Here is a 115,343-nt window from a genome sequence, read left to right on the forward strand (position 1 = left end):
TTCCCACGCTGGAGCGTGAGGAACGATCATCACAACTATCGTGCGGCGCTCCGCGTCGCATGCCTTTCCGGACGCTCCGCGTCCTCTTGACGACGCAGAGCGTTGAGACCTGCATTCCCACGCTGAAGCGTGCGGAACGATCATCGCAACTATCGTGCGGCGCTCCGCGTCGCATGCCTTTCCGGACGCTCTGCGTCCTCTTGACGACGCAGAGCGTCGAGACCTGCATTCCCACGCTGGAGCGTGAGGAACGATCATCACAACTATCGTGCGGCGCTCCGCGTCGCATGCCTTTCCGGACGCTCTGCGTCCTCTTGGCGACGCAGAGCGTCGAGACCTGCATTCCTACGCTGGAGCGTGAGAACGATCATCGCAACTATCGTGCGGCGCTCCGCGTCGCATGCCGTTCCGGACGCTCCGCGTCCGCCCTCGAGGGGCTTACTTGAACGTCACAACCCCACCGGCCAAGGATTCGACCCGCGCCAGGGATTCAACGCGATAGCCCTGGGCGTCCAGCTCGGCGCGGCCGCCCTGGAAGGATTTTTCGATCACGATGCCCAGCCCGGCTACCGTGGCGCCGGCCTGTTTGATGATCGAGATCAGCGCCTGCGAAGCTTTGCCGTTGGCCAGGAAGTCATCGATGATCAGCACCTTGTCGTCGCTGCTCAGATGGCGCGGCGAGATTGCCACAGTGCTTTCCACCTGCTTGGTGAACGAGTACACGGTCGCCGACAGCAGGTTTTCGGTCAGGGTCAGGGACTGGTGCTTGCGGGCGAAGATCACCGGCACGCCCATTTTCAAGCCTGCCATGACTGCCGGCGCGATACCGGAAGCTTCGATGGTCACGATCTTGGTCACGCCAGCGTCGGCGAACAGTCGGGCGAATTCGTCGCCGATTTCCTTCATAAGGGCCGGATCGATCTGATGGTTGAGAAACGCATCGACCTTCAGCACCTGATCGGACAATACGATGCCTTCTTCGCGAATTTTCTTGTGCAGTGCTTCCACTTCAATTCCTTGGCTGCGCCATTGCGCAATAAATGATCAATATTGTGTCGGCTAGCGTTTCAGCATGGCGCGAATGTCGGCAAGCGCAGTGTTGCCGCGAACCGCTTTGACTTCCGTCGGGGTGTCGTCATTGCCTTCCCAGGCCAGATCGTCCGGGGGCAGCTCATCCAGAAAGCGGCTCGGCGCGCAGTCGATGATTTCACCATACTGCTTGCGCTTGGCGGCGAAGGTGAAGGCCAGGGTCTGCCGTGCGCGGGTGATGCCCACGTAGGCCAGGCGGCGCTCTTCTTCGATGGTGTCGGCTTCGATGCTGGAGCGGTGCGGCAGGATTTCTTCTTCCATGCCCATGATGAACACGTAAGGGAATTCCAGACCCTTGGAGGCGTGCAAGGTCATCATCTGCACACCTTCAGCTCCGTCTTCCTCTTCCTGCTGACGTTCGAGCATGTCGCGCAGGACCAGCTTGCCGATGGCTTCCTCGATGGTCATGCCACCTTCTTCGTCCTTCTCCAGCGTGTTTTTCAGCGCCTCGATCAGGAACCAGACGTTACTCATCCGGTAATCGGCAGCCTTTTCGCTGGAGCTGTTCTGCCGCAGCCAGTTCTCGTAGTCGATGTCCATGACCATGCTGCGCAGCGCGGCGATGGGATCGTTCTGCGCGCACTGCTGACGCACGCCGTCCATCCAGCGCTTGAAGCGTTGCAAACGGTCGGTGAATCGGCTGTCCAGATGCTCGCCCAGGCCGATCTCGTCGGTGGCGGCGTACATCGACACTTTGCGCTCGGTGGCGTAATTACCGAGCTTTTCCAGCGTGGTCGAGCCGATCTCGCGACGCGGAACGTTGATCACCCGCAGGAAGGCGTTATCGTCGTCCGGGTTCACCAGCAGCCGGAAATAGGCCATCAGGTCCTTCACTTCCTGACGACCGAAAAAGCTGTTGCCGCCCGACAGTCGATACGGCACCTGGTGGTGCTGCAATTTCAGCTCGATCAGCTTGGCCTGGTAGTTGCCGCGATAGAGGATGGCGAAATCGCTGTACGGGCGGTCGGTGCGCAGGTGCAGGGTGAGGATTTCCATGGCCACCCGCTCGGCCTCGGCGTCTTCGTTACGGCAGCGGATCACGCGGATCTCGTCGCCATGGCCCATCTCGGACCACAGTTGTTTTTCGAAGGCGTGCGGGTTGTTGGAGATCAGCACGTTGGCGCAGCGCAGGATTCGGCTGGTGGAACGGTAGTTCTGCTCCAGCATGACCACTTTCAACGACGGGTAGTCGTCCTTGAGCAGCATCAGGTTTTCCGGCCGCGCACCACGCCAGGCGTAGATCGACTGGTCGTCGTCGCCCACCACGGTGAACTGATGGCGCGTGCCGATCAGCAGCTTCACCAGCAGGTACTGGCTGGCGTTGGTGTCCTGATATTCGTCGACCAGCAGGTAACGCACCTTGTTCTGCCACTTTTCCAGGATGTCAGCGTGTTCCTGGAACAGCTTGACCGGCAACAGAATCAGATCGTCGAAGTCCACGGCGTTGTACGCCTTGAGCGTGCGCTGATAGTGGGTGTAGACGATGGCGGCGGTCTGTTCTTTGGGATTGCGGGCGTTTTCCAGCGCCTCGGCGGGCAGGATCAGGTCGTTTTTCCATGAGCCGATCATGTTCTTGATTTCGTCGACGCCGTCGTCGCCGGAATACTCTTTCTGCATGATGTCGGTCATCAGCGCCTTGACGTCGGTCTCGTCAAAGATCGAGAAGCCCGGTTTGTAGCCCAGCCGCGTGTGCTCCTTGCGGATGATGTTCAGACCCAGGTTGTGGAAGGTCGAAACCGTCAGGCCACGTCCTTCGCCGCCTCTGAGCAGCGTGCCAACCCGCTCTTTCATCTCGCGCGCGGCCTTGTTGGTAAAGGTCATGGCGACAATGTACTGGGCACGAATACCGCAGTTCTGGATCAGATGAGCGATCTTGCGGGTGATCACGCTGGTCTTGCCGGAACCGGCACCGGCGAGCACCAAAAGAGGGCCGCCGACGTAGTTCACGGCTTCCTGCTGCCGGGGATTGAGTCGGGACATGGCGATATGAAGAGTCGTCTGCAAAAAAGGTCGGGCATTTTAACAGGCCCACGGCTTTGTGCAGTGCTCATCGTCGTCGGACAGTGACAGCTATCTAATTCTTCTGTTTTTGTTACATTTGCGCCGCGACGCGCGATACGTGTATTTGTCGCGCTCCTGCGAGAGTGCGGCCACCGGTTTTTCCTTTGCACTTAGGAAGTTAGATTGCCTACACCTGTCGAACCCTTGCGATTGCTGTTATTGGCGCACGAGCCCTTCTGGCAGGCGCTGCTTAGCGGCTGCCTCACTGCGCCGGGAAGCAACGTGATACTTCTGCATGGCGCGAACTGGGACGTTTTCAGCGCCCGATACGCTAACGAGCGCAATACCGTGCTGCTGACCACCCCTGATCTGCAGCCCAGGACCGGGGCCTGCCTGTTGCCTACCGTGGTGCTGCTCGAGACCGAACCATTGGTCGGACCGACCGGCGTCAGTGACTGGCTGGTGCGCGATGCCTTGACCGGTGACACGCTTCGGCGCTGCCTGCGCTATGTCCACGAGCGCAGTCGCCTGGAAGACAGCCTGCGACGCCTGGTCGGCCAGGACCCGTTGACCGGCATAGCCAACCGCCAGGGATTTCAGGCGCTGCTCTCGGCGCGCTTGAGCGAAGGCGGCAGTGTTGCGCTGGGGCATCTGGACCTGGACAATTTTCGCCGCGCCAACGATGCACTGGGGCATCAGGCCGGTGACCGGCTGATCCTGCAAGTCGTGGCGCGCTTGAAAAACCAGCTCGATGCCGGTGATCAGATCGCCCGCCTGGGGGGCGACGAATTCGCCCTGTTGATTGACACCCGAGCAACCCCCGAACGTGCCCTGCAAATGGCCGAACGTATCACTGACGTGCTGGCCGAACCCTATTGGGTCGATGGCGAAAGCCTGCTGCTGGGTTGCAGCCTGGGCATTGCGCATTCGCAAGCCCAGCCCGAAGCCGACCCGCTGATGTGGCATGCGCATATCGCCATGCGTCAGGCCAAGAGCATGCAGGGCTGTACCTATCACCTGTTCGACGAGCGCATCAACCGCAACGCCCGCAGCCTCGCCGATCTGGAAGGTGAACTGCGACGCGCCTTGCGCCGCGATGAGCTGGAACTGCATTACCAGCCGCGTCTGTGCCTGGACAGCGGGCGTATTGTCGGCCTGGAAGCGCTGGTGCGCTGGCGCCATCAGCAACGCGGGCTGCTGCCGCCCAGCGAATTCGTGCCACTGGCCGAGCAAAGCGGACTGATCGTGCCGCTCGGCTACTGGGTCATCTTCCGCGCACTGCGTGACATGCAGGCCCTGCGCGAACAAGGCTTTGCCCCACTGCACATGGCGATCAATCTGTCGTTCCGGCAGTTTCAGGACAGCCAGCTGCTGCCGACCTTGAATCGCCTCATCGCGGAACACGATGTCGACGCGCGCTGGCTGGAATTCGAACTGACCGAAACCGCCGTCATGCGGCGCAGCGACCAGGTCCGGCAGACCATGGACGCATTGCGGCAACTGGGCGTGCGCTTTTCGCTGGATGATTTCGGCACCGGCTATTCGTCGTTCATGCACCTCAACAGCCTGCCCATCGCGCTGCTCAAGATCGACATGGGCTTTGTCGCGCAGATGGAGTTACGCGAAGAGAACCGCAAGCTGGTCAACGCCATGATCAATCTGGCGCACAACCTGAACCTGGAAGTAGTCGCCGAGGGCGTGGAAACCGCCGGGCAACTGGAGTTGCTGCGCAGTTTCGGCTGCAATCAGGTGCAAGGCTATCTGATCAGCAGGCCACTGCCGGTGGAAGAACTGGTGACCTATCTGCGCTCGCAAGCCGTGCACGCAGATACATCCAGATCCGGGTGACGGTGCGCCGGATCAGCCCGGCACCGCCACCCCGGCCGCGTCCCGACGCAACAGCCGAGCCGTCTTCCATTCGAACGCGTAGGTCAGCGCCACGGCCGAGCAGAACAGGCCCAGCGCCAGCCCCCACCACACGCCCGAAGCGCCGGCATCGGTAGAGAAACCGAGCAACCACGCGGCAGGCGCGGCGATCAGCCAGTAGCAACCCAGGCCGATCAGGAAGGTGGTGCGTGCATCCTTGAGCCCACGAATGGCGCCCATGGCAATGGTCTGGGTGCCGTCGAAGAACTCGAACAGGGCGGCAATGGCCAGCAGTTTTGCCGCCAGTACGACGATCTCGGCAAACGCCGGGTCGTTGATATCCAGAAACAGACCGATGACCAGATGCGGTGCCAGCCAGAACAGCAGCCCGAACATCAGCATCACACAGCCGCCAAAACCGATGCCCAGACGACCGGCCATGCGCACCATCACCAGGTTGCCCGCGCCATAATGCTGGCCGATACGCATGGTGACCGCATAGGACATCCCCACCGGAACCATGAACGCCATGGACACGGTCTGCAGGGCGATCTGGTGCGCCGCCATCTGCGTGCTGCCCATCGCGCCCATGCAGAACGCGGCAAAGGTGAACAGGCCGACTTCCACTGCATAGGTTCCGCCAATCGGCAGACCGAGCCGCCACAGCTCGCCCAGATGACTGCGCGACAGTTTCGAAAGCCCCTTTCTGATCGGGTACGCCGCGTAAGCCGGATGCCACCTGATATGCAGCGCCAGGGCCAGGGCCATGCAGTTGGTGACGATCGCGGTGACCAGCCCGATCCCCATCAGCCCGAGGTTGGGCAGTCCCAGCCATTGATGGATCAATGCGTAATTGAGCACGAAGTTCGCTGCCGCACCGGCCAGGCTGATGGTCATCACCGGCCCCGCGCGACCCAGTGCGCTGGTGAAGCCGCGCAATGCCATGAAGCTGAGCAGGCCGGGCAGGGCGAAGGCCAAGGTGATCAGAAATTGAGCCGCCATATGCACGTTGGCTTCGGCCTGACCGAACTGCAACAGGATGGGTTCGAGGTTCCACAGCAACAGCGCGGCAACCAGCGCCATGCCCCAGGCCAGCCACAGACCGGCTTGGGTCAGACGGGTCGCGCCTTCAGCGTCACCAGCACCGTGACGGATCGAGACCAGCGTACCGACCGCTGCCATCACGCCGACGCAAAAGAACGACACAAAGCTGTACGTGGCAGCGCCCAGACCACCGCCCGCCAAAGCCTCCGGTCCGATCTTGCCCATCATCACGGTGTCGGTGAAGACCATCAGCATGTGCGCCATCTGTGACGCAATCAGCGGCCCCGCCAGGCGCAGGATGATCCAGAGTTCTTTGAGGGCGGACGGCTGCATGGTGACGGTGCTCTACGGCAAAGGGACGATTGAGCGACGTATTCTGGGCAGTTGCTCGACTAAACACAAAACGATAAATCCGATGCTCAGCATGACTAAAACTCATCTGAAGCAATTTTCAGCATTTGCAGTAAAGTAGCCGTTCATCGTCCGCAGGAAGCGCCCCATGCCTCGCAGTCTCCCCCCTCTTTATGCACTAAGGGCTTTTGAAGCGGCTGCGCGGCATACCTCGTTTACCCGCGCAGCCGAGGAACTTTCGATCACCCAAAGTGCAGTAAGCCGTCATATTCGTACGCTGGAAGAGCACTTTGCCTGCCGCTTGTTTCAGCGTAACGGGCGTAACTTGCAGCTCACCGAATCGGCACGCGCGCTGTTGCCCGGTGTGCGCGATGGGTTCCTGGCAATGGAACGCGCCTGCAGCACCTTGCAGACCGAGGAGGGCATTCTGCGCATGAAAGCCCCGTCGACCCTGACCATGCGCTGGCTGCTCGCGCGGCTCAGCCGTTTCCGTCACCTGCAGGTGGGCAACGAAGTGCAACTGACCAGCGCGTGGATGGAAATCGATGCGGTGGACTTTACCCAGGAGCCTTTTGACTGCGCGATTCTGCTCAGCCAGGGTCATTTCCCGTCGGACTGGGACGCCACATTATTGTTTCCCGAGCTGCTGATTCCGGTCGGCGCACCCACGTTGTTGCAGGACCCTCCATGGGACGTGGAGCGGCTGGCAAAGGCTGAATTGCTGCACCCCACTCCTGATCGTCGTGACTGGCGCACCTGGCTGAACCGCATGGGTCTGGCCGATCAGGTGTCGCTCAAAGGCGGGCAAGTATTCGACACCCTTGAGCTGGGAATGATTGCCGCCGCACGTGGCTACGGTGTGTCGATGGGTGATCTGCTGATGGTCGCCGAGGACGTGGCACAGGCCCGTCTGAGTCTGCCGTGGCGCACGGCGGTGTTCAGTGGCGAAAACTATTATCTGGTCTGGCCGCGTACAAGGCCCGGCGCAGAGCGGTTGCGACGCCTCAGCGATTTTCTCAAGGCGGAGGTGGGCGCCATGAAGTTGCCGTTAGTTGAAGTACTCTATTAAAATTTAGTTTAGTATTGAACTGCCATCATTTGTTAATGTCTCGCTCCGCTCTCAAGTAACGACCTTGATGGCCGAAGCATTGCTTAACGATTGCTCGTTCAAACGGCGTAAAACACCAACTAAATCTATCAGCTGAATGATAAGCCACGGACCCGGCAACTCCAATCATTCGGCACGGAGTCTCTATGTCCAAGCCTCGTACCCGAATTGCTTCGCAACTTGGTATTGCTCTGGCCGTGATCCTGGCGGTGGTTATCAGTGGTAGTACCCTGTTCGCGTTGAGGTCTCTGGACGCGTCCAACCTGGTCATTCGTGAAGAGCACATGTCGAGTGAAGCCAGGCTCCTCGCTGACCAGCTCAACACCTTCCACAGCACGCTGCGCGACAGCACTCAGCGCCTGAGTGGACTGTTCGAAAAACGCTTCGCCGATGGCCTGAGCCTGCAACCCGACAAGCCGGTCACGGTGGCGGGCACGTCCACGCCAGGCCTGTTCCTGCGTGATGCCGTGCTGAACAACGACTTTACCGAAGTCGACGAATTCCGCTCGATGACCGCAGGTGTGGCAACCATTTTCGTGCGCAGCGGCGACGACTTCATCCGTATCAGCACCTCCCTGAGCAAGCAGGATGGCACGCGCGCCATCGGCACGGTACTGGATCGCAAGGGCGCAGCCTACGAGCGTCTGATGGCCGGGCAGAGCTATGTCGGCAAGGCGGTGTTGTTCGATCGCTACTACATGACCCAGTACAGCCCGGTTCGCGACAGCAGCGGCAAGATCATTGCGGCGCTGTTTGTAGGGTTCGATTACACCGATGCACAGAAGACCCAGTTCGATAACCTCAAGAGCTTCCGTATCGGCTCTACCGGCTCGCTGGCGCTGCTCGACGACAAGGGCACCTGGCTGGTGCCACCGGCAGGCGTCAAATCCCTCGACGGTGCCGCGAAGTCAGTGGCCGACCTTGCCAGCAAGCCGGGCAAGGCGCAGTTCTGGGATGACGGTGATGACAACTATTACAGCGTCGGCCAGCCGTTCGCTGGCGGCCCTTGGACCGTCATCGCCAGCATGCCGCGCAAGGAAATCAGTGAAGTGACCTGGCACGTCGGCACGCAACTGGCGATCGGCAGTCTGCTGGCCATGCTGATCGCGGTGATCAGTGCCATCTGGCTGTTGCGCAGCAAGCTGCGTCCACTGTCCGAACTGGTACGCCAGGCCGACGCACTGGGTGCAGGCGACCTCAGCGTACGCCTGAATGTGACCAGCAATGACGAGATCGGGCAGTTGTCGGGCAGCTTCAACAAGATGAGCGAAGCGTTGTCATCGATGGTCGCGCATATCCGTACTGCGGCGCAGGAAGTCAGCACCCGCGCCAACGCATTGTCCGGCCTGTCGGGCGGTGCGTTCGAGGGCATGGAGCAGCAATCCGGCGAGATCACCAGCATGGCCGGTGCGGTCGAAGAGTTCAGCGCCACGTCGATGAACATCGCCGACAACATGGGCAATACCGAACGACTGGCACAGGAAAATGCCCAGCAGACACGCATTGGTCGTACTTCGATGGAAGAGGCTTCGTCGTCGCTGCAACAGATCGCCACTTCGCTGAGCAGCACCGCGAAAGTCATCGACACGCTGGGTCAGCGCTCGCAGGAAATCGGCAGCATCGTCGGGGTGATTACCTCGATTGCCGACCAGACCAACCTGCTCGCGCTCAACGCTGCCATCGAGGCCGCACGCGCCGGTGAGCAGGGTCGCGGCTTTGCCGTGGTGGCTGACGAAGTCCGCAGCCTGGCCTCGCGCACCCGTGAAGCCACCGATGAGATTTCCGGCATGATCGCCAGCATCCAGCAAGAAACCGGAAACGCCATCAGCACCATGCAGCAGGGCAACACACTGATGCAGGAAGGCCTGTCGCTCAACGCCAAAGTGGCCTCCGCACTGGCCCAGATCGACGAGCAAAGCCGCTCGGCCGGTCACCAGTTCGCCGCTATCACCACCGCCACCCAGGAACAAAGCAGCACCGCGACCATGCTCAGCAGCAACCTGCAAAGCATCGCCATGGCCAACAGCGAACAGCGCCAGGTCATGTCCAACCTCGCCATCACTGCCCAGGAGCTGAATGGCCTGGCTACAGAACTGCGTCACGAGGTTGACCGGTTCCGATAAGACTGACCGAACAGTGTGCCAATGCTCAGCGTTGGCACGCTGTACCAGACGCTTGCGTCAGGTTCTGAATACCCGCCAAAGCCTGCTATGCAGCTACAGGCGCCACTCGTGTCACCAAGCGTTTCTGGTCAGTTTGCAGGATTAAAGGCCAGGCACTCGACCCCCCCTATACTCCTCCTACACCCCAATGCGGATGCTTCAACAGGATCTACGGTAAACCCCGCCTCCCTAACCATCGTCAAGGATCCAGACAATGAAGCAATATGTTGAAAACTATCAGCCTACAGAAGGCTTCGCGCCTGCAACCGGCCATGTGGAAGGCGACTCGGTCTCTCCCAAGGCGATGATTTTCCATATCCTGAAAGACCTCAGCAGCGATGTTGAAGTGCTGGATATCGGGTTCGGCTCTGGAACACTGGGCGCGTTGATCAAGGCAAACCCGGACACGGCGCACTGGTCGGTGGACGGCATCGATGGCTGGGAAGCCAACTGCCAGAATTCGCAGCTGCATGAGAACGCTACCTACCGCAACATCTGGCACGGCCTTGCTCAAGAGCTGTCATCCGAGCGGCTGGCCCAGTACCGGATAATCTGTCTGCTGGATGTCGTCGAGCATCTGACAGCCGATACGGCGAGATGGCTGGTGCGCACATTGCTTTCCAGCCTGGGGCCGGATGCCTATCTGTTCATCAGCACGCCACTGTGGTTTTACCCGCAAGAAACTCAACAGACCGGCGATCTTGAGGAACACCTGATCGGCGTGCCTGCTTCGTCGATGATGGCGCTGTGTCCGCATCTGTATGCAGTCAATCAGCCGCTCATCGGCGGGTTCGTGTTCAGTCGCCGCAGCCTGGATTTCGTGGAGTTCTTCCAGCCCACAGCAGATAAATCGTTTTCGTATGAAAAAGGCATGCACGTCGCAAAGGCCGTCGGTATGAAACTCGACCCTAACGTTGCGTACACTATGGATTGACCCTGTAACGTTTCCGCCGCCTGCGGGCGGCAGGGCGGGTGAACAGCCATGAGGCACATGCGACGGGTTCATGGCGAATGCCCGAGCAATATCAAAATACTGATTTATGACACTTTTATTTCAATGAAATCCGCGCTGTGCGATGCTGGCGCCAAGGCCCATGGCCGACTAAAAGCTTAGTAGAGCGTTTCATCCATCCCCGCTCGCTACACGCTGCATCTTTCAATTCATCGCCTGTATAGGCAAACCTCAGGGGGCTTTTCGCATGCTGACCCTGCTCGATTTGCTATCCGCCGTCGCCCTGCTGATCTGGGGCACGCATATCGTGCGCACTGGCATCCTTCGTGTTTACGGTACACAACTTCGTCGTGTGCTCAGCCAGAACATGTCCAAACGACCGCTGGCGTTCATAGCTGGCATTCTGGTGACGGCACTGGTGCAGAGCAGCAACGCCACCGCCATGCTGGTGACGTCGTTTGTCGGCCAAGGGCTGATGACGCTGACGCCTGCGCTGGTGATCATGCTTGGCGCCGATGTCGGCACCGCCCTGATGTCTCGCGTGCTGACCTTCGATCTGTCATGGCTGTCGCCGCTGCTGATCTTCCTTGGCGTAGTGTTTTTCCTGTCGCGCAAGCAGACCCGTGCCGGTCAACTGGGACGGGTCGGTATCGGCCTGGGCCTGATCGTGCTGGCCTTGCAGCTGATCGTCGCGGCTGCCGCACCGATCACCCAGGCGGCGGGGGTCAAGGTGCTGTTCGCCTCGCTGACCGGCGACCTGTTGCTGGATGCGCTGGTGGGCGCCATGTTCGCGCTGATCTCCTATTCCAGCCTGGCGGCAGTGCTGCTGACGGCCACATTGGCAGGCACCGAAGTCATTGGCTTGCCGGTGGCGATCGGCCTGGTGATCGGGGCCAACATCGGCAGCGGCCTGCTGGCCTTCCTCAGTACCAGCATGCAGAACGTTGCCGGCCGGCAGGTGGCACTGGGCAGTCTGCTGTACAAACTGTTCGGCCTGCTGCTGATTTTTCCGGTGCTCGATCCGCTGGTTGCCTGGATCGACACGCTGGGCTTTAGTCCGCAGGAACTGGTGATCGGCTTTCACCTGCTCTACAACACGGTGCGCTGCCTGATCATGCTGCCAACCGTGGCCCCGATGGCGCGGTTGTGCTCGTATCTGCTGCCCCAGCAGAACGAAGTCGGCGGCCTGGCCAAACCGCGTCATCTGGACCTGACCGCCCTGTCGACGCCCAGCCTTGCGCTGGCCAACGCGGTGCGCGAAACCCTGCGTATGGGCGACCTTATCGAAAGCATGCTCGCCTCGATGCTGGCGGTACTGCGCGGCACGCAAACGGCGGTGACCCAGGAAGTGCGCCGCCTCAACGATGACGTCGAAGCGCTGTACAGCGCGATCAAGCTGTACCTGGCGCAGATGCCGCGTGAAGACCTCGGCGAGCACGACAACCGGCGCTGGGCCGAGATCATCGAACTGACCATCAACCTGGAGCTGGCCAGCGGCCTGATCGAACGCATGTTGCGCAAGATCCAGCAGCAGAAGACGGCACATCGCCGGTCTTTCTCTGAAGTCGGTCTTGAAGAACTTGCGGATCTGCAGATTCAATTACAGTCGAACCTGCGCCTGGGCCTTTCGGTGTTCCTCAGCGGCGATCACGAAAGCGCGCGTCAGTTGTTGCGCGAGAAGCGCCAGTTCAGGGCCGAGGAGCGACGCCTGGCGCACGCCCACGTCAGCCGGCTGCGCAACAAGGTGGTCCAGAGTATCGAAACCAGTTCGCTGCACCTGGAACTGATTGCCGACATGAAGCGTCTGAACTCGCTGTTTTGCAGCAGCGCTTACGTGGTGCTGGAAACCGCTGACACAGGAGCCTTGTCGAGCGAGGTCGAGGCCGACAGATCGCTATGAACGTAAGGGCCGAGGTGAAGTCTGTTAAACATACCGGCCCGCCAGGAAAGCTGTTTTATGCGTTGCCTGCTGTTCGCTTGTCTGCTCCTCGGTTCACTTCCCTCATTCGCCCTTGACCGTCTTCAGGTCGAGGGCTATCTGCTGCCCAATGGTTTGCAAGTCATTCTCAAACCCGGTTATGACAAGGGTCACGTCGCCATCCGCCTGGTGGTAGGTATCGGCTTCGATGACTTCCCGTGCCAGGACAAGGAACTGCCGCATCTGCTGGAACACCTGCTGTTCAGCGGCGTGGATGACAGCGGTGAAGGCGGGCTGGAGGAGCGTATGCAGGCACTGGGCGGCGAGTGGAATGCCTTCACCAGCAACGCCGACACCACCTTCGTGATCGAAGCGCCTGCGCGCAACCAGCGCAAGGTGCTCGACCTGCTGCTGGAGATCATGACCAAAACCGAGCTGAGCCAGGCGCGGCTGGACGGCGTCAAACGCGTGGTCGAACGCGAAGATGGCGGGCATTTTTCGCACTTGCAGCGCCTGCTTGACCGGCGTGATTCCGGGCGCAGCGCCAGCAGCCAGCTGGCCGTGGAGCTGGGCCTCAAATGCGCTGAACGTCCCGAGGTGGACGGCATCCAGCTGGAGCATATCGAAGACATCTTCGCCAACTGGTACGCCCCCAACAACATGACGCTGATTGTGGTGGGTGATCTGGACAAGCTGCTGCCAGCCTATCTGGAGCGCACCTACGGCAAGCTCGCCCCCACCGACCCGATCGACCACCCGCCACTGGCGCAGGGAAGCGGCTCGGCCGAACCGCGCCGCGAGCTTGAGCGCGGCGGGCTGGGCGAGAGCGCCAAGCTGCACCTGATCTACCCAGAGCCGCAGCTCGACGACCAGCACGACGAAACCTGGGAACTGGTCAAAGCCTATCTGGACTGGGCGCTCTACACTGAGCTGCGCCTGAAACACAGTTTGTCCTACGGCCCCTCGGCAGAGCGCGAAGTGTTCGGCGATGTCGGGTTTTTGAGCCTGAACGCCGATGTCGAACGTGACGATGCCGATGAAGCCGAGCGCGACATTCGCGGTCTGGTCGAGCGCCTGCAAAAAGACGGCATGCAACCCGCTACGTTTGCGCGGCTGCAACAGCTCGCCATTGACCGGCAGTCATGGGCCACACAAGGCAATAGCGCGCTGGCCGACTACTATTGGAGCGCGCTCAACGATTATGAAAACGGGCGGTTCGAGGATCCGGCCAAACGGATCAAGGCGGTGAAGCTGGAAACGGCCAATCAGGCGATGCGCCAATTGCTTGCCCAGCCGGGTTACATGCGCATTGAAAAGCCACTGTTCAGTTATGACGGTCTGTATTGGCTGATTGGCGGAGTACTGGGTTTCATGGCACTGCTGGCCCTGTGGCGCTGGCGTGTACGCAGCAAATAGAATCCTGACACCGAACTGCACCCCGGGTGCAGGCTCCGCGCTGCGTTTGTTACACAGCGCGTTTTTTGTATGAACAGAACCGAGTGACCCCTCCGATGCTTGACGTGAATCGCTATGTGACACCCGTGCTCAACTTGATGCAGCGCTACCCGGGGCTCATTGCAGCGTTTGGTTTCGTTTCCGGTATCGCCAGTTTCATTCTGGTCGATCGCCAGGCAGGACTGGCCACCTGGATTGCCGTGGTGATGCTGATCAGCTGGCTGTGGCTGATGGTCGAAAACACCATGGTCGGGTTGCTCAACAAGGCGCTGGGCCGCGAGATTCCGCAGGGCTTGCTGCGCTACGGCACGCAGATGATCCATCAGGAAAGCCTGTTCTTCGTGCTGCCGTTCTTTTTCATTACCACCACCTGGAACAGTGGTCAGGCGGTGTTCACTGCGGTGCTCGGCGCCGCCGGTTTGATTTCGATCATCGACCCCCTCTACTACAAATGGCTGGCGCCCAGACGCTGGCTGTTCATGACGCTGCACACTCTGACGCTGTTCGCGGCACTGCTGACCGCGCTGCCGATCATCCTGCACCTGACCACCGCCGAGAGTTACAAACTGGCGCTGGGCGTGGCGATGCTGCTGTCGGCGCCCAGCCTGATGTCCAACTTCCCGCTCAACACCTGGCGCAGCGCACTGGCCGTGATCAGCATCATCCTGGCCATCGGCGCGGCGGGCTGGTTGCTACGCTCCTGGGTGCCGCCTGCGACGCTGTGGTTGACTGAAGTGGCGGTGAGCCCGGACTTCGATAACAAGAACCGTACGCCGGGCGACAGTATTTCGCTGATCAGCGCCAAGCAGCTGCGCAACGGCGGCCTGTATGCGTACACCGCCATCAATGCGCCGCGCGGGCTGGACGAGCGTATCTACCATGTGTGGTGGCATGAAGGCGAAGAGATGGACCGCATCGCGCTGGATATCCACGGCGGCCGTAAGGAAGGCTATCGCGCCTGGACGCGCAAGCAAAACTTCCCGGAGGACGTGACAGGACGCTGGCAGGTGAGGGTGCTGACCGAGGACGGCCAGATGATCGGCGTGCTGCGTTTTGTCGTCACTGACAATGACCAGCCAGCAGTCAAGCGACCTACCGGGCGGATAATCAAGCTCAAGCCGGGCGGCGACTCGGCCGAAGAGACTACGCCTGAGTCCGCACCGGCTGATGAGCCGAAGCAGGAGAAGCAGGAGGCTGCGCCTGCCGAAGCAGCCCCCGCGGAGTCTGCGCCTCAGGCTCCGGCGCAGTAATGTTTCAGGTCGCGGTCGCGCCGAAGAACCAGTAGCAGACGAAGATCGCGGCCACGACACCGGAAAACTCGGCCAGCAGCGCGCAGCCCACCGCATGGCGAGCGCGCTGAATGCCCACGGCGCCGAAGTACACGGCAAGGACGTAGAACGTGGTCTCGGTGCTGCCCTGAATCGTGGCAGCGGCCAATGCAGCGAAGCTGTCCACGCCCTGGGTCTGCATGGTTTCGATTAACAGGGCACGGGCGGCGCTGCCCGAGAAGGGTTTGACCATCGCGGTCGGCAACGCATCGACGAAGCGCGTGTCCAGCCCCAGCCACTGCACCAGATGCCGAATGCCTTCCAAGCCGAAGTCCAGCGCGCCGGATGCGCGCAGCACGCCCACTGCACAGAGCATGGCGACCAGATAAGGCAGCAGGCTCTTGGCGACGTCGAAACCTTCCTTCGCACCTTCGACGAAGGCCTCGTAGACCAGTACCTTGCGTAGCGTGCCGATGATCAGAAACATCATGATCAGGCCGAACAGCGTGAGGTTGCCCAGAATCGACGACAGACCCGCCAGCGCAGCCGCCGACAGCGTGCCGAGAAAGGCCATGAAGGTGCCCAGCAGCAGGGCGCCGGGGATGAGGTAGGCGAGCACCACCGGGTCCCACAAGCGCAGACGCTGCATGAACGCGACCGACAGCAGGCCGACGATGGTCGAGACACTGGTGGCCAGCAGGATCGGCAGGAATACCAGGGTCGGGTCAGGCGCACCTTGCTGGGCGCGGTACATGAAGATCGTCACCGGCAGCAGGGTCAGGGATGAGGCGTTGAGCACCAGAAACAGGATCTGCGCGTTACTGGCGGCGGTCTTGCTCGGGTTGAGTTCCTGTAGCGAGCGCATGGCCTTCAGGCCAATCGGCGTGGCGGCGTTGTCGAGACCCAGCGCGTTGGCGGCGAAGTTGAGGGTGATCAGCCCCAGCGCAGGGTGGCCGGGCGGCACCTCCGGCATCAGGCGCAGAAACAGCGGCCCGAGGACCTTGGCCAGCCAGTCGACGATGCCGGCCTTCTCGGCGATGCGCAAAAAGCCCAACCACAGGGTCAGTGTGCCGAACAGCAGAACCATGACCTCGACCGACAGCTTGGCCATGGCAAAGATACTTTCGACCATCGCCGCAAAAATGCCGGCGTTGCCGCCCACCAGCCACTGCACCAGCGCGGAAATCGTCGCCACGACAAAAAAACCAAGCCACAGGCCATTGAGCATCGGATAAGTCCCCCACAAGAAGCGGGGATGATAGCGGCGGGGTGCGCCGGAGGGAAATCGGCAGGTGCTGAAAGAGTCGTAGGAGCGATAGGTGCACGAGAACACGGTCGTTTTGTGACGCTCTGCGGCGCACATTCAGGATAGGACGCAGAGCGTCCAGAACAGCATTCCTACGCGGAGCATGGGAACGATGAAACCTTGAGATCACTATCGTGCCAATGCTCTGCGTTGGCATGCAGGTCGTGACGCTCTGCGTCACATATCCGTTGCGCTACGCACGCTCAGGATAGGACGCGGAGCGTCCAGAACGGCATTCCCACGCGGAGCATGGGAACGATGGAATCCTTCACACATCCGGGCCGCGGCGCACCCTCAGGATCGGCATTCCCACGCGGGGCGTGGGAATGATGATCAGGGGCTATGCGGGGTATCTTCAGCGCCCGGCCAGCAGCTCCTGGCCGCGAACGACGGCAGCGCGGACCTGTTCGGGGGCGGTGCCGCCGATGTGATTACGGGCATTCACCGAACCTTCCAGGGTCAGCACGGCGAAGACGTCCTGTTCGATCTGGTTGCTGAACTGACGCAGCTCTTCCAGGCTCATCTCTGCCAGGTCCTTGCCGGTTTCCACACCGTATTTCACCGCGTGACCGACGATCTCATGGCAGTCACGGAACGGCAGACCACGGCGGACCAGATAGTCGGCCAGATCGGTGGCGGTCGAGAAGCCGCGCAGCGCTGCTTCACGCATCATCGCGTGCTTGGGCTTGATCGCAGGGATCATGTCGGCGAATGCACGCAACGAATCACGCAGCGTATCGGCGGCGTCGAACAGCGGTTCCTTGTCTTCCTGGTTGTCCTTGTTGTAAGCCAGGGGCTGGCCTTTCATCAGGGTCAGCAGGCCCATCAGGGCACCGAACACGCGGCCGCTCTTGCCGCGAACCAGTTCAGGAACATCGGGGTTCTTCTTTTGCGGCATGATCGAGCTGCCGGTGCAGAAGCGGTCCGGCAGGTCGATGAACTGGAACTGCGCACTGGTCCAGAGCACCAGCTCTTCCGAAAAGCGCGACAGGTGCATCATTGCGATGGATGCAGCCGAGCAGAATTCGATGGCGAAGTCGCGATCCGATACGCCGTCCAGCGAGTTGCCTCCCACCACCTCGAAGCCCAGCAGTGTGCAGGTCAGCTCGCGGTCGATCGGGTAGGTAGTGCCCGCCAGCGCCGCGCTGCCCAGCGGCATGCGGTTGAGACGCTTGCGGCAATCCACCAGACGCTCGTAGTCGCGGCTGAGCATTTCGAACCAGGCCAGCATATGGTGACCGAATGTTACCGGCTGGGCCGTCTGCAAGTGGGTGAAACCGGGCATGATGGTTTCAGCTTCACGCTCGGCCTGGCCCAGCAGGCCTTGCTGCAGACGTGTGATTTCGCTGAGGATAAGGTCGATTTCGTCGCGCAGCCACAGACGGATATCGGTGGCGACCTGATCGTTGCGGCTGCGACCGGTGTGCAGCTTCTTGCCGGTGATACCGATGCGGTCGGTCAGGCGTGCTTCAATGTTCATGTGCACGTCTTCCAGATCGACGCGCCAGTCGAACTGGCTAGCCTCGATCTCGGCCTGGATGGTGTTCAGGCCGTCAACGATGGTATCGCGCTCGGCGTCGGTCAGTACGCCCACCTTGGCCAGCATCGTAGCGTGGGCGATGGAGCCCATGATGTCATGGCGATACAGGCGTTGATCGAAGGTGACGGAGGCAGTGAAACGCGCGACAAACGCGTCGACGGGTTCACTGAAGCGGCCGCCCCAGGACTGGTTGGTCTTGTCGGTGCTCATGGATTCGCTCGTTGCTGACTGAAAGTGACGTGCCCGATACCTGGCACAAGAACGAACGCGATGATAACAGGGTTGATGCATTTTTATCCCCGGACAGCTTGCCGCTGACGAGGCCAGGGCAGAGACTGGAGCCATGCGAATCGAACCTGTGAAACATGATGCCCGGCCCGCGCCCGGCAAAGACTTTTTCCTCCCTGAACTGTGCCTGCCGCAGGCATTGCTGGTGCTCGTCGTGCTGGCCGAGCTGCTGGTGCTGGTTCTGGTGCTGGTGGAACCGATGCGCAGCGGCTTCGACTGGGTACGCCTGGCGTTGATGTCGCTGTTCGTGCAATGGATCGTGCTGCTGTCGGCAGCGCTGCTGTGCGGGTTGCGCCCCTGGCTGGCGCGATTGACGCCGGGGCTGGCGGGCATGCTCAGTTGCCTGCTGGTGGTCGGCCTGACGCTGCTGTGCACAGCCGTCACCGACGTCTGTCAGCTTACCGGGCGAATTTCGGTCAGCGGCATGGTCGAGCGTTATCTGCGCTACTCGACGATTGCCCTGATCATGTCCGCCCTGATGCTGCGTTACTTCTATCTGCAGAGTCAGTGGCGCAAGCAGCAACAGGGCGAGCTGCGCGCCAGGATCGAATCGCTGCAGGCGCGCATCCGCCCGCACTTCCTCTTCAATACACTCAACAGTATCGCCAGTCTGGTGGCCAGCAACCCGGTCAAGGCCGAGCAGGCGGTGCTCGATCTTTCGGACCTTTTTCGTGCCAGTCTGGCCAAGCCGGGCAGCCTCGTGACATGGGGTGAAGAGCTGGCATTGGCAAAACGATATTTATCGATTGAGCAATATCGTCTTGGCGAGCGTCTACAGTTGGACTGGAGGGTGAGTGCAATTCCCGATGACTTGCCAATCCCCCAGCTAACCTTGCAGCCATTACTTGAAAACGCTTTGATTTATGGCATTGCTCCGCGGGTCGAAGGGGGCGTTGTAACGGTCGAAGCGAACTATGAAGGGGGAGAGTTCATATTGAGCGTCAGCAATCCCTATGAAGAAGTTGCCAATCGGCAGACTTCCAACGGTACTCAGCAGGCTCTGACGAATATAGGCGCACGAATTGCGGCACTTTTTGGCCCGCATGCCAGTCTGAGCGTGGAGCGCCGTGACGGTCGTCACTACACCTGTCTACGCTATCCTTGTGCGAGACTCACGCAGGAAGCCAGAGCTATATGAATGTCCTGATCGTTGATGACGAACCCCTGGCCCGCGAGCGATTGAGCCGCATGGTCAATGAAATCGAGGGTTATCGAGTACTGGAACCCAGCGCGTCCAATGGCGAAGAAGCCTTGGCGCTGATCGAAACCCACAAACCGGACGTAGTGCTGCTCGATATCCGCATGCCGGGTCTCGATGGCCTCCAGGTCGCAGCCCGACTGTGCGAGCGGGAAGCACCGCCTGCCGTGGTGTTTTGCACCGCCCACGATGAGTTCGCCCTGGAAGCTTTTCAGGTCAGTGCGGTGGGCTATCTGGTCAAGCCTGTGCGTCCCGAGCACCTTGTCGAAGCGTTGCGAAAAGCCGAGCGGCCGAACCGCGTGCAACTGGCGGCGTTGACCCGCCCGGCAGCCGAAAGCGGATCAGGGCCACGCAGCCACATCAGCGCGCGTACCCGCAAAGGCATCGAGCTGATTCCCCTGGATCAGGTGATCTACTTTATCGCCGATCACAAATACGTGACCTTGCGTCACGAGGGCGGCGAAGTGCTGCTGGACGAACCGCTCAAGGCACTGGAAGACGAATTCGGTGACCGTTTCGTGCGCATCCATCGCAATGCGCTGGTGGCCCGCGAGCGCATAGAACGGTTGCAGCGCACCCCGCTGGGGCATTTCCAGCTGTTCCTCAGAGGGCTCAATGGCGATGCGTTGATCGTCAGCCGCCGCCACGTAGCCGGTGTCCGCAAAATGATGCAGCAGCTCTAGCGCCTCGCCGCTCTGGAGCCTCTGCGCCCAGACCGAGTCATGGAACGGGAGAGAATTCCGGCTCCATGTGCTTTTCGGCTGGCCTACGCGCAGCCTTTCCCATGCGCCCCTCAGGCACTGCCGATTGATTGATCGGCTCAGTGTCTGACGCAAGTTGCAATCAGCGCCGAAGCCGCCCTGACCGGGATTGAGCTGTTATTATCCGTCGCATTTACTCAGTACGGATTGTTCAATGTCCTCTCGCGAAATCCGCATCGCCACCCGCAAAAGCGCGCTGGCACTCTGGCAGGCAGAATACGTCAAGGCCCGCCTGGAACAGGCCCACCCCGGCCTGCTCGTGACGCTGGTACCCATGGTCAGCCGTGGCGACAAATTGCTCGACTCCCCGCTGTCGAAAATCGGTGGCAAAGGCCTGTTCGTCAAGGAGCTGGAAACCGCGCTCCTGGAAAACAACGCCGACATCGCCGTGCACTCGATGAAAGACGTGCCAATGGACTTTCCACAAGGCCTGGGCCTGTTCTGCATCTGCGAGCGCGAAGACCCGCGCGATGCATTCGTTTCCAACACCTTTGCCAGCCTGGACCAGTTGCCGGCCGGCAGCATTGTCGGCACCTCCAGCCTGCGCCGTCAGGCCCAATTGCTGGCGCGTCGACCCGATCTGCAGATCCGCTTCCTGCGCGGCAACGTCAATACCCGTCTGGCCAAGCTGGATGCCGGCGAATACGACGCCATCATCCTCGCCGCCGCTGGCCTGATCCGCCTGGGTTTCGAAGACCGCATCACTTCCGCAATCAGTGTCGACGACAGCCTGCCAGCCGGTGGCCAGGGCGCGGTGGGTATCGAATGCCGCAGCGTCGACGCCGAAATTCATGCACTGCTTGCCCCTCTGCATCACGAAGACACTGCTGTGCGCGTGATTGCCGAGCGTTCGCTGAACAAGCACCTCAACGGTGGCTGTCAGGTGCCGATCGCCTGCTACGCCGTGCTGGAAGGCGATGACGTGTGGTTGCGCGGCCTGGTGGGCGATCCGTCCGGCAGCGTGTTGCTGCACGCGGATGCCCGGGCACCTCAGACATCCGCTCAGGCACTGGGTGTGCAAGTGGCCGAAGCGCTGCTGGAGCAGGGCGCCGCCGACATCCTGAAAGCGGTCTACGGCGAGGCCAATAACGAATGAGTGGCTGGCGTCTGCTGCTGACCCGCCCGGCCGAAGAGTCGGCAGCGCTGGCCAGGGTGCTGGCCGAGGACGGTATCTTCAGCAGCAGTCTGCCCCTGCTTGAAACGGAGCCTTTGCCCTTGACGCCTGCACAGCGTTCGATCATTTTCGATCTGCTCAATTATTGTGCAGTGATCGTGGTCAGCAAACCTGCCGCGCGACTGGCCATCGAGCTGATCGACGAAGTATGGCCGCAACCGCCCCTGCAACCCTGGTTCAGTGTGGGTTCAGCAACCGGGCAGATACTGCTCGACTACGGGCTGGATGCGAGCTGGCCGGAGCAGGGCGACGACAGCGAAGCCTTGCTTGAACTGCCGCGCCTCAAACAGGCGATTGCCGTACCGGGAAGCCGTGTGTTGATCATGCGCGGTGACGAGGGACGCGAACTGCTGGCCGAGCAACTGCGCGGGCTGGGGGTGGGGGTTGATTACCTGCCGCTGTATCGTCGCTACCTGCCGCAACATGCGCCCGGCGCCCTGGCGCAACGCGTCGCGGTGGAACGCTTGAACGGGCTGGTGGTCAGCAGTGGGCAGGGTTTTGAACATTTGCTTCAGTTGGCGGGGGATTCATGGCCGGTCCTGGCCGATCTGCCGCTGTTTGTACCGAGCCCCAGGGTTGCCAGCATCGCGCGGGCAGCCGGAGCAAGGACCGTTATTGATTGTCGTGGCGCCAGCGCCGCGGCATTGCTGGCAGCGTTGCGGGAACAACCTCAGCCTGCCGTCAAGGCGTAATGATCGACACCTGTCGTTTACGCTATTACGCCAAAATGCAAAGGATGGGATACGTGAGCGAAACAGCCTTGCCTAAAGACGAAGAATCGGTGTTGAAAACGCCTGCATCCAAGCCTGAGCCAGTCCGCACCGAGCGCACCGGCAGCCGCAACAGTGGCTTGGTGTTCCTGGCCTTGCTGCTGGCAATTGCCGGTATCGCCGTAGCCGGCTGGGGAGTCTGGCAACTGCGCATGTTGCAGGCCGGGCACCAGCAGCAGCGCGGGCAGGTCGAGGACATCGCCGAACAGACCCTGGTACTGGCGCAGAATGACCAGCAGCTGAGCGCACGCATCGCGCAATTCCCGCCAGCCAATCAGCTGGAAGACAGTCGACGTCTGGTCGCGCAACTGCAAGGCGATCAGCAGCGCCTCAGCCAGCGACTCGAAACCGTACTGGGGGCGAGCCGCAAGGACTGGCGTCTGGCCGAGGCCGAGCATCTGCTGCGTCTGGCCAGCCTGCGTCTTTCAGCGCTGCAGGACATCAACAGTGCACAGGCGCTGGTTCAGGGTGCCGACGAAATTCTGCGTGAGCAGGACGATCCGGGCTCGTTCGCTGCCCGCGAGCAATTGGCCAAGAGCCTTGCCGCCCTGCGCAGCATCGAGCAGCCGGACCGCACCGGGCTGTTTCTGCAACTCGCAGCTCTGCGTGAGCAAGCTGTACAGCTCAACAAGCTGGCCCCCGAATACGAAGACAAGGGCGAGTCACTGTTGGGCCTGACCGCCGACAAGACCGAATCCAGCCGATGGACGCAGTGGTGGGACGAGATCTCCCATTACTTCCGCATCGACTTCAACGCCGACAAGGACATCCGCCCGGTACTCGCCGGCCAAAGCCTTTCGCAGGTGCGTCTGGCGCTGAGCCTGGCGCTGGAGCAGGCGCAGTGGGCAGCGCTTAACGGCGAGCCCGAGGTTTATTCCAAGGCCATCACTGAAGCGCAAAACGTTCTGAAAGCCAACTTCGATCAGGACGATCCACAGGGTAAAGCGCTCGGCCAGGGGCTTGATGCTGTCGCCAGCCAGCCGGTATCGGTGAAGACACCGGATCTGGCACCGACCCTGAGCGCCGTGCAGGCCTACCTTGAACGCCGTCATGCCGCCGGCCAGCCAGCCGAGGCGCAACAGGGGACCAGCCGATGAAGCGCTTCTATGTGCTGTTATTCATCGCGATCGCCGCTGCGGCGTTGATCGGTGTCGCCATCGCCGAGCACTCCGGTTACGTCCTGATCGCCTATCAGAACTTCCGCTACGAATCGAGCCTGTGGGCGACCCTGGCGCTGCTGGTCGCCGCGTTGCTGGTGATCGCACTGCTGAGACTGTTGATCAGCCTGCTGATGACTTCGGGCCGCGTGGTTAACCCATGGTCGCGTCGCAACCGCCGTCGTCGCGTGCAAATGGCTATCGAGCAAGGCCAGATGGACCTTGCCGAGGGCCGCTGGTCCAGCGCTCAGCGTCATCTGCAACGCGCGGCCGAAGCCGATACTCACCCGCTGCTCTACTACATCGGCGCTGCACGCGCGGCCAACGAGCAGGGTCGTTACGAAGACTGCGATGCCTTGCTGGAACGTGCGCTCGAGCGTCAGCCACAAGCAGAGCTGGCGATTGCCCTGAATCACGCCCAGTTGCAGCAGGATCGCGGCGACACCGAAGGTGCGCTGACCACGCTGCTGGCCATGAAAGAGCGTCATCCGCACAACCCTCAGGTGCTTCGTCAGTTGCAACGCCTGTATCAGCAGCGTGGTGACTGGTCCGACGTGGTCCGCCTGATGCCGGAACTGCGCAAGGACAAGGTTCTACCAGCCAAGGAGCTGGCCGAGCTGGAACGCCGCGCCTGGGGCGAGAACCTGAGCCTGGCGGCGTACCGCGAGGGCATCGAAGGCGCACCGACCGGCCTGCCTTCTCTGGAGAGCGCCTGGCAGGGGCTGGCCTCTGCGCAACGCCAGGAGCCGCAACTGGTGCTGGCGTACGCCGATCAATTGCGCCGTCTGGGTGCCGAAGCTCAGGCTGAAGAGGTGCTTCGTAGCGCCCTCAAGCGCGAGTACAACAGCCATCTGGCGCGTCTGTACGGGCTGGTTCGCGGCAGTGACCCGCTCAAGCAGCTGCAAACGGCGGAAGGCCGGCTCAAGCACCATCCGGCTGATCCAAGCCTGTTGTTGAGCCTGGGACGTATCTGTCTGCAAGGCCGACTGTGGGGCAAGGCGCGGGATTATCTGGAGAGCAGTCTGCGCCTGGAACGCAATCCCGAAACCTGCGCCGAGCTGGCTCGTCTGCTGGGCCAACTGGGTGAGACGGATCGCAGCAATCAGCTGTTTCAGGAAGGCCTGGGCCTGCTGGACGAGCGCCTTCTGTCGCGGCCCCTGCCGGTGCTGACCAAGGCTTGAAACCACCGGAGAGTCCTAGGTGAGGGCTCTCCGTGCTGCCTCACCAGCCCGTCAAGATCAATGCGTAAGAATCGTCCTACATACATGGGTAAAAGAACCACGCAGCGGTGTGTTCTTTTTCCTCGGTAAACAGCGACGCATCCGTATGCCGCCACCTTGAATGCGCCGCACCCTTTCCTCTACCGTAATCGTCTCGTCCTTTGTTACGGATTTGCCATGTATCTGGCTCGCACACGCTTCCTGTTTTTCCTGGCATCGCTGGCCTGTGCATCAATCATTGGCGTCGCCTTCTACCTGCAGCAAGCTTTCGGTCTCGACCCTTGCGCGCTGTGCATGGTGCAACGGGCTGCATTCATCGTCTGTGGCGTGCTGGCGCTCTGTGCTGCCTGCCACGCGTCTGGCCCGACAGGCACGCGGCGCTACAGTCTGGGGCTTTTGCTGGTCGCCCTGGCCGGGCTTGCTGCAGCAGGCACACAGGTGTGGTTGCAGACCGCCTCGGCCGATCAATTGATACCTGTTATTACCAGACTGGAGCAGGTATTGAGCCTGCTCTCCCTGGACATGTGCATCGACCGACTGCGAAGCAACGCGCTGTTTTGCGCCGAGATCACCTGGACACTGTTCGGCATCAGCCTGCCGGAGTGGAGTCTGCTGGCATTCACGGGTATGGCGCTGTTACCGCTGTATCCTCTTTTCAGCGAATTCAGCCACTGGCTGGTGACCAGAGATCGGGGCGGCTATTAAACGCTTGTATGAACTTTATCTCCTGCGTACCTTGATGGCCTTGTCGAGCGGGCATAATCTGGGCCGCACGCGTCACTGGAAATATGCTGTCCTGACGCATTTATCAGGCCAGGTCCCGGCCAATCACCCGGACCGGCCCAGGACTGCATGCCCCTGAAGGGAAGAGAGAAGACCATGCTGGAAAGTTGTCAGAATGCTCAGGAACGCTGGGGCGGAGTGAACAAGCTGATCGATCGCTGGCTTCAAAGCCGTCTCGAACTGGTCGAAGCCTATGACGCGCTGGGCGACACGCCCGAAGCGTTGGCAGCCGACCTTGAAGGTCTGCAGAACTTCTGCGGGATTCTTGTGGATTACGTCTCCGCCGGGCACTTCGAAGTCTACGAACAGCTGGGTGATGAAGCCCGGGCGTTCAATGACGAGCGTGGGCTCGAGCTGGCAGACACGATCTATCCACGTCTGGACGTCATCACCAAGTTTGCCCTCACGTTCAATGATCGCTGCGACAAGGGCGACTGCTCGGATGCGGCGGTAGTAGCACGGGAATTCAATCAGCTGGGGCAATTGCTGCACGAGCGTTTCGAGCTGGAAGACTGCCTGATCGAAGTGCTGCACAACTCGCACAAGGAAGAGATCGCCGCTCAGGCGTGATCTTGTCGGTGTCAGCGCTACACGCCAAGGGTGCTTATTGCACCCTTTCGCATTTCTGAACGCCGCTTTACGCCCGCTTACTGCGAAACCGCAACCAGCTCGATTTCAAATACCAGCGGTGTAAACGGATCGATCAGATCGCCGGCGCCCTCGGCGCCATAGGCCTGATCCGAAGGAATGACCAAACGCCACTTCGCGCCGGTCGGCATGTTCTGCAGGGCGCTGGTCCAGCCGCTGATCACACTGTCGAGCCGGAACCACTGAGGCTGGGTGCTCTGATCGAAGATCGTGCCGTCCGGCAAACGACCGACGTAACGCACCTCAACCCGGCCGTCGGCACTGGGCTTGGGGCCGGTGCCAGGAGTCAGCTCGGTCATGAGAATCCCGTCAGCCAGCACCTTCACACCCGGCTTGGCCTTCTCGCTGTCCATGAACGTGCGCTCGGCCTTGAGGGCCGCCTCGGTAGGCGCATCCGTACCGGCAGTCTCGGCCTGAGCGATAGCGGCATCATGCTCGCGCAGAATCTGGTCGATGCGCTCCTGCTTGAGCGCCAGCGGCTTGCCCTGATAAGCCTGCTGCAAGCCTTCCACCAACGCCTTGAGGTCCAGGTCAGGGACTTCCTGATGCAACCGCTCGCCAAGGCTTGCACCCAGGCTGTAGGCGAGGTCGTGGCCGTCACTGGACGCAGGCGGTGCCTCGGCGGCCTGAGCCAGGGGTAGCAAGAGGAACAACGACGTTAACAGGTAGCGCGACATTAATGCTCTCCGGCCTGGGAAGGCAGCGATTATGCCTGCGCCAGCGCGAGTAGTGACGAGTCTTGTGACGTGAATTTCACAATGCCTTTGCATCGTTCCGAGCAATCATTTCTCTCAGTATGCAACAGGGACCCATGGATGCTGTCAAGATGCCCTAGCGGCGATGCGCGCAGAAGCCTAGTATGAGCCGCAATTTCGTCACCCAGGAGGTAAGTCATGTCGGCCAAAAAGAAGCCAGTAAATACTCCGTTGCATTTGCTCCAACAATTATCGGGCAGCTTGCTTGAACATCTGGAAGACGCCTGCTCCCAAGCCTTGGCTGATGCCGAGAAACTGCTCGCCAAGCTTGAGAAACAACGCGGCAAGGCGCAGGAAAAACTGCACAATTCCCGCATCAAACTGCAGGATGCTGCCACCGCCGGAAAATCCAAGGCGCAGGCCAAGGCCAAAGGCGCCGTGTCCGAGCTGGAAGAGTTGCTGGACGCTCTCAAGGATCGTCAGACCGAAACCCGCACGTACATCCTGCACCTCAAGCGTGATGCCCAGGAAAGCCTGAAACTGGCCCAGGGTATTGGTCGCGTAAAAGAGGCGGTCGGCAAGATCCTGACCACTCGCGATGCCAAGCCTGTCGCGTCTAAAGCCGTCGCCAAGGCACCTGTTGCCAAGACACCTGCTGCCAAAGCCCCCGCAAAAACTGCAGCGAAAGCGCCGGTTAAAGCGGCCGCCGCCAAGCCAGTCACCAAAGCCGCAGCCAAGCCTTCCGCAGTTGCCAAGCCAGCGGTCAAAACCGCTGCTGCCAAGGCCCCGGTAAAAGCCGCCGCCAAACCTGCCGCCCGCACGACTGCAGCAGCCAAGCCTGTCGCAGCCAAGACCACTGCCACCAAGCCGGCTGCGGCCAAGCCGGTTACCGCCAAGCCTGCTGCAGCCAAGACCACTGCCACCAAGCCGGTTGCGGCCAAGCCTGCCGCCACCAAGGCGCCGGCTGCCAAGGCCACCGCCAGCAGCGCTGCCAAACCTGCAGCAGCAAAAGCAGCGGCCGCCAAGCCTGCGGCGAAAGCGCCTGTGAAAGCGCCCGTCAAGGCACCGGCCAAGGCACCTGTGAAAGCAGCAGCCAAGCCTGTCGCCAAACCTGCGGCGAAGCCAGCCGCCGCCAAACCGGCCACGCCAGCGCCTGCTGCTGCAGCCAAGCCGACGACGCCTGCACCTGCTGCGCCAGCCGCCGCACCGGCAACCCCTGCCAACGGCGCAACGCCAACCAGCGCTTCCTAAGTCTGGTCGACGGCATGTCCAACCGCGATGCGCAGCACATCCAGCGCATCGCGGTTTTTTTCTGCATCCCCTTCGGCAAGTTCGAGCAGCCACTCCTCTGCATTCCTCGCCTCACCTGCCGGCCAATCCCCGGTCAGTGCCTCAAGCTTTATCATCAGGCTCTGTTCGGCCTCCAGTTCCAGCGCCTTGACCTTCATCCGTAATGTAGTCAGCAACGCATCTTCAAGCGCAGCAATGCGCCATTGGTTGCGCAAATCCCGTAGCGGACGCACCACATCGTCATGCCAGGGTGTCGCCAACTGCTTTATTTGCGCGACTCGCTGAGCGTTGCACGCCACGTCGCGCGTACCCAGCCACACCCCGCAAAGCACCATGCACACGTTGGCCCCGTTGGCTTGCAGCGTCAGACAAGCCTGTTCCACACCCGGTCGGGCGTAGAAATCGAGGGTGAAACTCCAGAGCGCTGAAGGCATAGTGATCCACCTGTTCAGGACGAAGCTGGTAGACTCCGCCGCCATTATGATTCGACTTCAAAGCCTTACCTTACAGCGTGGTCCGCAACGTCTGCTAGAAGACGCCGAGCTGACTCTGCACGCCGGCCATAAAGCCGGTCTGATCGGTGCCAATGGCGCCGGTAAATCCAGCCTGTTTGCCCTGCTGCGTGGAGAGCTGACGCCGGATGCCGGCGACTGCCTGCTGCCCGCCGACTGGCGTATCGCGCACATGCGCCAGGAGGTCGACACGCTCGAACGCCTGGCCGTGGATTACGTGCTCGATGGCGACGAGCGCCTGCGGGAAGTACAGAGCTCGCTGGCCGAGGCCGAAGCCGCGCAGGACGGCGCCGCTCAGGCACGTCTGCATTCGGAGCTCGACAGCGCCGACGGTTATACCGCCGACGCACGCGCTCGCAAGCTGCTGGCCGGGTTGGGCTTCACCAACGAACAGATGGAACGTCCGGTCGGCAGTTTCTCCGGTGGCTGGCGTATGCGCCTGAACCTGGCGCAGGCATTGATGTGCCCCTCGGACCTGCTGCTGCTCGACGAACCGACCAACCACTTGGACCTTGACGCCATTCTGTGGCTTGAAGACTGGCTCAAGAGTTACCCCGGCACCTTGCTGCTGATTTCCCACGACCGGGATTTTCTGGATGCCGTGGTCGATCACATCGCCCATGTCGAGCAACGCAAGATCACCCTCTATCGCGGCGGCTACAGCGCGTTCGAGCGGGCCCGTGCCGAACGTCTGGCCCAGCAGCAACAGGCCTACGAAAAGCAGCAGGCGCAACGTGCGCACATGGAAAAGTACATCGCACGCTTCAAGGCCCAGGCTACAAAGGCCCGTCAGGCACAAAGCCGGATCAAGGCGCTGGAGCGCATGGAAGAGCTGTCGGCCGCGCACGTCGACTCACCGTTCAACTTCGTTTTCCGTGAGTCCGACAAGATCTCCAGCCCATTGCTGGACCTGTCCGACGCGCGCCTGGGTTATGGCGACAAGACCATCCTCGAGAAGGTCAAGCTGCAACTCACGCCCGGTGCACGCATCGGCCTGCTGGGTCCGAACGGCGCAGGCAAGTCGACGCTGATCAAAAACCTCGCCGGCGAGCTCGAGCCGCAAAGCGGTCGGCTGGTGCGTGGCGAAAACCTCACCGTGGGCTACTTTGCCCAGCATCAGCTCGACTCACTGGACGCCAAGGCGACCCCGTTGCTGCACTTGCAGCGCTTGGCACCGACCGAGCGTGAACAGACGCTGCGTGATTTCCTTGGCGGTTTCGACTTCCGTGGCGCGCGCCTGGATGAGCCGGTGCTGAATTTCTCCGGTGGCGAGAAAGCCCGCCTGGCGCTGGCATTGATCGCCTGGGAAAAGCCCAACCTGTTGCTGCTCGATGAACCGACCAACCACCTCGACCTGGAGATGCGCCTGGCGCTGACCATGGCCTTGCAGGAGTTCGGTGGTGCGGTACTGGTGGTGTCTCACGACAGGCACTTGCTCAAGAGCACGACCGATGACTTCCTGCTGGTGGCCGACGGCCGCGTACAGGAATTCGACGGCGATCTGGATGACTACACGCGCTGGCTGGCCGATTACCGGCTGCGCAACGCGCCGGTCAGCAACACGCCCGTCAACGCCGACAAGACCGACAAGAAAGCCCAGCGCCAACAGGCAGCGGCCTTGCGTCAGCAACTGGCACCGCACAAGCGCGAAGCCGATAAGCTGGAGCGTGATCTCGGGCTGGTGAATGAAAAACTCGCCAAGGTCGAAGAAGCGCTGGCCGACAGCACCAACTACGAGGCTGCCAACAAGGACAAGCTACGCGATCTGCTGGCCGAACAGGCCAAGCTGAAAGTGCGTGAATCCGAGCTGGAAGACGCCTGGATGCAAGCGCTGGAACTGTTGGAATCAATGCAGGCCGAGCTGGAAGCATTGTCGTGAGCGAGGCAGGGAAGTGATGGACATGTTGGGCTTGCCGGTATCCGCGTACTGGCTTGAACCGCTGCTGGTGGGTGCGCAGATTCTGCTGATCCTGTTGGCCGGTTACGTACTGCAACGCATCGTCGGTGGTTTTCTGACCGGTCTGGGCGAGCGTTATCCGTTGCCGCCAGAATTGCTGGTCCCGGTTCGCGGCGGCCTGCGCTGGTTGATCATGGGCAGCGCCTTTGTTCTCGTCCTCGGCCGACTCGGGGTATCGGCCACGGTGCTGTGGACCGCACTGTCCGGCTTCGTCGCCGTAGCGGCGGTGGCGTTCTTTGCAATGTGGAGCGTGCTGTCGAACCTGCTCTGCGCCATTCTGATCTTCACCATCGGCCCGTTCCGCATCGGTGACATGGTCGAGCTGGTCGATACGCTGGACAAGCCGGGCGTGAAGGGGCGGGTGGTCGCCATCAATCTGATGTTCACCACCCTGATCGAGACCCCGGAAGCGGGTGGCGCGCTGGTCCAGGTGCCCAACAGCCAGTTTTTCCAGAAGTCAGTGCGCCGCTGGCGTGGCAGCGATCTGTTTCCGCAGATGGTGGTTGCAAAGCAGCCGGATGAGCAGGATTAGAAATCGTTAGCCTTGCAAAGCATTAAGCACTAATTTATTGCGCATTCGACTTTGTATGAGGTGCACGATGGCGCTTGAAACGTGGCTGGGCTTTTTTGCGGCCTGCTGGATAATCAGTCTTTCCCCCGGCGCGGGCGCCATCGCTTCGATGTCCTGCGGCCTGCAATACGGTTTCTGGCGGGGCTACTGGAATGCCCTGGGCTTGCAGATTGCGTTGGTGGCACAGATCGCCATTGTCGCGGCAGGTCTGGGTGCAGTGCTGGCGGCCTCGGATATGGCGTTCACGCTGATCAAATGGTTCGGCGTCGCGTATCTGGTCTATCTCGGCATCAAGCAATGGCGCGCTTTGCCAGCCGACCTGGCCGATGAATCTGCCGTGCGCCCGGTGGGCAAACCGATGACGCTGGTCTTTCGCGGCTTTCTGGTGAATATCAGCAACCCCAAGGCACTGATCTTCATTCTGGCGATCCTGCCACAGTTCATCGACCCGGCCGCTCCGCTGCTCATCCAGTACGCGATCATCGCAGCGACCATGGTGGTGGTCGATCTGATCGTGATGGCGGGCTACACCGGGCTGGCATCCAAGGTGCTGCGCCTGCTCAAGACGCCTCGCCAGCAACGTCGCATGAACCGCACCTTCGCCAGCCTGTTCGTAGGCGCGGCAGGTTTCCTCGCGACGTTGCATCGCGGTACGGCCTGAAACGTGTCGGTCTCGAGCCCTGAACAGACATACGTTCTGTTCAGGGCGATTGAAGGCCGAACGTAAGATTCTGTAACAAAAATAGACCTCGACTATTGAGTAGTGCCGTTGCGGCGTTAACAATGCAACGCTTCGCATTCCCGTCGAGATTCTGCAATGCCCGTCCGTTCTCGTTTTCTTGCCTGGTTACTGTTGCCGCTTCTGGCGCTGGGCAGCTGCATTGCGCTGGCCGACCCGGTCGAGGGTGCAGCCCAAGCGCTGCATCTGCTGGATTACCTGGGGGCCGATTACCCGGCGACCGTGGCGGACGGCAAGGTTGTGGACACCGTCAAGTATCAGCAGCAGGTCGATAACCTGACTGCGTTGCAAGGCCTCATCGTTGCCTTGCCGCAACGCGCCGAGCGTGATGCTCTGGAGCAGGCGGTAAACCAGCTGAAAAGCGCTGTGGCAAGTCGACAGGACGCTGCGCAGGTCACTCGTCAGGCGCGGCAGTTGAGTGCGAAGCTCGCGCTTGCCTACGAGGTCAGTCAGGCCCCGGCCATTACGCCGGACCCCGCCCGTGGCGCGCCTTTATACGCCCAGCATTGCTCGGTGTGCCATGGCGACAGCGGTGCAGGGGATGGACCGGCAGGTATCGGCCTGGAACCGCCACCCTCGAACCTGCGGGATACTGCGCGGCTGGATCGCCTGAGTCTCTACGACCTCTACAACGCGACCGGGCTAGGCATTGCCGGCACCGATATGCCCGCGTTCGCAGACCAGCTGGACGATCGCCAGCGCTGGGACATCGCGACGTATATCGCCAGCTTCAGCGCACAACCTGTCGCCCAGCCTGCCAAGACCTTCAACCTCGCCGATCTGGCTCGCCAGACACCGGCCGAAATCCAGGCTGGCGAAGGTCCGGACGCTACCGCCACCTTCCGGGCCCAGCGCGCGCAGCCACCTCAGGTACAGCGCGGCCCGGCGCAACTGCTGGATTACACCAGTGTAACGCTGGACAAGAGCCTGGCAGCCTACAAGGCCGGTGATCGCGAGCAGGCCTATGATTTGTCGGTCGCGGCGTATCTGGAGGGTTTCGAGCTGGTCGAAAGCTCGCTGGATAACGTCGACGCCAATGTGCGCAAGGACACTGAAAAGAGCCTGATGGCTTACCGGCAGTCCTTGCAGGACAGCATGCCGCTACCTCAGGTCGCGCAGAAACTGGAAGCAGCCAAAGGCAAGCTCAAGGAGTCGGCGGACCTGTTGGGCAGCGACGGCCTCAGCCTGTCGCTGAGCTATATTTCGGGCCTGCTGATCCTGCTGCGTGAAGGGCTGGAAGCGATTCTGGTACTGGCGGCGATTCTGGCGTTTCTGCGCAACACCGGCCAGCAGTCTGCCGTACGCAGCGTCAACATCGGCTGGGGTCTGGCGCTGCTGGCCGGGCTGGCCACCTGGGCACTCGCGGCGTATGTCATTGACGTCAGCGGCGCGCAGCGTGAATTGCTGGAAGGCGCCACCGCGCTGTTCGCCAGTGTGATGGTGCTCTGGCTCGGGGTGTGGATGCATGATCGTCGTCACGCCGCTGCGTGGCAGGACTACGTCAAAAGCAGTCTGGTTGGCGGCGGCGGTCGCTTCGGCTTCGCGGTGCTGGCGTTCTTCTCGGTGTATCGCGAGTTGTTCGAAGTCATCCTGTTCTACGAAACCCTGTGGCTGCAGGCCGGACCGGCCGGGCACGATGCCGTGCTGGCGGGGGGTGCCACGGCGCTGGTGCTGCTCGTGGGCCTGGCGTGGGTCATCCTGCGCGGCTCGGCGAAGCTGCCGCTGTCGCTGTTCTTCGGCATCAATGCTGCGCTGCTCTGCGCACTGTCAGTGGTGTTTGCCGGTCACGGCGTCAAGGCGCTGCAGGAGGCGGGGATATTCGGCACAAGGCCGGTGCCGTTCTTCGAGTTCGACTGGCTGGGCATTCACGCCGACCTGTACTCACTCAGCGCACAGGCCATCGCCTTGATCGCCATTGCAGTGCTGTACGGCAGAAGTCGTCTGGCCGAGAAGCGCAGACTGCAAACAGCAGGCTGACGTTTTGCCTGCCAGGGACAAGTGGTGCTCACCGCTTGTCCCTGCTTCTCCCCACCCCAGCGTTGTTGCGATTCGCCGTCTTACTTTCCCGCCCTGTACAAAAAACCACCTGTTACTTCTGCCAGTAGACGCCCTTTTTCTTCAGGCCTAGTGTAGCGAAACGCCAACTCGGCTATCGGGTACTGGCGCATTTACCTGACAACGGGGTGGGTGATGGCCAAGTATGAGATTCGGTTGTGGGCTGAAGACATTGAGGAACATGACCATCCTGAAATAGCCATTGAATTTTATGAAAACGATGACCTGCAAGAACACGCCTGGGTCAGGCTGCACCCGCAGGGAAAACACAAGATTCGCGGCGAACTGGGCAGGGATGAGGAAGTGCTGACGGCTCTGGCGCTGGCCTTCAGGAAGAAAGTGGCTGAGTTGGCCGATTGGTAACTTTACCGTTGATAACCTGAGGCACGGCGGGCAATAAAAAAGGTTCGTTCAAACGAACGAACCTTTCAATTTGACACCGACCGATCACGTTACTCAGGATCAACCGGCTTCTTCAACTTCGGGTTCGGGAAGAACTGCACACCCTGAACCTTGGGATCAGCCGGTTTGACCACCGCCTTGTTGACCCGCGTACCCAACTCCTTCGGTATCGAAATACCCTGCTCGTTGAGCGTGTCGCTGTAACCGCAACTCACGCACTCGCGATGCGGCACGTCGTTTTCGTTCCACATCATCAGTTTGTCAGGCTCGCTGCACGCCGGGCAAACCGCCCCGGCGATGAAGCGTTTCCTGGTAATGACTACCGGGGTATCGGTCATGCTGCCGCATCCTCGCTCAAGCCACTGTGACGCAACAATGCGTCAATCGACGGCTCGCGTCCTCGGAAGTCGACGAACAGCACCATCGGTGCCTGCGAACCACCACGCGCCAGAATGGCTTCGCGGAAGGCGCGTCCGGTTTCAGCGTTGAGCACACCGTCTTCCTCGAATTTCGAGAACGCATCGGCGGACAGTACCTCGGCCCACTTGTAGCTGTAGTAACCGGCTGCGTAACCGCCTGCGAAGATGTGTGCGAAGCTGTTCGGGAAGCGGTTGTAGGCGGGTGGACGCATCACTGACACTTCGTCGCGAATGCCTTCCAGCACGTCCAGCACGCTGCGGCCGTCGCCATGCGTGGCATGCAGCTCGAAATCGAACAGCGAGAACTCCAGCTGACGCACCATCATCAGGCCGGACTGGAAGTTCTTGGCGGCGAGCATCTTCTCCAGCAGATCCTGCGGCAGAGGCTCGCCGGTTTCGTAATGACCGGAGATCAGCGCCAGGCCCTCGGGCTCCCAGCACCAGTTTTCCATGAACTGGCTCGGCAACTCGACGGCGTCCCAGGCTACGCCATTGATACCGGATACCCCGGCATGCTCGACGCGGGTCAGCAAGTGATGCAGGCCGTGACCGAATTCGTGGAACAGCGTGGTGACTTCGTCATGGGTCAGCAGCGCAGGCTTGCCGGCAACAGCGGGTGTGAAGTTGCACACCAGATTGGCCACCGGGCTCTGCAACGTGCCTTGCGCCGTACGGCGACGGTCGCGCGCGCCGTCCATCCAGGCACCACCACGCTTGTTGGCGCGGGCATACAGATCGAAGAAGAAGCGCCCGACGTGCTGGCCGTTTTCCTTGATCTCGAACAGACGAACATCCGGGTGCCAGGTGTCGAAGCCTTTCTGCTCGGTAATCTCGATGCCGTACAGGCGCTGAACGATGGTGAACAGGCCGCCAAGCACCTTATCGACAGGGAAGTAGGCACGCAGGATTTCCTGGGAAACGCTGTAGCGCTGCTCGCGCAGCTTCTCGCCGTAGAAACCGCTGTCCCAGCTTTGCAGATCAGGGCAGCCCTGTTCGGCGGCATAAGCCTTGAGCTGCTCCAGATCCTGGGCAGCAAAAGGCTTGCTGCGTTTGGCCAGGTCACGCAGGAAGCTCAGTACCTGGTCGCTGGACTCGGCCATCTTGGTCGCCAGGCTCAGCTCGGCGTAGTTTGCATAGCCGAGCAATTGCGCGAGTTCCTGACGCAGGTCGAGGATCTGCTCCATGACCGGCGTGTTGTCGTTCTTGCCCGCGTTCGGGCCTTGATCCGACGCACGGGTGGCGTACGCCGCATAGACTTCTTCGCGCAGTGCGCGGTCTTCGGCGTAGGTCATCACCGCGTAGTAGCTCGGGAATTCCAGCGTGATCAGATAGCCTTCCAGATTCTTTGCCTTGGCAGCGGCGGCCATCTGCTGTTTGGCAGAATCGGTCAGGCCGGCGAGGGCGGACTCATCGGCGACCAGCTTGGTCCAGGCCTGAGTGGCATCGAGCAACTGGTTGGAAAACTGGCTGCCCAACTCCGACAGTTTGCTCTGCACTTCGGCGTAACGCTTCTGCTGCTCGGGCGGCAGATCGATACCGGACAGGCGGAAGTCACGTAGCGACTGCTCCAGAATGGTCTTCTGGCCAACGTCGAAACTGGCGGCCTCGGGGCCATTGGCCAGGGCTTCATAGGCCTGGAACAGCGCGCGGTTCTGGCCCATCTCGGTGGAGTAGGCGCTCAAGGCCGGCAGGCAGGATTCATACGCTTCGCGCAGCTCGGCGCTGTTGCACACGGCATTGAGGTGGCTGACGGGGCTCCAGGCAGCGCCCAGGCGGTCGTTCAGCTCGTCCATGGTCAGCACCAGCCCGGCCCAGGTCGGTGTCGAACCCTGTTTGGCGAGGATGTCGGCAATCGCGGCACGGTTATCCGCCAGGATCTGTTCGATAGCAGGTTTGACATGCTCGGCACGAATCGCCGAAAAGGGTGGCAGGTCGTACGATTGCAGAAGAGGGTTGTTCGCGCTCACGGTTTTGCACCTTGCCTTGAAGAAACACTCAGCCATCTTAATTACAATCGACGCCGACCGCAGCAACCAAACCCGCTCTGCACACCTATCACTGCCAAAGAAGGAGCCTATCGTGGCCATTCGCAAGTTTCAGGAGCACACCCCAGCCCTCGGCGAACGGGCCTTTGTCGATCATTCAGCGGTGGTTATCGGTGACGTCGAAATCGGCGCCGACAGCTCCGTCTGGCCGTTGACGGTGGTACGCGGCGACATGCATCGCATCCGCATTGGTGCCCGCACCAGCGTGCAGGACGGCAGCGTGCTGCACATCACCCACGCAGGCCCCTTCAACCCGGACGGTTTCCCGCTGCTGATCGGCGACGAAGTGACCATCGGCCACAAGGCCATGCTGCATGGCTGCACAATCGGCAACCGCATCCTGGTCGGAATGGGCACGACCATCATGGATGGCGCGGTAGTTGAAGACGAGGTGATCATCGGCGCAGGCAGCCTGGTGCCGCCGGGCAAAGTGCTGGAAAGCGGCTTCCTGTACGTCGGTCGCCCGGTCAAACAGGTGCGCGCACTCACTGAAAAGGAAATCGCCTTCTTCCCGTACAGCGCGACTAATTACGTGAAACTCAAGGATCAGCATCTGGCGGAGGGGTTTGATAAGGGTTGAGGCCCGCTATTAATACTGCGCTCTGCACTCAGTTGACCTTCTATTCTGGCCGAAGGCCTTAGGAGCGAGCCGGGCGACGCTTCGCTTGTTCGCGAAGACCGCGGTTCAAACGCGCTTTGTGTGGGCGCTGTACCGACCTCTTCGCGAGCAAGCTCGCTCCCACAAGGGATTCAAGGCATCAACGCCCGCAGCGCCGCCTTGCGCGCCTCGGCAGGCATCGCGCCCAGCTTCTCCACAGACCGATAAAAGTCCTGCCAGTCGCCATTCACCTGCCTGAACAACGCCTCGAAGGCTGGCACCCATTGATCGTAAAGACCAAAAGGCAGCAGCTTGGCGTTGTTCATCGGGCTGTTGATCCAGGCATCGAAGCGCTTGTCGCCTGCCCATTGATCATCTCGCAACGCGCGGTAATCACGGCGCATCCGCTCGAATTCTTCAGCCTTGCGGGCTCGCATCACCTCGGCCGACAGCGGCTGGCGATACAACGCCTTGAGCCGCTCCCGGGTATCGAGCACCAACCGGGTAAACTGATCACGCCGTGCGGACTGCGAAACACTCTCCGGCGGCAACCCCCGCGCCGCACGCCATTGCCGCGTACCTTCCTGCTCGACGAAACTGGCGTAGGACTCGTTGAACTCCGTGTCGTCCTTCACGTAAAAACGCTGATGCGCCAACTCATGAAAAATCAGCGTGGCCAGACGCTCGTCACCCCAGCCCATCATCGAACTGAGAATCGGATCATTGAACCAACCCAGCGTCGAATAGGCTTCCACGCCACTCAAATACACATCCTTGCCCGCCTGCCGCTGCAACGCCGCCTCGCCACGCGCACCGCCAGGGCTGTAATAACCGCGATACGCCACACACCCAGCGATTGGAAAACAGTGCGTGACCGGCTCCAGCGAGAACTCATCCGTCGCGAACACATTCCACACCACATAAGGGCGGCCCAGGTCCGCATACAGGCGGTAACTCTGGTTATCCGGCAGATGCAAATGCTCACTGGCAAACGTCCGCGCCAACTGCGACCGGGCCAGATGCTGGCGCAAACCTGCATCCCGAGTCGGGTCAGCCACGATCTTCTCCACCGGCTCACGTGCCTGCAGCAACTGCCACTGCCCCTGAGCCAACTGCCCGTAGTAGGAAACGCTGGAGCAGCCGGCGAGCAGCGTGACGGCCGTCAGCGCTGGCAGGTGGCGAAGGCGTGGCAGGGAGAATGTGGCCATGAAGGAAGTGCTTTGGTGGCTTGGGTACGGTGATGTTATGCAGGAGGGGAGTGGGGATGTGCAACTGTTATGAGGATTGAAGGTTACAGAGACTCAAACCACGGACGAGCCGGAACGCACCACGCTGTGCGCCCGTGTAAAAAGCTATTTTCATTAGACACAAACAGAAAACCCACCGTTCAGGTGGGCTTTAGGTATTGCTATATCATCTGTCCGTGGGGGGAGGCATAAGCCAGCTAGGCCCTCGGCAAGTGGGCAGACTATAGGGAGATTTGCAGTTGTCGTCAATGTCAGCTTTAGAGGTCGCAAAGGCAATCAGATTGTCCATTTCCTCTGCCCGGATTTCGACGTATGAGAACGCAGCGCGCGCTGTGGGCCGGGGTCTTGATGAGGCCATCACTTTGTATGCCTGGAACGCCCTCGTCTCTGCAGCGTTCCTTATACCGCTACACCTGTGCGAGGTGATTGTTCGTAACGGTGTTGCAGACGCAATCGCTTCGGTTTACGGCCCCGAGTGGCCTTGGAGTCCCGGCTTCGAGCAAAGCTTGCCCAATGTTACAGGTCCGGTTTTCAAGCCAAAACAAGAGCTTGCAAGAGCCAGACAGAAATGTGGAGCAACCGGGGCCGTTATTGCGGAGTTGAAATTCGTCTTTTGGGAAAAAATGTTCACAAAACGGTTTGAAGGCCGTATCTGGACTCCTTATCTATACCGCTTTTTTCCAAACCTCGAAAAGTGCTTCACTGTATCTGCCCACCGAGCAAAGATCGCGGCTGATCTCGAACAAATCCGATTGCTTCGAAATCGAATTGCTCATCATGAACCAATCTTTTCACGAAACCTGAGAAGCGATTTTGCCGTTATCCAACGCTTGACCGAAACACGCTGCGCAGTTTCTGCAGACTGGATGAATGGCCAACAGCAGGTCATGTCAACGGTTGCCACTAAACCTTTTTAAACAGAGGTACACCTCGGTGCCAAACCGTCTTCTGATACTGATAACCGCACTCACTCTAGCCACCCTCGCCGGATGCGCCGGCCCCTTGCCCACCGTCAATCCGGACATGGCGTGGGTCGACATGCGCACCATCACCGGCCAGTTGATCATGGGCGACAAGCTCGATGGCAAGAACACTTACGACGGCCGCTACTTTCAGGTGACGCCGGGCAGCCATGAGTTGCAGGTGCGTTATGACTACGAGTATCGCTCGGGCGGCATGGGGATGATCGGCGACGAGTACACCGAGATCACGTGTTACGTCAGTGTTCGTTACGACCACTTCGCTGCCGGGCAGCGTTATGTGCTGGAGGTACGCTCACTGGCGAACAGTGTCGATGCCTGGCTTTACGATGCAGAGCGCAAGGTGGTGGCCGAGGAGGAAGAAGAGGGCGGGGTGCACTGCATCTGATCAGCGACCGTTGAGCTGATAGATGATTTTTTTCGTACCGTTGTCGCAGCTGCCGACGATCATGCTGGGATCGGTGGCCTCTTCGTTGCCAACAATTTCCAGCGTGTAGGACGTGACGTTGTTGGCCTGGATCTTGGCTTCGATTTCAGCCTTTAGTTCTTCGCAGGATTTCGGTGCCGCCAGGGCGCTGGTTGCCAGCAGGGTACAGGTCGCTGCCATAATAAAACGTTTCATGCTCGACTCCTGATCATAATCAAACCATGCGTCAACCAACGCATGACCGATGAAGCAAGCCAGCTTTATACAGCAGATACAGGAGCGCACAAGGCGCCCCCGCAAGGCTGGCTGTGAATCAGCTCAGCAATGTAGCGTCCAGGGTGATCTTCGCGTTCAGTACCTTGGAAACCGGGCAGCCTTCTTTGGCCTGCTTGGTCAACTCGTCGAACTTCTCCTGGGTCGCGCCTGGCACTTTGGCCTTGAGGGTCAAATGCACAGCGCTGATCGCGAAACCGCCTTTTACCTCATCCAGCGACACCTCAGCCTGAGTATCGATGCTTTCAGCAGTCAGGCCTGCACCGCCCAGGATCATGGACAACGCCATCGAGAAACAGCCTGCATGGGCTGCGCCGATCAGCTCTTCCGGGTTGGTGCCTTTGCCGCCTTCAAAACGTGCCTTGAAGCCGTAAGGCGCTTCGCGCAGCACTCCGGTTTCCGTGGAGATGCTGCCGATACCGCTTTTCAGATCACCTTCCCAGTGGGCGGATGCTTTCTTGACGATACTCATGGTGGCTCCTTTTGGAATGAATTTGGATCGTTGCTGTTACAGCATTCTGAGGATAGACGGCTCTGGAAAGTTCAACCGTCGGAAAGACCAACCATTTCAGTAGGTTTTTCTACACTGCCCCATTGAAAAGCCGGACTTGCGCCCGCACTGCTGTTTCATCGTGGGCAGCTCCAGCAGCCGGCCCATCACAATTCGAGGAGCTACCCCGGCCTATGAAACGTTTGGCAGATGTAAAAATTTCCACCCTTGATCTGGTGCCGGTGCGCCACGACAAAGGGCCCGCCGATTCCCTGCGCAACTCGCTCAACCTTGCCCAGCATGTTGAAAAGCTGGGTTACAACCGCTTCTGGGTGGCCGAGCACCACAACATGGACGGCATCGCCAGTTCAGCGACCTCGGTGCTGCTCGCCTACCTGGCAGGCGGCACGTCGACCATTCGTGTCGGGGCTGGCGGGATCATGCTGCCCAACCACGCGCCGCTGGTGATTGCCGAGCAGTTCGGTACCCTGGCCAGCCTGTATCCCGGCCGCATCGACCTGGGACTGGGCCGCGCTCCGGGCTCCGACCAGATGACTGCGCGTGCCTTGCGCCGCGAGCGCTCCGGCAGTGCCGATGACTTTCCGGATGATGTCACCGAGCTGATGGAATACCTGGGGCCGCGCACGCCTGATCAAAAAGTGATCGCCGTACCCGGTTCAAACACCAACGTGCCGATCTGGCTGCTGGGCTCGAGCCTGTTCAGCGCCCAGCTGGCAGGCATGCGCGGCTTGCCGTATGCCTTCGCATCGCACTTTGCACCGCGTTACATGCACGAGGCGATTCGCGTGTATCGCAATCACTTCCAGCCATCGGAAGTGCTCGACAAGCCTTATGTGATGCTCGGTGTGCCCCTGTCGGCGGCCGACACGGACGAACACGCCGAATACCTGGCGACGTCGGTCTATCAGCGCATTCTGGCGTTGATGCGTGGGCACAGCCTGATGCAGCGCCCGCCTGTCGAGTCGATGGACGGCCTGTGGCTGCCACACGAGCGTGAAGCCGTAGCAAGCTTCCTGGGGCTGGCGATGGTGGGTGGCCCGGAAAAGATTCGCGCCAAACTGGACGTGCTGCTCAAGCAGACCGATGCGGACGAGTTGCTCTTCACCTGCGACATGTACGAGCACGAAGACAGGCTGCGCTCTTACGAGATCCTGGCCCAGGTCGCGCACGGCTAAGCGACTTTCCGAATCGGAAAAAACCAGCCAGAAACAGCATCGCCCCGGACTGGATGACAGTCCGGGGCGATGCTGTTCGTGAAACCTGCAAACGGGATTGACCGGGCCAACCGGCCTGAGCCGGGCCTGGCTGGCAATCAACCGCGCTGGTAAACGATTTCCTTGGTGCCGCCTTCGCAGGTGCCGACGACTTGCTTGTCGGCCGCGCTGCCTTTCTCGACCACTTCCAGCGTGTAGGACGTTACGCCCTTCGCCTGGAGTCTTGCGTCGAGTTCACTTTTCAACTCTTCACATGGCTTGCCTGCCGCGAGGGCAGTGCCTGCAATGCTCAGCAAGCCTACAGCCAACAAAAACTTCTTCATGGGTAATCCCTCTCGTCCGGCCAAATGAAGACGCCATCGGAACAGGCGCCCATTGAAAATCCCCACGCTCACACAGCGAACGCGTGGCCACATTTGCGTGTAGCGCAGCTTATGGCAATCGGCCAGCCGAAAGGTTCAGATCACCCTCAGCTGTTGGTGATGCGGAAGCCCACTTTCAACGTCACCTGGAAGTGCGCGACTTTGCCGTTTTCGATATGGCCGCGGGTTTCGGTCACTTCAAACCATTCCATCAGGTCGAGGCTTTTGCTGGCTTCAGCCAGGGCATTGTTGATGGCGTCTTCGATGGTGGTCGTGGAAGAGCCTACGATTTCAACTTTCTTGTACGTGTGATGATCCGACATGGCAGTTCTCCTGAGGTCTGAAAAAGACGCGATATAGAGCGCGCTCCCTGCTTCTGTCAGGAGAAGGCGCGCAAAAGTTCAGACCTTTGCAAAAATCCCATCGCACTTTCCAAAAAGCCCGGAGTCCGAAACAACACGCCCACTCATCATTGCAGGAGAAACACCATGGCTACTACGTCACTTCGCAAAGCCTCGTTGCAGAGTATGGAAGCTGAAATCGAGAGCCTCCTGAAGTCCCTCGAGGGCCTGAAAGCCGACGCTACCGACGAGTCGCGCAAGACACTGAAGAATCTGAAAGCCAACGCTGAAAGCGCGCTGAGCCACTCGCGCAGCCTGCTCAGCGATGTCTACGAAGACGTTAAAGAGAAAACCCGCGAAAACGCACTGGCAACCCGCGACTACGCTCAGGAACACCCTTGGACCACCGCCGGCGTTGCGGTAGGTGCCATCGGCCTGATCGCTGCCTACATGCTGTTCAAGCGCGGTAACTGATCAGTTTTTGATCGGTTCCCCGGACCGCTTCAGCTCATTTTTTAACCACTGAGCAAGCTGCTGCGCCCGTCCATCGGCCGCACGTCTGGGTACCCAAAGCGCCAGCTGCGCCGGGGTTTCACTGAACCCCCAAGGCGCAGCCAGGCGACCGGCCTTCAGGTCATCGATGACCAGAGGCTCGGGCGCAATTGCAATGCCAAGGCCCGCCACGGCCGCCTCCAGCAAATAATACAAATGCTCGAAACCCTGCCCGTAACGCAGTGACTGCGGATCGATGCCGTTCTGCTGCGCCCAGCTCGGCCACGCCTGCGGACGTGATGTGGTTTGCAGCAACGATTCTTCCAGCAACGTCTCGGCAGGTGCATCGCACAAACGCTCGAATCGCGCGAAGCGTGGGCTCAACACCGGTCCGATCCGCTCGCTTGCCAGTTCGAATACCTGCATGTCTGCCGGCCACGGCGGCTCGGCAAATATCAGCAGGGCATCAAGACCTGGCCGACGCGGGTCAAGATCACCTTCACCTGCCGACAGGTGCAGACGCAGGTCCGGCAGCTCGGCATTCAGGCGACTCAAGCGCGGGATGAACCAGCGCGCCAGCAGGCTGCCGGAGCAACCCAACACGAACGGCGCATCTGCGCTGCCCTTGCTCAGTTCTGCACACACGCCGCGCAGCCGGTCGAACGCGTCGCCGCTGACATCGCGTAGGCGAATACCTTCATCTGTGAGTTTCAGGCCTCGTCCGTCCTTGCTGAACAGGCTTACACCCAGGTGTTCTTCAAGCACTTTCAATTGGCGACTGACAGCACCATGCGTCACGTTCAGCTGTTCGGCCGCCTGGCTGACACTGCCAAGCCGGGCAGTGCTTTCAAAGGCGCGCAATGCATTGAGGGGAGGGAGGTCGCGGCTCATGATCTGTGAGTTTTCCTGACAGGTTGCAGCGATCTTATCGGTTTTCATCCAGCCTTGCGCTGGTTAAAGTGGACTCATTGCCAATACGGCTCAACCCATTCGCCCAATACTGCAACTGGAGCACTTCATGACCCAGACCAATTTCCGCAGCGGCCCCGACGCCAATGGCCTGTTCGGCTCATTCGGCGGCCGCTACGTGGCTGAAACCCTGATGCCGCTGGTGCTAGACCTCAACCGCGAGTACGAAGCCGCCAAAGCCGACCCGGAATTCATCAAGGAGATGGCCTACTTCCAGCGCGATTACGTGGGCCGTCCAAACCCGCTGTACTTCGCCGAGCGCCTGACCGAGTTCTGTGGCGGCGCGAAAATCTACTTCAAGCGTGAAGAGCTCAATCACACCGGCGCGCACAAGATCAACAACTGCATCGGTCAGGTGCTGCTGGCCAAACGCATGGGCAAAAAACGCCTGATCGCGGAAACCGGCGCCGGCATGCACGGCGTTGCCACTGCTACCGTTGCTGCACGTTTCGGTCTGCCTTGCGTGATCTACATGGGTGCTACCGACATCGAGCGTCAGCAGGCCAACGTGTTCCGCATGAAGCTGCTGGGCGCTGAAATCGTTCCGGTCACTTCCGGCACCGGTACCCTGAAAGATGCGATGAACGAAGCGCTGCGTGACTGGGTGACCAACGTCGACGACACCTTCTACCTGATCGGCACCGTGGCAGGCCCGCACCCTTACCCAGCGATGGTCCGTGACTTCCAGGCCATCATCGGCAAGGAAACCAAAGAGCAGATGCTGGAGAAGGAAGGTCGTCTGCCGGACAGCCTGGTCGCCTGTGTCGGCGGCGGTTCCAACGCCATGGGCCTGTTCCATCCGTTCCTGGATGACGCCAGCGTGGAAATCATCGGCGTTGAAGCGGGCGGTCACGGCGTCAGCACCGACAAGCACGCGGCCAGCCTGAACGGCGGCGTACCGGGCGTGCTGCACGGCAACCGTACCTACCTGCTGCAGGACGGCGACGGACAAATCACCGATGCGCACTCGATCTCTGCCGGTCTGGACTACCCAGGCATCGGCCCGGAACACGCATTCCTGCACGAAGTGAAGCGCGTCGAATACGTCAGCATCACCGATGACGAAGCGCTGGATGCTTTCCATCAGTGCTGCCTGCTCGAAGGCATCATCCCGGCGCTGGAAACCGCTCACGCCCTGGCCGAAGCCATGAAGCGCGCGACCAACCTGCGCGATGATCACCTGATGGTCGTGTGCCTGTCCGGGCGCGGCGACAAAGACATGCAAACCGTCATGAACCATATGGCAGCCGCCGAACACACTCAGGAGCAGCTGGTATGAGCCGTCTAGAACATCGTTTCGCCCAGCTTAAAACCGAAGGTCGTGCGGCGCTGGTCACCTTCATCACCGCCGGTGACCCTGGCTACGACACCTCGCTGAAAGTCCTGAAAGGCCTGCCTGCGGCGGGTGCTGACGTGATCGAGCTGGGTATGCCGTTCACCGATCCGATGGCCGACGGTGTGGCGATTCAGCTGGCGACCCTGCGTGCTCTGGACGCTGGCCAGACCCTGCAGAAAACCCTGCAGATGGTCAGCGAATTCCGTGTCGACGATCAGACCACGCCGATTGTGCTGATGGGTTACTACAACCCGATTCACCGCTTTGGCGTCGAAGCCTTCGTGGCGCAGGCAAAGGAAGCGGGCGTTGACGGTCTGATCATCGTTGACCTGCCACCCGAGCACGACGCCGAGCTGGCGACCCCTGCACAGGCGTCCGGCATCGACTTCATCCGTCTGACCACACCGACCACCGATGATGCGCGCCTGCCGCGCGTGCTGGAACGCAGTTCCGGGTTCGTTTACTACGTGTCGGTCGCCGGTGTGACCGGGGCTGGCTCGGCCACCACCGAGCACGTCACTGAAGCCATCGCTCGCTTGCGCCGTCACACCGATCTGCCGATCAGCGTCGGTTTCGGTATCCGCACACCCGAGCAGGCCGCGGCGATTGCGCGTCTGGCTGACGGCGTGGTCGTGGGCTCGGCGTTCGTCGACAAGATCGCCAGCGCCGAGTCGCCGGAGCATGCCGTCGACGGCGTGCTGACGCTGTGCGCGGCACTGGCCGAGGGCGTACGTAGCGCTCGTAGCTGAGGGTAAAGTTTCTGATACAGAGGAATCAAAGCCTGAGCGGCGGCTCTATGTAGCAAGACATAAGGGGTTCATGACCAGCGTCATGAACCCCTTTTTGCTGCATTGCGTGAAGCCGAGGAAACACCATGAAACTGCCAAACCGTTTTATCACCGGACTGGGTATCTTGATGATCAGCGCCAGTCCGCTGCTGCAAGCTGCACCACCGGATCAACGCGGTGATGGCCCGGACGACAATCGTGGTGTTCAACAGCCGGGGCCGCAGAGCAATGGCGGGCATAACGAGCGTGGCAATGACCGTGGACCGGGCAATGACAATGGCCGGGGTCCGGACAAAGGCCCGGCCAGCCAGCCAGGCAGACAGGCCCACCAGGACAACCGCGGCGGCAACCGCCCACCGCAGGATTTCGGCCCGGTACGCGAGACCTTCCAGCAACACCGCGACGTCATCGGCCGGGGCCAGCCACTGCCGCCTGGCGTACACATCGCCAAGGGCCGTCCGTTGCCCCCTGGTTACGGCAAACGCCTGGACAGCCGCTCGCTGCAATACCTGCCACATTATGACGGCTACGAATGGCGCCGCCTGGGCACCGACGTCGTACTGATCGCCGTGGGTTCTGGGATTGTTTACGCGATTCTGGATGGTGTGTTGAATTGATGGGTGCTGCTATGCGGAGCGTCAGACAAGGCACTCCCACGCTGGAGCGTGAGGAACGATAATCTCGACTATCGTGCGACGCTCCGCGTCGCATGCCGTTCTGGACGCTCCGCGTCCGATCTTGAGGGCCGCCCAGCGCAGAAACCAGCCCAGCTCAACCCTGCTTCTGGTTAACCCGCGCCAAAAACGTCATCAGCGCTCCCGACACAAAATCCGGGTTCTCCAGATTGGCGATATGCCCTGCCTCAGGCACCAGCACGTAAGGGCAGCCGATCAGGCTGGCCATCTCGCGGGTTTCCTCAGGCGGGCGCGGGATGTCCGCATCGCCACACATTACCAGCGTGGTGTCGGCATTCAGTTGTTCGATCAACCCGAGCCGGTCATCACGACCGAAAATCATCCTTCCCAGTGGTACGACGGACTGACGCAACTGCTCGGCATTCATGCTGGCAAGCGCTGCACGAAACGACGTGTACACAGGCGACTGCGGATCAATGCCGGGACGGAAGAAAATCGGTACGACGATATCCAGCAGCGGCTCAGGAAAGGTCCCGACCTCTTCCAGCTTGTCGAGCAACGAGAAGTAATAGGCTTTCTTGGCTTCGGTCTCTTTGCCCAGATAGGTGTCCATCAGCACCAGCCCCGTGATGCGCTCTGGCGCGAGCAGTGCAGCGATTGCGCCCCACATACCGCCGACCGACAGCCCGACGATGCTGCAACGCTCGATATTCAAATGATCCAGCAGCGCCAGCGCATGCCGCGCCAGGTCATCGAGGTTGCGAGTACCTTCGGGAAACCCGCTGGAATCTCCGTGCCCCCACAGATCCGGCACGATCACCCGATACTGGCTGGCCAGGGTATCAATCTGTGCACTCCACATCGCCTTGTCCCAGAGATAGCTGTGACCGAGCACTACCACCGGGCCCGTGCCCTGGTCGGAATAGTGAAGTGTCTTACCGTCGATGAGTAGATCCGGCATTTCTGATGATCCTCTGTTCTGGTCTTTCAGCATTCGGCTCAGGCAGCCTGGGGCAGGGCACCGATGATATTCAAGCGTATGCATGACCATTTTGTTGATGTGCGCGCGGCGATGGACCGAGCGGTCACTTTTCAGCGGGGCAATGTTACACCGCAATCGACGGCAATGGCCTGCCCGCCAGCGAAACCCCGCTCAACGCCTGCTCGCTGGCCAGCCAGTCCACGAATTGCTGAACGATCTGCACGCGGCGTTTGCGCTGGGGCAGGACGACGTAATAGCCCTGGCCGGAAATCGCCGCGCCGGCGATAGGGCGGCAGAGCAGGCCCTGATCAAGCAGGTCGTCGACCAAGTGCTTCCAGCCGATGGCGATGCCCTGTCCGCCGATGGCCGCCTGGATCAGCAGGGTGTAGTTGTCGAAGCGCAGTTGACCGGGCGCGGGGGCCTGAGGGATGTCCAGCGCGCGGAATACGCCCGCCCAGTCGAACCAGTGGTTAATGCTTTCGCCACGCAGGTGCAGGAGTGGAAAGTCGCGCAGCGCATCGTTGGGCAGCGGCGTCTGGCGCCCGGCGATCAGTTGCGGGCTGCACACCGGGAAGACCTCTTCGCTGAACAGCCAGTGGCTTTCGCCCTGTTTGAAGCGCCCGTCACCGAACAGCACCGCAACATCGATATCAGCACGTAACATGCTGTGGGTACGCTCGCTGGTGACCAGGCTGACGTCCACGTCCGGGTTAACCTTGTGGAAACGGTGCAGACGCGGCATCAGCCAGTAGGCGGCGAAGGCGAAGTCGGTCGCCACTTGAAGCACTTCGTGCTGGTGGTGTTCGGTAATGGCTGTCAATCCGCTGTCGATGGATTGCAGCCCGGCCTGCACATGGCTGAATAGCACTTCACCGGCGTCGGTCAATTCGATGCCACGGTAGATGCGGTCGAACAGACGGGTAGCGAGTTGCTCTTCGAGGCGCTTGATCTGCTGGCTGACAGCGGGCTGTGTCGTGCCCAGTTCGAGGGCTGCCGCTGTGAAGCTGCGCAAACGCGCCGCGACTTCAAATGCACGCAGCAGATCGAGTGACACATCGCCGAAAGATTCAAACATTAGCTGGGCTTATCCTAGGTATTGCTGTGTATGGGCTTTACCCTGAAACGTATGGACTCCATCCTCATACCCGGCACTTTCGCATAACTTTTCACAATGGGATGCAGCGATTACATGAAGCGCAAAAATATTCTGTTCATCATGGCCGATCAAATGGCCGCGCCAATGTTGCCGTTTTACGCCCGGTCCCCGATTCTGATGCCGAACCTGAGCCGCATGGCCGCCAATGGCGTAGTGTTCGACTCGGCGTATTGCAACAGCCCCCTTTGCGCGCCGTCGCGCTTCACCCTGGTCAGCGGCCAGCTGCCGAGCAGGATCGGCGCGTACGACAACGCAGCTGACTTCCCGGCCGACATCCCTACTTATGCCCACTACCTGCGTGCGCTGGGCTACAAGACCGCCCTGGCAGGCAAGATGCATTTCTGCGGGCCGGACCAGTTGCATGGCTACGAAGAACGCCTGACCAGTGACATCTACCCGGCCGACTATGGCTGGTCAGTCAATTGGGACGAGCCGGATGTGCGGCCAAGCTGGTATCACAACATGTCATCGGTATTGCAGGCTGGTCCGTGCATTCGCACCAACCAGCTGGATTTCGATGAAGAGGTGCTGTTCAAGTCCCAGCAATATCTGTACGACCACGTGCGCCAGGACGGTGATGCGCCTTTCTGCCTGACCGTTTCCATGACTCATCCTCATGATCCGTACACCATTCCCAAGCCGTTCTGGGACCTGTACGCCGACGAAGAGATCCCGATGCCGCCGCCGCACGCCAATCAGGCCGCGCTGGACCCGCATTCGCAACGGCTGCTCAAGGTCTATGACCTGTGGGACAAGCCCATGCCGACCGACAAGATTCGTGATGCGCGCCGCGCCTACTTTGGCGCGTGCAGCTACATCGACCTCAACGTCGGCAAGCTGATGCAGACGCTCGATGAAGTCGGGCTGGCGGAAGACACCATCGTGGTGTTCTCCGGCGATCACGGCGACATGCTGGGCGAGAAGGGCCTCTGGTACAAAATGCACTGGTTCGAAATGGCCGCGCGCGTGCCGCTGGTGGTGTACGCGCCGGGCCAGTTCAAACCGGGACGGGTCAGTGCGTCGGTGTCGACTGCCGACCTGCTGCCGACCTTCGTCGAAATGGCCAGCGGCAAACTGGACGCCGGTTTGCCACTGGACGGACGTTCGCTGATGCCGCATCTAAAACGCAAGGGCGGGCACGACGAGGTGTTCGGTGAATACATGGCCGAAGGCACCACCAGCCCGCTGATGATGATCCGTCGTGGCGCGTACAAATTTATCTATTCGGAACAGGACCCGTGCCTGCTGTTCGATGTGAAGAAGGACCCGAAAGAGCAGAAGGACCTGAGCCAGTCACCCGCCCATGAAAAGCTGTTCAATGACTTCCTGGCCGAAGCTCGGGCCAAGTGGGACATCCCGGCGATACACCAACAGGTGCTCGCCAGTCAGCGCAGAAGGCGCTTCGTCGCCAAATCGCTGGCAACCGGCAAGCTGAAGAGTTGGGATCACCAGCCACTGGTCGACGCCAGTCAGCAGTACATGCGCAACCACATTGATCTGGACGATCTGGAGCGCAAGGCACGTTTTCCGCAACCTTGACCCTGCCCACACCAAAAAAACCAAAGGGGTACATCAATGAAGAAGTTATCCACAGCCGTTGCGGTCGCGGTCATGACCTTCGGTAGCCTGGCAGCGCAGGCGGAGGACGCCAGTTGCAGCACCGTGAAGATGGCCGATCCCGGCTGGAGTGACATTGCGGCCACCAACGCCATTACCAGCGTGGTCCTCGAGGGCCTGGGCTACACGCCCAAGGTCGATACCCTGGCCGTGCCGATTGCCTATGGCGGTTTGAAAGACGGCAAGCTGGATGTGTTTCTGGGTAACTGGATGCCGGCGCAGCAGGGCTTTTACGACAAGTTCGTGGCCACCGGAGATGTGACGCAACTGGCCAAAAACCTGGAGGGCACCGAATTCACCCTGGCCGTACCGGATTACGTCTGGGAAGCCGGTGTGCATAACTTTGCCGACCTGAACAAATTCGCTGACAAGTTCGACAAGAAGATCTACGGCATCGGTTCCGGCGCGCCTGCCAACCTGTCGTTGCAGGAGATCATCAAGAAGAACGAATTCGACCTGGGCAAATGGAAACTGGTGGAATCCAGCGAGACTGCGATGCTCGCCGAGGTCAATCGCAACGTGAAGAAAAAAGCCTTTGTGGTGTTCCTCGGCTGGACGCCGCACCCGATGAACGTGCAGATCAAGGGCATGCACTACCTCAAGGGCGGCGAGAAATATTTCGGCGACACCGGCTCGGTCTTTACACTGACCCGCAAGGGTTATGCTCAAGCCTGCCCGAACGTCGGCAAGCTGCTGACCAATCTGAGCTTCACCCTGGACATGGAAAACAGCATCATGGCCGAAGTGGTCAACAAGAAGGTCAGCAACAGCGAGGCGGCGAAGGCCTGGATCAAGGCCAACCCGGCGGTGCTGGACAAGTGGCTGGAGGGCGTACAGACCGCTGATGGCAAGGACGGTCTGGCGGCGGTGAAGGCCAGGTTGTAAGCGTAAAGCCTTGAGTGCGCTGCGTGACGAAGGTCTGTGACGCGGAGCGTCACCCAAGGCATTCCCACGCTGGAGCGTGAGGAACGACAGGCGTCCGACTATCGTGCCCATGCTCCACGTGCCGTTCTGGGCGCTCTGCGTCCTCTACGTTCAATTCAACCGAGGGACCGATGCGCTGGCTCAATCGCCATAAATTCCTACCCTTTCTCGCCTGGCTGCCGCAGCAGAATCGCGCCAGCGTCGGGCGTGATGCGCTAGTGGGTCTGAGTGGCGCCATTCTGGCACTGCCGCAATCCATCGCTTACGCACTGATCGCCGGGCTGCCGCCTGAGTACGGTCTCTACGCTGCGATTGTTCCAGTCCTCGTGGCCTGTCTGTGGGGATCGTCCTGGCACCTGATCTGCGGGCCGACTGCGGCTATTTCCATCGTGCTGTACGCCAGTGTCAGTCCGCTCGCCGTCCCGGCCAGTCAGGACTACATCATGTTGATCCTGCTGCTGACCTTCATCGCTGGCGTATTTCAGTTGTTGCTGGGGATGATGCGCTTCGGTGCACTGGTAAATTTCGTTTCGCACTCGGTGGTGCTGGGTTTCACGCTGGGCGCTGCGGTGGTGATTGCGCTGGGGCAGATGCCCAATCTGCTGGGCATTGATCTGCCGAGTCAGACCACCGCGCTCAAAAGCGTGAGCGCCGTGCTCGAGCATCTGCGTGAGGTCGATCTGTCTTCGCTGATGCTCGGTCTGTTGACCCTGGCGCTGGGTATCGGACTCAAGCTTCTCGTGCCTCGCTGGCCGACGCTGTTGATCGCACTGGTGTCGAGCAGCCTGCTGGTGTGGCTGTGGCCGGCGATGTTCGGCCATGTCCGTGTGGTCAGCGCCTTCGTCGGCCATCTGCCGCCCTTCAGCCCGTTGCCGCTGGATCTCGAACTGATCCTCAAGCTGCTGCCGACCGCCGTGGCGGTGGGCATGCTCGGGCTGGTCAACAGCCTGTCGATTGCCCGCTCGCTGTCAGCTCGTTCGCAGCAGATGCTCAATGCCAATCAGGAAGTGCGTGCCCAGGGGCTGTCGAACATGGTCGGTTCGCTGTTCTCCGGCTACCTGTCAGCCGGGTCTTTTACCCGTGCGGCATTGAGTTACGAGGCAGGTGCGCGCTCGCCGTTGGCGGGGGTGTTTTCCGCGCTATGGGTAGCGTTGTTCGCGGTCGCCGGTGCCTCGTTGATATCGCACATTCCGATCCCGGCCATGGCCGCCTCAATTCTGCTGATCTGTTGGGGGCTGGTGGATCGCCGAGGCATTCGTGCGCTGTTCCGCGTCAGCCGCGCCGAGTTTTTCGTGATGGCGCTGACCTGTCTGGCCACCCTGCTGCTGGAGCTGCAAACCGCGATCTACGCCGGTGTACTGGCCTCGCTGTTTTTCTACCTCAAGCGCACCTCGCAACCGCGTGTCCAGCAATGGCGCGAGGGCAACGAGGAGGTCCTGCGGGTCGGCGGATCGATCTTCTTCGGCGCCAGCCACTACCTGCAAACCCGCCTGCAACGTACCGAAGGTGTGCGAGTGGTGATCGATGCGCAGCAGATCAACTTCATCGATTACTCAGGCGTGGAGATGCTTCATCAGGAAGCCAGACGTCTGGGCCGGCAGGGCAGAGTGCTGGTCCTGCGCAATGCCAGGCCGCAAGTGATCGAGGAACTGCACAAGCTGGAAGGGACGGAGAAGTGCCCGATTCTGTTTGAGGATTGAGCCATGAATCATCGTCGCGATGCTCTGCGTTCTACAAAGGTCCCGATGAGCCCGTAGATTTGGCTTCTGCCCGGAGGGCGTGGGAGCGAACTTGTTCGCGAAAGGGCAGGTATAATCGCCGAAAATACATCATCTGAAATACCGCCTTCGCGAACAAGTTCGCTCCCACGGCCTTCGGCCAGAATCAAAAGCGGACTTGTGTATAACTCGGAGCATTGGCACGATAGTCCGCAGATAGCCGATCAACCCGCAGCCAGCAATCTGCGCAACTCAGCCAGCACCGGAGCCGATTCCGGACGCACACCGCGCCACAGCAGGAAGGCTTCTGCGGCCTGCTCGGCCAGCATGCCCAGACCATCCACCGCCTGCGCCGCGCCGTGTTCGGTGGCCCAACGGCAAAAAGCAGTGGGTTCGTTGCTGTACATCATGTCGTAGCAGAAGGTCACTCCCGACTGGATGAGGCTGGGCGCAATCGGTGGCAACTCTCCGGCCAGGCTGGCCGAGGTGGCGTTGATGATCACGTCCACCGACTCTTCAAGCCAGTCGTAGCTGCTGGCGAATACCGGCCCGAGGTCGGCAAACTCCTGCGCCAGTCGTTCGGCTTTCTCGACCGTACGATTGGCGATCACCAAGGCAGCGGGCTGTTGCGCAAGCAACGGCTCCAGCGCACCACGCACCGCACCGCCTGCGCCCAGCAACAGAATGCGCTGACCACGCAGGCTGCGACCGCAATTGACCGTCAGATCACGTACCAGCCCGGCACCGTCAGTGTTATCACCCAGCAGGGTTCCGTCGTCGAGCTTGCTCAGGGTGTTGACCGCCCCGGCGCGCTGCGCACGCTGGGTCAGGCTGTCGGCAAGGCGCCAGGCTTCTTCCTTGAACGGCACAGTAACGTTGGCACCGCGCCCGACCTGGAAAAACGCCTGGGCGAACGCGGTGAAGTCGTTCAGCGGTGCCAGCGAGGTCTGGTAATCAAGCGTTTGCCCGGTTTGTTCGGCAAACAGGCGATGAATCAAGGGCGACTTGCTGTGGCCGATGGGATTACCGAAGACGACGTACTGGTCCATGTGTGTTCCTGATCTGTTTGCGTGTGCAGCACCTTGCGGCGGTGAATCGGCTCAGTTTTCGGCCAGCCAGTCCCGATCAGTGAGGAAGTATTCGGTCAGACGCGCCTCTTCGCTGCCCGGCGTGGCCTTCCAGTCATAACCCCAACGCACTTGCGGCGGCAGCGACATGAGGATCGATTCGGTACGCCCACCCGATTGCAGACCGAACAACGTGCCGCGGTCATACACCAGGTTGAACTCGACGTAGCGACCACGACGGAATTCCTGAAACTCACGCTGCTGCACGGTATAGGCCGCCGCCTTGCGACGCCGCACGATCGGCAGATACGCATTGATGAACGCATCACCGATGGCACGAATGAAGGCGAAACTGGTGTCGAAATCCCACTGGTTCACGTCATCGAAAAACAGACCGCCGATGCCGCGCGGTTCATCGCGATGCTTGAGGTGGAAGTAACTGTCGCACCAGGCCTTGTAGCGCGGATAGACATCCTCACCGAAAGGCGCACAGGCGCGCTCGGCGACCCGGTGCCAGTGCACGCAGTCTTCCTCGACGCCATAATAGGGCGTCAGGTCGAAACCGCCACCGAACCACCAGACGGCCTCTTCACCTTCTTTCTCGGCAATGAAGAAACGCACGTTGGCGTGGGACGTCGGCACATGCGGGTTGTGCGGATGGATCACCAGCGACACGCCCAGCGCCTCGAAACCACGCCCGGCCAGTTCAGGCCGATGAGCGCTGGCAGACGGCGGCAGATTGCTGCCGAAAACATGGGAAAAATTGACACCGCCTTTCTCGATGACCGTGCCATTCTCGATCACCCGCGTGCGACCACCGCCGCCCGCCGGACGCGTCCAGGCATCTTCCATGAAGTGTGCGCTGCCATCTTCCTGTTCAAGCGCAGTGCAGATACGGTCTTGCAGGTCGAGCAGGTAGGCTTTTACGGCCTCGGTACGGGTACTCATGAGGATCCCTTACGGCTGACGTCAAACGGCTGAGTCCCCGCAGCAAAAGAGGCTCAGGCAAATTGGCGCGTAGCATACCATCGGCAGCGCGGGCTGGCAGTTGACGAAGGTCCGGGGATGGAGTCCGATGGGGGCTTTCGCAGCTTGTTTTAACCATCAAGGAGAGAGCACATGGCAAAGCGTATCCAGTTCAGCGCTGTCGGAGGACCCGAGGTTCTTGAATATGTCGATTTCGAGCCGCAGGCTCCGGGGCCGCAGGCGGTGGTTGTGCGTAACAAGGCCATTGGCCTGAATTTCATCGATACCTATTACCGCAGCGGGCTGTATCCGGCGCCGTCGCTGCCTTCCGGCCTCGGTGCCGAAGGGGCGGGGGTGGTCGAGGCGGTGGGGGCCGAGGTGACGCGCTTCAAGGTCGGTGATCGTGTCGCTTACGGCACCGGGCCGCTGGGGGCGTACAGCGAAGTGCACGTGCTGCCTGAAGCGAATCTGGTGAAGCTGGCGGACTCGATCAGTTTCGAGCAGGCCGCAGCCCTGATGCTCAAGGGCCTGACGGTGCAGTATCTGCTGCGTCAGACGTATCAGGTGAAGCCGGGCGAGACCATTCTGTTTCATGCTGCTGCGGGTGGTGTGGGTTCGCTGGCCTGCCAATGGGTCAAGGCGCTGGGCGCCAAACTGATCGGCACGGTCAGTTCGCCGGAGAAGGCCGCGCACGCCAAGGCGCTGGGTGCCTGGGAAACCATCGATTACAGTCACGAAGACGTCGCCAGGCGCGTGCTGGAGCTGACCGACGGCAAAAAATGCCCGGTGGTCTACGACGGGGTGGGTCAGGACACCTGGCTGACGTCACTCGACTGCGTGGCACCACGTGGGCTGGTGGTGAGCTTCGGCAATGCGTCCGGGCCGGTCTCGGGCGTGAATCTCGGGATTCTGGCGCAAAAGGGTTCGGTGTATGTCACCCGCCCGACGCTGGGCTCTTACGCCAACAATGCGCAGAACCTGCAGGCCATGGCGGACGAGCTGTTCGACATGCTCGCCAGCGGCAAACTCAAGGTCGACGGCATTCAGCAGTATGCTCTGAAGGATGCCGACAAGGCGCAGACCGAGCTGTCGGCCCGGCGTACCACCGGCTCGACCATTCTGATTCCTTGATCGTCTGCCCTTGAATGCGCACTGTGTGTGCCAGCGTCAGCCGGCGCGCACAATCTGCGCGGTGGCGATATCCCTTATCACGCTGGGGTTTCGACGCCCGCCCAGGCTGCCGCCGAGAACCCCGTCGATCTGCCCGCGGAAGTACTGCTCGACGCGCAATCTCGAACGCGCAGCCGGGCGACCCGCCGGGTTGGCCGAGGTGGAGATCAACGGACCGACCAGTGCGCACAGTTCACGTACGGTCGGGTGATCGGTAACACGCAGCGCCACGGTTTCGTGAATGCCGGTGATCCACTCGGGCAGCAGGTTCTGATGCGGTACCAGCCAGGTGTTGGGCCCAGGCCAGGTGCTGGCCATGCGGTCGAGCCACAGTTCAGGGAAGTCTTCGAACAGGAAGTCGAACTGGCGAATGTTGTCGGCAATCAGGATCAGGCCTTTTTCCACCGGCCGTGACTTGATCGCCAACAGACGATAGACCGCTTCTTCATCCCACGGATCGCACCCAAGCCCCCAGACTGCCTCGGTCGGGTAGGCAATCACCGCACCGGCTCGAATATCCTGAGCGGCTTGTTGCACTCGCCAACTGCTGACCATTGTTTGTCTCTCCACTGAATCCTGGCGGCAGTTTAACCTCAGGGCGCTCTAGCGAACCATCGTCCTGCTTCACAGCTTATGCGTCCGTCCAGTTCCAGCTCGGTCAGGCCTGCCAATACCTTGGGTAACGGCCAGCCGCATGACACCGACAGCCCCTCGCTGGTGTGCGGTGCGGCGTGCAGCAGCGCCAACAGTGGATGATCGCAAGGGGCAGGCTTCGCCGGCGTGACGGGATCGATGCCGGGCGCAACACGTTTCCAGTGCTGCAAGCCTTCAAGAATGTGTTCGACGGTCTCGATCAGTGTCGCGCCGTCTCGTATCAACTGATGACAGCCCTTGGCGCCAGGGTGATGAATCGAGCCGGGTATCGCGTAAACCTCTCGTCCATGCTCGGCGGCCAGCCGCGCGGTAATCAATGAGCCGCTGGCAACACTGGCCTCGACCACCAGTATGCCCAGCGACAGGCCACTGATTATTCGGTTACGTCGCGGGAAGTTGCTGGCCTGTGCTGCGGCGTCCAGCGGGAACTCGGAAATCACGGCGCCGCCCTGGGCCGCCATCTGTGCTGCAAGCGCGCGGTGCTGCTGTGGATAAAGTTTTTCGAGCCCGGTGCCAAGCACGCCGATTGTAAGCCCCCCGACATCCAATGCGCCCTGATGCGCGGCACCGTCAATACCTCGCGCCAAGCCACTGGTGATCACAAAACCGGCAGCCGCCAGGCTGCGCGCAAAAGCGCTGGCGGTGTCGAGTCCGGGTCGGGAGGCACGACGACTGCCGACCATTCCCAGTTGCGGACGCTCAAGGATCGAAGGGTCGCCGGCAATGAAGATCAGCGGCGGTGGATCTGCGATCTGCGCCAGCAGCGCGGGGTAGCCGGGGTCGTCCCACATCAGCAAATGCTGGGCCGGACGCTCCAGCCAGGCCAATGCGGCACTGGCGCCATCGCGTACGGAGGGGTCACGACGCGCCTCGGCACAGACACCTGGAATGCCCAGCGCACGCCATGCGCTGGCCGGCGCACTGAGCGCCGACGAGGCCGAACCGAAAGCTTCAATCAGTCTGGAAAAGCGTTTCGGCCCTATCTCGGGCAAGCGGTGCACGCGCAAACGCGCTTCCAGCTCTGCAGGCGAAGAGAGGGCATTTTCGAACAATGGCATGAGATCGTCCCTGATCCATCGTGCATCTCAAGTGATGCACAAACCTGTGGATAACTCTGTTGACAACAATTTGATAAGTGTCTGGTTCGTCACACAAATCCGTGTCAGATCTGAAACATGCGTCTACGGTTTGCGAACCTTGTCCATGATGGCCAAAGATCGGTTGGCTTGCAGGACCAAGGCGTAACTAAGCTTGTCGTAGGTACGGAAAACCATCAGCAGCCCGGCCCGTTCGTCGGGGATTTTTACCAGCTCACCGGTGATTCGGTCGCGCACGGTTTCGCTGGTCTTGTAGATCGCCAGCACGTTGCCCTCGGTCAGACCGTCGCGTTTGCCCTTGTCGAGCGTGACCACATCCAGCACGCTGACCTGAGTGACGCCGCGTGGCACATCCAGAATCAAACCTTCTATCGGCGCCTGCGGAGCGCTGGGCAGGAACGTCGAGTTGATGGCCCGCTCTTCACTGCTGAACAAGCGATCGCCCAGACGCACTTCCTGCGTGGAGCGCTGCAGAATCAGGGTCGAGACGTCACCTTCGGTGGCAACCACCTCGGCGCTGCCGACGTCATCGGCGTTGATGCCCAGTACTTCCTTGGTCTCCGGATCGATGTAGGTCTTGCCCTGACGAAAGATGCCATAGACGCTGTGCGCCGGGTCCAGCGCACCCCGTGCATAGGCACGATCACCGTTGCCACTGAGCACGCGCTCGGCATTGCCCGCAACGATGTAGGGGGCTTTCTCGAACTGCTCGGCGTTGTCGACAATCCGGTTGCTGATCAGGAATGCGTTGATCGCCCCCAGCGGAATGCTCGGAATGGCCTCGACCATCGGCGTACTGCGCACACGCGGTGACAATTTGATGGTCCCGCGCGACTCGCCCCGATTGAGCGTCACACGCGGCTGACCATCGACCCAGGTCAGCGCGAGGGTGTCACCGGGGTAGATCAGGTCGGGATCATGGACTTGCGGATTGGCCCGCCAGATCTCGCGCCATTTCCACGGTTCACGCAAGAACTTGCCGGAAATGTCCCAGAGTGTGTCCCCGGCGACAACGGTGTAGCTTTGCGGATAGCCTTCCCTGAGTTGCACTTGCGCCTGCGCAAGACCGCTGGCGGTCAGCAGCAGCAGCAGGGCGAGTAGTGATTTCCTCATGCGGTGAATCCCTTTATCATGTTGCCTCACGCGAACCCTAGAGTCCTGTCCTGGGCTGCCTGCCTTGAACTCCCGGGCCCGGCACCCAACATTGACTTTACCTTAACAGTGCAGCTCTTACGTATATGGCCATTCTAAACATCCTCGAATTTCCCGATTCGCGCCTGCGCACTATCGCCAAACCTGTGGCGATGGTAGACGAAGGCATTCGCCAGTTGGTCGACGACATGTTTGAAACCATGTACGAAGCGCCAGGTATTGGCCTGGCCGCGACTCAGGTCAACGTCCACAAGCGCGTGGTCGTCATGGACCTGAGCGAAGACCGCAGCGAACCGCGGGTCTTCATCAATCCTGAAATCGAAAAGCTGACCGACGAAATGGATCAGTATCAGGAAGGCTGCCTGTCGGTTCCCGGTTTCTACGAAAACGTCGACCGCCCGCAAAAGGTTCGCGTCAAGGCGCTGGACCGTGACGGCAAGCCTTACGAACTGGTTGCCGAGGGCCTGCTCGCCATCTGTATCCAGCATGAATGCGATCACCTGAACGGCAAGCTGTTCGTCGATTACCTTTCCAACCTCAAGCGTGACCGGATCAAGAAGAAGCTCGAAAAGCAGCACAAGCTCAACGCCTGATCCGTCGTTACCCCAAAAGGCCTGAACAGGCCTTTTTTTATAATGAGAACTCCATGACTGAGCCACTGCGCATCGTCTTCGCCGGCACCCCGGAATTCGCCGCCGAACACCTCAAAGCCCTGCTCGACAGCCCTCACCAGATCGTCGCCGTGTACACCCAGCCCGATCGCCCGGCCGGTCGTGGACAAAAGCTGATGCCCAGCCCGGTCAAGCAACTGGCGCTGCAACATGACGTACCGGTCATGCAGCCGCCAACGCTGCGCGATCCTGACGCGCAGGCCGAACTGGCAGCGCTGCAACCCGATTTGATGGTGGTCGTCGCCTACGGCCTGATCCTGCCGCAAGTGGTGCTGGATATTCCGCGCCTGGGCTGTATCAACAGCCACGCGTCGCTGCTGCCGCGCTGGCGTGGTGCGGCGCCGATTCAGCGCGCGGTACAGGCCGGTGATGCCGAGAGCGGCGTAACGGTGATGCGCATGGAAGCGGGCCTGGACACCGGGCCGATGCTGCTCAAGGCCGTTACCCCGATCACCGCGCAGGACACGGGCGGGACGCTGCATGATCGCCTGGCCGAACTCGGTCCGCCGGCTGTGTTGCAGGCCATTGCCGGTCTGGCGGACAGTTCGCTGGTCGGCGAGGTTCAGGATGACAGCCTGGCCAACTACGCCCACAAGCTGAACAAGGACGAAGCGCGCCTGGACTGGACACGTCCGGCCGATGAGCTTGAGCGCCTGGTCCGCGCCTTCAACCCCTGGCCGATCTGCCACAGCACGCTGAACGAAGAAACCCTGAAAGTCCTGACAGCCGATCTGGCCGAAGGGCAGGGCGCGCCGGGGACGATTCTTGGCGCCAGCAAGGATGGCCTGATCGTCGCGTGCGGTCAGAACGCGCTACGCCTGACCCGTCTGCAATTGCCGGGCGGCAAGCCGCTGAACTTCACGGATCTGTTCAACAGCCGCCGCGAGAAATTTGCCATCGGCACGGTGCTGGGCCAATGAACCCGCGTCTGGCCGCCGCCAAGGCACTGGCTGCCGTGCTCAGCGGCAAGGCCTCGCTGAACAGCTCGTTGCCTACTCAACTGGACAAGGTCGAGGTGCGTGATCGTGGTCTGACTCAGGACCTGGCATTCGGCACCGCGCGCTGGCAGCCGCGCCTGTCGGCTCTGGCGGCCAAGCTGCTGCAAAAGCCCTTCAAGGCCGCCGACGCCGACGTTGAAGCCTTGTTGCTGGTCGGTCTTTATCAGCTGTTCTACAGCCGCATTCCGGCCCACGCCGCCATCGGTGAAACCGTGGGCTGCGCCGACAAATTGAAAAAGCCCTGGGCCAAAGGCTTGCTCAACGCCGTGCTGCGCAATGCGCAACGTGACGGCGAGGCGCTGCTGATCGAGCTGGAACACGACCCGGTGGTGCGTACAGCCCACCCGCGCTGGCTGCAGAAAGCCCTGAAAGCCGCCTGGCCGGAACAGTGGGAAGCCATCTGCGCGGCCAACAATGCGCACCCGCCGATGATTTTGCGCGTCAACCGACGCCATCACCGTCGCGATCAATACCTCGAACTGCTCAACACTGCCGGCCTGCAAGCCAGTGCGTGCACATTCAGTCAGGACGGCATCGTGCTCGCCGAGCCGTGCGATGTGCGCTCACTGCCCGGTTTTGCCGAAGGCTGGATCAGCGTGCAGGACGAAGCCGCGCAACTGGCCGCCGACCTGCTGGAGCTGGCCCCCGGGCAACGGGTACTCGATGCCTGCTGCGCGCCGGGCGGCAAGACCTGCCACTTGCTGGAAGTGCAGCCGCAACTAAGCGGCGTGGTAGCGGTGGATCTGGAAGCCAAGCGTCTGGTGCGCGTGCGTGAAAACCTTGATCGCCTGGGCCTGGATGCCGAGCTGATCGCCGCCGATGCACGCGAGACAGCGCAGTGGTGGGACGGCAAACCGTTCCAGCGCATCCTGCTCGACGCACCGTGCTCGGCGACCGGCGTGATTCGTCGTCATCCGGACATCAAACTGACTCGTCAGGCAGACGACATCGTCGCGCTGGCGGCCTTGCAGGGCGAGCTGCTCGATGCGTTGTGGCCTACGCTGCAGGTAGGCGGCATGCTGGTGTACGCGACCTGCTCGACACTGCCGACCGAAAACACCGACGTCATCGAGGCGTTTCTGGCGCGTACCTCCGGGGCCAGAGAGCTGGACATCGCCGGGCAGGCAGGACAGCCGCCCGCGGGTATCAAGCAAGCCCATGGTCGCCAGCTGCTGGCCCAGCAAGGCGGCCACGATGGTTTCTACTACGCCAAACTGATCAAGATCGCGGCGGCGCGGGAGTAAGCGCGTGAAAATCATCATTCTGGGTGCAGGACAGGTAGGCGGTACGCTGGCCGAGCATCTGGCGGGCGAAGCCAATGACATCACCGTGGTCGACACTGACGGCGACCGGTTGCGCGATCTGGGCGACCGCCTGGACATCCGCACCGTGCAGGGCAAAGGCTCCTACCCGGCGGTGTTGCGTCAGGCCGGCGCGGACGACGCCGACATGCTGGTCGCGGTGACCAGCAGCGACGAAGCCAACATGATCGCCTGTCAGGTGGCCCACACGCTGTTCCACACGCCGACCAAGATCGCGCGCATTCGTGAAGCGGCGTACCTGACACGCGCTGGCCTGTTCGATAAAAACGCGATCCCGGTCGACGTGCTGATCAGTCCGGAGCAGGTCGTCACCAACTACATCAAACGTCTGATCGAATACCCCGGTGCGCTGCAGGTGATCGACTTCGCCGAAGGCAAAGCGCAACTGGTCGCGGTCAAAGCCTATTACGGCGGCGCACTGGTCGGTCAGCCGTTGCGCCAGCTACGAGCGCACATGCCGAATGTCGAAACGCGCATCGCGGCGATCTATCGCCGCGACCGGGCGATACTGCCGCATGGCGACACGGTCATCGAAGCCGATGACGAGGTGTTTTTCATCGCCGCCAAGGCTGATATTCGTGCCGTTATGGGAGAGCTGCGGCGCCTGGACGAGAACTACAAACGTATCGTCATCGCCGGTGGCGGCAACATCGGCGAGCGTCTGGCTGAAGCCATCGAAAGCCGCTATCAGGTGAAGATCATCGAAGTGAGCCCGGCGCGCTGCCGCTATCTGTCGGAGCATCTGGACAGCACGGTGGTGCTGCAGGGCAGCTCATCGGACCGCGACCTGCTGCTGGAAGAAAACATCGGCAACACCGACCTGTTCCTGGCGCTGACCAACGACGATGAAGCCAACATCATGTCGTCGCTGCTGGCCAAGCGTCTGGGCGCGCGCAAGGTGATGACGCTGATCAATAACCCGGCCTACGTCGATCTGGTGCAGGGTGGCGAAATCGACGTTGCGGTCAGCCCGCAGCTGGCAACCATCGGCACGCTGCTGGCCCACGTGCGCCGTGGTGATATCGTCAGCGTGCATTCGCTGCGACGCGGTGCAGCCGAAGCCATCGAGATCGTCGCTCACGGCGACTCGAAATCCAGCAAGGTGGTGGGCCGCGCCATCAAGGACATCAACCTGCCGACCGGTACGGCAATCGGCGCAGTCATCCGCGACGAGCAGGTGCTTATCGCCCATGACATCACCGTGATCGAATCCGGTGACCATGTGATCATGTTCCTTGTGGACAAGAAGTGCATCCGCGAGGTTGAGCGGCTGTTTCAGGTCGGCCTGAGCTTTTTCTGAACCGCTCCTGAACAGGGTGTGACCCTGACTGAACCTCTTGCCGACGCGCCCTGTCGGCAACGCTCGTCGACTCGGGCGAATTCTCTCTGAGCCCGTGCATCTCAGACACACGAGCTTCATGCCTGCACGGGCTTTATGAGAGAGAACGCACCCCATGTCCGAATCGGAAAATTCCCCAGCCACGCTTCAAGGATCACAGACCGACGGCACACCGGCGGGTGGCTGGCCTGCGCTCAGTGCGGTCAACAAGCACCTGTTGCACCAGCATGTGCTGATCAAGGGCAACCGCACGCTGATGTCCATGAACAAGCCTGGCGGCTTCGATTGCCCCAGTTGCTCCTGGCCGGACCCGAAGAAGCCGCACACCTTTGAATACTGCGAGAACGGTGCCAAGGCACTGGCCTGGGAATCGACCAGGAAACGCGTGACGCCCGAGTTCTTCGCCCGGCATACGGTCAGCGAACTGGCGACCTGGAGCGATCACGCGCTGGAAGCAGAAGGCCGTATTACCGAGCCGATGCGCTACGACGCCGCCACTGACAAATACCTGCCAGTCACCTGGGACGAAGCGTTCGCCGAGATCGGCGCAGAGCTGCGCGGCCTGAGCGATCCATGGAAACTGGAGCTGTACACCTCCGGACGCACGTCGAACGAAGCCGCCTTTCTGTATCAGCTGTTCGGTCGGCTGTACGGCATGGCCAACTTCCCAGACTGCTCGAACATGTGCCATGAAACCACCACTGCGGCGCTGCCCGAGTCGATCGGGGTCGGCAAAGGCACCACGACGCTGGAAGATTTCGAGAACGCCGACGCGATTTTTATCATCGGCCAGAACCCCGGGACCAACAGCCCGCGCATGATGTCCGAGCTGCACGCCGCCGCACGCCGGGGCGCAAGCATCATCTCGTTCAACCCGCTGCGGGAAAGGGCGCTGGTACGCTTTGCGGCGCCGCAGGACCAGCGCGACATGCTCAGTCTGCATGGGGTGGAAATCAGCTCGCAGTACCATCAGGTCAGGATCGGCGGCGACATGATCGCCCTGCAAGGCGTTTGCAAGGCCGTGATCGAAGCCGATGACGTGGCGCAGCGTGAAAACCTGCCGCGCGTCCTCGACGTGGCGTTCATTGAAGAACACACCCATGGCTTCGAGCAGTACGCCGATTATTGCCGACAGTTGCCCTGGGACATCATCGAGCGCCATTCGGGTCTGACGCGTCAGGCCATCGAAGAGGTGGCTGCGGTTTATAAGCGCTCGAAGGGGGTCATCTGCTGCTGGGGGATGGGCATCACTCAGCACAAGCGTGGCGGTGATGCCATGCAGCAGATCATCAACCTGCTGCTGTTGCGCGGCAACATCGGCAAGCTCGGTGCAGGGGCTTGCCCGGTGCGCGGGCATTCCAACGTACAGGGCGACAGGACGATGGGCATCTATGAAAAGGCCGGCGAACCGTTTCTGGCCAGCATGAGCAAGGTGTTCGGTTTTGAGGCGTCCAGAAAAAAAGGCCACGCCGTGGCCGAGACCTGCGAAGCCCTGTTGCGTGGCGAGGTGGAAGCACTCATTTCCATGGGCGGCAATTTCTTCCGCGCCATCCCGGACACCGATGTGATCTGCCCGACCGTCAGCCGCCTGAAAATGACGGTGCTGGTCAACACCAAGCTCAACCGCAGTGCGACGGTACATGGACAGAAGGCCTTTCTGCTGCCATGCGTGGCGCGTTCGGAACGCGACCTGCAGAACGGTGTGGCGCAAACCATTACGGTGGAGGACTCGATGTCGATGGTGCACGGCTCGACCGGCATGCTCGAGCCTGCGTCGAAACATCTGATTTCCGAAATCGCCATCATTGCCGGTATCGCCAAAGCGACGCTTGCGCCCAACCCCAAGGTGGACTGGGACAGCTACGTGGGTGACTACGCCAGGATTCGCGACAAGATCGAAGAAGTGCTGCCCGAGCAGTTTTACGATTTCAATCAGCGCATCCTAGAACCCGGAGGTTTTCGATTGCCCAATGCCGCCAGTGAGCGCAAGTGGGACACCGAGTCGGGCAAGGCCAACTTCCTCTTTCCCGAAGGCATCTACGACGAAGACGACACGCCGCCGGGCGCCGAGCATCTGCAGTTGATGACGATCCGCAGCCATGACCAGTTCAACACCACGGTGTATTCCAACGACGACCGTTATCGGGACATCTTTGGCGACCGCATGGTGGTGATGCTCAACCCGCAGGACATCGAACGCCTGGGGCTGAAAGCCGGGGACTACATCGAGTTTCAGACGGCGCTCGACCCGACCACGGCGCGGCGTGCAGCGGGTTTCAAGGTCATACCCTACGACGTGCCGCAGGGTTGCTGCGCAGCGTATTACCCGGAAACCAACGGCCTGCTGCCACTGGCCAACCGGGATAAACATGGCAACACTCCTGCGGCCAAATCCATCCCGGTGAACCTGGTGCGGATGAGTCCGGAGGGCACTCAGGTGGCGCTGGAGCGGCGCGGGTTGATTGCGGCGGCCAGTTGAGGGAAACACTATCGTGCCCATGCTCCAGCGTGGGCACGCCGTTCCGGACGCTCTGCGTCCAGTCCTTTCTAGTACCAGCGCGCTTCGCCTGGCGGGCGTTTCTTGAAGCGTTTCATGGTCCACATGTACTGGCTAGGGTAAGCCCGCACGTATCTCTCGACCACTTTGCTCATCGCCGCTGCCGAGGTTTCGGTGTCGGTGCTGTACATGGCTTCCGGAGCCGCTTCGAGTACCACTTTGTAACCCGAGCCGTCCGGCAGGCGCATGGCGTGCAGGAATACACCGACTGCCTTGCCGCCTGCCAGCATGTTCGGTACGAACTTGCTGGTCAGCGCCTGGGTGCCGCAGAAGGGCACGAAGATGCCCGCTGATTCGGCCGGCTCCGGATCGGCCGGAATACCCACCGAGCCGCCTTTGCGCACTTCCTTGATGACACTGAGAATGCCTTCCTTGGTCGACGCCGCAACCCGGTTGCCCAACTGCACACGCTGCTTGCGCAACAGGTCGTCCACGGCTTTCAGCTTGGGTGGACGATAGAAAATGATCGGCTTGCACTGGCTGCAGTAGAAGTGATTGAGCACTTCCCAGTTGCCCAGGTGACTGGTGATGCCGACTACGCCCTTGCCGGACGCCAGCGCATCCTTGAGCACATCGAGCCCTTCGACTTCACGCACCAGGTCGATCGATTTCTGTGCTGGCCAGATCCACGCACAGGCGCTTTCGGTCAGGGTCTTGCCGATGTCCATCAGGCTGCGGCCAACGAGCTTTTCCAGCTCCGGCTCGCTCAACTCGGGGAAACACTTGGACAGGTTGATCCGTGCCACTTCCCGCGAACGGTTGGGCAGCTTCCACATCAGCCAGCCAATCGCGGTGCCTGCCCACTGCACCGCGCGCCACGGCAACAGCGCAAACAATCGCAACGCCCCGACCATTACGGCGCCTTTGAACTTATCCACAGATGACTCCCAGATTCTCGAGGCGGGTAGTGTAACCGTCAGCGGCTCAGGATCGCATACCGATCGCAATCGACGGTGTGGTCCATGACCATACCGCTGGCCTGCATGTAGGCATAACAGATGGTCGGGCCGACAAAGGTGAAACCGGCCTTTTTAAGTACCTTGCTCATTGCTTCGGCCTCGGCGGTAATCGCCGGGACTTCGCTGCGATCCTTGAAGTGATTGATCTTCGGTGTACCGCCGACAAACGACCAGAGCAGCGCGACCGGGTCTTCCAGCGCCAGCCAGGCCCGCGCATTGGTGCGCACGGCCTTGAGCTTGAGGCGGTTGCGGATGATGCTCGGATCGAGCATCAGCGTCTCTATTTCGGCATCGCTCAACTGCGCCAGGCGCTCGACGTCAAAGCCGTGCAGCACTTCGCGATAACGCGCCCGCCGCTTGAGAATCGTGATCCACGACAGCCCGGCCTGGAACCCTTCGAGCAAAAGCAACTCGAAGAGCTTCTGCGCATCGCGCAGCGGCACTCCCCACTCCTGATCGTGATAAGCGATGTACAGGGGGTCTTCGTTGCACCAAAAGCAGCGTGTCATAGGGCTCCCAAGGAGTGGACGTGCGGCCGAATCGGGTATACTCCCGCTCTTTGAATCGCAGCCCAGCACAGGTGAAATTTGTGAGCCAGCCTACGCCAGCCGTGCGTACCTTCCAAGACTTGATCCTCGCCCTCCAGCAATACTGGGCAGAACAAGGTTGCGTGGTACTTCAGCCCTACGATATGGAAGTAGGCGCCGGCACGTTCCACACTGCCACGTTTCTGCGCGCCGTAGGCCCGGAAACCTGGAACGCCGCTTACGTACAGCCAAGCCGTCGCCCGACTGACGGCCGCTACGGCGAAAACCCGAACCGCCTGCAGCACTATTACCAGTTTCAGGTGATTCTCAAGCCGAACCCGGACAACTTCCAGGAACTGTACCTGGGCTCGCTCAAGCACATCGGCCTCGATCCGCTAGTGCATGACGTGCGCTTCGTCGAAGACAACTGGGAATCGCCGACGCTGGGCGCCTGGGGTCTGGGCTGGGAGATCTGGCTCAACGGCATGGAAGTCTCGCAGTTCACCTACTTCCAGCAGGTCGGTGGCCTGGAGTGCTACCCGGTCACCGGCGAAATCACGTATGGCCTCGAGCGTCTGGCGATGTACCAGCAGGGCGTGGACTCGGTCTACGATCTGGTCTGGGCTGACGGTCCGTTCGGCAAAGTGACCTACGGCGACGTGTTCCACCAGAACGAGGTGGAGCAGTCGACCTACAACTTCGAACACGCCAACGTCGACAAACTGTTCGAGCTGTTCGACTTCTACGAAAGCGAAGCCGCACGCCTGATCGAGCTGGAGCTGCCATTGCCCGGCTACGAAATGGTCCTCAAGGCCTCGCACACCTTCAACCTGCTGGATGCCCGTCGCGCGATTTCCGTGACGGCGCGTCAGCAGTACATCCTGCGCGTACGCACATTGGCCCGTTCGGTGGCTCAGGCCTACCTGCAGGCCCGCGCCCGTCTCGGCTTCCCGATGGCGCCGCCCGATCTACGCGATGAAGTGTTGGCCAAGCTGGAGGCAGCGCAATGAGTGCTCAAGATTTTCTGGTCGAACTGGGCACAGAAGAACTGCCACCCAAGACCCTCGTCTCGCTGGCCGATGCGTTTCTCGCCGGTATTGAAAAAGGCATCACAGGCGCAGGTCTGACCTACAGCGCCAAGCAGGTCTACGCAGCACCGCGTCGTCTGGCCGTGCTGATTACCGCACTGGCCACGCAACAACCGGATCGCAGCGTCAACCTCGACGGCCCGCCGCGTCAAGCAGCGTTCGATGCCGACGGTAACCCGACTCAGGCCGCCCTGGGCTTCGCCAAGAAGTGCGGCGTCGACCTGAGCGAAATCGATCAGAGCGGTCCGAAACTGCGTTACAGCCAGACCATCCTCGGCAAGCCGACCACGTCCCTGTTGCCGACCATCGTCGAAGACTCGCTGAACGACCTGCCGATTGCCAAGCGCATGCGCTGGGGTGCTCGCAAGGAAGAGTTCGTGCGGCCGACCCAGTGGCTGGTGATGCTGTTCGGTGATCAGGTGGTGGACTGCACGATCCTCGCCCAGAGCGCGGGTCGTCATTCGCGCGGTCATCGCTTCCATCATCCGCAAGACGTGCGCATTTCTTCGCCTGCCGGTTACCTCAGTGACCTGCGCGCCGCTCATGTGCTGGCCGACTTCAACGAACGTCGGCAGATCATCAGCAAGCGCGTCGACGAGCTGGCCACCCAACAGGAAGGCACCGCCATCGTGCCGCCAAGCCTGCTGGACGAAGTGGCCGGTCTGGTCGAATGGCCGGTTCCGCTGGTGTGTTCATTCGAAGAGCGCTTCCTGGAAGTCCCTCAGGAAGCCTTGATTACCACCATGCAGGACAACCAGAAATACTTCTGCCTGCTGGATGTCGACGGCAAGCTGCTGCCGCGCTTCATCACCGTGGCCAACATCGAGAGCAAGGACCCGGCACAGATCATCGCCGGTAACGAGAAGGTGGTTCGTCCACGCCTGACCGACGCCGAGTTCTTCTTCAAGCAGGACAAGAAGCAGAAGCTGGAAACCTTCAACGATCGCCTGAAGAACGTCGTGTTCCAGGCGCAGTTGGGCAGCGTGTTCGACAAGGCCGAGCGTGTGTCGAAACTGGCCGCTTACATCGCTCCCCGCATCGGCGGCGACGCCCAGCGTGCTGCGCGGGCCGGTCTGCTGTCCAAGTGCGACCTGTCGAGCGAGATGGTCGGCGAGTTTCCGGAAATGCAGGGCATTGCCGGTTACTACTACGCCAAGGCCGACGGCGAGCCTGAAGATGTCGCACTGGCGCTCAATGAGCAGTACATGCCGCGTGGCGCGGGTGCCGAACTGCCAACCACACTGACCGGTGCTGCGGTGGCAATTGCCGACAAGCTCGACACGCTGGTTGGCATCTTCGGGATCGGCATGCTGCCTACCGGCAGCAAGGACCCCTATGCATTGCGTCGTGCGGCACTGGGCATCCTGCGTATCCTGATCGAGAAGAAGCTCGACCTGAACCTGATCGAAACGGTGAAGTTCGCCGTCACGCAGTTCGGCGCGAAGATCAAGCCAGCCGGTCTGGCGGAACAGGTGCTCGACTTCATCTTCGATCGTCTGCGTGCGCGCTATGAAGACGAAGGCGTCGACGTGGCGGTGTACCTTTCGGTGCGTGCCCTGCAACCGGCTTCGGCGCTGGATTTCGATCAACGCGTCCAGGCAGTCCAGGCCTTCCGCAAACTGCCACAGGCCGCAGCACTGGCCGCAGTGAACAAACGTGTATCGAACCTCTTGAGCAAGGCCGAGGGCAGCATTGCCCAGACCGTCGAGCCCAAGTATTTCGACAACGCCAACGAGTTCTCGCTGTACTCGGCCATCCAGCAGGCCGATCACGCGATCCAGCCGATGGCTGCCGAGCGTCAGTACAGCGAATCGCTGGCGCGTCTGGCGATGTTGCGTGAGCCGGTCGATGCGTTCTTCGAAGCCGTGATGGTCAACGCGGAAGACGCCAACGTGCGTGCCAACCGTTATGCCCTGTTGTCGCGTTTGCGCGGCCTGTTCCTCGGCGTCGCCGACATCTCGCTGCTGGGCTGACAAGGAGTCGCTGTGAAACTGCTGATACTTGACCGGGATGGCGTGATCAATCATGACTCCGACGCTTACATAAAGTCGGTGGCGGAGTGGCTGCCCATTCCTGGCTCGATCGAAGCTATCGCAGCGCTGAGCAAGGCCGGCTGGACGGTGGCCGTTGCCACCAACCAGTCCGGCATTGCCCGAGGTTATTATGATCTGGCCACTCTGGATGCCATGCACGTGCGCTTGCGCAAGCTGGTGGCAGAGCAGGGCGGCGAGGTCGGTTTGATCGTCTATTGCCCGCATGGGCCAGACGATGGCTGTACCTGCCGCAAGCCCAGACCCGGGATGCTGCAGGCTATCGCCCGTCATTACACCGTGGACCTCAAAGGTCTCTGGTTCGTGGGCGACAGCAAAGGTGACCTGCAGGCCGCACAAGCCGTCGATTCTCAGCCTGTGCTGGTGATGACCGGCAAAGGCCGCAAGACGATGGAAGGCGGAGTGCCGGCAGGCACGTTGATTTTTGACGATCTGGCGGCAGTTGCCGCAGAACTTATCCACAACAGCGCTCACTGAACAGTCAGCTCTTCAGGTTCAGGACGCTCAAGGAGCGGGCACCTGCCCGTACGGTAAACGTAACTATGTCGATCATGCAGGCAATCAGGACCTTCTTCTTCTACCTGTTGCTGGGCACCAGCTCGCTGTTGTGGTGCACGTTGAGTTTTTTCATTGCGCCTTTTCTGCCGTTCAAAGCCCGCTATCGCTTCATTAACGTCTATTGGTGCCGCTGCGCCATCTGGCTGACCAAGGTGTTCCTGAACATCAAGGTAGAAGTGACTGGCGCCGAAAACGTACCGAAAACCCCCTGCGTGATCATCTCCAACCACCAGAGCACCTGGGAGACGTTCTTTCTATCGGCGTATTTCGAGCCGATGAGCCAGGTCCTCAAGCGTGAACTGCTGTATGTGCCGTTCTTTGGCTGGGCGATGGCAATGCTGCGCCCGATCGCCATTGACCGCGAAAACCCGAAAGCCGCACTCAGGGAGATTGCCAAGAAGGGCGACGAGTTGCTCAAGGATGGCGTCTGGGTATTGATCTTCCCGGAGGGCACACGCGTGCCTTACGGCCAGGTCGGCAAATTCTCTCGCGGCGGTACTGCACTGGCAGTGAACGCTGATCTGCCTGTGCTGCCGGTCGCGCACAACGCAGGCAAGTACTGGCCTCGCGACGGCTGGGCGAAAAAGCCAGGCACCATTCAAGTGGTGATCGGCGAGCCGATGTACGCAGAGGGCTCAGGCCCACGTGCCATCGCTGCGTTGAATGAGCGCGTTCAGACCTGGAATGAGGATACGCAACGGGCGATGGGCTCGCCTGCTGTACCTGTTGCAACTCCCGAAAAAGTCCCGGCGTGATTTTGTGGATAACCTGTGTACGGTTTTTTTGAAACCGCGCAAAAAGACGATCTAACCTGCTAATTCATATACATATTTTTTCAGGCTATAAAAACCGGAAAAACGTGCATAAGTTTTGATGATGTATCAGAAACCGACCTTTAAAAGGTCGGTTTTTTATGCGCAACGCGTCGGTGAAGCCTCAAGCCGATATTGCCGTGCAGGCACTCCGAAGCGCTGGCGGAAGACTCTGCTGAAGTAAGCGACATCACTGAATCCCCAACGCCAGGCGATCTCACTGATCTGTCGATTGGCGAGTAATGGCTCGCGCAGGTCACTGGCGCAGCGTTGCAACCGAGAGGCCAGCAGGTAACGTCCGAACGAGGTCTGTTCATCCTGAAACAAGCTGCTGATATAGCGCGTACTGACTCCGAACCGGACGCTGACACTGGCCAGAGACAGTTTTGTATCTGCCAGGTTGGCCTGGATATGATCCTTGATGCGCAGCAGCAAGCCACAGCGTCTTGAACCTTGTGCCTGCCCTTCGACCCGTTCGGACAACGCCATTGCTAGCAAGTCCAGCCCTTGTTCGGTTATCCGCGCCTGTTGTGATTCGCCTACCCGGTTCTCGAGTGCAGCCAGGCCGGTAAAAAAGTCGAAGACCAGTCCATTGAGCGGGTCATCGCGAGACAGTGATAACGCAGTCAGATACTCCAGATTACACAGACGCTGCTGCAGGCTGTTGCGCGGGATTTGCACCACAGTCTGTCTGAATGCACTGTCGAAGTGCAGCCGGTAGGGGCGACGAGTGTCGTAGATGGCAAAGTCGCCGACCTCCAATAGCGCTTCGCGCCCCTCTTGAGAAACCTGCGCCCGGCCTTCAAGCGCCAGACTCACCAATACGAACTCGTCGTCACTACGCGAAATACTCGAGGTATCTCGGACGACTGTCTGACTGCAGGCCTGCACCTCTACCAAGGCCAGTCCTGCAATGCTGTGCGAGCGCAAACGACCGTGGAAATTTTGTCGATCCGAGAAGGCACATTCCAGCGGCACGAAGGTACTGCACACCACTTCCTGCCAGAACTCTGCTCGTTCCTGCACAGCAATACTGTTGGTGTCGAAATAAATGCTCATCGCGTTCAACCTGCATTTCGATGCGTCAAGCCAACCGCCATGCAAGTCTGAAACCATTCCTGTCGGCCTGCCCGTTCCAGTCAAAAAGCCGTTCCTTTTCGTCCTAATACAGTCGCCAGAAAAGCCCATAGCCTGTGGCCATCCAACAGCCACATGAGTTTTTGACGATGAAAGAGCCCTTGAAAGTCGCCTGTGTACAGGCCGCGCCGGTATTTCTGGATCTGGACGCCACCGTAGACAAGACCATCGCCCTGATGGAGCAGGCGGCAGCCGCCGGAGCCGGTCTGATTGCATTCCCCGAAACGTGGATTCCGGGCTATCCGTGGTTTTTGTGGCTGGACGCACCGGCCTGGAACATGCCACTGGTGCAGCGCTATCACCAGCAGTCTCTTGTACTGGACAGCCCCCAGGCCCGGCGTATCAGCGATGCGGCTCGCCATCTCGGTCTCTATGTGGTGCTGGGTTACAGCGAGCGACACAAAGCGTCGCTGTATATCGGTCAGTGGATCATCGACGATCGCGGTGAAACGGTTGGCGTGCGTCGCAAGCTCAAAGCTACCCATGTAGAACGTACGATGTTCGGCGAAGGCGACGGCGCCTCATTGCGTACGTTTGAAACACCTGTCGGCGTTCTGGGCGCGCTTTGCTGCTGGGAGCACCTGCAACCGCTTTCCAAGTACGCCATGTATGCGCAGAACGAACAGATCCACGTCGCCGCCTGGCCGAGCTTCAGCCTGTACCGCAATGCCACAAGCGCCTTGGGGCCTGAGGTCAATACTGCGGCTTCGCGGGTTTATGCCGCAGAGGGGCAGTGCTTCGTCCTCGCACCCTGTGCAATCGTTTCCTCTGAAATGATCGAGATGCTCTGCGACAGTGACGCCAAGCGCAGCCTGTTGCAGGCCGGTGGCGGGCACGCACGCATTTTCGGTCCGGACGGAAGTGATCTGGCAACTCCGCTGGGCGAACATGAGGAAGGCCTGCTCTACGCAACACTTGATCCAGCCGCATTGACCTTCGCCAAGGTAGCAGCCGACCCGACTGGACATTACTCACGTCCCGACGTCACCCGTCTGATGTTTAATCCGAATCCCACCCCATGTGTAGTCGATCTACCAGGCCTGCCGATCAGCAGCGAGTGCATCGAATTGCTTCAGCCTGACATCGCGCTGGAGGTGTGACATGCATTCAGCCATTCCTGAACATCTGCGCAAGCCGCGTAAGCTGAACAGCAATCTGCCCGAGGGGTATCAACCACCTTTTCCTGCATGGTCCGCGCGTTTCGATCCGCTGGCAGGGCAGGTGGTGATGGCTTATTTCGGCGTCCAGTCCTTGCATCCGGTAGGTCTGCCAGAACTGGCAGCGATAACCACTCGGTTCGATAGCGATTCAGGACCGCGGTATTGGGACAGCGCACATTGCGTGGACGCCGATGGTTTCCATACCTGCATAGCCATCGCTTACTGGCACGACGTGGACACTTTCAATCAGTGGCGCAACAGCTCGGGTTTCGCGCACTGGTGGCAAGACCCGGCTCGTGAAACCGGGCCACTGGGATGGTTCCTCGAGGTCGTCTGCCCGAGTGCCGAGCGTTTCGAAACATTGTTTTCCGCGCCGGATGTACCTGAAGGCGTTACGCATCTGGCCAGTCACATGAGTGAACCTATTCAGGAACACGCGTACTGGGGCAGTTCCCGCGATCGTATCCCTTTGGCCCAGACCGATGCACTGATAGGCAGCAGCAATCCTTCCAGGGCGAACGCGCTGTGCGTCGGCAGGGTGCGTATGTCAGGGCGCGATAACCTGTGCCTGATTCGATCCGGACAGGACTGGAGCAGCACCACCGGACAGGAACGCGATATGTATCTGAACGACATACAACCCGTGCTACAGCGCGGCATGACGTTTCTGCGCGACGAAGGCGCCACTGTCGGCTGCCTGAGCTGTCGCTTCATGCAAGCGCTGGACAGCGACACCGGCGAACCCTTGGAGAAGAGTTTTGGCCTCGCCTGGTTCGATGACCTGAGTAACCTGGAGCGCTGGGCAAAGACTCATCCCACTCATGTGGCGATCTTCGGCGGCTTCATGCAGTACGTACAGATCCTTAACTTTCAGGTCCAGTTGCGCCTCTACCACGAGATCGCAGTGATCCCCAGTGAGGCCCAGTATTTCGAATACCTCAACTGCCATCCCGGCAGTGGCTTGCTCAGCCGCTGATACGCATCATCCTTGAGGAAGCAGATCATGCAACGACTCACCCTGATTACCCGTTCAGCGCTGGCCATCTCTACCTTGCCGTGTTGGTCGACCACCACTCATGCGCTGGAAATCACCGCAGGCGATTATGAGCCGCTACCTGCCGGCATGAACGCTTTGCTGGTTTATGCACAGCATGCCGAAAGCTCGGACTTCTACAGCAACGGTCACAAGGTCTCGGACGATTTTCGGCTCAAGACCGATGTCAGCCTGCTTCGCTATATCCACTCGTTTGCGCTGGGCGACAACGCGGTGATAGAGCCGCAGTTCATCCTGCCTTATGGACATCTGAAGGCTGGTGGTGAGGCAAGCGCACTTGGCCAGACTACCGGCACCGGTGATCTGATTCTAGGCGCACCGGTAAAGTGGACCTTGGCCACCGACAATAAGGATGTCTTTTCCTTGGCGCCTTACCTTTATCTGCCTACCGGCAGTTACGAAAACGACGACGCACTCAATCTGGGTGAAAACCGCTGGCGGCTCTTGCTGCAAGCCGCCTATATCCACCATTTCAATGCAAGATGGGCGCTGGACACCGCTGCGGATGTGTCATGGTTCAGCCATAACCATGATTACGGTCCAGGCAGTAATACACTGGAACAGAAGGCCCGTTACGAATACCAGGCTTACCTGAGCTACAACCTTTCGCCGCAAACCCGGTTTGCCGTGGGTGGGGGTTATATCGATGGCGGTGAAAACCGGGTGGGTGGCGTCAGCCAGGATGATCGGCTGAGCACTGCCTATCTGCGTTTGAGTGCTACTCATATGCTGACCCCGACGATTCAGGTCCAGGCCGTACTCGGCAAGGATCTGGAAGTGGAGGAGGGGTTCCGGGAGAAGGCACGTTTGAATCTGCGACTGGCGAAACTGTTTTAGAGCACGAACAAAAACCCCGGCTTTCGCCGGGGTTGATGTTTGCTCATACGCTCATGTCGGCGGGCAACATGAATGTCATCCGTCACGCTATAAAAATCAATGACTTAAGAACGAATTGGGCAAGATTAATGACATGAACGCGTCAAACAAGATGTCATCTTCCGTCAAACGAGCGCAACTTATTGTCATTTTCCGCAAGCCAGAAGAACTGCGCGCTGACCGCACTACATCTCCGCGACGCCGCCCCACTTAAAGAGAGTTCAATGCGCAACCCAGATTGACAAATTGGCAATTTCCCTAAGGTTACAGGGATTCCAGCCAGCATGGAACAGGCATTTTTCTCGCCGACTGCTGACAGGATTTTTAGTCCATATCAGTCTTATGAAAGCATCGCAGTTGAGCAGGAGGAGTCAGCAAACCTGTACCCCATAGCCTTGTAACCCACCTAGCGTCTGCTCCATGCCTTGTCACCATCAGGTCATAAAGCAACGCTAGGCTGAATAGAATGGGCCAGAATTTTCTGGTCTAGAGGAGGCCTGCCTTGTCCTCTCCGTCAATGAGAAAAAGACCAGAAGACTGCTCCGACGGCTTGATAGCGGCTGCGGAATACGTTCGCATGTCGACTGATCACCAACGCTATTCCACCGAAAACCAATCGGCTTCCATTCATGCTTATGCCCTGAGCCATGGCATGGACATCGTAAAAACCTATCGCGATGAAGGCAAAAGCGGCCTAGATATCGGGGGCCGCGATGCTCTGCGTAGGTTGCTCGATGACGTCCAAGCGGGAAATATTCAGTTTCAAGTCATTCTGGTTTATGACGTCAGTCGCTGGGGGCGTTTTCAGAACACTGACGAGAGCGCGCATTATGAATACCTCTGTACCAGCTCCGGCATTCAGGTCGTGTATTGCGCCGAGCCCTTCGAGAACGATGGTTCTCCTATGGCAACGATTTATAAAGGCATCAAGCGATCAATGGCAGGGGAGTACAGTCGCGAACTCTCTCAGAAAGTTTTCGCTGGTCAATGCCGCCTTGTGGAAAAGGGTTTCCATCAGGGCGGGCCCGCAGGGTATGGACTGCGCCGCGCCCTGATTGATGAGAAAAATGAGTTCAAGGCAGAACTGTCGCGGGGGCAGCAAAAAAGCATTCAGACGGACAGGGTCATCCTAATTCCTGGGCCTGAGGCTGAAATTGTAGTCGTTCAAAACATCTACCACCAATTCATCCACAGCGGGATGAACGAACGGGAAATTGCTGACGCACTGAATGCTGACGGTGTGCTCACCGACTTTGATCGTCCTTGGAGTCGGGGCAGCGTCCACGAGGTGCTGACCAATGAGAAATATATTGGCAACAACGTATACAACAAAACATCCTCCAAGCTACGCAAACGTATCAGCCGCAACCCGCCCGACAAGTGGATTCGCTGTGATGGCGCATTTCAAGGAATTATTTCACCAGAGGTGTTTACCTGCGCTCGCGAAATCATCCTGCAGCGTTCACACCGCCTAGATGACGCACAAATGCTAGAGCTGCTCCGTGCCTTACTTCAAAAGGCAGGATCATTATCTGGGATGCTCATTGACGAGCAGGACAACATGCCCTCCAGCACTGTTTACATAAGTCGTTTTGGCGGACTTTTACGGGCCTATACACTCATCGGTTACGCACCAGACCGAGACTACCGATATTTAGATATCAATCGGTCTCTACGGCAACTGCATCCGCAGGTTTTTGAAGCCGTAATAAAACACTTGGAAAACGCTGGAGCGAGTGTAGAAATCAGTACTCAGAATGACGTATTAACAATTAACGATGAATGGACGGCATCTGTAGTTATCGCCCGCTGTCACTCAACTCCGGCAGGAACTCTTCGATGGAAACTGAGATTCGACATTAGCCTGGCCCCAGATATCACCATTGCTGTGCGCATGGAGCAAGCAAACCTTCAAGTCCGGGACTACTACCTCGTTCCACTTATAGACATGGGCGCCTGGCCACAGAAAATGGCCGAAGAAAACAGCCCATTGATAGACAGCTACTGCTTCGCAACGCTGGATGTACTTGATGGGCTTGCTGCCCGTTGCTCTCTGAAGGAGGCTTGTCGATGACCGTCCCCTCAACCGCGCGCGACCGTATCGCACTTATACCTATCGCAGAAATTCACATACTTAACCCGCGAACGAGAAACAAGAAAATCCACTTCGAGCTTATCGAAAACATCAAAGCAGTAGGACTCAAACGCCCGATTACTCTCAGTCGCAAAGTCTCACCTCAGGGGCCTTTCAACTATGACCTTGTATGCGGACAAGGTCGTTTAGAAGCATTTCTTGCTCTGGAGGCCACTGAGATTCCAGCGTTCGTGATCGAAGCGCCGGAAGAAGATTGTCTTGTCATGAGTTTGGTGGAAAACGTCGCTCGAAGGCAGCACCGTCCGATCGACCTCATGAATGAAGTGGGACGCCTGAAAGGCCGAGGCAAGACAGATGCGGAAATCGCAACCATAATTGGCAGTACATCCTCATGGGTCAACATGATTGTTGGTCTGATTGAGCGGGGTGAAGAAAAACTCTTATCGGCGGTTGAAACCGGGCTGATCCCATTGAGCATGGCGACAGATATAGCCCGGAGCAGCGAAAGTGATATTCAGGATTTACTCACCGACGCTTACGAACGAGGGATCAGAGGAAAGAAAATCACCAAACTACGGCACCTGCTGGAGCTCCGGGCCAAGAAGGACAAGCTTGTACGCGGTAACCCCTTGGGTGTTAGCCAAAATAAGAAAAAAAGGCTTACCCCAACTGACTTGAGACATTTGTTTGAGCGGGAAGCTGAGCGCCAGCGCTTAATGGTGAAAAAGGCGGCATTTACTCACGACCGCGTTGTTTTCTCAATCCAAGCTATAAAAGAGCTTTTGGCCGTCAGTGATTTCGAAAAGCTACTTTCTACAGAACACCTAGATTCGATGCCAAAGCTGATACAGGCTCGGCTATGGAATGGAGGAGGCTTGTGATGTCTAACCGAAAATTAAGCCCTGATAAAATACGGCCAATACATGTTCCGAACAATGCTTTCCTGGACGAATGCGTTCGAGTCGAAATCATTAATATTCTGCCGCTTAAGGTCTTACGTCCTGCGGTCAAAGGGAGTACTAAGTATCATCAAATTCTTGCCTCTATCCAAGATGTAGGACTAGTGGAGCCGCCAGCTGTCACACCTGCACCGGGCACCAGTGGACAATATTTTCTGCTCGATGGCCATCTGCGTATTGAAGTGCTGAAAGATTTAGGCGAGCTGAAAGTAGATTGCTTGGTAGCAACCGACGATGACACTTACTCATACAATAAACGTACTAACCGATTATCCGCTGTCCAAAGTAACAAAATGATCGTACGAGCAATGGAACGAGGTGTGTCAGCCGAAAGACTTGGTAAAGCCCTCGGGCTATCACCGCAAACCATCAGGCAGAGATTTCGCCTGCTGAATGGTATTTGTGCAGAGGTCGTAACCCTTTTGGGAGACACAGACTGCCCGGCCAACGTATTTAACCTTTTACGGCAGATGAAACCCTTAAGGCAAATCGAAGCAGCAGAACTGATGATTGGGAACAAAAACCTATCGGTTCTCCTTGCTAAAGCACTATTAGCAGCCACACCACCCGCCCAGCTCGTGATGATAAAAAAGCCTCCTCAAGATCATCAGGTTTCTGCGGAGTCCATGGCACGCTTGGAGCGAGAGCTAGCTGCCTTGCAGATGCAGATCAAGACAGTCGAAGAGGACTATGGGCCTGATGTCCTTCATTTGACGGTTATAAAAGGCTACCTGACCAAGCTTCTCGCCAACGCTGCCGTCGTGCGGTGGTTAGCTCGGCACCAACCAGAGTACCTGAAAGAATTCCAGTCGATTGCCGAGTTGACCGAACTGCCTTGGGCAGACAACGGGCCCGAGGATGATCCACAGAGCACCGCTGCCGAGGGTTGATGGTGCCAACCGGATGTATCCAGATGCTATTCGTATTCGACATACCTCGTTGGAGGGACATTGGATCATCCAATGGCGAATAGGCGCACGTCATAATATGGAACCCGAGATTCCGTCTTAGAATTATGGCTCACGAATAATTATTGGATTTTAATAATTCGGCATAAAACCTTTGGCCTCGGCCAGACAGATCGTTTGAAGGAACACGCAAGCGGCTCATAAGACACAGAGCCATATGAAGCATCCTCAGCCACTACCCGCTCTACGGCTAACTATAGGTGGGTTGGCCCGTTGATCCGCTGCATGCCACCAGGTAATGAGAAAGACGCAGTTCGCGTCCCGTGAACCGGGTTACCGTCAATTCTTCGCAAGGGCTGCCCCGTCCGTGCTGTTGTAGGCACCAGGCATCATTAATTTGAAAGAATGATTGTCACTGCAACCGCTCTGGCGTCAGATGAATGCCCTTAGAACGAAGCCTGAGGAAAGTCTGCAGCGACTGTCGGCCACCCTCACGATGAAAACTGGCAATCACATAGAAGCTTCCGCTGACTGTCCGCAGTGCCCAAAACGAGCCATAGCGGTCTGCATGGAGAATGTCAGAGGTTCGTAACCTGTGACCGTCTTGGAAATATCCTACTCGACTTGCCTTCACATGCCGGTACATTACGCCATATCCGCAGCAGGACACGATGATGACATCGGTAAGAAAAGCGGTAACCAGCTCAGGAAAATAGCAGCTATAAGCCCGAGCCAGGCGGTTTCTGGAGTAGCTGGAAAGGCTATTCACTGGAACCTCTCCTCGATTAAACCGTTACTACTAAACCAGCATCGAAACCGGTATCTTCATTTGGATATCCACGCGGATTGCATACCACTCTGGTGTCTTCAACGTCATAGTCCACGGCTGTGTGTGAATGCCCATGTACCCACAAATTGGCCCGATCGCGACCCAAGAGATGATCCCAACGATTTGCATAGGCAGCGTCCATATGACCACCAGCATGCGGGTTGTCCTGAAGGGATCGTAGCGAAGGAGCATGGTGTGTGATCACCACCGTCGCGCCGTCGTATGACTCTTCCAGTCTCGCTCCTAACCAATCTCGCGCATTCACAGACCTCTCAACCAAGTCGCTTGGCCGAATACGCCGGTAGTTTTCGGTGCGGATCTGCCGAAAATCATTCATTAGATTTTGGGCGCTCATGGATGCCAGTGGAGCGTTGCCGGTAGCTGAGAAATCTGTCCACGCTGTGGCACCCAGAAAGCGGACGCCTTCTATGACGACCTGTTCGAGATCAAGAATCTGGACATGACTGTCACATGCCAAGCGCATTTTCTCCAGCGTCTTGGTGAGATGACCACCGTAGTACTCGTGATTGCCAGGCACATACAGCACAGGGCAGGTGAAAGCTTTACCGGCCCAAACAACACCACGGGTTTTGATATCAATATCGCCGGCCAGGATCACCAAATCCACATCGAGTTTTGACGGTAGGTAGGGATCAAACTCGTTGTGTAAATCGGAGAGCAGGTGAATGCGCATCGTCTTTTCCTCAAACGGTCACTGAGTGGTGGGGCGTCTGGACATGGGCAAACTTGTCGATGATCACCCTTCAACTCGGTCAGCTAGATAGGCCCCGAGCAATTTCATATAGCTCTAGAGGACGCGCTCTAGGACATCAGGCGCTGAAACCTTGCGCATCCCATCGCCTAGCAGCACGTAAACCGTGCGGCACGTCTTGAAGAGAAACCCATCTTGGAAAACGTGTAGCGGTGAGGTTCGAACAAAGTCACCACACCTCCACTGATCGGAACTGTCATGTATGACTGTATGGGCATATAAAATCACGGGCTGACAACGGGCTTCTTGCAGATCTGCTCGCTGCACATCGCTAACATCCAAATCGACCCACACCCAATCCCGGACTAAGCAAAAAGGCGCCTGCGGACAATGTTGCCGCACATACGCAATCGCCTCATCGTTCTTCATTTCGGAACCAGACATTGGCTGGCCTGGCCCATAAAGCAGTTCAACCACATCACTGGGGTAATGCATTTCAGACTCTCCATGCGCCAGCTGGCGCCGGTTAAATTGTCGCACAGGCGGCTAACACTGGATAAAATCCACCTGGGCCATTTGATTAGCCAAATCTCGGATAGTGGGCTTACGCAGTTGAGCTCCGCGTGCCAAGTCAGCACTCCGCAATAACAGGCCACGATGAGCTCCTCCTGCTTCCTGAGGCGGAACAATGCATTCGATCTTCGCGGGCCGGAGGGACTGGAGCAAATAGGGCGTTTTGGTCTCAAGCTGCTTGGAGATCTCAGCAGTTGGAACGTATGTCAGAAGAAAACGAACAAGCGCGGATACAGGCACTACATCTCGCTTAGCTTTGCCATGTTTCTCTTCGATAGCATTAAGGTATCCGCCCTGAATCCATTTCTTGATCACTGCAGGTTTCCACCCTGATATCTGGGCCAAGTGGTCTACGCTGAGCGCGACATCCGGATTGTTGTCTCGAACACGCTGTTCGATTTCGGCCTGATCGAACTGTAAGCCTGCCAGTCCAGGGAGAGCTGGCACATGCCCCGTCGGGCAGATCGTTCCCTGCAAAATGTCCTGGAGCACCGCGACAATCTTGGCATTGGATATGCTGTGTCTTACCGAAATGTCCTGAATTCCGATGGGGAGAGAAACCCGACCTTTCTTACGCACCCGTTTAATCAACTGGGCAACAACTGCGTCAATCTCGGTAGCTAAAAATTCGCCCGCGACTAACACAGGCCGCTCATCACGTTTGTACCGGCGGAGGCCTCCGGCTTGCACGACACGCTCAAAAAATACCTTTGAGACGTTCAGTCGACGGCGAGCCTCGGTTGCGGAAAGGTATTCAGCACGTGCTGACGTGATCTGATCAAGCGTAGAGCGGTGAATGGCGACAAAGCGACTCTTACCTTCCTGGTGAACCCTCCCGATCACAGCTTGCTTGATCACTAGGTTGGCCAGAATATCTGGAGCAACTCCTAACAAACGCGCAGCCTCTGCCGCTGAGAACCACTGCATCGCTTCAGCGTTATCAGGCCCAAACATCATCGCGCGCGTGTTGAGCCCTAAGCGCCCGTCAAAGTGTTCAGCCACTTGTGCCCTGAACTGATCCCGAACGAAATCAAAGCTGGAGGATGAGTAGGTGCTGAATAACTCCCTGTACCAAGATCCAATCCGTTCGGCGAGACCAACGCCATGGCCTGAGCGAAGTTGGTTTTGCATGTCCGCATCAAAACGTGCTGGCCAATCACTCAGCAACGACTCCAAACAACCCACCATCACCAGCGAATCTTGCAAAGGTGAAGAACTGCTGAAGCGAGGTTTAGCCATCGGCAAACCGCTTCGTTGAGCTTGGTGCTTCGCAAGTAGCGTTAAGAAGTCAGGCAACAGCGGCTCGAATCCCTGACGGCGGCAAATCTCGGTAAACCCTTTGTGCTCGCCGACACCCGCATCAGCCATCAGTGCGGATAATTTCATTGCGAACTCTGAAGCCTGGACGCTAACAGCAAGCCGTAGATCATACCCGCAGTCACAAAGCTCTAGCGTCCGTCGGTGGTAACTGATCGGTTTCTCGCAGTCGGGGCAGTTCCCAAGCAGCACAGTGCCATGGGTGGGGCAAGCTGTAACCAGCAAATGAGACCAAGCATCTTTAGCATATCCATCGGAGGCCAAGCACTCTGGACAGACCGGGGAATGGCCATTGCGAAGGTAGCTGGGTTGACGAAGGTAATGCGTTTGGCCGATGAGAGTTGTACTGAGCTGTTCCTCTTTCAGCTCAAAGCATTCGCAGATTTGAGCGAGCTCTGGCGACGAGTAAGCGGCTGTTAACTTGAGCCCTCGTTCGCCCAACAGCGCCTGAGCGCAACCATAGCCGTTGAGCTCCGCTTTTCGCATCATGAGAGAGTTCAGACTTTCACCTGGTTGGAGGGCCACATTTTGGAAAAACGACATGTATGTTGCCCTCTACAGCCGGGGAATAGGGAGATGAGCTTCACGCAACACCTTCACATAAGCGGCGTTCAAATCGTGATCCGAAATGACGGTGCCAGGTGTAAACGGGTTGCCAGAAAAAGGCTGGTCATTGACTGCGTTGCGGTAGGCTTTAGCTAGACATCTAACGTCAATTATCTTGTTGGCATTATCAGTCTCGGCATGGCTGAAGAGATCGACCAACATACCGAAGCGGCCTAAGGAGGAGGCATAAAGGGACTTGATAGCTACATCGCCACTTAGCTCGAATATCCAGCCTTGTTCACTGTACGCAGCAGCCACAAGCGCAATACCCGCAGCAAAATCTTGGCGATCAGCAGCACTAATCCACGAGTAGGGGTAGATCAGCTCAGTAGCCAAACTGCGACCACGTAATTGCTCATTTAGCCCCAGCAAGCGCTCAGCAGCAGGAAGGCCAAGCAAAACGAGAGAGATGTTAAGTTCATCACTTAATACTTTGAAGAAATCAGCTAGAGCCCTTACTTTTTGTGGGCTGTGTAGCTCTGCCAGATGTTGTACTTCATCGACGATGATCGCCCTGACTTTCGCAATCTCTAGCTGGCGCAACGCTTGATCGTACAAATCCGGTGTGCTGCATTTGCTCAGTACCCTACCACCGAGGCCACGGATAATACTTAGCGTGAGAGCGCGCTGATTGGGTTCCGTTGGGGCTGTGACGCGGATCAGCGGCTTACAGATTTTGCCGTTCACCTCCTGCGTGGGAAAGTCTGCCATCAGTGCCTGAGCTACTTCTCCTTTGCCTATTCGGCTGGGGCCGAACATCGGCAAGATTTGCCGCTCACCGGCAAGGGAGGCTTCAATGACTTGAAAGGCGCGCTGATATGACCTCAACATCCGGCCATGGAAAAAGCCCTCAGAACGAATCACCTTAATGACTTCATTCGCCATCATTTTTTCCTCCGGTGGGGCGCAACTACGATTTCTGTCGGAGCAGCAGCGAGAACGGTTTCAGCAATCGGCAATTGTTGTTCAGGAGCGATCGCCGCAGCGTTGGCTTTATCGACTGTTCGTTGAGCTCTTTGATTCTCGCGAATCTTGCCCTTTGGACGTTTCTGCGCATTGGCATCTTCGATAATATTTATATGATTGATGACGTAATCTTCCCCAGACAATTCGAAGTCTGACTTATAACGTGCCTTACGGATTTCCTTAGCCTGTTCAAAACTAATAGCAGGCATGTTCGGGTTCTTATTTTGAACCGTGACCCACTCTTTCAAGCCAAGGTCATAAATATGAACCGACCGACAGTCAAGTGGATTAATGCACACATCTACCTTCACCGTAGAGTTTGTTTTGAAAAGCGCTGAAACATACTCGTTCTGATAGAACTGGCGCTGATAGTTAATACCTTCACGAGTGATACTTAATTTGACTTCTAAGTAATGACGACAGGCTTCCATCAATTCTTCAGCCGAAGGGGCTGGAAAAACTACGTACTGCTGGTTCAGACGAGTCAACGCCTGCAATGGAGTAAACTCCTGACCAAACTTTTCGGACAAGCGATCACTCTTCTTAATATGATATGAATCCGTAATCCAGCGGATGATGACTTCGTTAAGTTTTTCGATGGTCAAGGTCGCAGATTTTTGTGCGTCTTCCAGACCATGCGTTTCCCGCTTGTCATGTGATTTCTTGGCGCCTGGCAGTTTCTTGATCAGCATCGTGTTCAACGTGCCAAAAAAACGCTCAATAAACGGTTTCTGGTAGGGGGCACCGGCAACACAGTACTCCAACATCATACCCAGGTGTTGCGACGCTTTAACGATCATAGGGCCATGGCAATCTGACCCGTTATCCAGAACCAATGTGCGGATATCTGCCGGGGCGGGCCACTCATGCACACAGCTCCATTGCGCTCTAAATGCCTCTCCCTTGGGGCTAAAAGCAAACTGTAGGGATTGCATCAACCCGACCTGGCTTGCTGCCTGAATGGTGAGGTGAATTCCAACAATGGTCATTGTTGCTGTATCAATCAAAGCATAGAAGGTAGGGCAACCAATTACGTTGCCAGAGGCATCGACAATGAAGATGTCCAAAACCGTAGAGTCACCCTCCACGCGGGCATAAGGCTCTTTGACATCAAGATAGCTACAGGCATTTCGCATAATCAAACGAAAGGTGCGGGGGTTCAGCCGACCTTTGATATTTTTCAGATTTAGTCTCGCAATGAATCGGCCTACCGTACGCCTAGACACACCGCCAAGTTCAACACCGATCTCAGCTGACTTTTCTGAACACCGAATATTAATTGCATGAACAATATCCTGAATGCTAAACCTACTGCTACTGCAATACTTTGACTCGATGACGTTAAGAATGATTTCTTGAACCTCGGGTTCCATCGATAAAGAATGATGAACCCCACGATCCGAAAAATGTGCAGCTAAGCAGTTTGGCGAATACGACTCTTTATAAATTCTCCAGTATCGTTCAATTGATCTTCTTGACGGTACAGTACGATCCGAGCCATATCGCCTTTGGATCTCAATGTAGATATCCTTCCAAGTAAAATCCTCAATCAGCTGCTCTACAACTCTGATGTACTCCTGCCGCTCATCTCTAGATTTAATTTCTGTGGGACTCAAGACCCGAGGTTCAAAAACCTCTTCTACCCCACATGGGGTTTCAATACGCACGACCGAGCGTAGATCCCCCGAAGCGACTGTATTGCGAAAGTCGTCATCCTGGTAGACATGAGATTCACCTAGCTGCCCAATCAGCACTACTTGCCGTGCTTTGGTATTGATCGTTCCAATTACATACGAACGACCATCTGCTCCGATGACCGTAGCGCCAACCCTGTATCGACGCGAGCTGATGAGCCCTTCATTAACGGCAGCCATCTCAGATGTCCATTAGCTTCAGATGATCCAACGAGCCATGCGCTGCATTAACCCAGCCATCCCCCGAGAAAACATTCTCCGACAAGTCCGCGCTCAGCACCCCATATGCCAATCCAAAAAAAATGTCCGCATTAGATAGTGCCCCAGATTCTTTAAGCTCAAGGGTCGGCCACCGCTTACGATTTTTTAACGCGATGCCTACCTTTTCACAGGCACCTGCCGCGCGTTCCTTTTGAGCAGGACTAAGCGCCTTTTTCAAATTTTCCAGATTGGAGATGAACACCGGAGAGAATTTCTCCTCGGTGAAGGTGATAAATTGCTTGCCATATGTGGCCAAGATGCGTTCAGCCCGAGCATGCTTATCCGCGTGCTTCTCTAAGAAAGCGCTGGGTTTGCTCTCGCAGATAAAGATCTGTCCGTCATGCCGCTCAATTTCACTGTCAGCAGTGTAAGCCACAGCCTTTTTACCGTCTTTCTTGGGCAAGTCCTGTCGGCTAATAAGCAGATTTTCGTTTTCCAGGTCGACACAGATTGACTGGTCGGATATCCGCGTGAATCCAGGCATGAGGCTGAGAAGCAGCAAGTGGTTGCGCTCAAGAAAACTCTCGCCCGCGACAATCCCATTCGCGTTGCGATCCGTCGGCACGATATAAGCTCGGCGACCCCGTTTGGTACGCTTGGCAACGTCACGTACAGGCTTAACGCCCTTATTTCTGACGGGCATAACACAACTCCAAAATCATAAGAAAGCACCGCCAAGGCGGTGTGCACCTTGGCGATGCTTGACGCCGTAAGCGCCAAACCCCAAACTCCGACTGGATTCTGTAGAGTCCAAACAATCGACGTATAGAAATACTGCTGGCCGGCCAACCTGTCAATAGTTTTCCGTCCAAACAAAAGGAGCCTGGCATGGGTAGAAAAGTGGACACCACCTGGTACGGCACCTATTTGGAAGCAATCGCCTTCGAGAACCTCTCGGGAGATAAGCCCGTAGGCACACCAGAGTTGGCAGATCATCTGGGTGTGAAGCCAAAAACACTTGCACGAATAAGGTCTGCAGGCCGCTTCATCCATGAGGTGCTACCGGGGGTAAAGCCAGAACAAATTCAGTGCGGTTACGCCTCATTAGAGCTGTTATCTAAGTTATGGGGAGCCGATCCCTCGGGCGCGCAGTCTCGATTAGAAAGTGTCCTGGCCAACAGGACTAAGCTGCCTGAGCTAGAAGATGCTATTCGTCGGGTCAAGCTTGGCGAAAACAAAAGCTCCACAGAAAGCAACCTAGTCGGGCCGTCTCAGCTTGGTTTTATGGCGCGAATGGATGTCTGGATAGCATCGTCAGATTTGGTGCATTTCGATTCGTATCGGGGTACAGCGTTCAGACTCAAACCATGCCTCGGCTCCTGTCCTGGATATCTCATCAACACAGAAAACGGTCAACCGAGCGCCCTCGTCCTTTGCAAACAGGGGAGCGGCTGGCGGGATCCTGCCGGCGTTGCTAGGGAGCTGTATGAGCATGCAATAGCTCGCAGGCACACAGCCCCAGCGATCTGGTATGTCTTTGAAAAAGACAGTGCCGTGCTTCAGCACCTCGCAGAGCTAAGCATCTGGTGGGGTGGCTCGCCTACTAGTGACGATCCATGGTTACTCTTGGCCTATCTGACCGAATCAGGGAAGCTTGAGGTGCTTTTTGAGGAATACTTCTCCAACCTGATAGGCAGCATGACAAAGGGCGAAGGTGCGCTTCGGCCAAATGATCTGATCGCCACTGGGGAAGCTATGGATGGCAGCAAAGCCTGCATCACAATACCTTTACGGAACATCCAGCCGATATCTGCACCGACGAAGCATCGCCCGTACTCGGAAGTACTTCGAGAGCGCTTACTGGCAATTGCCGGGCAAGGCGATGCGACGTCGCATCAAATTGACCGGTTAGCTGCTATTGACCTAGGTCTCTGACCTGCATCGGCTAAGCGTTGCCGGTGCTGCACACTTTAGATGTAACTGGGAGGTCAGGGCGATCGGCTTTCACACACTGAGTGCTTGAAAGCCATCAAATCGCGAAAGTCAGATGGCGATCCTGCTCCAGTCCGGTTTAGATAATGCCCTTTGATTCCAAGGGCTATTGGCCCGTCTCGATCACAACGCTGGGAATCCCCGATCATCCACACCTTGCAGGCGTCTACAGCCAACTCAGTCAGCACTGCCTCGTAGATGCGCCGATCTGGCTTGAGCGTCCCTATCTCATAGCTGAAGCCGTAGCTCTCCAAGCCAGGAAAGATGCGCTTAACAGCCGCGCCATAGGGCCTGGCCAAATTTGAACAGACCGCCACTTTCAGACCTCGCGCCTGCAATGCCTCAATGCATGACAGCGCGCCTGTGATGGGTTGGATACCGGCCAGTTCCGCGTCAAGCTCGGATTGGATACGTGCAAGCTCAGCCGACGGTACCTCAATGCCGAAGTGATCGGCAGCTTGTGCAAGATTCCAAGGATGGCGCATGAGCATCGATGCATCATCCGGCTTCGGACGCCGACCTTGCGCGATGCCTAGCTTGAGAAGCTGGCGAAATGGATGGCGCGCGTTCTCGATCCGCATGATGGTACCGAACGCATCGAAGATCACAGCTTGGACATGGCTCATACCGCGTACTCCCTCCAGACCATTGAACCTCACCCTTCATTATCGAGGCGGTCGCTGCTACCGATAAAAAGACTACCTGACAGGAGACCGTCAGGGACAGCACCTGTCCCTCTAACTACGACGTGTCGTGACACAACATCCAACATCAGGTTCTTTCCAAGCACACCCTTACGCATATTCAAGCCTAAGCAACGGCCACTTTCAGTTGTCGACCCTGCTCCCGCAGGGTTCACCGGTCACCCTCGGCGTGTACAGTCTGCTTGCTCAAGCGAGAGATGGGCGAAGCACACCTGCCGATTCGGCGAAACCCACCCCTGCATATGAGCGAAGCTTCTCAATGATCGAGCCGTTCAGCCCACGCCAGGCCAACGCCCAGCGTGAACCAAAGAAACCGAGGAAGCAATTGAGCGCGCGGAAGCTACCCTGACCTTGGTCTTGGCCTTGGCCTTGGCAAAGGTCAGGGACGTCAGGGTCATTCCTAACTTCCTATGAGTTTAGCTGCGCGTGATTAGCGAGTATGGTCGACTCCCCACGCTGACAGCGCGCGGTCGGCCGCCGAACCGTCAATGGCGACCGACGCCAGACTTGGCTTGGCCTATGCTGGAAGGGTTGGTACGACCTTCCTGACGAAATGATGAATGGCTATGCCAAGAAGAGCCGGCTGACACGCCAAAAAGTCATTTCTGACATCTTAAGAATATCTTAAAAATATCCTGTACGTATCTCGATGACTCAGATACTGTTCCTCACACCCAAAAGGAGGAGGCAAGATGTCTGCGGAAGAACCAAAAGTATGGGGCGTTTTTGTCGGGGATGCCGGGGATCAGCTGGAGGCATTTAACTCAAAAGCCGGCCCTTTCCCACCGGATCCAGGTTCCGTTGGTTACATTGCTATTGGGTGGCCGGCAGTGGGGGATATGCGGCTTTACAAAGATAATTACCCAGATTTCGTTGAGAAATTTAGAATCGCCTATCCCAATGACATCGAAAGAGTTTTTAAGACCACAGCCAACATGCCATGGAATTTTGCATTCAAAATGCAAAGCGGTGACTGGGTAATGTGCCCGTCTTCTACGTCGGGGTATTTATTAGCTGGAAAAGTAGAGGGTGAGTATTTATCTAATTTTCACGGATCAAAATCATTGCCCAACACAAATACGCGTGTCGATTTTGTTCATTTAAGAAAGGTTAAATGGCTGTACGTCGTTTCGGACAAAGATCCTCGTTACGCAAAGCTTCACCGTATCGGGCAACTCACCGTTGTCCAACCCGACATTTCGGCATCAACGCTCCAAGGCATACTTAAAGGCGAGTTTTAAATTCGGTGCGGGGACAAATTACTGTTACATTGTGGCCACGTGGCCACTGGTCGACCTGGATGGCCAGTGCGTTTGCGGTCATCCATTTAGCCCTTACCGAATAGCTTCAGAAAGGCTATGTGTTTCGCCTGGCGCCAGGTTTCAGTCAAGTCGCCGTTGAGCTCCAGCGCTTCGAAGATACTTTTGACCTGCTCATTTGTGATCAACTTGGCCGTGAGCATTTTCTTTAGCAGTTCGTGGCCATGCCAGACAGAAATTCCGAAATCTTGAGCCAGCTTGTGCATACCGAGGTCGTCCGTGACCACAATGGCGTCTCGAATTTGGCCAAACGCAAGTACCCGACAGTCCGTAGAGGAAGGGGGAGAGCGACCAGCCGTGGTATAAACCGTCGGATTCGTTAAGACCCAGCCACGCAGCACACTTTGCGCAGCTGCTAACTGACCTTTCTCGTCGGCGCTGAGTCGCACCTGCTTCGCAACCCGCTCAGCGGCAAGATCCTCACCGTCGAACCAAGGGAACTTGAATTTCAGAGCACCGCTGCGATGCACTTCCTCTTCAACATCTTTCAGAATGGTCAGGACATAGTTTTTCTGCCCAAACCCAACCCCCAGCATTGGGCGTACACGCTTCGCAAGCCGCAGATACGCGTTGGTATCCAGCAATACGAGCGTGGACGCCGCGCTCAACGCGCGAGCTCGCCGTAAAGCGCGGAGGCATCACTGAGTGATACATCCATGATTTGCTGAACATACGACGGGCCCGTCCCGTGCTCGCGAATCATGCGTTTCAGCGCCAGGAAGAACTCCGACTGAAACACATTCGACGCTGCGGCAATGTATTGCGCCGGTTTGGGTGGAGTCGGATCAAACAGGATCGTACTGACCAACTGCGGCGTGGAGTTGTTGCGCACCGCGTGAATTGTCCTTTCCGGTACCCGCAAGGATGGCAGATTGTTTTCCGCCGCATATCCCTGTGCCTGCTGGAACACGGTGTTCAGTGAAATTTGGTGATGCCGGGCATGCTGCTGAAGGACACTCACCTCCCCAGCTGCGCTAGGCGCTTGCGCCGCCTCGGCATACGCTAGCTGCACGCAAGCCTCAGGAAACAGCAGGGCACCGGCAAAGGCATCCGCAAAATCCTCCCCCTCGTCACTACCCGCAAGCTCAGGAGTGTAGACATGCGCTAACTCGTGGGCCATCCAAAACTTGAAGTCTTCCAGCTTGGTATCCAGGTTGACGAAGACAAAGGTGACATCTGACGCCGGCAATAAAATGTGCAACGCATTCTTGTGTTGCTGCTTTTGTCCCCAAAGAACGGGCACCAGAACCGCCCCGCACGCCTTGAACTCGGCGATCAGCGCTTCATAACCCAGCACGCTGCGCTCACCCAATCCCAATTTACTGCGTACCTGGGACGCATCGCTTTGCAAACGCGCGTAGCTGATGGAAGGCGATGAAATCTTGGTGCGTAAGGTCGGCAACTTCGGTAAAAAATCGACCAAGGGTTTAAGCAAACCGCCAATGCCCATCGCTTTCAGAATGTGTTCGTCGGTGGTTTTGGTTCCCGCCTTCTTGCGGAACGCCACCACAGGCTGATCCTCAGGTGGCGCCACCAACTGCGAAAATGACAGCTGCAGCGTTGTGGCCAGCTTGAGCAACTTGTCAGGGCGAGGAAAATCCTTACCTTTGAACCAGTTGGTAACGGACTGCGCCGAGACCCCCAACTGATCGGCCAGGTCTTTTTGTGTCCAGCCACGCTGAACGAGGGCCGCCCGAAGCGACTCGATGTGTAGGGTATTTTGCATAACAGCCAATGTAGTGCCTCGCTCGGTCAAAATCAAGTTTGATCAAGTTCTTCTCGCGCAGCATAGTCGAAACTATCATGTGCTTGAGGCGCCGACGCGTCTCTCACCGTCCTGCGCCTGGCCACAGAGGGGCGAAACCTGCGGTACCCGCTGGACGTAATGGCCAGACTCCTAGTCTGGCTTTGTGCCGGTCGATCATATAGAAATGCCAATCCGGTAACTAGCGACCCCCGGTTAGCCAAGAATTTAACGTCCTAATGGCTGTTTGCCTTTACCCACAAGGTCAGTCTGGATAATGTGACGGACGACACAGGCTAAAGACCTATAGGGCTGTGCTCTCTCCTATGTTCGATTGTTTCGATGACGGCATAACGCAAAATTGAGCCACAGATCTCTTGGCGGCTCGCTTCAATATCTCGGATGCGATTCTTGGAGCAATCGCTTCGAGGAGCCTACCGTTCGAAATTAGAGACGCTCCTCTTGAAGACGATTTTGGGATGTAGGCCATGGCCGCAGCCTTTCGCAAGGAACGCCAAGATGACTCCTGATCTCAATGCGGACAACACTGCGCGTAATTGGCGAGTATGGTGAATCGGCCCCCCCCCCAGTTATCCACAGTATTAGGAAAACGAAGGGCCATCCTGGTCGCCAGTATCCGTGGTTGCGCTATGCCAGAAGGGTGGGGCATGGCATGTCGGGATAGCGGAGGGGCGGAGTATGCGCAAAGCCATCGCGCAGGAGACCTTGGCCGCGTTGGTAGAGACCGGGGCGGCGCGGGAGTTTCGCGTGCTGCGCGACGGTGAGGCCTGGCGTCTAGAACTGCGCCTCGGCGCCAAATGGCTGGACTCCGCTTCGATGTAAAGCGTCCAGCCGAAGACATTGCTCGTTTTAAAGCTAGGATTAATACCGCAGCACTTGATGACGTGAGCGGTACATCCAACAGAGATGACGCGGCATGGACTTTGGGTAAGCAAAAACGCCATCGTGGCTCTCTACATCATGACACTTGGAAAGATACCGCTGCCGAGCTAGCGAGCCGTGGTTATTTCGCCGTATCCATCATTGGGATGGTAGAAAACAAGAGTGCCCCATGAGTGTTACGACATACCGTTACGCCCTGATTATCTCGATCAAGGCTCCAGAGGTCGCCATAGATACATACACTATGGTGGCCGCTAAAATTACGCCCGAGAAAATCATTCAAGTCTAAAACTAACGATCTACGAGAGCTCTCGAAGAGCCCTCGTAGTTAAAACTTCAGTGCAGTACCTGCCCCACTGACCCTTGCTGTAAGAACCGAAAAACCATTTCTGCTCGAGCCTCGATATCCTCGTTGGAAAAGCCCTTCGGCATTCCATTCAGCATCTGGTCAATGATAGAGGTCTTGAGCTGTGCCTGAGTCGATGCTTTATCACGCAGATTGCCCAGCTCAGCCCGACGAACGCCAGCGGTTGCCAGTAGATCCATGGCTACTTTCTTGAGCTTCCCTATATCAATATCACCCTTAGTCAACGCTGATTTGTCCTTGCAGAGAAGATCGTATATGGCGAGCTCTTTCTCGGTAGAGAAACCTTCTCGGATGTAACGTTGCTCCTCCTGATCTAGTGAGTCGTGGAACTGGAGCAACTGATCAAAAACTTTCTGAATTTCGGCTTTGTCCTTGTCGCGGTTGTATTCCTCAATGATCTCCATATAACGCATATACAGATCAACGCGTGTCGGGTTGTTTCTCAGCATCATCTCGATACGTGCCTGAATTCGCTCCTGCAAACTCAGGGTTACCGTCTGCTGCTGAGTCGACTTGGAGAACTCGGCCCGCAGTCGCTCAAAGTTGATACCAGATAAGCTGTAAGGCTTGTTCGGGGTGTCGGGGGTAGTGTTGATGTGCGCTACCTCAAGGGCGTTGTCCACCAGTCCACGTAGTTCCTGCATAATTGAGCTGACATCAACTTTACCCTTAGGCTTTTGCAGCATGTTGTAGATAGCTGCGATAGCGCTTTCTTGAGGTTCGTATTGGCGCAGCTCGTCCCGCGGAAACAGCCCGCGATAACGGTCGGCGACATCCTCGGCAAGTACCTGGAAGGTCTTCTTGATTTCAGCCGAAATAGAAAGGGCATTCTGCGCATCCAGCAGTGCTTGCCAGCGATCTTCACCTTCCCCAGCCTGAACCAGATCGTCTAACTCAAAGCCTGCACTGGTGAGGTGAGCCCGGACTTTAAAAATAGCTGCGGCGTATTCAACGAGGGCTTGCTCTTCATCAAGCAAGGGGTCATTGCCATCTTCTTGAGCGTTGCCCTGTTCGCCTTGGCCATAGACAGCTAGCGCCTTGCGCAGGCTTTTAAGCATTCCGTTGTAATCAATGATTAGGCCGTTTCTCTTGTGTGCGGCAACACGGTTAACCCGAGCGATGGCCTGCATCAGGGTATGACCCTTCATGGGTTTATCGAGATACAGGGTCGCCAGCGACTTCACGTCAAACCCGGTCAACCACATCGCACAGACTATGGCGACTCGGAACGGATGCTTACCGTCCTTGAAACATTCCTCAACATCGCGGCTATCAATGCCTCCGTTGATGACTTCCCTGTAAGGTTGAACCTCGATTCCTTCCCGGCTGAAATCTTGGATTTCGTTCTGGTCTGAACTGAACACCGGGTGAATTTGTGTCGCCTTCATCCATACGATCAGCGAAGCATCGCGACGTAGCCCCTCGGAAAAGGGCTTTCCTTTGGCAATGAACAGCGTCTGATCTTCTTGCAACTTGATCTCCAGCGCCTGGATCTTCTCGGCCCATTTGCTCTTGATGCGGATGGCCATCTTCACGCAAGTGACCTTGTCGATGCAGACCAGCAGCGCCTTGGCATTGCCACCAAATTTGATCGGTTGACCAGCTCTTGGTGGGACTTCCATCAGTCGCCAGCGCTTGTGGAAGTGCTCGACAAAATCAGTCGCGACATCATTCAAATGGGTATCAGAGGTGAACACCGGGTAATCACGAGCCAGCTCGCGGTAAAGCTTCTCTTCTTGCTCTTCCGTCAAATCACCATCAGCGCGGGCTTGATCAATGCGCTCTTCAATTCGCCGGTTCAGCGCCTCGTCGACAATACGGAGCTTTTCACCCCGGCTTTCGTAATAGAGGGGTAGGGTTGCACCATCGGCGACGGCACGCTGGAAGTCATAAACAGAGACATAGCTACCGAAGACCCGCTCGGTTTCACTTTTCTCCTGCCCATCGATCAGCGGTGTACCTGTAAAACCAATGAATTTGGCCCGCGACAAGGCCATACGCATTTGCGTTGCCAAACGTCCGTACTGGGTACGATGAGCTTCATCCGAGACCACAATGATGTCATCGCGTTGCGACCAAGGCTCAGTCACACGATTCCGAAACTTATGAATCAAGCTAAAGACGTAGCGGCGGTTTTCGTCTTTCAGCAGACGCTCAAGACCTTCAACCCCAGCCGCTTTGTCGCGGCTGTTAGTGGAAATGCCGCAGCCCACAAAGGTACTGAAGATCTGGTTATCCAGTTCCTTGCGGTCGGTGAGCAGCACGAAGGTGTAGCTGGAGGACATCTTGCGATGAATCTTCTGGCAGAAAAACACCATCGAGTAGCTCTTGCCGCTGCCCTGGGTATGCCAGAACACGCCGAGCTTACCGGCCAGAACCGCCGGGCCGCCTTCGCGCAGATTGTCGACGGCACGATTCACCCCTAGGTACTGGTGGTTGCGTGCAATCACCTTAGCGGTATGCTCTTCGCTATGGTCAAACAGCGTGTAGTTCTCGACGATATCCAGCAGACGATTCTTTGCACACATCCCACGCAGCAGAATCGGCAAGATAGGCTTGAGTGGCGCCGTGTCCGGTTTCGGGGCCGGGTCGGCATCGTCCTCTGCCAAACGCTTCCAACGGTAAAAGTGATCCCAGCTGCTAGTAATACCGCCATAGCGCGCATCCAGGCCATTGGAAACAATCACGAGGGCGTTGTAGTGGAATAGCAGGGGAATGGTGCCGGAATGGCTGTCGTCGGGGCGACCGCGATAGTCGATGTAGTTCTCGTCGAACGCTGCTCTTAATCCTTTGTCGTGGCGCTTCAACTCGATAAACACCAAGGGCAAGCCATTGACGAAACCGACCAAATCACAGCGTTTGGTATAGGGGCCGCTTTTCACCCAAAGCTCGCGCACCATCAGAAAGTCATTGTCGTCCTGCTTACCTTCGGCGAACTCGACGACTTTGACGTGAACGTCCTCTTCGGGACGTCCGCTGGGTGCCTTGAGGCTGATTCCGTCACGCATCAGCCGCCACTTTTCTTCGTTATGTTGCAGCAGGGTCTTGGTTGGGTCGGCGTCCAGCAGCAGTTCACGCGCCTGTGCCAGTTTAACCGACGGCACCTTGGGATTGAGCCGGGCCAATGCCTTGTCCAGTTCGCGAACCAGCACCACCTCACTGCGATCCATACGTCCCAGTGTGGAGACTGGATCAGATGGCAGACCATGGACTTCGTCCATGGCATAAATCGAACGCCACCCCAACTCCTCAGCCAGCAATTTAGCGGCGGGTTCCTGGACATTCTTGTCTTCCGAATAACTGGCCTTGGCCATACTGCACTCTCCCTGCTCAGGTGCTTTAGACCCGGATCGCTCCTGACATTAATTGAGGTAACAACGCATCACGAGCATCTGCGGCTTGCAGATTAGCCTCGCGCAAATGCTCTACCTGTTCAAATAGCGGCCCAACATATTCATCAAACTGCCCAATGACTCTTCCCGGTGGAATTAGTATCTCAACGGGATGCACAACCTTCCGGTCTAATGAGGGCACCGATGCACCAGAGTTGTACTGTGCCAAATTCATCTCCGACAACAAGAAATAGGCAAAGATGGGCGTGACACGACGAAATTCTTTGACCCACAAGGCAGTATTTAGAGGCCAAAAGTCACCGGGTACATAGTGAACCAGGCCTAGTGTTCCGCTTCGTCCCGTCACAACACCGGGGCCCTTAACCTTTGCATCGCTGTGATAACCGTTGATACCAGCCGATGCATAAATCGGGATACTACCTGGCTTTCTTACACCATTCGGTAAATCGAACCCACGTTGTAACAGCAAGGCCGAGTCAAGACGCTCTCGACTCCAACCCTCCGGAATTCCATCAACGAATTTCACTAGCTCAAAGCCTGGGAAACGTAGATTGATGAACCACTCTCGATACAGCAAACGAGCAGACTCTTCGAGAAAGGCAATGCGGCACTGGTTTGTGCTGATCAGGTCATCGTAGGCTGATAAAACCTGAGCGACTTGCTGCTGCTCCGCCAAAGTGTCAGGCACCAATACACTGCATTCACATATTCGTTTAGGTGCGGAATGACGAACTGTTGCCCCCGTAGCCGAGCCTTTGATTTGTTCACGATAAGCCGGTGAGTTCAGCAGGTAATATAGAAACCCCTTATCAATCGGTGAGTCCCGCAAGTATTCAACCAAGCCAAGCCGCTGGTTATGTAAGAAGCGATCATCCTCCGGTACTACGAGGGCACCGCCGAGAATCGGCGCGGCCTGAATGAGGTCGGTCATGATCACAAGCATGTCACCGGTTTTCATCAAATATTCTGGCGGAAACTCCCCAAGATAAAACTTTTCCTTACCGGGGCGCAGCTTCAGCCCTCCGTGCTCATATGCATTGCCAGGTGTAAGCAAGATGTATTTTCCGGAGCCAGAAAAATATTCGCCCTTGAAGGCCCACCCGTGCTTAACGGTGATGAACTCGCCTAGCTTACGCACCTGCCAACTCATCCCAGCAACTCCTCTAAGTTGCAGCTGATTCGCACGGATAGTTCCGCAGCCTTGTCATTCAGCTCCGCCAGTTCGACGTGGATTTCCTTCATCCGCGCGCGGAAGGCTTCGCCTTCGTCGTCATCTTCAACGCCAAGCGCCACACCCACGTAGCGCCCCGGCGTCAGCGAGTAATCGCTGGCAGCGATGGTTGCGCGGCTGACCGCAGCGCACAAACCTGGCACGTCTACATAAACGCCGTCCGGGAATCGACTCAGCAGCCAATGTCCCTGAGCGATGAAGTAACCTGCACGCTTGCAAGCCTCAACCGCCAAATCACGCACTGTGGGTTTTTCGCGTTTCTTCACATCGCGGTGTTGTAGCGCTTTTTTCGCCTCACGGCAGTTGTCGTGATCAAAGGTATACGCGGCAGACGCCCATTGACGGCTGCGCAGTTGCTTCTCCGCCATATCCAGCAGCTTCAGCCAAGCCTTGTGACGAGTCTCAAGCGCGGCAAGGCCCGCCTTGAGAGTGGCGTTGCCTGCTTCCGCTTTACTCTGCAAAGTTTTTCGGGCAGCTAAGTTGCCAGACGCAGACAACTCGTCCTGTAAGAGCGTAGCGCCCGCCAGCGCGCTGTCTATGAGTTGTTGCCATACTTGGCTTTGCGTCTGAACTTGTTTCAACTCATCGCGAAAGCTGGCCAACAGCTCATCCGTAAGCTCATGCCCCTCACCCAGTTTGGTTCGGGCGATGGCAACTGCCGTCGCTTGCAGAGTAGCGTCGGCAAAATCGCTCAGGGCCTTCTCCAACAAGCTGATCTGCTGATTGTCAGCACTAATTCGCTCAGGCAACTGTTGCAGATGCTCAGCCAGTTGCTGTTGGTAGTAGCCCAGTAACTCAACAAATCGTTCGGTTTGACCACGGTACAGCCAAGTAATTGCCGACAGGTTACTCAGCTGTTCTTCAGTGAACACATGGGAGCGCGCCGAGACCATGGTGTAGACATTGCGTGCATCAATCATCAACACGCTGTCCAAGCGTTCCTTCGGCTTACTCTTGTCGTAAAACCACAAAGTGCAGGGGAGGCTGCGGGTATAGAAGAACTTGGGGCCAATGGACATCATCACATCCACATGGCCGGTATCCACCAGTTGCTGGCGGATATCTCTGTCTTTATTGCCAGCATCAGAGGCACTGGCTGCCATAACGAATCCGGCCCGGCCAGTAGCATTCAGGTAGCTGTAAAAATACTGAATCCACAGGCTGTTGCCATTCGAAATGGTTTCAGTGGAGTCCTTGCCTCTACTCTTGCCAGCGGTGCCAGGCAAACCAAAAGGCAGGCGCTTGGGTGGTTTGTCTTCGAGACTCCCAACCTGACTTTTGATCTTGGCAATCTGTACACCATCGACGTTAAACGGAGGGTTAGCCATGACAAAATCGCACTGGCCAACCAACTGATGCTGGTCTTCATAGAAAGTATTCCCCAGCAGGATCTTGCCTTCCAAGCCATGTACAGCGAGGTTCAAACGAGCCAGCTTGCTGTTGACCTCGGCCTTCTCTTGACCGTAAAAAGTGATGTCCGCATCGTGAGTAAGCTTGTGCCGCACTTCCTCCATGAAGTGGCCAGTTTGCACGAACATACCCGCTGAACCACACGCCGGATCGAACACCGTACCGTGGTCAGGCTCGATCACGTTTACGATCATTCGCACCAAACTCGGTGGAGTGAAGAACTCGCCACCTTCCTGAGCACCGCTCTGGGCGAACTGATTAAGGAAGTATTCGTAGATCCGCCCGAACACATCGCCACTTGCATTTTGTAGGGCTGGGCGGTTAAAAATCTTGATCAGGTCAGGCAGTAGGTCGCGTTCTAACCCTTGATAGTTTTTAGGCAGGGCGCCTGCCAGGAGCTTGTTGCCGTCCAAGTCGGTGACGCTGTCTTCAATCGCCTGCATAGCTTCATGGATGGCTGCCGCAATGTTTTCACTGGCGGGCAAACTAGCCAGGTACTCGTAGCGGGCGATTTCCGGTAGGTAGATCGCAGCTTTACCCTGAAAACCCAATTTAATGCGGTCTTCACGTAGCTTGCCGGTAGCCCGAGCAGGAATGCAGCTTTCTATGTCTTCGAGCAAAGCATAAAAACGAGTCGTGGCATGCCTTAGAAAAATCAGCCCCAACACAGGCATTGAGTATTCGCTGGCGGTGAGCTTGGAGTTTGCCCGTAGCTGATCAGCTGCCTCCCAGAGGTCGGATTCGAGCTGCTTGAGTTCCTGATAATCCATATTCAATGACGTGCCTTGTTTCGAATTCGCCATGATGAATGCACAGGCCCTCGCCTGTGATTCAAAGAGTCACTCGCACCCTTTGAGGGGCGGAGTGTGATGCGCTGATTGTAACAAGGTAACGACACAGCAATATGCTTTTGCACGGCCAACTCATAACCTAACTTTCATAACAAATACCATCGCTGAATATGCAAAACCCCCGACAGATCTGCATCTGGCGAGGGTTTTGTTTTAACGTTGGTGACGGTTAACTCTGGCCGAAGTGGCGATTAACTTTGCCCACCTACAGGCTGGCTGGCTGGCTGGCTGGCTGGCTGGCTGGCTGGCTGGCTCAGCATGCGATTTGTTTTAATGAATCCGCAAGCGTGTCTCACTGGGCCGCCCATCAGCGGTGATTTAAGGGGCTGATGGGCGATGCTGTTTTGATTGCCGTAAATTGCCTCGTATCAGCTACACCTTAGGTCGCCCAATTTTTTGCCTTCGTCAAAGCGAGATTTTCCGATCATCCCTTGTAGCTTCGCTACAAAATGCAGTCCACAGATGCCGCCCAGCCATCCCTAAATCTCTCAGTCAGAAAGAAAAACCCCGGCGCTAAGCCGGGGTAGTGACGCTTTTTGTCATGACAATAACCTGCACGAACATGACAATTAACTTGCCCGTCGACAGCTCATCAGAAGTCCAGGTTGGACACTGCCAGCGCATTACTCTCGATGAAGTCACGACGTGGCTCGACCGCATCACCCATGAGGGTGTTGAAGATCTGGTCAGCGCCGATGGCGTCTTCGATAGTGACCTTCAGCATGCGACGCACACTCGGGTCCATGGTGGTTTCCCACAGTTGGTCCGGGTTCATCTCACCCAGACCTTTGTAGCGCTGGATGGTGTGGCGCTTGGTGCTTTCGGCCATCAGCCAGGCAAGGGCTTCCTTGAACTCGGTGACGGGCTTCTTGCGCTCGCCACGTTGCACGTAGGCACCTTCTTCCAGAAGCGTGCTGATCTGCGCGCCCAGAGCGGTAACGGTCTTGTAGTCGTTGCTGCCGAAGAAGTCGCGGTTGAAGGTGACGTAGTTCGACAGGCCGTGGGAGATCAGTTCGACCTCTGGCAGCCAGACGTTACGTTCACGGTCTTCACGCAGGCTGGCCTTGTAGACCAGACCTGACTTCTCACCGGTACGCAGACGCGCGTCGAACAGTGCCAGCCAGGCCTGCATGCCCTCGTGATCAGACAGCTGCTCGAGCGTGATCGGAGGCAGGTAGACGAAGTGCTCGGTCAGTTCCTGTGGGTACAGACGCGACAGGCGCTTGAGCGTCTTCATGACCATGCGGAAGTCATTGACCAGCTTCTCCAGCGCGGTACCGGAGATACCCGGAGCCGATTCGCTAAGGTGAAGGCTGGCGTCTTCAAGGGCCGATTGGGTCATGTATTCTTCCATGGCCTCGTCGTCCTTGATGTACTGCTCCTGCTTGCCTTTCTTGACCTTGTACAGTGGCGGCTGAGCGATGTAGATGTAGCCACGCTCGATCAGCTCGGGCAACTGACGGAAGAAGAAGGTCAGCAGCAGGGTACGGATGTGCGAGCCGTCGACGTCAGCATCGGTCATGATGATGATGTTGTGATAACGCAACTTGTCGATGTTGTACTCTTCACGGCCAATACCGCAGCCCAGCGCAGTGATCAAGGTGCCCACTTCCTGCGAAGAGATCATCTTGTCGAAACGCGCTTTTTCAACGTTCAGGATCTTGCCCTTGAGCGGCAGGATGGCCTGGGTTCTACGATTACGCCCCTGCTTGGCTGATCCGCCAGCAGAGTCCCCTTCCACCAGGTACAGTTCGGAGAGGGCAGGGTCTTTTTCCTGGCAGTCCGCCAGTTTGCCTGGCAGGCCAGCGATATCCAGCGCGCCTTTACGACGAGTCATCTCACGCGCCTTGCGCGCAGCTTCCCGGGCACGGGCTGCGTCGATCATCTTGCCGACAACTGCTTTGGCTTCGTTCGGGTTTTCCAACAGAAAGTCGGAGAAGTACTTGCCCATTTCCTGTTCGACAGCCGTTTTGACTTCAGACGAAACCAGCTTGTCCTTGGTCTGCGAGCTGAACTTCGGATCAGGCACCTTGACCGAAATGATCGCAGTCAGACCTTCACGCGCATCGTCGCCAGTAGTCGCGACCTTGTGCTTCTTGGCCAGACCTTCCTGCTCGATGTAGTTGTTCAGGTTACGCGTCAGCGCAGAACGGAAACCCACCAGGTGAGTACCGCCATCACGCTGCGGAATGTTGTTGGTGAAACACAGCAGGTTCTCGTTGAAGCTGTCGTTCCACTGCAGCGCAATCTCGACACCAATGCCGTCGTCGCGTTGAATATTGAAGTGGAACACCTGATTGACCGGCGTCTTGTTGGTGTTCAGGTATTCAACGAATGCACGCAGACCACCTTCATATTTGAACAGCTCTTCCTTACCGCTACGTTCGTCCTTGAGGACAATGCCGACACCGGAGTTAAGGAAGGACAGTTCGCGAATCCGCTTGGCCAGGATGTCCCAACTGAAGTGGATATTCTTGAACGTTTCAGCGGAAGGCTTGAAGTGGATCTGGGTGCCCGTGGTGTCACTTTCACCGACGATTTTCATCGGCTCCTGTGGAACACCATGCACGTAAGTCTGCTCCCAGATCTTGCCGCTGCGACGAACCGTCAGCAACAGAATTTCTGAAAGGGCGTTAACAACAGATACACCTACACCGTGCAAACCACCGGATACCTTGTAGGAGTTGTCATCGAACTTACCGCCAGCGTGGAGCACGGTCATGATGACCTCGGCTGCCGACACGCCTTCTTCTTTATGCACGTCTACCGGAATACCGCGGCCGTTATCGCGCACGGTGATAGATTCGTCTGGATGGATGATGATGCTGATGTCGTCGCAATGGCCTGCCAATGCTTCGTCGATCGAGTTATCAACCACCTCGAACACCATGTGGTGCAGACCGCTGCCATCGTCTGTATCACCGATGTACATTCCGGGACGCTTGCGTACGGCATCAAGTCCTTTCAGCACCTTAATGCTGGACGAGTCGTACGTTTGGTTTTCGCTCATGCAATCACTCCCGATGGTCGTGGGTCTGGGTGATACGGCCTTGTTCCACGTGGAACAAAGCGACTGGCGTTTCCGTCTGCCAGCCTTCCCTCAAAAATTCTTGATCTACACAGGTGATAAACACCTGGCAGCGTAATTCTTCCAGCAAGCGGCAAAGTGCGCGTCGATGGTTGTCATCCAGTTCGGAGGGCAAATCATCTACCAGGTAAATGCACTGGCCTCGACGGACCTGGCTGACCAGATGTCCCTGAGCAATACGCAGTGCACAGACCACCAGCTTTTGCTGACCGCGAGACAGAATATCTGCCGCATTATGCGCGCCTAATCTAAGGCGCAGGTCAGCTCGCTGTGGCCCGGCCTGGGTGTGGCCCATTTGCTGGTCGCGGTGGAGGGAAGAGGCGAGCACTGCACTTAGCTCTTTTTCCTTGTCCCATCCCCGGTAGTAGCTCAGGGTCAAACCTTCAAGCTCGACAAGTTCGCTCAAAGTCTGTTCAAAGACTGGCTTCAATGCCTTGATATACGCCCTGCGGAACTCGTCGATCTCGTCACTCGCCGAGCACAGCTCACGGTCCCATGCCGCCTGTGAAGCGGCGTCAAGTGTACCATGCCGAAGCCACGAGTTTCGCTGCTTGAGGGCCTTCTGCAGGCGCTGCCACGTGGCCATAAAGCGAGGTTCCACGTGGAACACTCCCCAATCCAAAAATTGCCTGCGTATCTTCGGCGCGCCTTCTAGCAGTCTAAAGCTGTCAGGGTTGATGAGCTGCAGCGGCAGAATTTCCGCAAGCTGGGCGGCGCTTCTGGCGTTCTGCCCGTCGATACGAATCTGGAACTCACCTTGGCGATCGCGTGAAACACCCAGATTGCTGTGTCCACCTTGTGCAAGATCGACCTGGCCGAAGACCGTACATGAAGGCTGTTCGTACTGGATGACGGGCAGCAAGCGACTGCTGCGAAACGAGCGGGCAATACCCAGCAGATGGATAGCTTCCAGCACGCTGGTTTTGCCACTGCCGTTAGCGCCGTAGAGGATATTGATACGCGGGGAGGGGGAGAGGGTCACCGGGTGCAGATTGCGCACCCCGGTGACCGAGACGCGACTAAGAGACATCTAGGTTGCGCTGGACATGAAGTTACAGACGCATCGGCATGACGACGTAAGCGGAATCGTCGTTATCGGACTCTTGCACCAAGGCGCTGCTGTTGGAGTCGGACAGAATCAAACGCACCTGTTCGGTCGTCATGACGCCCAGCACGTCAAGCAGGTAGCTCACGTTGAAACCGATCTCCAGCGAGTCACCGTTGTACTCGACGCTGATTTCTTCTTCCGCTTCTTCCTGCTCGGGGTTGTTGGCCTGAATCTTCAATTGACCGCTGGCCAGTTGCAGACGGATGCCACGGTACTTCTCGTTGGACAGAATCGCCGTCCGGCTGAACGCCTCACGCAGTGCCTGACGATCACCGAGCACCAGCTTGTCACCACCTTTAGGCAGCACGCGCTCGTAGTCAGGGAACTTGCCATCCACCAGTTTGGAGGTGAAGGTGAATTCGCCAGTGGTCGCACGGATGTGATGCTGACCCAGAACGATGCTGACCATACCGTCCTGCTCGGTCAGCAGGCGCGCCATTTCGAGAATACCTTTACGTGGAACGATCACCTGATGACGATCAGCATGTTCGATATCGGCAGACATCGAGCACATCGCCAGACGATGGCCGTCGGTAGCCACGGCGCGCAAGATGCCCGCACTCACTTCCAGCAACATACCATTGAGGTAGTAACGAACGTCCTGTTGGGCCATTGCAAAGCTGGTGCGCTCGATCAAGCGGCGCAGTTTGCTCTGCACCAGGTTGAACGTCAGCGAACCCGGGCCTTCTTCGACGGTCGGGAAGTCATTTGCGGGCAAGGTAGACAAGGTGAACCGGCTACGCCCCGCCTTGACGATCAGCTTCGAGTCGTCGAGCTTGATATCGATCAGCGCGTCGTTGGACAGGCTTTTGCAAATGTCCATGAGCTTGCGCGCAGGAACCGTGATCTCTCCAGGTTCGGCGGGCTCTTCCAGCTGGACGCGGCCAACCAGTTCGACTTCCAGATCCGTACCGGTCAGCGACAGTTGCTGACCTTCTACGACCAGGAGCACATTGGAAAGAACCGGCAAGGTCTGGCGGCGTTCGACGACGCCGGCGACCAATTGCAGGGGTTTCAACAGGGCTTCGCGTTGAATGGTGAAATGCATGGTCTAGTCCCTTGCCTTGATGAGCTGCACTGGCGTTATCACGTAGTCAGAGTGCGCAGCAGGTTCTTGTAGTCCTCGCGGATATCCGCATCGGATTCCTTGAGCTCGTTGATCTTTCGGCACGCGTGCAAGACGGTCGTGTGGTCACGGCCACCAAACACGTCACCGATTTCCGGAAGACTGTGGTTGGTGAGTTCCTTGGAGAGCGCCATCGCGACCTGGCGAGGCCGGGCGACAGAACGGGAACGACGCTTGGACAGCAGATCGGAGATCTTGATCTTGTAGTACTCGGCGACGGTGCGCTGAATGTTATCCACACTGACCAGCTTGTCCTGCAACGCCAGCAAGTCCTTCAGCGACTCGCGAATCAGCTCGATGGTGATGTCGCGGCCCATGAAGTGCGAGTGAGCGATGACGCGCTTGAGCGCACCTTCCAGCTCTCTGACGTTGGAGCGAATGCGCTGGGCAATGAAGAACGCTGCGTCATGAGGCAGATCGACCTTGGCCTGATCTGCTTTTTTCATGAGGATCGCGACGCGGGTTTCCAGCTCCGGAGGCTCGACGGCAACCGTCAGGCCCCAGCCGAAACGCGACTTGAGTCGTTCTTCAAGGCCTTCGATTTCCTTGGGATAGCGGTCGCTGGTCAGAATGACCTGCTGTCCGCCTTCCAGCAGCGCGTTGAACGTGTGGAAAAACTCTTCCTGCGAGCGTTCCTTGCGGGCGAAAAACTGGATGTCATCGATCAGCAGTGCATCGACTGAACGGTAAAAACGCTTGAACTCGTTGATTGCATTGAGCTGCAAGGCCTTGACCATATCTGCGACGAAGCGCTCCGAATGCAGGTACACGACCTTGGCATTCGGATTCTTCTTCAGCAGGTGGTTACCTACTGCGTGCATCAAGTGAGTTTTACCGAGACCGACACCGCCATAAAGGAACAGCGGGTTGTAGCCATGCTTGGGGTTGTCGGCAACCTGCCAGGCCGCCGCGCGTGCCAGCTGGTTGGACTTACCCTCGACGAAATTCTCGAACGTGAACGTGCGGTTCAGGTAACTGGTGTGCTTGAGCGCGCCTTCTACCTGAACGGTACGCTGTTCTGCGCGAGCGGGCGCCTGTTGCGAGCTGGCACCTGCCATCGGATCAAAGCTGTCACGCGACGGCTCGTCGTGTGCTGCAACGTTCTGAACAGGTGCCGGCGTCGCCACGGCAGCAACCGGAGCAGCCGTGGCAGGAGCCGGTGCCGAGACGCTGCTGACCGAATTGGCAGACAGTGCCTGGGACGCTGCGGCGGCCAATGGCGCATTCGGAGCGGCACGGGGTGCGGAGCTGCGCTTGCTTCCTATTAATAAGGAAAGAGCAGGGGCCATCCCTTGACCATGTTCGCCGAGAAGCTCAAGCAAACGACCGAGGTATTTTTCGTTGACCCAATCGAGAACAAAACGATTTGGTGCGTACACACGCAACTCGTCGCCTTCGGCTTCGACCTGTAGCGGACGGATCCAAGTGTTGAATTGCTGGGCAGGCAGCTCATCGCGCAAAAGCTCCACGCACTGCTGCCAAAGTTCCACTGACACGGATATCCCCTGAGTTGAAAGCCGGTGAGGCAAAAACAGCCGCCATTGTAACGACCCAGAGGCGACTTATCCACATGTAGGTTGCTCACAGAGGGCTATAAATCAACGATTTATGCATGAAGCAGACGACAAACGGTCAACACACAAGCTCTGTGGATAACCCATCTTCAGCCCATTGCATAAGTCAGGCGTAAGCTCTGTGCATAACTCGCCTGTGGATAAAAAGGCGTTCCATGCACAGCTTTTCCGAAGGTCCGGCACAGGCAGGACACCGCTTCTCGACAACCTTTCTGACCTCTGTACACATTGAATAACAAGGGCTGTAAGATGTTATCCACAGAAAGGCGCTGCGTAAGAGTTATAAGCTTTATAAAGAAGCTTTAAATACTCTCTTCTTTTTATTTCTATAACCGGAGCGGATTAGCGTAGCGGTGAACGAAAGGAAGAGGGCGCCCAGCTATAAAAAGATGCCTATGAAGAAAAGCTGGTTGGAAATTGACCTGCGAGCCTGCTTTCTCTAGAATCCCCGGTCTCTTAAAACGGGGGCCATTCCGGCCCGTAGTGGACGAACCAGGTAACACGCCATGAAACGTACTTTCCAACCCAGCACTATCAAGCGCGCCCGCACCCACGGTTTCCGTGCACGCATGGCCACCAAAAACGGCCGCGCAGTTCTTTCGCGTCGTCGTGCCAAAGGCCGTAAGCGTCTGGCAGTTTGATAAATCGGCACAGGAGGTGAGTCGAGACTTCAGTCGGGAAAAGCGTTTGCTCACTCCCCGGCATTTCAAGGCAGTCTTTGACTCCCCTACCGGCAAGGTTCCGGGGAAAAATCTCCTGCTCCTTGCGCGCAACAACGACCTCGATCATCCCCGCCTGGGGCTTGTGATAGGTAAAAAGAGCGTGAAGCTCTCCGTCGAGCGCAATCGTTTGAAACGCCTGATGCGCGAATCATTTCGCCAACACCAAGACAGTTTGGTCGGTTGGGATATCGTTATCGTCGCGCGCAAAGGCTTGGGTGACGTAGAAAACCCTGAACTGATTCAGCATTTCGGCAAGCTCTGGAAACGTCTGGCGCGTAGCCGACCCATTCCGGAAGAAAAATCCGAACCTGCAGGGGTAGACAGTCCAGATGCGTAAACTGGCACTCGTTCCGATCCAGTTCTATCGCTATGCCATTAGCCCGCTGATGGCCAGTCACTGTCGTTTCTACCCCAGTTGCTCCTGCTACGCGTATGAAGCCATCGAAAATCATGGCCTTTTGCGCGGTGGCTGGCTGTCAATTCGTCGTCTTGGTCGCTGTCACCCATGGAATCCCGGTGGTTATGACCCGGTTCCAGCTATCCCCACCTCCCGTTCTTCTTCGATGGCCGAGTAATCATGGATATTAAACGCACGATCCTGATCGTCGCCCTGGCAATCGTGACCTACGTCGGGGTTCTGAAATGGAACCAAGACTATGGCCAGGCTGCCATGCCGACCCAGAATGTTGCAGCCAGCAGCACCGCACCGGGTATTCCGGACACGGCCGCTGGTACTAATGGTTCTGCAAGTGCCGATGTTCCAAGCGCAAGCGCTACTGCCAATACGGCTGCAGCACCTCTTGAAACTCCGGCCGTAGCCAGCAAAGACCTTATCCACGTCAAGACCGATGTGCTCGATCTGGCGATCGATCCGGTGGGTGGCGACGTCGTTCAGCTTCGTTTGCCTCTGTACCCGCGTCGTCAGGATCGTCCTGACGTTCCGTTCCAGTTGTTCGACAACGGCGGCGAGCGTACTTTTCTGGCACAAAGCGGCCTGACCGGGACCAATGGTCCGGATGCACGCGCTGCCGGTCGTCCGGTTTACACCTCCACACAAAAGACTTATCAACTGGCTGATGGCCAGGACACGATGGTCGTGGATCTGAAATTCTCGGAAAACGGCGTCAATTACATCAAGCGCTTCACCTTCAAGCGCGGTCTGTACGATCTGGTCATGACTTACGTTGTGGATAACCAGAGCGCACAACCCTGGTCCGGTAATCTGTTCGCGCAATTGAAGCGCGATGCCAGCTCCGATCCTTCTTCGACGACTGCTACTGGCACCGCTACCTACCTGGGCGCTGCCCTGTGGACTGCGGCCGAGCCGTACAAGAAAGTGTCGATGAAAGATATCGACAAGGGCCAGGTCAAGGAAACTGTCCAGGGCGGTTGGGTTGCATGGCTGCAGCACTACTTCGTGACTGCGTGGATTCCCGATCACAATGCCACCAACGCTGTTCAGACCCGCAAAGATAGCCAGGGCAACTACATCATCGGCTTCACCAGCCCGACTCTCTCGGTTGCACCCGGTGCACAAGGTGAAACCAGCGCTACCCTGTATGCAGGTCCGAAAAGCCAGGCGGTACTCAAAGAGTTATCCCCAGGTCTGGAGCTGACAGTCGATTATGGTTTCCTGTGGTTCATTGCCCAGCCTATCTTTTGGCTGCTGCAACATATCCACGCCATCCTCGGCAACTGGGGCTGGTCGATCATTGTCCTGACCATGCTGATCAAAGGCCTTTTCTTCCCGCTTTCCGCAGCCAGCTACAAGTCGATGGCACGCATGCGCGCCGTGGCTCCGAAGCTTGCATTGCTGAAAGAGCAGCATGGCGATGATCGTCAGAAGATGTCCCAGGCAATGATGGAGCTGTACAAGAAAGAGAAGATCAACCCGCTGGGTGGATGCTTGCCGATTCTTGTACAAATGCCGGTTTTCCTTTCGCTGTACTGGGTACTCCTGGAAAGCGTGGAAATGCGTCAGGCACCGTGGATCCTGTGGATAACCGACCTGTCGATCAAGGACCCGTTCTTCATCCTGCCGATCATCATGGGCGCGACCATGTTCATCCAGCAGCGTTTGAACCCGACTCCGCCGGACCCGATGCAGGCCAAGGTCATGAAAATGATGCCGATCATTTTCACGTTCTTCTTCCTGTGGTTCCCTGCCGGTCTGGTTCTGTACTGGGTTGTGAACAACACCCTGTCGATCGCTCAGCAGGCTTACATCACTCGCAAGATCGAAGCGGCTACCAAGAAAGCAGCTGTCTGATCTAACCTGTGAATAAGTTCTACAAGACGCCCCCTCGTGGGGCGTTTTGCTATCCGTCATTTGTCCGGGAGCCGGAGCATGAACGTTCCTCGTGAAACCATTGCCGCCATCGCCACAGCCCAGGGGCGGGGCGGTGTTGGTATTGTCAGGGTGTCAGGTCCTCTGGCGGGCAGGGCCGCCGAAGCCATTATCGGTCGGACCCTCAAACCACGATTTGCCCATTACGGACCTTTTGTCGATGATGCCGGACAGGTAATCGATGAAGGGATCGCGCTGTATTTTCCGGGACCCAACTCGTTCACCGGCGAGGACGTGCTGGAACTTCAGGGCCACGGCGGTCCCATCGTTCTGGACATGCTACTGCAGCGCTGCCTGCAACTGGGCAGCAGACTGGCTCGTCCGGGCGAGTTCAGTGAGCGCGCCTTTCTCAATGACAAGCTGGATCTTGCCCAGGCAGAAGCCATTGCCGACCTGATCGAGGCGAGTTCTGCACAGGCAGCGCGCAATGCACTGCGCTCTTTGCAGGGTGCTTTTTCGCGGCGTGTGGATAACTTGACCGAGAAATTGATCAGCCTGCGCATCTATGTGGAAGCTGCAATCGACTTCCCCGAAGAGGAAATCGACTTCCTTGCCGATGGCCACGTTCTGAACATGCTCGATGACGTACGTGCCGAGTTATCCACAGTGTTGCGTGAAGCCGGGCAGGGTGCCCTGTTACGCGACGGCATGACCGTAGTGATTGCCGGACGTCCCAATGCGGGCAAATCCAGTCTGCTGAATGCTTTGGCGGGCAGGGAGGCGGCAATTGTCACCGAGATCGCCGGCACAACCCGCGATGTACTGCGTGAACATATCCACATAGACGGAATGCCCTTGCACGTCGTCGACACTGCAGGGCTGCGGGATACTCAAGACCAGGTGGAAATGATCGGCGTGCAGCGCGCACTCAAGGCCATCGGCGAAGCTGACCGGATTCTGCTGGTGGTGGATGCGACCGCTCCGGAGGCAGCAGACCCGTTCGCACTGTGGCCGGAATTCCTCGAGCAGCGCCCGGACCCGTCGAAAGTCACGCTGATCCGCAACAAGGCAGATCTGAGTGGAGACCCCGTCGATCTGCAAACCAGCGTAGATGGCCACGTCACCATCAGCCTGAGCGCCAGGTCTGGTGGCGAAGGGCTTGAACTGCTGCGCGAGCATCTCAAGGCCTGCATGGGCTATGAACAAACCTCGGAAAGCAGCTTCAGCGCGCGTCGACGCCACCTTGAAGCGCTGCGCCATGCCAGTGACTCTCTGGAACACGGCAGAGCTCAACTCACCCTGGCGGGGGCCGGAGAGCTGCTGGCCGAAGACCTGCGTCAGGCACAGCAAGCGCTTGGCGAGATCACCGGCGCATTCAGTTCCGACGACCTGCTTGGCAGAATCTTCTCCAGCTTCTGCATCGGCAAGTAAACCTTCAGGCATGGCCCGGCCTGGGTCATGCCTTCAAGTACCACGAGACGCCTCTTTCAGCTGGAGTGTTATCCACATACTCGGCTTTTTCCTCCTTTAACTTTGCTTCGACACCTGAATCTGACCAACAGAAATGCCTGAGGGAAGGATTTTCTGTGCCTGATTTTTGATGAAGAGCCGGTTTTTTGTGGATTAAGCCCTGTGAATAACTGCCCTTTAGCTCGGTGGGTAAGCAGGGTGCAAACCTGAAGATAAATGCCCCTGTGGACAAGTGGCTATCTTATCAACAGGCTCAGGACGGTTATCCAAACCCCTCATCCCCACATGAACACAGACTTTTGAATCTCTGTACACATTGAAAATAAAGGCTCGTAGAGATCTATCCACAGAAAGGTAGCTCAGTAAGAATAAATATAAAAACAAGGCTTTATAAACTTTCTTTCCTTTTTATTTTCTTTATCCGCGACTTTTCCACAGATGGTTAAATTTTGTCCAGCGGGTTTCATTCAGGTGGGGTAAGTCCCTATACTTGTCAGCTATCCCAATTTCTCATCGACAACAGGCACGAGGTGCGTGGTGGATTTCCCTTCCCGTTTTGAAGTGATCGTCATCGGTGGCGGTCATGCCGGTACCGAGGCCGCACTGGCGTCGGCACGCATGGGTGTCAAAACCCTGTTGCTGACCCACAACGTGGAAACACTCGGCCAGATGAGTTGCAACCCGGCCATCGGTGGTATCGGTAAAAGCCATCTGGTCAAGGAAATCGACGCCTTGGGCGGTGCCATGGCCATGGCTACTGACAAGGGCGGTATCCAGTTCCGCGTGCTGAACAGCCGCAAGGGGCCGGCCGTACGTGCCACCCGTGCGCAGGCAGATCGCGTGCTGTACAAGGCAGCCATTCGTGAAACCCTGGAAAATCAGCCGAATCTGTGGATATTTCAGCAAGCCTGCGATGACCTGATCGTTGAACAGGATCAAGTGCGCGGCGTCGTGACCCAGATGGGTATGCGCATATTTGCCGATTCAGTGGTGTTGACCACAGGGACGTTCCTTGGCGGACTTATCCACATCGGTATGCAAAATTATTCGGGCGGTCGGGCAGGTGATCCTCCTTCGATCGCACTGGCGCAAAGACTGCGTGAACTGCCGCTGCGCGTCGGCCGCCTGAAAACCGGGACTCCGCCACGGATTGACGGACGTTCTGTAGATTTTTCGGTGATGACCGAGCAACCAGGTGACACACCGATTCCGGTCATGTCGTTCCTGGGCAACAAGGAACAGCATCCGCCGCAGGTCAGTTGCTGGATTACGCACACCAACGCGCGGACTCACGAAATCATTGCGTCCAACCTCGATCGCTCGCCGATGTATTCGGGCGTGATCGAAGGTATTGGTCCGCGTTACTGCCCGTCGATCGAAGACAAGATCCACCGGTTTGCCGACAAGGAAAGCCATCAGGTCTTCATCGAGCCGGAAGGATTGACCACGCACGAGCTGTACCCGAACGGTATCTCCACGTCGTTGCCATTCGATGTGCAACTGCAGATCGTCCGGTCGATTCGCGGCATGGAGAATGCACACATCGTTCGTCCTGGTTACGCCATCGAATATGACTATTTCGACCCACGTGATCTGAAATACAGCCTGGAAACCAAGGTCATCGGCGGTCTGTTCTTCGCAGGCCAGATCAACGGCACGACCGGTTATGAAGAGGCCGGTGCCCAGGGTTTGCTGGCCGGGACCAATGCCGCGCTGCGCGCACAGGGTCGAGACAGCTGGTGCCCGCGTCGCGATGAAGCGTACATCGGCGTTCTGGTCGACGACCTGATCACGCTCGGTACGCAAGAGCCTTACCGGATGTTCACCTCCAGGGCCGAATACCGTTTGATCCTGCGCGAAGACAACGCTGATTTGCGACTCACCGAAAAAGGCCGCGAACTGGGCCTGGTCGACGACGCCCGCTGGGCCGCGTTCTGCACCAAGCGTGAAAGCATCGAGCTGGAAGAGCAGCGTTTGAAAAGTACCTGGGTACGTCCCGGTACCGAGCAGGGCGATGCGATTGCTGCACACTTCGGCACGCCACTGACCCACGAATACAATTTGCTCAACCTGCTGACCCGTCCGGAAATCGATTACGCCAGCCTGATTTCAATCACTGGCCAGGGCTGCATCGATCCCCAGGTCGCCGAGCAGGTAGAGATCAAGACAAAATACGCCGGTTACATTGATCGCCAGCAGGACGAAATTGCCCGTCTGCGCGCCAGTGAAGACACCCGTCTGCCGGAAAACATCGATTACGCCGCGATATCCGGCCTGTCGAAAGAAATCCAAAGCAAGCTGGGGATAACTCGTCCGGAAACACTCGGACAGGCATCGCGTATCCCCGGCGTCACGCCTGCAGCGATATCGCTGTTGATGATCCATTTGAAAAAACGCGGCGCGGGCCGTCAGTTGGAGCAAAGCGCTTGAGTTCTATGGTCACCCCGCAACACGCCCAAGAGTTATCCACCGGTGCCAGGGAATTGGGGATTCACCTCAGCCCGGCCCAGCACGAGCAATTGCTGGCGTATCTGGCGTTGTTGATCAAGTGGAACAAGGCCTACAACCTGACTGCGGTACGCAACCCGGACGAAATGGTATCGAGGCATCTGCTCGACAGTCTCAGTGTGGTGCCCTTCATCGAAGGTACGCGCTGGATCGACGTTGGCAGCGGCGGTGGGATGCCCGGCATTCCCATGGCCATC

The 115,343-nt window shown here is 58.2% G+C and carries 99 protein-coding genes (1 of these 99 running past the window's edge); 58 read left to right on the plus strand and 41 right to left on the minus strand.

What is annotated here, in order from left to right:
- Positions 1-438: 438 nt before the first annotated feature.
- Together ACW55A_RS17315 and rep are read right to left on the minus strand one after the other, a co-directional pair.
- On the minus strand, positions 439-1,008 hold the full coding sequence (locus tag ACW55A_RS17315) for a xanthine phosphoribosyltransferase (protein ID WP_044309668.1): 570 nt from the start codon (positions 1,006-1,008) through the stop codon (positions 439-441).
- Positions 1,009-1,059: 51 nt separating this feature from the next.
- On the minus strand, positions 1,060-3,069 hold the full coding sequence (rep, locus tag ACW55A_RS17320; protein WP_003401585.1) for a DNA helicase Rep: 2,010 nt from the start codon (positions 3,067-3,069) through the stop codon (positions 1,060-1,062).
- A 303-nt stretch (positions 3,070-3,372) separates the two neighbouring features.
- Here rep and ACW55A_RS17325 point away from each other — a divergent pair, with 303 nt between their 5' ends.
- Positions 3,373-4,938 (plus strand): putative bifunctional diguanylate cyclase/phosphodiesterase, encoded by a 1,566-nt coding sequence (locus tag ACW55A_RS17325; protein WP_498811439.1) that lies wholly within the window; start codon positions 3,373-3,375, stop codon positions 4,936-4,938.
- A 12-nt stretch (positions 4,939-4,950) separates the two neighbouring features.
- On the opposite strand, the gene ACW55A_RS17330 is transcribed toward ACW55A_RS17325, so the two are convergent.
- The gene (locus ACW55A_RS17330; protein WP_498811440.1) at positions 4,951-6,333 is read right to left on the minus strand and encodes a NorM family multidrug efflux MATE transporter; all 1,383 of its coding nucleotides are present in this window, start codon (positions 6,331-6,333) and stop codon (positions 4,951-4,953) included.
- A gap of 166 nt (positions 6,334-6,499) precedes the next feature.
- Here ACW55A_RS17330 and ACW55A_RS17335 point away from each other — a divergent pair, with 166 nt between their 5' ends.
- The 6 genes from ACW55A_RS17335 (at position 6,500) to ACW55A_RS17360 (ending at position 15,196) form a co-directional block, all read left to right on the plus strand.
- A complete protein-coding gene (locus ACW55A_RS17335) occupies positions 6,500-7,420 on the plus strand; it encodes a LysR substrate-binding domain-containing protein (protein WP_498811441.1) in 921 nt (306 codons plus the stop codon).
- 185 nt (positions 7,421-7,605) lie between these two features.
- Positions 7,606-9,582, plus strand: a complete 1,977-nt coding sequence (locus ACW55A_RS17340; protein ID WP_003432666.1) for a methyl-accepting chemotaxis protein — start codon at positions 7,606-7,608, stop codon at positions 9,580-9,582.
- A 253-nt stretch (positions 9,583-9,835) separates the two neighbouring features.
- Positions 9,836-10,555 (plus strand): class I SAM-dependent methyltransferase, encoded by a 720-nt coding sequence (locus tag ACW55A_RS17345; RefSeq protein WP_003367692.1) that lies wholly within the window; start codon positions 9,836-9,838, stop codon positions 10,553-10,555.
- Between the two features lie 265 nt (positions 10,556-10,820).
- On the plus strand, positions 10,821-12,473 hold the full coding sequence (locus ACW55A_RS17350; RefSeq protein ID WP_003367694.1) for a Na/Pi cotransporter family protein: 1,653 nt from the start codon (positions 10,821-10,823) through the stop codon (positions 12,471-12,473).
- Between the two features lie 57 nt (positions 12,474-12,530).
- A complete protein-coding gene (locus tag ACW55A_RS17355) occupies positions 12,531-13,907 on the plus strand; it encodes a M16 family metallopeptidase (protein WP_099266995.1) in 1,377 nt (458 codons plus the stop codon).
- A 95-nt stretch (positions 13,908-14,002) separates the two neighbouring features.
- Positions 14,003-15,196 carry a DUF5924 family protein gene (locus tag ACW55A_RS17360; RefSeq protein WP_003367700.1) on the plus strand — a complete coding sequence of 398 codons (1,194 nt, stop codon included), beginning with the start codon at positions 14,003-14,005 and terminating at the stop codon, positions 15,194-15,196.
- A gap of 4 nt (positions 15,197-15,200) precedes the next feature.
- Here ACW55A_RS17360 and ACW55A_RS17365 read toward each other — a convergent pair whose 3' ends face one another.
- Both ACW55A_RS17365 and argH read right to left on the minus strand, forming a co-directional pair.
- Positions 15,201-16,442, minus strand: a complete 1,242-nt coding sequence (locus ACW55A_RS17365; protein ID WP_003367703.1) for a nucleoside recognition domain-containing protein — start codon at positions 16,440-16,442, stop codon at positions 15,201-15,203.
- Positions 16,443-16,875: 433 nt separating this feature from the next.
- Positions 16,876-18,270, minus strand: coding sequence for an argininosuccinate lyase (gene argH / locus ACW55A_RS17370; RefSeq protein ID WP_455809397.1), 1,395 nt, complete (start codon positions 18,268-18,270; stop codon positions 16,876-16,878).
- A 133-nt stretch (positions 18,271-18,403) separates the two neighbouring features.
- Here argH and ACW55A_RS17375 point away from each other — a divergent pair, with 133 nt between their 5' ends.
- From ACW55A_RS17375 to ACW55A_RS17410, 8 genes are all read left to right on the plus strand, one after another.
- A complete protein-coding gene (locus ACW55A_RS17375; protein ID WP_003318424.1) occupies positions 18,404-19,486 on the plus strand; it encodes a sensor histidine kinase in 1,083 nt (360 codons plus the stop codon).
- Complete coding sequence (locus ACW55A_RS17380) at positions 19,483-20,229, plus strand: LytR/AlgR family response regulator transcription factor (RefSeq protein ID WP_003367710.1); 747 nt, start codon at positions 19,483-19,485, stop codon at positions 20,227-20,229. Before ACW55A_RS17375 ends, ACW55A_RS17380 begins: the two co-directional genes overlap by 4 nt.
- A gap of 232 nt (positions 20,230-20,461) precedes the next feature.
- Positions 20,462-21,403, plus strand: coding sequence for a hydroxymethylbilane synthase (gene hemC / locus ACW55A_RS17385; protein ID WP_003318426.1), 942 nt, complete (start codon positions 20,462-20,464; stop codon positions 21,401-21,403).
- On the plus strand, positions 21,400-22,173 hold the full coding sequence (locus tag ACW55A_RS17390; RefSeq protein WP_046718746.1) for a uroporphyrinogen-III synthase: 774 nt from the start codon (positions 21,400-21,402) through the stop codon (positions 22,171-22,173). The genes hemC and ACW55A_RS17390 overlap by 4 nt, the downstream gene beginning before the upstream one ends.
- A 53-nt stretch (positions 22,174-22,226) precedes the next feature.
- Positions 22,227-23,348 carry a uroporphyrinogen-III C-methyltransferase gene (locus ACW55A_RS17395; protein ID WP_003432677.1) on the plus strand — a complete coding sequence of 374 codons (1,122 nt, stop codon included), beginning with the start codon at positions 22,227-22,229 and terminating at the stop codon, positions 23,346-23,348.
- Positions 23,345-24,589: a heme biosynthesis HemY N-terminal domain-containing protein gene (locus ACW55A_RS17400; RefSeq protein ID WP_498811442.1), complete on the plus strand. Its 1,245-nt coding sequence runs from the start codon at positions 23,345-23,347 to the stop codon at positions 24,587-24,589. The genes ACW55A_RS17395 and ACW55A_RS17400 overlap by 4 nt, the downstream gene beginning before the upstream one ends.
- A 216-nt stretch (positions 24,590-24,805) precedes the next feature.
- Complete coding sequence (locus ACW55A_RS17405; RefSeq protein WP_455809403.1) at positions 24,806-25,333, plus strand: disulfide bond formation protein B; 528 nt, start codon at positions 24,806-24,808, stop codon at positions 25,331-25,333.
- Between the two features lie 174 nt (positions 25,334-25,507).
- The gene (locus ACW55A_RS17410) at positions 25,508-25,981 is read left to right on the plus strand and encodes an Rsd/AlgQ family anti-sigma factor (protein ID WP_003432684.1); all 474 of its coding nucleotides are present in this window, start codon (positions 25,508-25,510) and stop codon (positions 25,979-25,981) included.
- Positions 25,982-26,058: 77 nt separating this feature from the next.
- Here ACW55A_RS17410 and ACW55A_RS17415 read toward each other — a convergent pair whose 3' ends face one another.
- On the minus strand, positions 26,059-26,736 hold the full coding sequence (locus ACW55A_RS17415; protein WP_011266156.1) for an FKBP-type peptidyl-prolyl cis-trans isomerase: 678 nt from the start codon (positions 26,734-26,736) through the stop codon (positions 26,059-26,061).
- A 216-nt stretch (positions 26,737-26,952) separates the two neighbouring features.
- On the opposite strand from ACW55A_RS17415, the gene ACW55A_RS17420 reads away from it, so the two are divergent.
- The gene (locus ACW55A_RS17420) at positions 26,953-28,005 is read left to right on the plus strand and encodes an AlgP family protein (protein WP_498811443.1); all 1,053 of its coding nucleotides are present in this window, start codon (positions 26,953-26,955) and stop codon (positions 28,003-28,005) included.
- On the opposite strand, the gene ACW55A_RS17425 is transcribed toward ACW55A_RS17420, so the two are convergent.
- On the minus strand, positions 28,002-28,478 hold the full coding sequence (locus ACW55A_RS17425; protein ID WP_003351458.1) for a TIGR02444 family protein: 477 nt from the start codon (positions 28,476-28,478) through the stop codon (positions 28,002-28,004). The two genes, ACW55A_RS17420 and ACW55A_RS17425, sit on opposite strands and share 4 nt — an antisense overlap.
- 46 nt (positions 28,479-28,524) lie before the next feature.
- Between ACW55A_RS17425 and ACW55A_RS17430 the strand changes: the two genes are divergently transcribed.
- The 5 genes from ACW55A_RS17430 to ACW55A_RS17450 all read left to right on the plus strand — a co-directional run bounded on the left by ACW55A_RS17430 (position 28,525) and on the right by ACW55A_RS17450 (position 34,241).
- Positions 28,525-30,435, plus strand: coding sequence for an ATP-binding cassette domain-containing protein (locus ACW55A_RS17430; RefSeq protein WP_003432693.1), 1,911 nt, complete (start codon positions 28,525-28,527; stop codon positions 30,433-30,435).
- A 16-nt stretch (positions 30,436-30,451) separates the two neighbouring features.
- Positions 30,452-31,045, plus strand: coding sequence for a mechanosensitive ion channel family protein (locus tag ACW55A_RS17435; protein WP_002551363.1), 594 nt, complete (start codon positions 30,452-30,454; stop codon positions 31,043-31,045).
- A 67-nt stretch (positions 31,046-31,112) separates the two neighbouring features.
- Entirely contained in the window at positions 31,113-31,745 is a 633-nt protein-coding gene (locus ACW55A_RS17440; protein WP_003432697.1) for a LysE family transporter, read from the plus strand.
- Between the two features lie 156 nt (positions 31,746-31,901).
- Positions 31,902-33,800 carry a cytochrome c/FTR1 family iron permease gene (locus ACW55A_RS17445; RefSeq protein WP_044309658.1) on the plus strand — a complete coding sequence of 633 codons (1,899 nt, stop codon included), beginning with the start codon at positions 31,902-31,904 and terminating at the stop codon, positions 33,798-33,800.
- A gap of 213 nt (positions 33,801-34,013) precedes the next feature.
- A complete protein-coding gene (locus ACW55A_RS17450) occupies positions 34,014-34,241 on the plus strand; it encodes a hypothetical protein (protein WP_003367743.1) in 228 nt (75 codons plus the stop codon).
- Positions 34,242-34,330: 89 nt separating this feature from the next.
- Here the strand turns inward: ACW55A_RS17450 and ACW55A_RS17455 are convergent, their stop codons facing one another.
- Entirely contained in the window at positions 34,331-34,618 is a 288-nt protein-coding gene (locus ACW55A_RS17455) for a YheV family putative zinc ribbon protein (protein ID WP_003367746.1), read from the minus strand.
- The gene (prlC, locus tag ACW55A_RS17460) at positions 34,615-36,666 is read right to left on the minus strand and encodes an oligopeptidase A (RefSeq protein WP_003432703.1); all 2,052 of its coding nucleotides are present in this window, start codon (positions 36,664-36,666) and stop codon (positions 34,615-34,617) included. The genes ACW55A_RS17455 and prlC overlap by 4 nt, the downstream gene beginning before the upstream one ends.
- 112 nt (positions 36,667-36,778) lie before the next feature.
- Here prlC and ACW55A_RS17465 point away from each other — a divergent pair, with 112 nt between their 5' ends.
- Positions 36,779-37,324, plus strand: coding sequence for a gamma carbonic anhydrase family protein (locus ACW55A_RS17465; protein ID WP_003401536.1), 546 nt, complete (start codon positions 36,779-36,781; stop codon positions 37,322-37,324).
- A 170-nt stretch (positions 37,325-37,494) separates the two neighbouring features.
- On the opposite strand, the gene ACW55A_RS17470 is transcribed toward ACW55A_RS17465, so the two are convergent.
- A complete protein-coding gene (locus ACW55A_RS17470) occupies positions 37,495-38,550 on the minus strand; it encodes an aminopeptidase (protein WP_455809407.1) in 1,056 nt (351 codons plus the stop codon).
- A 320-nt stretch (positions 38,551-38,870) separates the two neighbouring features.
- On the opposite strand from ACW55A_RS17470, the gene ACW55A_RS17475 reads away from it, so the two are divergent.
- Together ACW55A_RS17475 and ACW55A_RS17480 are read left to right on the plus strand one after the other, a co-directional pair.
- Entirely contained in the window at positions 38,871-39,506 is a 636-nt protein-coding gene (locus tag ACW55A_RS17475) for a hypothetical protein (RefSeq protein WP_498811444.1), read from the plus strand.
- Entirely contained in the window at positions 39,460-39,957 is a 498-nt protein-coding gene (locus ACW55A_RS17480) for a PA0061/PA0062 family lipoprotein (RefSeq protein ID WP_498811445.1), read from the plus strand. The genes ACW55A_RS17475 and ACW55A_RS17480 overlap by 47 nt, the downstream gene beginning before the upstream one ends.
- Here the strand turns inward: ACW55A_RS17480 and ACW55A_RS17485 are convergent, their stop codons facing one another.
- Together ACW55A_RS17485 and ACW55A_RS17490 are read right to left on the minus strand one after the other, a co-directional pair.
- Complete coding sequence (locus ACW55A_RS17485) at positions 39,958-40,191, minus strand: DUF1161 domain-containing protein (RefSeq protein WP_003367761.1); 234 nt, start codon at positions 40,189-40,191, stop codon at positions 39,958-39,960.
- 118 nt (positions 40,192-40,309) lie between these two features.
- Positions 40,310-40,741: an OsmC family protein gene (locus ACW55A_RS17490; protein WP_003367763.1), complete on the minus strand. Its 432-nt coding sequence runs from the start codon at positions 40,739-40,741 to the stop codon at positions 40,310-40,312.
- 212 nt (positions 40,742-40,953) lie between these two features.
- Between ACW55A_RS17490 and ACW55A_RS17495 the strand changes: the two genes are divergently transcribed.
- Entirely contained in the window at positions 40,954-41,955 is a 1,002-nt protein-coding gene (locus tag ACW55A_RS17495; RefSeq protein WP_455809409.1) for an LLM class flavin-dependent oxidoreductase, read from the plus strand.
- A gap of 137 nt (positions 41,956-42,092) precedes the next feature.
- Here ACW55A_RS17495 and ACW55A_RS17500 read toward each other — a convergent pair whose 3' ends face one another.
- On the minus strand, positions 42,093-42,317 hold the full coding sequence (locus ACW55A_RS17500; protein WP_003318454.1) for a DUF1161 domain-containing protein: 225 nt from the start codon (positions 42,315-42,317) through the stop codon (positions 42,093-42,095).
- Between the two features lie 146 nt (positions 42,318-42,463).
- Positions 42,464-42,679 (minus strand): dodecin, encoded by a 216-nt coding sequence (locus tag ACW55A_RS17505; RefSeq protein WP_003318455.1) that lies wholly within the window; start codon positions 42,677-42,679, stop codon positions 42,464-42,466.
- 165 nt (positions 42,680-42,844) lie between these two features.
- Between ACW55A_RS17505 and ACW55A_RS17510 the strand changes: the two genes are divergently transcribed.
- Positions 42,845-43,171 (plus strand): ElaB/YgaM/YqjD family protein, encoded by a 327-nt coding sequence (locus ACW55A_RS17510; RefSeq protein ID WP_003318456.1) that lies wholly within the window; start codon positions 42,845-42,847, stop codon positions 43,169-43,171.
- On the opposite strand, the gene ACW55A_RS17515 is transcribed toward ACW55A_RS17510, so the two are convergent.
- Positions 43,172-44,080, minus strand: a complete 909-nt coding sequence (locus ACW55A_RS17515) for a LysR family transcriptional regulator (RefSeq protein WP_498811446.1) — start codon at positions 44,078-44,080, stop codon at positions 43,172-43,174. It lies immediately after the preceding gene.
- A gap of 127 nt (positions 44,081-44,207) precedes the next feature.
- Between ACW55A_RS17515 and trpB the strand changes: the two genes are divergently transcribed.
- From trpB to ACW55A_RS17530, 3 genes are all read left to right on the plus strand, one after another.
- Entirely contained in the window at positions 44,208-45,437 is a 1,230-nt protein-coding gene (gene trpB / locus ACW55A_RS17520) for a tryptophan synthase subunit beta (protein ID WP_003367769.1), read from the plus strand.
- Positions 45,434-46,243: a tryptophan synthase subunit alpha gene (trpA, locus tag ACW55A_RS17525; RefSeq protein ID WP_044309653.1), complete on the plus strand. Its 810-nt coding sequence runs from the start codon at positions 45,434-45,436 to the stop codon at positions 46,241-46,243. The genes trpB and trpA overlap by 4 nt, the downstream gene beginning before the upstream one ends.
- 125 nt (positions 46,244-46,368) lie before the next feature.
- Positions 46,369-46,899, plus strand: coding sequence for an anti-virulence regulator CigR family protein (locus ACW55A_RS17530; protein ID WP_044309652.1), 531 nt, complete (start codon positions 46,369-46,371; stop codon positions 46,897-46,899).
- 154 nt (positions 46,900-47,053) lie between these two features.
- Here ACW55A_RS17530 and ACW55A_RS17535 read toward each other — a convergent pair whose 3' ends face one another.
- Both ACW55A_RS17535 and ACW55A_RS17540 read right to left on the minus strand, forming a co-directional pair.
- On the minus strand, positions 47,054-47,878 hold the full coding sequence (locus tag ACW55A_RS17535) for an alpha/beta fold hydrolase (protein WP_455809411.1): 825 nt from the start codon (positions 47,876-47,878) through the stop codon (positions 47,054-47,056).
- A 145-nt stretch (positions 47,879-48,023) separates the two neighbouring features.
- Entirely contained in the window at positions 48,024-48,974 is a 951-nt protein-coding gene (locus ACW55A_RS17540) for a choline sulfate utilization transcriptional regulator (RefSeq protein WP_003367782.1), read from the minus strand.
- A 114-nt stretch (positions 48,975-49,088) separates the two neighbouring features.
- Between ACW55A_RS17540 and betC the strand changes: the two genes are divergently transcribed.
- The 3 genes from betC (at position 49,089) to ACW55A_RS17555 (ending at position 53,296) form a co-directional block, all read left to right on the plus strand.
- Positions 49,089-50,594, plus strand: a complete 1,506-nt coding sequence (gene betC / locus ACW55A_RS17545) for a choline-sulfatase (RefSeq protein WP_054082298.1) — start codon at positions 49,089-49,091, stop codon at positions 50,592-50,594.
- Positions 50,595-50,630: 36 nt separating this feature from the next.
- The gene (locus ACW55A_RS17550) at positions 50,631-51,557 is read left to right on the plus strand and encodes a choline ABC transporter substrate-binding protein (protein WP_003367786.1); all 927 of its coding nucleotides are present in this window, start codon (positions 50,631-50,633) and stop codon (positions 51,555-51,557) included.
- Positions 51,558-51,727: 170 nt separating this feature from the next.
- A complete protein-coding gene (locus ACW55A_RS17555; RefSeq protein ID WP_498811447.1) occupies positions 51,728-53,296 on the plus strand; it encodes a SulP family inorganic anion transporter in 1,569 nt (522 codons plus the stop codon).
- A 242-nt stretch (positions 53,297-53,538) separates the two neighbouring features.
- Here ACW55A_RS17555 and aroE read toward each other — a convergent pair whose 3' ends face one another.
- The gene (gene aroE, locus ACW55A_RS17560; protein ID WP_003432721.1) at positions 53,539-54,363 is read right to left on the minus strand and encodes a shikimate dehydrogenase; all 825 of its coding nucleotides are present in this window, start codon (positions 54,361-54,363) and stop codon (positions 53,539-53,541) included.
- Between the two features lie 51 nt (positions 54,364-54,414).
- Positions 54,415-55,329: an oxygen-dependent coproporphyrinogen oxidase gene (gene hemF, locus ACW55A_RS17565; protein WP_072365293.1), complete on the minus strand. Its 915-nt coding sequence runs from the start codon at positions 55,327-55,329 to the stop codon at positions 54,415-54,417.
- A gap of 171 nt (positions 55,330-55,500) precedes the next feature.
- Between hemF and ACW55A_RS17570 the strand changes: the two genes are divergently transcribed.
- A complete protein-coding gene (locus tag ACW55A_RS17570; RefSeq protein WP_455809414.1) occupies positions 55,501-56,478 on the plus strand; it encodes an NADPH:quinone reductase in 978 nt (325 codons plus the stop codon).
- Between the two features lie 36 nt (positions 56,479-56,514).
- On the opposite strand, the gene tsaC is transcribed toward ACW55A_RS17570, so the two are convergent.
- The 3 genes from tsaC to ACW55A_RS17585 form a co-directional block, all read right to left on the minus strand.
- Positions 56,515-57,072, minus strand: a complete 558-nt coding sequence (tsaC, locus tag ACW55A_RS17575) for an L-threonylcarbamoyladenylate synthase type 1 TsaC (RefSeq protein ID WP_003340101.1) — start codon at positions 57,070-57,072, stop codon at positions 56,515-56,517.
- Between the two features lie 38 nt (positions 57,073-57,110).
- On the minus strand, positions 57,111-58,229 hold the full coding sequence (dprA, locus tag ACW55A_RS17580) for a DNA-processing protein DprA (protein WP_044309645.1): 1,119 nt from the start codon (positions 58,227-58,229) through the stop codon (positions 57,111-57,113).
- Between the two features lie 123 nt (positions 58,230-58,352).
- On the minus strand, positions 58,353-59,381 hold the full coding sequence (locus ACW55A_RS17585; RefSeq protein WP_498811448.1) for a LysM peptidoglycan-binding domain-containing protein: 1,029 nt from the start codon (positions 59,379-59,381) through the stop codon (positions 58,353-58,355).
- 125 nt (positions 59,382-59,506) lie between these two features.
- Here ACW55A_RS17585 and def point away from each other — a divergent pair, with 125 nt between their 5' ends.
- The 5 genes from def (at position 59,507) to ACW55A_RS17610 (ending at position 66,229) form a co-directional block, all read left to right on the plus strand.
- On the plus strand, positions 59,507-60,013 hold the full coding sequence (gene def / locus ACW55A_RS17590) for a peptide deformylase (protein ID WP_002551333.1): 507 nt from the start codon (positions 59,507-59,509) through the stop codon (positions 60,011-60,013).
- Between the two features lie 53 nt (positions 60,014-60,066).
- Positions 60,067-61,011 carry a methionyl-tRNA formyltransferase gene (fmt, locus tag ACW55A_RS17595; RefSeq protein WP_054082293.1) on the plus strand — a complete coding sequence of 315 codons (945 nt, stop codon included), beginning with the start codon at positions 60,067-60,069 and terminating at the stop codon, positions 61,009-61,011.
- A complete protein-coding gene (gene rsmB, locus ACW55A_RS17600) occupies positions 61,008-62,333 on the plus strand; it encodes a 16S rRNA (cytosine(967)-C(5))-methyltransferase RsmB (RefSeq protein WP_003432726.1) in 1,326 nt (441 codons plus the stop codon). Before fmt ends, rsmB begins: the two co-directional genes overlap by 4 nt.
- A gap of 4 nt (positions 62,334-62,337) precedes the next feature.
- Positions 62,338-63,711 carry a Trk system potassium transporter TrkA gene (gene trkA, locus ACW55A_RS17605; RefSeq protein ID WP_003367803.1) on the plus strand — a complete coding sequence of 458 codons (1,374 nt, stop codon included), beginning with the start codon at positions 62,338-62,340 and terminating at the stop codon, positions 63,709-63,711.
- 154 nt (positions 63,712-63,865) lie between these two features.
- Positions 63,866-66,229, plus strand: a complete 2,364-nt coding sequence (locus tag ACW55A_RS17610) for an FdhF/YdeP family oxidoreductase (protein ID WP_498811449.1) — start codon at positions 63,866-63,868, stop codon at positions 66,227-66,229.
- A 68-nt stretch (positions 66,230-66,297) separates the two neighbouring features.
- Here the strand turns inward: ACW55A_RS17610 and ACW55A_RS17615 are convergent, their stop codons facing one another.
- Entirely contained in the window at positions 66,298-67,185 is an 888-nt protein-coding gene (locus tag ACW55A_RS17615) for a lysophospholipid acyltransferase (protein ID WP_099266987.1), read from the minus strand.
- A gap of 38 nt (positions 67,186-67,223) precedes the next feature.
- Complete coding sequence (locus ACW55A_RS17620) at positions 67,224-67,775, minus strand: DNA-3-methyladenine glycosylase I (RefSeq protein WP_455809420.1); 552 nt, start codon at positions 67,773-67,775, stop codon at positions 67,224-67,226.
- Between the two features lie 80 nt (positions 67,776-67,855).
- Between ACW55A_RS17620 and glyQ the strand changes: the two genes are divergently transcribed.
- From glyQ to ACW55A_RS17640, 4 genes are all read left to right on the plus strand, one after another.
- On the plus strand, positions 67,856-68,803 hold the full coding sequence (gene glyQ, locus ACW55A_RS17625) for a glycine--tRNA ligase subunit alpha (RefSeq protein ID WP_002551326.1): 948 nt from the start codon (positions 67,856-67,858) through the stop codon (positions 68,801-68,803).
- The gene (gene glyS / locus ACW55A_RS17630; RefSeq protein ID WP_003432731.1) at positions 68,800-70,854 is read left to right on the plus strand and encodes a glycine--tRNA ligase subunit beta; all 2,055 of its coding nucleotides are present in this window, start codon (positions 68,800-68,802) and stop codon (positions 70,852-70,854) included. Before glyQ ends, glyS begins: the two co-directional genes overlap by 4 nt.
- Before the next feature lie 12 nt (positions 70,855-70,866).
- Positions 70,867-71,409 carry a D-glycero-beta-D-manno-heptose 1,7-bisphosphate 7-phosphatase gene (gmhB, locus tag ACW55A_RS17635; RefSeq protein WP_003367814.1) on the plus strand — a complete coding sequence of 181 codons (543 nt, stop codon included), beginning with the start codon at positions 70,867-70,869 and terminating at the stop codon, positions 71,407-71,409.
- Positions 71,410-71,474: 65 nt separating this feature from the next.
- Positions 71,475-72,245: a lysophospholipid acyltransferase family protein gene (locus ACW55A_RS17640; protein WP_044309641.1), complete on the plus strand. Its 771-nt coding sequence runs from the start codon at positions 71,475-71,477 to the stop codon at positions 72,243-72,245.
- A gap of 156 nt (positions 72,246-72,401) precedes the next feature.
- Here the strand turns inward: ACW55A_RS17640 and ACW55A_RS17645 are convergent, their stop codons facing one another.
- Positions 72,402-73,361, minus strand: coding sequence for an AraC-like ligand-binding domain-containing protein (locus tag ACW55A_RS17645; RefSeq protein WP_498811450.1), 960 nt, complete (start codon positions 73,359-73,361; stop codon positions 72,402-72,404).
- 167 nt (positions 73,362-73,528) lie between these two features.
- Here ACW55A_RS17645 and ACW55A_RS17650 point away from each other — a divergent pair, with 167 nt between their 5' ends.
- From ACW55A_RS17650 to ACW55A_RS17675, 6 genes are all read left to right on the plus strand, one after another.
- Positions 73,529-74,539: a nitrilase gene (locus ACW55A_RS17650; protein WP_498811451.1), complete on the plus strand. Its 1,011-nt coding sequence runs from the start codon at positions 73,529-73,531 to the stop codon at positions 74,537-74,539.
- A 1-nt stretch (position 74,540) separates the two neighbouring features.
- Complete coding sequence (locus ACW55A_RS17655) at positions 74,541-75,575, plus strand: phenylacetaldoxime dehydratase family protein (RefSeq protein ID WP_455809427.1); 1,035 nt, start codon at positions 74,541-74,543, stop codon at positions 75,573-75,575.
- 27 nt (positions 75,576-75,602) lie between these two features.
- On the plus strand, positions 75,603-76,490 hold the full coding sequence (locus ACW55A_RS17660; protein WP_455809429.1) for a transporter: 888 nt from the start codon (positions 75,603-75,605) through the stop codon (positions 76,488-76,490).
- A gap of 556 nt (positions 76,491-77,046) precedes the next feature.
- A complete protein-coding gene (locus tag ACW55A_RS17665) occupies positions 77,047-78,603 on the plus strand; it encodes a recombinase family protein (protein ID WP_080891697.1) in 1,557 nt (518 codons plus the stop codon).
- Positions 78,600-79,505 (plus strand): plasmid partitioning protein RepB C-terminal domain-containing protein, encoded by a 906-nt coding sequence (locus tag ACW55A_RS17670; RefSeq protein ID WP_024420312.1) that lies wholly within the window; start codon positions 78,600-78,602, stop codon positions 79,503-79,505. The genes ACW55A_RS17665 and ACW55A_RS17670 overlap by 4 nt, the downstream gene beginning before the upstream one ends.
- Positions 79,505-80,473: a plasmid partitioning protein RepB C-terminal domain-containing protein gene (locus tag ACW55A_RS17675; protein ID WP_498811452.1), complete on the plus strand. Its 969-nt coding sequence runs from the start codon at positions 79,505-79,507 to the stop codon at positions 80,471-80,473. The genes ACW55A_RS17670 and ACW55A_RS17675 overlap by 1 nt, the downstream gene beginning before the upstream one ends.
- An 803-nt stretch (positions 80,474-81,276) precedes the next feature.
- Here the strand turns inward: ACW55A_RS17675 and ACW55A_RS17680 are convergent.
- The 6 genes from ACW55A_RS17680 to ACW55A_RS17705 all read right to left on the minus strand — a co-directional run bounded on the left by ACW55A_RS17680 (position 81,277) and on the right by ACW55A_RS17705 (position 88,092).
- Positions 81,277-82,014 carry a metallophosphoesterase gene (locus ACW55A_RS17680; RefSeq protein ID WP_498811453.1) on the minus strand — a complete coding sequence of 246 codons (738 nt, stop codon included), beginning with the start codon at positions 82,012-82,014 and terminating at the stop codon, positions 81,277-81,279.
- A gap of 114 nt (positions 82,015-82,128) precedes the next feature.
- The gene (locus tag ACW55A_RS17685) at positions 82,129-82,527 is read right to left on the minus strand and encodes a DUF6957 family protein (RefSeq protein ID WP_498811454.1); all 399 of its coding nucleotides are present in this window, start codon (positions 82,525-82,527) and stop codon (positions 82,129-82,131) included.
- Between the two features lie 51 nt (positions 82,528-82,578).
- Positions 82,579-84,465, minus strand: a complete 1,887-nt coding sequence (locus ACW55A_RS17690) for a TniQ family protein (protein WP_498811455.1) — start codon at positions 84,463-84,465, stop codon at positions 82,579-82,581.
- 12 nt (positions 84,466-84,477) lie between these two features.
- The gene (locus ACW55A_RS17695; protein WP_498811456.1) at positions 84,478-85,416 is read right to left on the minus strand and encodes a TniB family NTP-binding protein; all 939 of its coding nucleotides are present in this window, start codon (positions 85,414-85,416) and stop codon (positions 84,478-84,480) included.
- Positions 85,413-87,368: a TnsB C-terminal domain-containing protein gene (locus ACW55A_RS17700; RefSeq protein ID WP_498811457.1), complete on the minus strand. Its 1,956-nt coding sequence runs from the start codon at positions 87,366-87,368 to the stop codon at positions 85,413-85,415. Before ACW55A_RS17700 ends, ACW55A_RS17695 begins: the two co-directional genes overlap by 4 nt.
- A 1-nt stretch (position 87,369) precedes the next feature.
- Positions 87,370-88,092, minus strand: coding sequence for a hypothetical protein (locus ACW55A_RS17705; protein ID WP_011102952.1), 723 nt, complete (start codon positions 88,090-88,092; stop codon positions 87,370-87,372).
- Positions 88,093-88,277: 185 nt separating this feature from the next.
- On the opposite strand from ACW55A_RS17705, the gene ACW55A_RS17710 reads away from it, so the two are divergent.
- Positions 88,278-89,324 carry a hypothetical protein gene (locus tag ACW55A_RS17710; protein WP_498811458.1) on the plus strand — a complete coding sequence of 349 codons (1,047 nt, stop codon included), beginning with the start codon at positions 88,278-88,280 and terminating at the stop codon, positions 89,322-89,324.
- A 53-nt stretch (positions 89,325-89,377) separates the two neighbouring features.
- Here ACW55A_RS17710 and ACW55A_RS17715 read toward each other — a convergent pair whose 3' ends face one another.
- A complete protein-coding gene (locus tag ACW55A_RS17715; protein ID WP_498811459.1) occupies positions 89,378-90,007 on the minus strand; it encodes an HAD family hydrolase in 630 nt (209 codons plus the stop codon).
- 770 nt (positions 90,008-90,777) lie between these two features.
- On the opposite strand from ACW55A_RS17715, the gene ACW55A_RS17720 reads away from it, so the two are divergent.
- Positions 90,778-91,326, plus strand: coding sequence for a DUF8426 domain-containing protein (locus tag ACW55A_RS17720; protein ID WP_498811460.1), 549 nt, complete (start codon positions 90,778-90,780; stop codon positions 91,324-91,326).
- Positions 91,327-91,412: 86 nt separating this feature from the next.
- On the opposite strand, the gene ACW55A_RS17725 is transcribed toward ACW55A_RS17720, so the two are convergent.
- Both ACW55A_RS17725 and ACW55A_RS17730 read right to left on the minus strand, forming a co-directional pair.
- Positions 91,413-92,012: a hypothetical protein gene (locus tag ACW55A_RS17725; RefSeq protein ID WP_154846317.1), complete on the minus strand. Its 600-nt coding sequence runs from the start codon at positions 92,010-92,012 to the stop codon at positions 91,413-91,415.
- A complete protein-coding gene (locus tag ACW55A_RS17730) occupies positions 92,009-93,166 on the minus strand; it encodes a helix-turn-helix domain-containing protein (RefSeq protein ID WP_204946386.1) in 1,158 nt (385 codons plus the stop codon). The genes ACW55A_RS17725 and ACW55A_RS17730 overlap by 4 nt, the downstream gene beginning before the upstream one ends.
- A gap of 681 nt (positions 93,167-93,847) precedes the next feature.
- Between ACW55A_RS17730 and ACW55A_RS17735 the strand changes: the two genes are divergently transcribed.
- Complete coding sequence (locus ACW55A_RS17735; RefSeq protein WP_476262600.1) at positions 93,848-93,991, plus strand: hypothetical protein; 144 nt, start codon at positions 93,848-93,850, stop codon at positions 93,989-93,991.
- A 396-nt stretch (positions 93,992-94,387) separates the two neighbouring features.
- On the opposite strand, the gene ACW55A_RS17740 is transcribed toward ACW55A_RS17735, so the two are convergent.
- The 7 genes from ACW55A_RS17740 to dnaA all read right to left on the minus strand — a co-directional run bounded on the left by ACW55A_RS17740 (position 94,388) and on the right by dnaA (position 108,081).
- Positions 94,388-97,732 carry a type I restriction endonuclease subunit R gene (locus tag ACW55A_RS17740; RefSeq protein ID WP_498811461.1) on the minus strand — a complete coding sequence of 1,115 codons (3,345 nt, stop codon included), beginning with the start codon at positions 97,730-97,732 and terminating at the stop codon, positions 94,388-94,390.
- A 25-nt stretch (positions 97,733-97,757) separates the two neighbouring features.
- Positions 97,758-98,921 (minus strand): restriction endonuclease subunit S, encoded by a 1,164-nt coding sequence (locus ACW55A_RS17745; protein ID WP_498811462.1) that lies wholly within the window; start codon positions 98,919-98,921, stop codon positions 97,758-97,760.
- Complete coding sequence (locus ACW55A_RS17750) at positions 98,918-101,215, minus strand: type I restriction-modification system subunit M (RefSeq protein WP_498811463.1); 2,298 nt, start codon at positions 101,213-101,215, stop codon at positions 98,918-98,920. The genes ACW55A_RS17745 and ACW55A_RS17750 overlap by 4 nt, the downstream gene beginning before the upstream one ends.
- A gap of 640 nt (positions 101,216-101,855) precedes the next feature.
- Entirely contained in the window at positions 101,856-104,273 is a 2,418-nt protein-coding gene (gene gyrB, locus ACW55A_RS17755; protein ID WP_003432737.1) for a DNA topoisomerase (ATP-hydrolyzing) subunit B, read from the minus strand.
- Between the two features lie 4 nt (positions 104,274-104,277).
- Positions 104,278-105,381 carry a DNA replication/repair protein RecF gene (recF, locus tag ACW55A_RS17760; protein WP_044310549.1) on the minus strand — a complete coding sequence of 368 codons (1,104 nt, stop codon included), beginning with the start codon at positions 105,379-105,381 and terminating at the stop codon, positions 104,278-104,280.
- A gap of 22 nt (positions 105,382-105,403) precedes the next feature.
- Positions 105,404-106,507: a DNA polymerase III subunit beta gene (gene dnaN / locus ACW55A_RS17765; protein WP_003367826.1), complete on the minus strand. Its 1,104-nt coding sequence runs from the start codon at positions 106,505-106,507 to the stop codon at positions 105,404-105,406.
- Positions 106,508-106,545: 38 nt separating this feature from the next.
- Entirely contained in the window at positions 106,546-108,081 is a 1,536-nt protein-coding gene (gene dnaA / locus ACW55A_RS17770) for a chromosomal replication initiator protein DnaA (RefSeq protein WP_054082286.1), read from the minus strand.
- A 584-nt stretch (positions 108,082-108,665) separates the two neighbouring features.
- Here dnaA and rpmH point away from each other — a divergent pair.
- From rpmH to rsmG, 7 genes are all read left to right on the plus strand, one after another.
- Positions 108,666-108,800, plus strand: a complete 135-nt coding sequence (gene rpmH / locus ACW55A_RS17775; protein ID WP_002551315.1) for a 50S ribosomal protein L34 — start codon at positions 108,666-108,668, stop codon at positions 108,798-108,800.
- A gap of 16 nt (positions 108,801-108,816) precedes the next feature.
- Complete coding sequence (gene rnpA, locus ACW55A_RS17780; protein WP_002551314.1) at positions 108,817-109,218, plus strand: ribonuclease P protein component; 402 nt, start codon at positions 108,817-108,819, stop codon at positions 109,216-109,218.
- Positions 109,219-109,267: 49 nt separating this feature from the next.
- Entirely contained in the window at positions 109,268-109,456 is a 189-nt protein-coding gene (gene yidD / locus ACW55A_RS17785) for a membrane protein insertion efficiency factor YidD (RefSeq protein ID WP_498811512.1), read from the plus strand.
- A gap of 2 nt (positions 109,457-109,458) precedes the next feature.
- Entirely contained in the window at positions 109,459-111,150 is a 1,692-nt protein-coding gene (gene yidC / locus ACW55A_RS17790; RefSeq protein ID WP_003367838.1) for a membrane protein insertase YidC, read from the plus strand.
- 78 nt (positions 111,151-111,228) lie between these two features.
- The gene (gene mnmE, locus ACW55A_RS17795) at positions 111,229-112,599 is read left to right on the plus strand and encodes a tRNA uridine-5-carboxymethylaminomethyl(34) synthesis GTPase MnmE (RefSeq protein WP_498811464.1); all 1,371 of its coding nucleotides are present in this window, start codon (positions 111,229-111,231) and stop codon (positions 112,597-112,599) included.
- 576 nt (positions 112,600-113,175) lie between these two features.
- A complete protein-coding gene (mnmG, locus tag ACW55A_RS17800; protein ID WP_455809433.1) occupies positions 113,176-115,068 on the plus strand; it encodes a tRNA uridine-5-carboxymethylaminomethyl(34) synthesis enzyme MnmG in 1,893 nt (630 codons plus the stop codon).
- Between the two features lie 5 nt (positions 115,069-115,073).
- Positions 115,074-115,343: the beginning of a 16S rRNA (guanine(527)-N(7))-methyltransferase RsmG gene (gene rsmG / locus ACW55A_RS17805; protein ID WP_498811513.1), read on the plus strand. Its footprint extends 366 nt past the window's final position; 270 of the gene's 636 nt are visible here — the first part of the coding sequence; its start codon is at positions 115,074-115,076; its stop codon lies off the right edge, out of view.

Source organism: Plantibacter cousiniae (nom. nud.) (assembly GCF_977070315.1).

What these genes read in the sequence shown, in the direction of transcription:
- ACW55A_RS17710 (WP_498811458.1), top strand. Translation starts at nt 88,278, where the DNA reads ATGGGTAGAAAAGTGGACACCACCTGGTACGGCACCTATTTGGAAGCA.
- gyrB (WP_003432737.1), bottom strand. Translation starts at nt 104,273, where the DNA reads ATGAGCGAAAACCAAACGTACGACTCGTCCAGCATTAAGGTGCTGAAA.
- ACW55A_RS17570 (WP_455809414.1), top strand. Translation starts at nt 55,501, where the DNA reads ATGGCAAAGCGTATCCAGTTCAGCGCTGTCGGAGGACCCGAGGTTCTT.
- ACW55A_RS17530 (WP_044309652.1), top strand. Translation starts at nt 46,369, where the DNA reads ATGAAACTGCCAAACCGTTTTATCACCGGACTGGGTATCTTGATGATC.
- rep (WP_003401585.1), bottom strand. Translation starts at nt 3,069, where the DNA reads ATGTCCCGACTCAATCCCCGGCAGCAGGAAGCCGTGAACTACGTCGGC.
- yidD (WP_498811512.1), top strand. Translation starts at nt 109,268, where the DNA reads ATGGCCAGTCACTGTCGTTTCTACCCCAGTTGCTCCTGCTACGCGTAT.
- ACW55A_RS17390 (WP_046718746.1), top strand. Translation starts at nt 21,400, where the DNA reads ATGAGTGGCTGGCGTCTGCTGCTGACCCGCCCGGCCGAAGAGTCGGCA.
- tsaC (WP_003340101.1), bottom strand. Translation starts at nt 57,072, where the DNA reads ATGGTCAGCAGTTGGCGAGTGCAACAAGCCGCTCAGGATATTCGAGCC.
- ACW55A_RS17535 (WP_455809411.1), bottom strand. Translation starts at nt 47,878, where the DNA reads ATGCCGGATCTACTCATCGACGGTAAGACACTTCACTATTCCGACCAG.
- ACW55A_RS17550 (WP_003367786.1), top strand. Translation starts at nt 50,631, where the DNA reads ATGAAGAAGTTATCCACAGCCGTTGCGGTCGCGGTCATGACCTTCGGT.
- trpB (WP_003367769.1), top strand. Translation starts at nt 44,208, where the DNA reads ATGACCCAGACCAATTTCCGCAGCGGCCCCGACGCCAATGGCCTGTTC.
- aroE (WP_003432721.1), bottom strand. Translation starts at nt 54,363, where the DNA reads ATGGACCAGTACGTCGTCTTCGGTAATCCCATCGGCCACAGCAAGTCG.
- ACW55A_RS17645 (WP_498811450.1), bottom strand. Translation starts at nt 73,361, where the DNA reads ATGAGCATTTATTTCGACACCAACAGTATTGCTGTGCAGGAACGAGCA.
- hemC (WP_003318426.1), top strand. Translation starts at nt 20,462, where the DNA reads ATGTCCTCTCGCGAAATCCGCATCGCCACCCGCAAAAGCGCGCTGGCA.
- ACW55A_RS17720 (WP_498811460.1), top strand. Translation starts at nt 90,778, where the DNA reads ATGTCTGCGGAAGAACCAAAAGTATGGGGCGTTTTTGTCGGGGATGCC.
- ACW55A_RS17745 (WP_498811462.1), bottom strand. Translation starts at nt 98,921, where the DNA reads ATGAGTTGGCAGGTGCGTAAGCTAGGCGAGTTCATCACCGTTAAGCAC.
- ACW55A_RS17540 (WP_003367782.1), bottom strand. Translation starts at nt 48,974, where the DNA reads ATGTTTGAATCTTTCGGCGATGTGTCACTCGATCTGCTGCGTGCATTT.
- ACW55A_RS17640 (WP_044309641.1), top strand. Translation starts at nt 71,475, where the DNA reads ATGTCGATCATGCAGGCAATCAGGACCTTCTTCTTCTACCTGTTGCTG.
- ACW55A_RS17450 (WP_003367743.1), top strand. Translation starts at nt 34,014, where the DNA reads ATGGCCAAGTATGAGATTCGGTTGTGGGCTGAAGACATTGAGGAACAT.
- ACW55A_RS17690 (WP_498811455.1), bottom strand. Translation starts at nt 84,465, where the DNA reads ATGTCGTTTTTCCAAAATGTGGCCCTCCAACCAGGTGAAAGTCTGAAC.
- ACW55A_RS17740 (WP_498811461.1), bottom strand. Translation starts at nt 97,732, where the DNA reads ATGGCCAAGGCCAGTTATTCGGAAGACAAGAATGTCCAGGAACCCGCC.
- ACW55A_RS17670 (WP_024420312.1), top strand. Translation starts at nt 78,600, where the DNA reads ATGACCGTCCCCTCAACCGCGCGCGACCGTATCGCACTTATACCTATC.
- ACW55A_RS17375 (WP_003318424.1), top strand. Translation starts at nt 18,404, where the DNA reads ATGCGAATCGAACCTGTGAAACATGATGCCCGGCCCGCGCCCGGCAAA.
- glyS (WP_003432731.1), top strand. Translation starts at nt 68,800, where the DNA reads ATGAGTGCTCAAGATTTTCTGGTCGAACTGGGCACAGAAGAACTGCCA.
- ACW55A_RS17470 (WP_455809407.1), bottom strand. Translation starts at nt 38,550, where the DNA reads ATGGCCACATTCTCCCTGCCACGCCTTCGCCACCTGCCAGCGCTGACG.
- dnaN (WP_003367826.1), bottom strand. Translation starts at nt 106,507, where the DNA reads ATGCATTTCACCATTCAACGCGAAGCCCTGTTGAAACCCCTGCAATTG.
- ACW55A_RS17700 (WP_498811457.1), bottom strand. Translation starts at nt 87,368, where the DNA reads ATGGCTGCCGTTAATGAAGGGCTCATCAGCTCGCGTCGATACAGGGTT.
- ACW55A_RS17750 (WP_498811463.1), bottom strand. Translation starts at nt 101,215, where the DNA reads ATGGCGAATTCGAAACAAGGCACGTCATTGAATATGGATTATCAGGAA.
- ACW55A_RS17655 (WP_455809427.1), top strand. Translation starts at nt 74,541, where the DNA reads ATGCATTCAGCCATTCCTGAACATCTGCGCAAGCCGCGTAAGCTGAAC.
- ACW55A_RS17735 (WP_476262600.1), top strand. Translation starts at nt 93,848, where the DNA reads ATGCGCAAAGCCATCGCGCAGGAGACCTTGGCCGCGTTGGTAGAGACC.
- ACW55A_RS17585 (WP_498811448.1), bottom strand. Translation starts at nt 59,381, where the DNA reads ATGAGGAAATCACTACTCGCCCTGCTGCTGCTGCTGACCGCCAGCGGT.
- dprA (WP_044309645.1), bottom strand. Translation starts at nt 58,229, where the DNA reads ATGCCATTGTTCGAAAATGCCCTCTCTTCGCCTGCAGAGCTGGAAGCG.
- ACW55A_RS17430 (WP_003432693.1), top strand. Translation starts at nt 28,525, where the DNA reads ATGATTCGACTTCAAAGCCTTACCTTACAGCGTGGTCCGCAACGTCTG.
- ACW55A_RS17485 (WP_003367761.1), bottom strand. Translation starts at nt 40,191, where the DNA reads ATGAAACGTTTTATTATGGCAGCGACCTGTACCCTGCTGGCAACCAGC.
- ACW55A_RS17425 (WP_003351458.1), bottom strand. Translation starts at nt 28,478, where the DNA reads ATGCCTTCAGCGCTCTGGAGTTTCACCCTCGATTTCTACGCCCGACCG.
- ACW55A_RS17440 (WP_003432697.1), top strand. Translation starts at nt 31,113, where the DNA reads ATGGCGCTTGAAACGTGGCTGGGCTTTTTTGCGGCCTGCTGGATAATC.
- ACW55A_RS17695 (WP_498811456.1), bottom strand. Translation starts at nt 85,416, where the DNA reads ATGATGGCGAATGAAGTCATTAAGGTGATTCGTTCTGAGGGCTTTTTC.
- ACW55A_RS17335 (WP_498811441.1), top strand. Translation starts at nt 6,500, where the DNA reads ATGCCTCGCAGTCTCCCCCCTCTTTATGCACTAAGGGCTTTTGAAGCG.
- ACW55A_RS17650 (WP_498811451.1), top strand. Translation starts at nt 73,529, where the DNA reads ATGAAAGAGCCCTTGAAAGTCGCCTGTGTACAGGCCGCGCCGGTATTT.
- ACW55A_RS17480 (WP_498811445.1), top strand. Translation starts at nt 39,460, where the DNA reads ATGGCCAACAGCAGGTCATGTCAACGGTTGCCACTAAACCTTTTTAAA.
- hemF (WP_072365293.1), bottom strand. Translation starts at nt 55,329, where the DNA reads ATGAGTACCCGTACCGAGGCCGTAAAAGCCTACCTGCTCGACCTGCAA.
- recF (WP_044310549.1), bottom strand. Translation starts at nt 105,381, where the DNA reads ATGTCTCTTAGTCGCGTCTCGGTCACCGGGGTGCGCAATCTGCACCCG.
- ACW55A_RS17675 (WP_498811452.1), top strand. Translation starts at nt 79,505, where the DNA reads ATGTCTAACCGAAAATTAAGCCCTGATAAAATACGGCCAATACATGTT.
- fmt (WP_054082293.1), top strand. Translation starts at nt 60,067, where the DNA reads ATGACTGAGCCACTGCGCATCGTCTTCGCCGGCACCCCGGAATTCGCC.
- ACW55A_RS17510 (WP_003318456.1), top strand. Translation starts at nt 42,845, where the DNA reads ATGGCTACTACGTCACTTCGCAAAGCCTCGTTGCAGAGTATGGAAGCT.
- ACW55A_RS17715 (WP_498811459.1), bottom strand. Translation starts at nt 90,007, where the DNA reads ATGAGCCATGTCCAAGCTGTGATCTTCGATGCGTTCGGTACCATCATG.
- ACW55A_RS17515 (WP_498811446.1), bottom strand. Translation starts at nt 44,080, where the DNA reads ATGAGCCGCGACCTCCCTCCCCTCAATGCATTGCGCGCCTTTGAAAGC.
- ACW55A_RS17500 (WP_003318454.1), bottom strand. Translation starts at nt 42,317, where the DNA reads ATGAAGAAGTTTTTGTTGGCTGTAGGCTTGCTGAGCATTGCAGGCACT.
- ACW55A_RS17665 (WP_080891697.1), top strand. Translation starts at nt 77,047, where the DNA reads ATGAGAAAAAGACCAGAAGACTGCTCCGACGGCTTGATAGCGGCTGCG.
- ACW55A_RS17495 (WP_455809409.1), top strand. Translation starts at nt 40,954, where the DNA reads ATGAAACGTTTGGCAGATGTAAAAATTTCCACCCTTGATCTGGTGCCG.
- ACW55A_RS17685 (WP_498811454.1), bottom strand. Translation starts at nt 82,527, where the DNA reads ATGCATTACCCCAGTGATGTGGTTGAACTGCTTTATGGGCCAGGCCAG.
- ACW55A_RS17490 (WP_003367763.1), bottom strand. Translation starts at nt 40,741, where the DNA reads ATGAGTATCGTCAAGAAAGCATCCGCCCACTGGGAAGGTGATCTGAAA.
- ACW55A_RS17610 (WP_498811449.1), top strand. Translation starts at nt 63,866, where the DNA reads ATGTCCGAATCGGAAAATTCCCCAGCCACGCTTCAAGGATCACAGACC.
- ACW55A_RS17680 (WP_498811453.1), bottom strand. Translation starts at nt 82,014, where the DNA reads ATGCGCATTCACCTGCTCTCCGATTTACACAACGAGTTTGATCCCTAC.
- ACW55A_RS17380 (WP_003367710.1), top strand. Translation starts at nt 19,483, where the DNA reads ATGAATGTCCTGATCGTTGATGACGAACCCCTGGCCCGCGAGCGATTG.
- trpA (WP_044309653.1), top strand. Translation starts at nt 45,434, where the DNA reads ATGAGCCGTCTAGAACATCGTTTCGCCCAGCTTAAAACCGAAGGTCGT.
- def (WP_002551333.1), top strand. Translation starts at nt 59,507, where the DNA reads ATGGCCATTCTAAACATCCTCGAATTTCCCGATTCGCGCCTGCGCACT.
- ACW55A_RS17455 (WP_003367746.1), bottom strand. Translation starts at nt 34,618, where the DNA reads ATGACCGATACCCCGGTAGTCATTACCAGGAAACGCTTCATCGCCGGG.
- ACW55A_RS17620 (WP_455809420.1), bottom strand. Translation starts at nt 67,775, where the DNA reads ATGACACGCTGCTTTTGGTGCAACGAAGACCCCCTGTACATCGCTTAT.
- ACW55A_RS17330 (WP_498811440.1), bottom strand. Translation starts at nt 6,333, where the DNA reads ATGCAGCCGTCCGCCCTCAAAGAACTCTGGATCATCCTGCGCCTGGCG.
- ACW55A_RS17410 (WP_003432684.1), top strand. Translation starts at nt 25,508, where the DNA reads ATGCTGGAAAGTTGTCAGAATGCTCAGGAACGCTGGGGCGGAGTGAAC.
- ACW55A_RS17400 (WP_498811442.1), top strand. Translation starts at nt 23,345, where the DNA reads ATGAAGCGCTTCTATGTGCTGTTATTCATCGCGATCGCCGCTGCGGCG.
- ACW55A_RS17360 (WP_003367700.1), top strand. Translation starts at nt 14,003, where the DNA reads ATGCTTGACGTGAATCGCTATGTGACACCCGTGCTCAACTTGATGCAG.
- ACW55A_RS17445 (WP_044309658.1), top strand. Translation starts at nt 31,902, where the DNA reads ATGCCCGTCCGTTCTCGTTTTCTTGCCTGGTTACTGTTGCCGCTTCTG.
- ACW55A_RS17405 (WP_455809403.1), top strand. Translation starts at nt 24,806, where the DNA reads ATGTATCTGGCTCGCACACGCTTCCTGTTTTTCCTGGCATCGCTGGCC.
- ACW55A_RS17435 (WP_002551363.1), top strand. Translation starts at nt 30,452, where the DNA reads ATGGACATGTTGGGCTTGCCGGTATCCGCGTACTGGCTTGAACCGCTG.
- yidC (WP_003367838.1), top strand. Translation starts at nt 109,459, where the DNA reads ATGGATATTAAACGCACGATCCTGATCGTCGCCCTGGCAATCGTGACC.
- ACW55A_RS17340 (WP_003432666.1), top strand. Translation starts at nt 7,606, where the DNA reads ATGTCCAAGCCTCGTACCCGAATTGCTTCGCAACTTGGTATTGCTCTG.
- betC (WP_054082298.1), top strand. Translation starts at nt 49,089, where the DNA reads ATGAAGCGCAAAAATATTCTGTTCATCATGGCCGATCAAATGGCCGCG.
- rsmB (WP_003432726.1), top strand. Translation starts at nt 61,008, where the DNA reads ATGAACCCGCGTCTGGCCGCCGCCAAGGCACTGGCTGCCGTGCTCAGC.
- ACW55A_RS17420 (WP_498811443.1), top strand. Translation starts at nt 26,953, where the DNA reads ATGTCGGCCAAAAAGAAGCCAGTAAATACTCCGTTGCATTTGCTCCAA.
- argH (WP_455809397.1), bottom strand. Translation starts at nt 18,270, where the DNA reads ATGAGCACCGACAAGACCAACCAGTCCTGGGGCGGCCGCTTCAGTGAA.
- ACW55A_RS17555 (WP_498811447.1), top strand. Translation starts at nt 51,728, where the DNA reads ATGCGCTGGCTCAATCGCCATAAATTCCTACCCTTTCTCGCCTGGCTG.
- mnmE (WP_498811464.1), top strand. Translation starts at nt 111,229, where the DNA reads ATGAACGTTCCTCGTGAAACCATTGCCGCCATCGCCACAGCCCAGGGG.
- rpmH (WP_002551315.1), top strand. Translation starts at nt 108,666, where the DNA reads ATGAAACGTACTTTCCAACCCAGCACTATCAAGCGCGCCCGCACCCAC.
- ACW55A_RS17505 (WP_003318455.1), bottom strand. Translation starts at nt 42,679, where the DNA reads ATGTCGGATCATCACACGTACAAGAAAGTTGAAATCGTAGGCTCTTCC.
- ACW55A_RS17660 (WP_455809429.1), top strand. Translation starts at nt 75,603, where the DNA reads ATGCAACGACTCACCCTGATTACCCGTTCAGCGCTGGCCATCTCTACC.
- ACW55A_RS17350 (WP_003367694.1), top strand. Translation starts at nt 10,821, where the DNA reads ATGCTGACCCTGCTCGATTTGCTATCCGCCGTCGCCCTGCTGATCTGG.
- ACW55A_RS17705 (WP_011102952.1), bottom strand. Translation starts at nt 88,092, where the DNA reads ATGCCCGTCAGAAATAAGGGCGTTAAGCCTGTACGTGACGTTGCCAAG.
- ACW55A_RS17345 (WP_003367692.1), top strand. Translation starts at nt 9,836, where the DNA reads ATGAAGCAATATGTTGAAAACTATCAGCCTACAGAAGGCTTCGCGCCT.
- ACW55A_RS17355 (WP_099266995.1), top strand. Translation starts at nt 12,531, where the DNA reads ATGCGTTGCCTGCTGTTCGCTTGTCTGCTCCTCGGTTCACTTCCCTCA.
- ACW55A_RS17365 (WP_003367703.1), bottom strand. Translation starts at nt 16,442, where the DNA reads ATGCTCAATGGCCTGTGGCTTGGTTTTTTTGTCGTGGCGACGATTTCC.
- ACW55A_RS17415 (WP_011266156.1), bottom strand. Translation starts at nt 26,736, where the DNA reads ATGTCGCGCTACCTGTTAACGTCGTTGTTCCTCTTGCTACCCCTGGCT.